At 65.9% G+C, this 115,343-nt stretch carries 102 protein-coding genes, 2 tRNA genes and 2 pseudogenes (2 of these 106 running past the window's edge); 71 read left to right on the forward strand and 35 right to left on the reverse strand.

All coding sequences use genetic code 11. The annotated features are described in order from the left end of the window. From nadD to AL3_RS04320, 6 genes are all read left to right on the forward strand, one after another. Window positions 1–587, forward strand: partial view of a nicotinate-nucleotide adenylyltransferase gene (nadD, locus tag AL3_RS04295; protein ID WP_066298358.1) — the 3' portion only. 13 nt of this gene lie to the left of the window's left edge; the window shows 587 of its 600 coding nt (coding positions 14–600); its start codon lies off the left edge, out of view; the stop codon is at window positions 585–587. A gap of 25 nt (window positions 588–612) precedes the next feature. Next, window positions 613–2,163: a hypothetical protein gene (locus AL3_RS04300; protein ID WP_066297254.1), complete on the forward strand. Its 1,551-nt coding sequence runs from the start codon at window positions 613–615 to the stop codon at window positions 2,161–2,163. 19 nt (window positions 2,164–2,182) lie between these two features. Beyond that, window positions 2,183–2,566: a ribosome silencing factor gene (gene rsfS, locus AL3_RS04305; protein ID WP_066297255.1), complete on the forward strand. Its 384-nt coding sequence runs from the start codon at window positions 2,183–2,185 to the stop codon at window positions 2,564–2,566. Window positions 2,567–2,766: 200 nt separating this feature from the next. Further along, window positions 2,767–2,839 (forward strand) — tRNA-Ala (locus AL3_RS04310). Window positions 2,840–2,908: 69 nt separating this feature from the next. Further along, window positions 2,909–2,984 (forward strand) — tRNA-Ala (locus AL3_RS04315). A gap of 146 nt (window positions 2,985–3,130) precedes the next feature. Continuing rightward, window positions 3,131–4,051: an NUDIX hydrolase gene (locus tag AL3_RS04320; RefSeq protein ID WP_066297265.1), complete on the forward strand. Its 921-nt coding sequence runs from the start codon at window positions 3,131–3,133 to the stop codon at window positions 4,049–4,051. Here AL3_RS04320 and AL3_RS04325 read toward each other — a convergent pair. The 5 genes from AL3_RS04325 to AL3_RS04345 all read right to left on the reverse strand — a co-directional run bounded on the left by AL3_RS04325 (window position 4,011) and on the right by AL3_RS04345 (window position 9,393). After that, the gene (locus tag AL3_RS04325) at window positions 4,011–4,718 is read right to left on the reverse strand and encodes a lysoplasmalogenase family protein (protein ID WP_246168596.1); all 708 of its coding nucleotides are present in this window, start codon (window positions 4,716–4,718) and stop codon (window positions 4,011–4,013) included. The two genes, AL3_RS04320 and AL3_RS04325, sit on opposite strands and share 41 nt — an antisense overlap. A gap of 139 nt (window positions 4,719–4,857) precedes the next feature. Beyond that, window positions 4,858–6,192 (reverse strand): D-arabinono-1,4-lactone oxidase, encoded by a 1,335-nt coding sequence (locus AL3_RS04330; RefSeq protein WP_246168594.1) that lies wholly within the window; start codon window positions 6,190–6,192, stop codon window positions 4,858–4,860. Continuing rightward, entirely contained in the window at window positions 6,189–7,496 is a 1,308-nt protein-coding gene (locus tag AL3_RS04335; RefSeq protein WP_083521436.1) for a type III PLP-dependent enzyme domain-containing protein, read from the reverse strand. Before AL3_RS04335 ends, AL3_RS04330 begins: the two co-directional genes overlap by 4 nt. A 53-nt stretch (window positions 7,497–7,549) precedes the next feature. Next, window positions 7,550–8,326, reverse strand: a complete 777-nt coding sequence (locus tag AL3_RS04340; RefSeq protein WP_066297268.1) for a MerR family transcriptional regulator — start codon at window positions 8,324–8,326, stop codon at window positions 7,550–7,552. Window positions 8,327–8,400: 74 nt separating this feature from the next. Beyond that, window positions 8,401–9,393, reverse strand: coding sequence for a patatin-like phospholipase family protein (locus AL3_RS04345; protein ID WP_066297270.1), 993 nt, complete (start codon window positions 9,391–9,393; stop codon window positions 8,401–8,403). A gap of 310 nt (window positions 9,394–9,703) precedes the next feature. Between AL3_RS04345 and AL3_RS04350 the strand changes: the two genes are divergently transcribed. The 3 genes from AL3_RS04350 to AL3_RS04360 all read left to right on the forward strand — a co-directional run bounded on the left by AL3_RS04350 (window position 9,704) and on the right by AL3_RS04360 (window position 12,525). Then, the gene (locus tag AL3_RS04350; protein ID WP_066297277.1) at window positions 9,704–10,795 is read left to right on the forward strand and encodes a fatty acid desaturase family protein; all 1,092 of its coding nucleotides are present in this window, start codon (window positions 9,704–9,706) and stop codon (window positions 10,793–10,795) included. Between the two features lie 31 nt (window positions 10,796–10,826). Next, entirely contained in the window at window positions 10,827–11,921 is a 1,095-nt protein-coding gene (locus AL3_RS04355; protein WP_066297281.1) for an App1 family protein phosphatidate phosphatase, read from the forward strand. 109 nt (window positions 11,922–12,030) lie between these two features. Then, window positions 12,031–12,525: a hypothetical protein gene (locus tag AL3_RS04360; RefSeq protein WP_066297283.1), complete on the forward strand. Its 495-nt coding sequence runs from the start codon at window positions 12,031–12,033 to the stop codon at window positions 12,523–12,525. Between the two features lie 5 nt (window positions 12,526–12,530). Here AL3_RS04360 and AL3_RS04365 read toward each other — a convergent pair whose 3' ends face one another. Continuing rightward, window positions 12,531–13,625 (reverse strand): FUSC family protein, encoded by a 1,095-nt coding sequence (locus AL3_RS04365; protein ID WP_246168593.1) that lies wholly within the window; start codon window positions 13,623–13,625, stop codon window positions 12,531–12,533. 106 nt (window positions 13,626–13,731) lie between these two features. After that, on the reverse strand, window positions 13,732–14,670 hold the full coding sequence (locus tag AL3_RS04370) for a LysR family transcriptional regulator (RefSeq protein ID WP_066297284.1): 939 nt from the start codon (window positions 14,668–14,670) through the stop codon (window positions 13,732–13,734). A gap of 359 nt (window positions 14,671–15,029) precedes the next feature. Between AL3_RS04370 and nrdH the strand changes: the two genes are divergently transcribed. The 5 genes from nrdH to AL3_RS04395 all read left to right on the forward strand — a co-directional run bounded on the left by nrdH (window position 15,030) and on the right by AL3_RS04395 (window position 20,570). Further along, on the forward strand, window positions 15,030–15,275 hold the full coding sequence (gene nrdH, locus AL3_RS04375) for a glutaredoxin-like protein NrdH (RefSeq protein ID WP_066297287.1): 246 nt from the start codon (window positions 15,030–15,032) through the stop codon (window positions 15,273–15,275). 140 nt (window positions 15,276–15,415) lie between these two features. After that, a complete protein-coding gene (gene nrdI, locus AL3_RS04380; RefSeq protein ID WP_066298369.1) occupies window positions 15,416–15,919 on the forward strand; it encodes a class Ib ribonucleoside-diphosphate reductase assembly flavoprotein NrdI in 504 nt (167 codons plus the stop codon). Continuing rightward, a complete protein-coding gene (gene nrdE, locus AL3_RS04385; RefSeq protein ID WP_174522113.1) occupies window positions 15,916–18,054 on the forward strand; it encodes a class 1b ribonucleoside-diphosphate reductase subunit alpha in 2,139 nt (712 codons plus the stop codon). Before nrdI ends, nrdE begins: the two co-directional genes overlap by 4 nt. A gap of 45 nt (window positions 18,055–18,099) precedes the next feature. Further along, window positions 18,100–19,074: a class 1b ribonucleoside-diphosphate reductase subunit beta gene (gene nrdF, locus AL3_RS04390; RefSeq protein WP_066297289.1), complete on the forward strand. Its 975-nt coding sequence runs from the start codon at window positions 18,100–18,102 to the stop codon at window positions 19,072–19,074. Between the two features lie 137 nt (window positions 19,075–19,211). Next, the gene (locus tag AL3_RS04395; RefSeq protein WP_246168590.1) at window positions 19,212–20,570 is read left to right on the forward strand and encodes a flavin monoamine oxidase family protein; all 1,359 of its coding nucleotides are present in this window, start codon (window positions 19,212–19,214) and stop codon (window positions 20,568–20,570) included. A gap of 20 nt (window positions 20,571–20,590) precedes the next feature. Here AL3_RS04395 and AL3_RS04400 read toward each other — a convergent pair. The 5 genes and pseudogenes from AL3_RS04400 to AL3_RS04420 all read right to left on the reverse strand — a co-directional run bounded on the left by AL3_RS04400 (window position 20,591) and on the right by AL3_RS04420 (window position 24,889). Further along, window positions 20,591–22,222: pseudogene (locus AL3_RS04400) on the reverse strand (DHA2 family efflux MFS transporter permease subunit). A 206-nt stretch (window positions 22,223–22,428) separates the two neighbouring features. After that, complete coding sequence (locus tag AL3_RS04405; RefSeq protein WP_066297290.1) at window positions 22,429–22,881, reverse strand: DUF2871 domain-containing protein; 453 nt, start codon at window positions 22,879–22,881, stop codon at window positions 22,429–22,431. Between the two features lie 148 nt (window positions 22,882–23,029). Next, entirely contained in the window at window positions 23,030–23,452 is a 423-nt protein-coding gene (gene arfB, locus AL3_RS04410; protein ID WP_066297295.1) for an alternative ribosome rescue aminoacyl-tRNA hydrolase ArfB, read from the reverse strand. A gap of 72 nt (window positions 23,453–23,524) precedes the next feature. Continuing rightward, window positions 23,525–23,902, reverse strand: a complete 378-nt coding sequence (locus AL3_RS04415; protein WP_066297297.1) for a serine/threonine protein phosphatase — start codon at window positions 23,900–23,902, stop codon at window positions 23,525–23,527. A 9-nt stretch (window positions 23,903–23,911) separates the two neighbouring features. After that, a complete protein-coding gene (locus tag AL3_RS04420; RefSeq protein WP_066297299.1) occupies window positions 23,912–24,889 on the reverse strand; it encodes a helix-turn-helix transcriptional regulator in 978 nt (325 codons plus the stop codon). Window positions 24,890–25,009: 120 nt separating this feature from the next. Between AL3_RS04420 and AL3_RS04425 the strand changes: the two genes are divergently transcribed. Continuing rightward, a complete protein-coding gene (locus AL3_RS04425) occupies window positions 25,010–25,432 on the forward strand; it encodes a VOC family protein (protein ID WP_066297303.1) in 423 nt (140 codons plus the stop codon). A gap of 23 nt (window positions 25,433–25,455) precedes the next feature. On the opposite strand, the pseudogene AL3_RS19090 reads toward AL3_RS04425, so the two are convergent. Continuing rightward, window positions 25,456–26,142 (reverse strand): annotated as a pseudogene (locus AL3_RS19090) (aspartate racemase/maleate isomerase family protein); the annotation flags it as partial. Continuing rightward, window positions 26,132–26,866 carry an IclR family transcriptional regulator gene (locus tag AL3_RS04435; protein WP_066297309.1) on the reverse strand — a complete coding sequence of 245 codons (735 nt, stop codon included), beginning with the start codon at window positions 26,864–26,866 and terminating at the stop codon, window positions 26,132–26,134. The gene AL3_RS04435 and the pseudogene AL3_RS19090, both read right to left, overlap by 11 nt. A 127-nt stretch (window positions 26,867–26,993) precedes the next feature. Here AL3_RS04435 and AL3_RS04440 point away from each other — a divergent pair, with 127 nt between their 5' ends. The 6 genes from AL3_RS04440 to AL3_RS04465 all read left to right on the forward strand — a co-directional run bounded on the left by AL3_RS04440 (window position 26,994) and on the right by AL3_RS04465 (window position 33,946). Then, on the forward strand, window positions 26,994–28,133 hold the full coding sequence (locus tag AL3_RS04440; RefSeq protein WP_083521439.1) for an ABC transporter ATP-binding protein: 1,140 nt from the start codon (window positions 26,994–26,996) through the stop codon (window positions 28,131–28,133). Between the two features lie 25 nt (window positions 28,134–28,158). Continuing rightward, the gene (locus AL3_RS04445) at window positions 28,159–29,217 is read left to right on the forward strand and encodes an ABC transporter substrate-binding protein (RefSeq protein WP_066297312.1); all 1,059 of its coding nucleotides are present in this window, start codon (window positions 28,159–28,161) and stop codon (window positions 29,215–29,217) included. Further along, complete coding sequence (locus AL3_RS04450; protein ID WP_066297313.1) at window positions 29,214–30,932, forward strand: ABC transporter permease; 1,719 nt, start codon at window positions 29,214–29,216, stop codon at window positions 30,930–30,932. Before AL3_RS04445 ends, AL3_RS04450 begins: the two co-directional genes overlap by 4 nt. A 24-nt stretch (window positions 30,933–30,956) precedes the next feature. Next, window positions 30,957–32,030, forward strand: coding sequence for a mandelate racemase/muconate lactonizing enzyme family protein (locus tag AL3_RS04455; RefSeq protein WP_066297314.1), 1,074 nt, complete (start codon window positions 30,957–30,959; stop codon window positions 32,028–32,030). Window positions 32,031–32,102: 72 nt separating this feature from the next. Further along, a complete protein-coding gene (locus AL3_RS04460; RefSeq protein ID WP_066297317.1) occupies window positions 32,103–33,104 on the forward strand; it encodes a malate dehydrogenase in 1,002 nt (333 codons plus the stop codon). An 86-nt stretch (window positions 33,105–33,190) separates the two neighbouring features. Further along, window positions 33,191–33,946, forward strand: coding sequence for a M15 family metallopeptidase (locus AL3_RS04465; protein WP_066297319.1), 756 nt, complete (start codon window positions 33,191–33,193; stop codon window positions 33,944–33,946). A 36-nt stretch (window positions 33,947–33,982) separates the two neighbouring features. Here AL3_RS04465 and AL3_RS04470 read toward each other — a convergent pair whose 3' ends face one another. Continuing rightward, window positions 33,983–34,816: an SDR family oxidoreductase gene (locus tag AL3_RS04470; RefSeq protein WP_066297321.1), complete on the reverse strand. Its 834-nt coding sequence runs from the start codon at window positions 34,814–34,816 to the stop codon at window positions 33,983–33,985. Between the two features lie 459 nt (window positions 34,817–35,275). Between AL3_RS04470 and AL3_RS04475 the strand changes: the two genes are divergently transcribed. The 8 genes from AL3_RS04475 to AL3_RS04510 all read left to right on the forward strand — a co-directional run bounded on the left by AL3_RS04475 (window position 35,276) and on the right by AL3_RS04510 (window position 44,416). Beyond that, entirely contained in the window at window positions 35,276–35,809 is a 534-nt protein-coding gene (locus AL3_RS04475; protein WP_066297323.1) for a CGNR zinc finger domain-containing protein, read from the forward strand. A gap of 108 nt (window positions 35,810–35,917) precedes the next feature. Further along, window positions 35,918–36,787, forward strand: a complete 870-nt coding sequence (locus AL3_RS04480) for an aldo/keto reductase (protein WP_066297326.1) — start codon at window positions 35,918–35,920, stop codon at window positions 36,785–36,787. 98 nt (window positions 36,788–36,885) lie between these two features. Further along, window positions 36,886–37,365, forward strand: coding sequence for a YbaK/EbsC family protein (locus AL3_RS04485; RefSeq protein ID WP_066297334.1), 480 nt, complete (start codon window positions 36,886–36,888; stop codon window positions 37,363–37,365). Between the two features lie 251 nt (window positions 37,366–37,616). Continuing rightward, entirely contained in the window at window positions 37,617–38,606 is a 990-nt protein-coding gene (locus AL3_RS04490; protein WP_066297336.1) for an aldo/keto reductase, read from the forward strand. A 170-nt stretch (window positions 38,607–38,776) separates the two neighbouring features. After that, complete coding sequence (locus tag AL3_RS04495; protein ID WP_066297339.1) at window positions 38,777–39,373, forward strand: DnaJ family domain-containing protein; 597 nt, start codon at window positions 38,777–38,779, stop codon at window positions 39,371–39,373. Between the two features lie 386 nt (window positions 39,374–39,759). Beyond that, window positions 39,760–41,880: an HNH endonuclease signature motif containing protein gene (locus AL3_RS04500; protein WP_066297341.1), complete on the forward strand. Its 2,121-nt coding sequence runs from the start codon at window positions 39,760–39,762 to the stop codon at window positions 41,878–41,880. Window positions 41,881–42,067: 187 nt separating this feature from the next. Beyond that, window positions 42,068–42,652 (forward strand): GNAT family N-acetyltransferase, encoded by a 585-nt coding sequence (locus AL3_RS04505; RefSeq protein ID WP_066297343.1) that lies wholly within the window; start codon window positions 42,068–42,070, stop codon window positions 42,650–42,652. A gap of 168 nt (window positions 42,653–42,820) precedes the next feature. Further along, window positions 42,821–44,416, forward strand: a complete 1,596-nt coding sequence (locus AL3_RS04510) for a Na+/H+ antiporter (RefSeq protein ID WP_066297345.1) — start codon at window positions 42,821–42,823, stop codon at window positions 44,414–44,416. 146 nt (window positions 44,417–44,562) lie between these two features. Here the strand turns inward: AL3_RS04510 and AL3_RS04515 are convergent, their stop codons facing one another. The 3 genes from AL3_RS04515 to AL3_RS04525 all read right to left on the reverse strand — a co-directional run bounded on the left by AL3_RS04515 (window position 44,563) and on the right by AL3_RS04525 (window position 47,030). Then, window positions 44,563–44,985: a (R)-mandelonitrile lyase gene (locus AL3_RS04515; protein ID WP_066297348.1), complete on the reverse strand. Its 423-nt coding sequence runs from the start codon at window positions 44,983–44,985 to the stop codon at window positions 44,563–44,565. 196 nt (window positions 44,986–45,181) lie between these two features. Beyond that, a complete protein-coding gene (locus tag AL3_RS19040) occupies window positions 45,182–46,441 on the reverse strand; it encodes a Y-family DNA polymerase (RefSeq protein WP_306303022.1) in 1,260 nt (419 codons plus the stop codon). A gap of 166 nt (window positions 46,442–46,607) precedes the next feature. Next, window positions 46,608–47,030 carry a LexA family protein gene (locus AL3_RS04525; RefSeq protein ID WP_066297353.1) on the reverse strand — a complete coding sequence of 141 codons (423 nt, stop codon included), beginning with the start codon at window positions 47,028–47,030 and terminating at the stop codon, window positions 46,608–46,610. A 172-nt stretch (window positions 47,031–47,202) separates the two neighbouring features. On the opposite strand from AL3_RS04525, the gene AL3_RS18315 reads away from it, so the two are divergent. The 4 genes from AL3_RS18315 (at window position 47,203) to AL3_RS04545 (ending at window position 49,969) form a co-directional block, all read left to right on the forward strand. After that, a complete protein-coding gene (locus AL3_RS18315) occupies window positions 47,203–47,352 on the forward strand; it encodes a hypothetical protein (RefSeq protein WP_157075240.1) in 150 nt (49 codons plus the stop codon). A 63-nt stretch (window positions 47,353–47,415) separates the two neighbouring features. Next, window positions 47,416–47,805 (forward strand): VOC family protein, encoded by a 390-nt coding sequence (locus AL3_RS04530; RefSeq protein ID WP_066297355.1) that lies wholly within the window; start codon window positions 47,416–47,418, stop codon window positions 47,803–47,805. A gap of 241 nt (window positions 47,806–48,046) precedes the next feature. Next, window positions 48,047–48,610 (forward strand): TIGR00645 family protein, encoded by a 564-nt coding sequence (locus AL3_RS04535; protein WP_066297358.1) that lies wholly within the window; start codon window positions 48,047–48,049, stop codon window positions 48,608–48,610. A gap of 648 nt (window positions 48,611–49,258) precedes the next feature. Continuing rightward, window positions 49,259–49,969: an SOS response-associated peptidase gene (locus tag AL3_RS04545; RefSeq protein ID WP_066297364.1), complete on the forward strand. Its 711-nt coding sequence runs from the start codon at window positions 49,259–49,261 to the stop codon at window positions 49,967–49,969. Between the two features lie 62 nt (window positions 49,970–50,031). Here AL3_RS04545 and AL3_RS04550 read toward each other — a convergent pair whose 3' ends face one another. Continuing rightward, window positions 50,032–51,000: an aldo/keto reductase gene (locus AL3_RS04550; protein ID WP_066297369.1), complete on the reverse strand. Its 969-nt coding sequence runs from the start codon at window positions 50,998–51,000 to the stop codon at window positions 50,032–50,034. 285 nt (window positions 51,001–51,285) lie between these two features. On the opposite strand from AL3_RS04550, the gene AL3_RS04555 reads away from it, so the two are divergent. The 3 genes from AL3_RS04555 (at window position 51,286) to AL3_RS04565 (ending at window position 53,712) form a co-directional block, all read left to right on the forward strand. Next, the gene (locus tag AL3_RS04555; RefSeq protein ID WP_083521441.1) at window positions 51,286–52,071 is read left to right on the forward strand and encodes a thioesterase family protein; all 786 of its coding nucleotides are present in this window, start codon (window positions 51,286–51,288) and stop codon (window positions 52,069–52,071) included. Between the two features lie 3 nt (window positions 52,072–52,074). After that, the gene (locus AL3_RS04560; RefSeq protein WP_246168582.1) at window positions 52,075–52,854 is read left to right on the forward strand and encodes a lipoate--protein ligase family protein; all 780 of its coding nucleotides are present in this window, start codon (window positions 52,075–52,077) and stop codon (window positions 52,852–52,854) included. Window positions 52,855–52,923: 69 nt separating this feature from the next. Then, window positions 52,924–53,712 carry a pullulanase X25 domain-containing protein gene (locus AL3_RS04565; RefSeq protein WP_066297374.1) on the forward strand — a complete coding sequence of 263 codons (789 nt, stop codon included), beginning with the start codon at window positions 52,924–52,926 and terminating at the stop codon, window positions 53,710–53,712. Window positions 53,713–53,842: 130 nt separating this feature from the next. On the opposite strand, the gene AL3_RS04570 is transcribed toward AL3_RS04565, so the two are convergent. Beyond that, complete coding sequence (locus AL3_RS04570; protein WP_066297377.1) at window positions 53,843–55,279, reverse strand: lipase maturation factor family protein; 1,437 nt, start codon at window positions 55,277–55,279, stop codon at window positions 53,843–53,845. Between the two features lie 77 nt (window positions 55,280–55,356). On the opposite strand from AL3_RS04570, the gene AL3_RS04575 reads away from it, so the two are divergent. The 3 genes from AL3_RS04575 to AL3_RS04585 all read left to right on the forward strand — a co-directional run bounded on the left by AL3_RS04575 (window position 55,357) and on the right by AL3_RS04585 (window position 58,526). Further along, the gene (locus AL3_RS04575; RefSeq protein WP_066297380.1) at window positions 55,357–56,172 is read left to right on the forward strand and encodes a PIG-L deacetylase family protein; all 816 of its coding nucleotides are present in this window, start codon (window positions 55,357–55,359) and stop codon (window positions 56,170–56,172) included. A gap of 343 nt (window positions 56,173–56,515) precedes the next feature. Continuing rightward, window positions 56,516–57,250, forward strand: coding sequence for a hypothetical protein (locus AL3_RS04580; RefSeq protein WP_151723948.1), 735 nt, complete (start codon window positions 56,516–56,518; stop codon window positions 57,248–57,250). 181 nt (window positions 57,251–57,431) lie between these two features. Beyond that, window positions 57,432–58,526: a serine/threonine-protein kinase gene (locus AL3_RS04585; protein WP_066297384.1), complete on the forward strand. Its 1,095-nt coding sequence runs from the start codon at window positions 57,432–57,434 to the stop codon at window positions 58,524–58,526. A gap of 86 nt (window positions 58,527–58,612) precedes the next feature. On the opposite strand, the gene AL3_RS04590 is transcribed toward AL3_RS04585, so the two are convergent. The 3 genes from AL3_RS04590 to AL3_RS04600 all read right to left on the reverse strand — a co-directional run bounded on the left by AL3_RS04590 (window position 58,613) and on the right by AL3_RS04600 (window position 60,789). Then, entirely contained in the window at window positions 58,613–59,260 is a 648-nt protein-coding gene (locus AL3_RS04590; protein ID WP_066297386.1) for an MBL fold metallo-hydrolase, read from the reverse strand. Beyond that, a complete protein-coding gene (locus AL3_RS04595) occupies window positions 59,260–60,345 on the reverse strand; it encodes an S-(hydroxymethyl)mycothiol dehydrogenase (protein ID WP_066297392.1) in 1,086 nt (361 codons plus the stop codon). Before AL3_RS04595 ends, AL3_RS04590 begins: the two co-directional genes overlap by 1 nt. A 171-nt stretch (window positions 60,346–60,516) precedes the next feature. After that, window positions 60,517–60,789, reverse strand: a complete 273-nt coding sequence (locus AL3_RS04600) for a mycoredoxin (RefSeq protein ID WP_066297394.1) — start codon at window positions 60,787–60,789, stop codon at window positions 60,517–60,519. A gap of 286 nt (window positions 60,790–61,075) precedes the next feature. On the opposite strand from AL3_RS04600, the gene AL3_RS04605 reads away from it, so the two are divergent. Further along, window positions 61,076–63,220, forward strand: coding sequence for a PhoX family protein (locus tag AL3_RS04605; RefSeq protein ID WP_066298378.1), 2,145 nt, complete (start codon window positions 61,076–61,078; stop codon window positions 63,218–63,220). Window positions 63,221–63,419: 199 nt separating this feature from the next. Continuing rightward, complete coding sequence (locus tag AL3_RS04610; RefSeq protein WP_083521442.1) at window positions 63,420–64,364, forward strand: SOS response-associated peptidase; 945 nt, start codon at window positions 63,420–63,422, stop codon at window positions 64,362–64,364. A gap of 133 nt (window positions 64,365–64,497) precedes the next feature. Here the strand turns inward: AL3_RS04610 and AL3_RS04615 are convergent, their stop codons facing one another. Beyond that, window positions 64,498–65,019 carry a VOC family protein gene (locus tag AL3_RS04615; protein ID WP_083521512.1) on the reverse strand — a complete coding sequence of 174 codons (522 nt, stop codon included), beginning with the start codon at window positions 65,017–65,019 and terminating at the stop codon, window positions 64,498–64,500. Between the two features lie 203 nt (window positions 65,020–65,222). Here AL3_RS04615 and AL3_RS04620 point away from each other — a divergent pair, with 203 nt between their 5' ends. Then, window positions 65,223–67,535, forward strand: coding sequence for an MMPL family transporter (locus tag AL3_RS04620; protein ID WP_083521443.1), 2,313 nt, complete (start codon window positions 65,223–65,225; stop codon window positions 67,533–67,535). A gap of 10 nt (window positions 67,536–67,545) precedes the next feature. After that, window positions 67,546–67,887, forward strand: a complete 342-nt coding sequence (locus AL3_RS04625) for a chorismate mutase (protein ID WP_083521444.1) — start codon at window positions 67,546–67,548, stop codon at window positions 67,885–67,887. Between the two features lie 55 nt (window positions 67,888–67,942). On the opposite strand, the gene AL3_RS04630 is transcribed toward AL3_RS04625, so the two are convergent. After that, complete coding sequence (locus AL3_RS04630; protein WP_066297396.1) at window positions 67,943–69,268, reverse strand: CoA transferase; 1,326 nt, start codon at window positions 69,266–69,268, stop codon at window positions 67,943–67,945. 292 nt (window positions 69,269–69,560) lie between these two features. Here AL3_RS04630 and AL3_RS18885 point away from each other — a divergent pair, with 292 nt between their 5' ends. From AL3_RS18885 to pdxS, 9 genes are all read left to right on the forward strand, one after another. Next, window positions 69,561–70,199, forward strand: a complete 639-nt coding sequence (locus tag AL3_RS18885) for a DUF2087 domain-containing protein (protein WP_066297398.1) — start codon at window positions 69,561–69,563, stop codon at window positions 70,197–70,199. A 122-nt stretch (window positions 70,200–70,321) separates the two neighbouring features. Continuing rightward, on the forward strand, window positions 70,322–72,148 hold the full coding sequence (locus AL3_RS04640; protein ID WP_083521445.1) for an MDR family MFS transporter: 1,827 nt from the start codon (window positions 70,322–70,324) through the stop codon (window positions 72,146–72,148). Window positions 72,149–72,465: 317 nt separating this feature from the next. After that, complete coding sequence (locus AL3_RS04645; RefSeq protein WP_246168580.1) at window positions 72,466–74,130, forward strand: MDR family MFS transporter; 1,665 nt, start codon at window positions 72,466–72,468, stop codon at window positions 74,128–74,130. A gap of 328 nt (window positions 74,131–74,458) precedes the next feature. Continuing rightward, the gene (locus AL3_RS04650) at window positions 74,459–74,770 is read left to right on the forward strand and encodes a DUF6504 family protein (protein WP_066297404.1); all 312 of its coding nucleotides are present in this window, start codon (window positions 74,459–74,461) and stop codon (window positions 74,768–74,770) included. Window positions 74,771–74,782: 12 nt separating this feature from the next. Next, window positions 74,783–78,283: a DNA polymerase III subunit alpha gene (locus AL3_RS04655; RefSeq protein ID WP_066297406.1), complete on the forward strand. Its 3,501-nt coding sequence runs from the start codon at window positions 74,783–74,785 to the stop codon at window positions 78,281–78,283. Window positions 78,284–78,344: 61 nt separating this feature from the next. Then, complete coding sequence (thrS, locus tag AL3_RS04660; protein ID WP_066297408.1) at window positions 78,345–80,357, forward strand: threonine--tRNA ligase; 2,013 nt, start codon at window positions 78,345–78,347, stop codon at window positions 80,355–80,357. A gap of 19 nt (window positions 80,358–80,376) precedes the next feature. Continuing rightward, window positions 80,377–80,985: an HIT family protein gene (locus tag AL3_RS04665; RefSeq protein WP_066297410.1), complete on the forward strand. Its 609-nt coding sequence runs from the start codon at window positions 80,377–80,379 to the stop codon at window positions 80,983–80,985. Window position 80,986: 1 nt separating this feature from the next. Then, complete coding sequence (gene pgsA / locus AL3_RS04670; RefSeq protein WP_066297412.1) at window positions 80,987–81,613, forward strand: phosphatidylinositol phosphate synthase; 627 nt, start codon at window positions 80,987–80,989, stop codon at window positions 81,611–81,613. Window positions 81,614–81,683: 70 nt separating this feature from the next. Beyond that, window positions 81,684–82,601, forward strand: coding sequence for a pyridoxal 5'-phosphate synthase lyase subunit PdxS (gene pdxS / locus AL3_RS04675; RefSeq protein ID WP_066297414.1), 918 nt, complete (start codon window positions 81,684–81,686; stop codon window positions 82,599–82,601). Window positions 82,602–82,704: 103 nt separating this feature from the next. On the opposite strand, the gene AL3_RS04680 is transcribed toward pdxS, so the two are convergent. Both AL3_RS04680 and AL3_RS04685 read right to left on the reverse strand, forming a co-directional pair. Then, window positions 82,705–83,418, reverse strand: a complete 714-nt coding sequence (locus AL3_RS04680; protein ID WP_066297420.1) for a GNAT family N-acetyltransferase — start codon at window positions 83,416–83,418, stop codon at window positions 82,705–82,707. 5 nt (window positions 83,419–83,423) lie between these two features. Beyond that, complete coding sequence (locus tag AL3_RS04685) at window positions 83,424–85,445, reverse strand: M3 family metallopeptidase (RefSeq protein WP_083521515.1); 2,022 nt, start codon at window positions 85,443–85,445, stop codon at window positions 83,424–83,426. Window positions 85,446–85,593: 148 nt separating this feature from the next. Between AL3_RS04685 and AL3_RS04690 the strand changes: the two genes are divergently transcribed. After that, window positions 85,594–86,847 (forward strand): CapA family protein, encoded by a 1,254-nt coding sequence (locus AL3_RS04690; RefSeq protein ID WP_066297423.1) that lies wholly within the window; start codon window positions 85,594–85,596, stop codon window positions 86,845–86,847. Between the two features lie 142 nt (window positions 86,848–86,989). Here AL3_RS04690 and AL3_RS04695 read toward each other — a convergent pair whose 3' ends face one another. After that, complete coding sequence (locus tag AL3_RS04695; protein ID WP_066297429.1) at window positions 86,990–87,730, reverse strand: type 1 glutamine amidotransferase; 741 nt, start codon at window positions 87,728–87,730, stop codon at window positions 86,990–86,992. Next, window positions 87,727–88,995 (reverse strand): Mur ligase family protein, encoded by a 1,269-nt coding sequence (locus AL3_RS04700; RefSeq protein ID WP_066297432.1) that lies wholly within the window; start codon window positions 88,993–88,995, stop codon window positions 87,727–87,729. The genes AL3_RS04695 and AL3_RS04700 overlap by 4 nt, the downstream gene beginning before the upstream one ends. A gap of 75 nt (window positions 88,996–89,070) precedes the next feature. Between AL3_RS04700 and pdxT the strand changes: the two genes are divergently transcribed. The 9 genes from pdxT (at window position 89,071) to AL3_RS04745 (ending at window position 99,240) form a co-directional block, all read left to right on the forward strand. Next, on the forward strand, window positions 89,071–89,793 hold the full coding sequence (pdxT, locus tag AL3_RS04705) for a pyridoxal 5'-phosphate synthase glutaminase subunit PdxT (protein WP_370665090.1): 723 nt from the start codon (window positions 89,071–89,073) through the stop codon (window positions 89,791–89,793). A 3-nt stretch (window positions 89,794–89,796) separates the two neighbouring features. Continuing rightward, a complete protein-coding gene (locus AL3_RS04710; protein WP_066297434.1) occupies window positions 89,797–90,552 on the forward strand; it encodes a YebC/PmpR family DNA-binding transcriptional regulator in 756 nt (251 codons plus the stop codon). Between the two features lie 10 nt (window positions 90,553–90,562). Beyond that, window positions 90,563–91,171, forward strand: coding sequence for a crossover junction endodeoxyribonuclease RuvC (gene ruvC / locus AL3_RS04715; protein ID WP_066297436.1), 609 nt, complete (start codon window positions 90,563–90,565; stop codon window positions 91,169–91,171). A gap of 102 nt (window positions 91,172–91,273) precedes the next feature. Then, window positions 91,274–91,906 carry a Holliday junction branch migration protein RuvA gene (gene ruvA / locus AL3_RS04720; protein ID WP_066297439.1) on the forward strand — a complete coding sequence of 211 codons (633 nt, stop codon included), beginning with the start codon at window positions 91,274–91,276 and terminating at the stop codon, window positions 91,904–91,906. A 1-nt stretch (window position 91,907) separates the two neighbouring features. Then, window positions 91,908–92,987 carry a Holliday junction branch migration DNA helicase RuvB gene (ruvB, locus tag AL3_RS04725; protein ID WP_066297441.1) on the forward strand — a complete coding sequence of 360 codons (1,080 nt, stop codon included), beginning with the start codon at window positions 91,908–91,910 and terminating at the stop codon, window positions 92,985–92,987. A gap of 242 nt (window positions 92,988–93,229) precedes the next feature. After that, on the forward strand, window positions 93,230–93,712 hold the full coding sequence (gene yajC / locus AL3_RS04730) for a preprotein translocase subunit YajC (protein ID WP_083521447.1): 483 nt from the start codon (window positions 93,230–93,232) through the stop codon (window positions 93,710–93,712). A gap of 88 nt (window positions 93,713–93,800) precedes the next feature. After that, complete coding sequence (gene secD / locus AL3_RS04735) at window positions 93,801–95,654, forward strand: protein translocase subunit SecD (RefSeq protein WP_083521448.1); 1,854 nt, start codon at window positions 93,801–93,803, stop codon at window positions 95,652–95,654. Next, window positions 95,654–96,685 (forward strand): protein translocase subunit SecF, encoded by a 1,032-nt coding sequence (gene secF / locus AL3_RS04740; RefSeq protein WP_066297444.1) that lies wholly within the window; start codon window positions 95,654–95,656, stop codon window positions 96,683–96,685. The genes secD and secF overlap by 1 nt, the downstream gene beginning before the upstream one ends. Window positions 96,686–96,879: 194 nt before the next feature. Continuing rightward, window positions 96,880–99,240, forward strand: a complete 2,361-nt coding sequence (locus AL3_RS04745; RefSeq protein WP_083521449.1) for a RelA/SpoT family protein — start codon at window positions 96,880–96,882, stop codon at window positions 99,238–99,240. On the opposite strand, the gene AL3_RS04750 is transcribed toward AL3_RS04745, so the two are convergent. The 3 genes from AL3_RS04750 to AL3_RS04760 all read right to left on the reverse strand — a co-directional run bounded on the left by AL3_RS04750 (window position 99,237) and on the right by AL3_RS04760 (window position 102,369). Next, window positions 99,237–99,962 carry a type IV toxin-antitoxin system AbiEi family antitoxin gene (locus tag AL3_RS04750; RefSeq protein ID WP_083521450.1) on the reverse strand — a complete coding sequence of 242 codons (726 nt, stop codon included), beginning with the start codon at window positions 99,960–99,962 and terminating at the stop codon, window positions 99,237–99,239. The two genes, AL3_RS04745 and AL3_RS04750, sit on opposite strands and share 4 nt — an antisense overlap. 128 nt (window positions 99,963–100,090) lie before the next feature. Continuing rightward, window positions 100,091–101,524, reverse strand: coding sequence for a DUF349 domain-containing protein (locus AL3_RS04755; protein ID WP_066297448.1), 1,434 nt, complete (start codon window positions 101,522–101,524; stop codon window positions 100,091–100,093). A 68-nt stretch (window positions 101,525–101,592) separates the two neighbouring features. Continuing rightward, a complete protein-coding gene (locus AL3_RS04760) occupies window positions 101,593–102,369 on the reverse strand; it encodes a peptidylprolyl isomerase (RefSeq protein WP_151723945.1) in 777 nt (258 codons plus the stop codon). A gap of 201 nt (window positions 102,370–102,570) precedes the next feature. Between AL3_RS04760 and hisS the strand changes: the two genes are divergently transcribed. The 3 genes from hisS (at window position 102,571) to AL3_RS04775 (ending at window position 106,028) form a co-directional block, all read left to right on the forward strand. Further along, window positions 102,571–103,914, forward strand: coding sequence for a histidine--tRNA ligase (gene hisS / locus AL3_RS04765; RefSeq protein WP_066297450.1), 1,344 nt, complete (start codon window positions 102,571–102,573; stop codon window positions 103,912–103,914). A gap of 96 nt (window positions 103,915–104,010) precedes the next feature. Next, entirely contained in the window at window positions 104,011–105,015 is a 1,005-nt protein-coding gene (locus tag AL3_RS04770; RefSeq protein ID WP_066297453.1) for a TIGR03557 family F420-dependent LLM class oxidoreductase, read from the forward strand. After that, window positions 105,012–106,028 carry a coenzyme F420-0:L-glutamate ligase gene (locus AL3_RS04775; RefSeq protein WP_083521451.1) on the forward strand — a complete coding sequence of 339 codons (1,017 nt, stop codon included), beginning with the start codon at window positions 105,012–105,014 and terminating at the stop codon, window positions 106,026–106,028. Before AL3_RS04770 ends, AL3_RS04775 begins: the two co-directional genes overlap by 4 nt. Window positions 106,029–106,100: 72 nt before the next feature. Here the strand turns inward: AL3_RS04775 and AL3_RS04780 are convergent, their stop codons facing one another. From AL3_RS04780 to AL3_RS04790, 3 genes are read right to left on the reverse strand one after another with little or no spacing between them, the layout of a single operon-like run. After that, window positions 106,101–106,925, reverse strand: a complete 825-nt coding sequence (locus AL3_RS04780; protein ID WP_083521452.1) for an ABC transporter ATP-binding protein — start codon at window positions 106,923–106,925, stop codon at window positions 106,101–106,103. Then, a complete protein-coding gene (locus tag AL3_RS04785; protein WP_370665020.1) occupies window positions 106,922–107,995 on the reverse strand; it encodes a putative F420-0 ABC transporter permease subunit in 1,074 nt (357 codons plus the stop codon). Before AL3_RS04785 ends, AL3_RS04780 begins: the two co-directional genes overlap by 4 nt. Then, window positions 107,988–109,127: a putative F420-0 ABC transporter substrate-binding protein gene (locus tag AL3_RS04790; protein ID WP_246168578.1), complete on the reverse strand. Its 1,140-nt coding sequence runs from the start codon at window positions 109,125–109,127 to the stop codon at window positions 107,988–107,990. The genes AL3_RS04785 and AL3_RS04790 overlap by 8 nt, the downstream gene beginning before the upstream one ends. Before the next feature lie 353 nt (window positions 109,128–109,480). Between AL3_RS04790 and AL3_RS04795 the strand changes: the two genes are divergently transcribed. The 6 genes from AL3_RS04795 to AL3_RS04820 form a co-directional block, all read left to right on the forward strand. Further along, complete coding sequence (locus tag AL3_RS04795) at window positions 109,481–110,329, forward strand: nitrilase-related carbon-nitrogen hydrolase (protein WP_066297457.1); 849 nt, start codon at window positions 109,481–109,483, stop codon at window positions 110,327–110,329. A 68-nt stretch (window positions 110,330–110,397) separates the two neighbouring features. Further along, on the forward strand, window positions 110,398–111,819 hold the full coding sequence (hydA, locus tag AL3_RS04800) for a dihydropyrimidinase (protein ID WP_066297460.1): 1,422 nt from the start codon (window positions 110,398–110,400) through the stop codon (window positions 111,817–111,819). 8 nt (window positions 111,820–111,827) lie between these two features. Beyond that, on the forward strand, window positions 111,828–112,844 hold the full coding sequence (locus tag AL3_RS04805; protein WP_066297463.1) for a TIGR03842 family LLM class F420-dependent oxidoreductase: 1,017 nt from the start codon (window positions 111,828–111,830) through the stop codon (window positions 112,842–112,844). Next, window positions 112,841–113,734, forward strand: a complete 894-nt coding sequence (locus AL3_RS04810) for an ABC transporter permease (RefSeq protein WP_083521454.1) — start codon at window positions 112,841–112,843, stop codon at window positions 113,732–113,734. Before AL3_RS04805 ends, AL3_RS04810 begins: the two co-directional genes overlap by 4 nt. Next, window positions 113,731–114,561 carry an ABC transporter ATP-binding protein gene (locus tag AL3_RS04815; RefSeq protein ID WP_066297467.1) on the forward strand — a complete coding sequence of 277 codons (831 nt, stop codon included), beginning with the start codon at window positions 113,731–113,733 and terminating at the stop codon, window positions 114,559–114,561. The genes AL3_RS04810 and AL3_RS04815 overlap by 4 nt, the downstream gene beginning before the upstream one ends. Then, window positions 114,558–115,343, forward strand: the 5' portion of a protein-coding gene (locus AL3_RS04820; RefSeq protein WP_083521455.1) for an ABC transporter permease. It continues 84 nt past the right edge of the window; the window shows 786 of its 870 coding nt (coding positions 1–786); its start codon is at window positions 114,558–114,560; its stop codon lies off the right edge, out of view. Before AL3_RS04815 ends, AL3_RS04820 begins: the two co-directional genes overlap by 4 nt.

Consider the following 115,343-nt stretch of genomic DNA (forward strand, 5'->3'; position numbering starts at 1 on the left):
TTGACCCCATCCACCACGGTCACCTGGTGGCTGCGAGTGAAGTGGCGTCGGTATTCGACCTTGACGAAGTGGTCTTCGTGCCCACCGGCGAACCGTGGCATAAGTCCGCCCAAACGGTCACACCGGCGGAGCACCGCTATCTGATGACTGTCATCGCGACTGCTTCGAACCCGCGCTTCAAGGTCAGCCGGGTGGATATCGACCGCCCGGGCCCCACCTACACAATTGATACGCTTAGGGATCTGCGCCGCGCGCGTCCGGACGCCGAACTGTTCTTCATCACCGGAGCGGACGCACTGGCGCAGATCCTTTCGTGGAAGGACGTGCAGGAACTGTGGACGCTGGCCCACTTTGTGGGCGTGACCCGGCCGGGGCATGAACTGCAGAACATGGGCCGGGATGACATCAAGCTCCTGGAGGTCCCGGCGATGGCGATCTCCTCGACCGACTGCCGCCAGCGGGTCGCGGCATCCGAGCCGGTCTGGTACCTGGTACCGGACGGAGTGGTGCAGTACATCGCCAAGCACAACCTGTACACACCTTCACAGCAGCAGGTTCCGGCTGCCACGACTGAACCAGTAGCCTGAGCGATCAACACCGGATGGGTAGGAAATGACTAACGGTCCAGAGTCCGCAGACGCACCTCGACGCAGCCGCCGCGCGGCCGGCTCGACGGCGGATGCGGGGCACCAGGAACGGGAGTCCCAGCAGCGGGCACGGGACCGGGAAGCCCTTCGTGCCTACAAGGCGCTCACCGACAGCCCGAAACGTCCTGAAGAGTCAAGCGCCAACCCGCCCACCCGCCGCCAGCTGCGGATAGCCCAGCAGCAGGCCCAGCAGGCTGCCCGGGAAAAAGCCGGCAGCGGACAGCAGGAGAAGGAACCGGAACAGGACGCATCCGCTCCGGTCCGGGCCGAGTCCTCCGGGCCGGCTGCTGCGGCAGAAGCGCCCGCAAAGACTCCGCAGGCGCAGGCCCCCGCGCCCGGTTCCGGCCGCCGGTCCGGCCCGGCCGCAGCGCCCAGCCGGACCACCGAACCCGCACCCCAGGGAGCGAGCCGCAGGGAACGCCGGCGCCGGGCAGCGGAGGAACAGCCTGCCCCCGTCATCCAGCCGGTAACTCCGGCGCCGAACCGCGCGCCCTCAGTTCAGGCGTCGCCGTCTGTTCAAGCTTCCCAACCAGGTCAGGCTTCCTCTTCGCTCCCGGGCCAGGCGCCAGCACAGGCACCCGCCGGTTCCGATGGCCGGGCGGATGCGCGCAGAACGCCGGGCGGCAAGCCGTCGCCTGAAGTGCAGTCATCCCCTGGAGTTCAGCCGTCCTCTGGAGTCCAGCCTTCATCTGAGTCCGAGCCGTCTCCGGACGTCCAGCGCTCCGCTGGTCCTGAAAAGCGCCCGGTTTCCACCCCGGAACCCAACGCCGACATCGCGGACATGTCCGTGGAACAGGCCCTGGCGGCACGGGAAGCGCTGAAGCACCAGGCCCGCAACCAGGTGGCAGCCATGGAAGCCCTGCAGCGGGCCGATCCGCACGCTGTTGACCTGGAGCTGCTGGCACAGCAGCGGGCACTGGCCGAACGGGCCGCCGTCCTCAACCGCAGGACCCAGAACATCCAGCGCCTGGCCCAGGAAAACGAGCAGCGCCGCTCGCCCCAGTCGGACCCAACCACCGCCCACAACCTGGCTATGGTTACCCCGCTCGAGTTCGTAGAGGTCCCCGGCCTGGAACGGCCGGTCATGAAACGGCCGGCCACGTCCCACGTGCCGGTTGTCACGTCGTCGAACCCCGCTGCACCCATGAATTCTGCTGTACCGTCGAATCCTGCTGCACCGCAGGCGACGGGTGCCGGCAGGAAGGCCTCCGGCCGGCAGCAGGCGAAGGAGCACCGCCCGGGCGGCGCGCCGGCACGGGGCCAGGAGCCGTCGGATGTCCGGCATTCCAGGATCCTGGCGCGCGCCGACGCACTGGTGAACGCCCCGCTGGAGGCCGACCAAGGTGCCAAGCCGATCGGTGCGCGAAGCGCGTTCGGACTGGACCCCCTGGATGTTATGACTGCGGGCCTCGGCCGCAGCCGGAGGATACGAGCCGTATCCCTGGGAATTGTGGGTGTGGGCCTATCGGCCCTCATCCTCGGAATAATACTGATCGTCGGCGGCCTTGGCAGCTGATACCACACAAGGAGACACGTTGAGCGCCACCGAATCATCCATAGATATCGCCCGTACTGCGGCCAGGGCCGCATCGGCCAAGCTGGCGGATGACATCGTCGCGATCGACGTGAGCGAACGGCTGGCCATCACCGACGTTTTCCTCATCGCGTCCGCGTCGAATGAACGCCAGGTCAACGCCATTGTTGACGGCGTGGAAGAAGAACTCGCTAAGTCGGGCCTGAAGCCGGTGCGCCGTGAAGGCCGCAGCGAGGGCCGCTGGGTCCTGCTGGACTACGCCACGGTTGTGGTGCACGTCCAGCATGAGGAGGACCGGGTGTTCTACGCCCTGGAGCGCCTGTGGAAGGACTGCCCCGCGGTTGACCTGCAGCTTCCCGAAGAGCCTGCTACCGACGCCGGATAACGTTGTTCTGTGGGGGGCGGGGGCGTCCTGGCCCCGCCCCTCCCACAGCGCGAATACCAACGGTGTAGTTTGATTTTGCACTGCCGCGCTTCTGTACTAAAGTAGAGGAGTTGCTTCGGCCCGGGCGCAGGAAACCGGAACCGAAACAACAGGAAAAACCAGAGAAATACACTGAATTATGCTGTCATTGACAGTAGTTCGGGGCTGTGGCGCAGCTGGTAGCGCACCTGCATGGCATGCAGGGGGTCAGGGGTTCGAGTCCCCTCAGCTCCACCGATAAACCTACGGGCAGCCGTGGTTTAGGGTTGGATCGAAGGGTCCAGTGGAATCAACAACTGAATTGGGGCTGTGGCGCAGCTGGTAGCGCACCTGCATGGCATGCAGGGGGTCAGGGGTTCGAGTCCCCTCAGCTCCACCAATTCAAAGTCAGTATCACCAACGTAAAACCTGTTCCGCATCTGCGGGGCAGGTTTTTTGTTGTCGTGGTGCCGGGTTTTTTATCCTCCTGACGCTGGGCCGTGTGCCTCACGGCCACCAGGCGCCGGGATATGAAAAGGTGGGCGCGTGAGGATTGAACAACCTGCCGAAGGAGAACCCCGCCGTCCGCATGGTCCGCGGGACCCCGGCGATGCCTGGGTGGTCGCGGAATCCGGCGAGCGGTACTGGGGGCGCTTCGGTGCTGCCGGCCTGCTCGCGTTCGACCCGGCGCGGGGGATCCTGCTGCAGCACCGGGTCTCCTGGAGCCACCACGGCGACACCTGGGCGCTCCCGGGCGGTGCGCGGCATGAGCATGAGCCGGCGCTGGCTGCGGCCCTCCGGGAGTCTGCCGAGGAAGCCGGTGTTCCGGAATCAGCCATCCGGCCCCGGCTGATGAGCGTGCTGGACCTCGGTGTCTGGTCCTACGCCACGATCGTCGGAGACGTCACCGAGCCGTTTGAAGCCGTCATCAGTGATCCCGAAAGCCATGAGCTCGCCTGGGTGAGGCCCGACGACGTTGCCGGGCTGCCCCTGCACCCCGGGTTCGCGGAATCCTGGCTCCGGCTGCAGCCGCTGCTCCAGGTCCGCCCCGCCGTCGTCATTGACGCGGCGAACGTCATCGGCTCGGTGCCGGACGGCTGGTGGAAGGACCGGGCGGGAGCTGCGGCCCGGCTGCTGGACGCCGTTGCCGCTGCCTCGGTCCGCGGGCTGCCGGCGCCGCTGCTCGGCCTGCCGGAAGATACCTGGTATCCCGAACTGGTGGTTGTGCTGGAGGGCCAGGCCCGCTCCGTTCCGGACCCCGCTGCTCCGAACCCTGCCGGCCGCGTCAGGGTTATCCGGGCCGGCAGCTCCGGGGATGACGCTGTGGCAGCAGCTGCCGAGCAGCTGGCTGCCGGGGGATACCGGGTCACGGTGGCCACGAGCGACCGGGAGCTCGCGGACCGCAGCCGCAGCGCCGGTGCAGCGGTTATTGGTTCCGGTAGGCTCCGGGACGAGCTCGGCTACTGAGCAGACCGGCAACGATCAGGCCCTGGCCGGCGCAGTAGGTGAGCATTACCAGTGCGCTGGTCCAGGCGGGCATCGCCTCCGGGAGGAAGATTCGCAGGGCCAGCACGGTGTCCGAGGCCAGGAAGAGGATACCGCCCGCGGCGATGACGGGGTTGCAGCGGGCAGCCGTTGCCGCCGTCCCGCCCAGCACGAGTCCGTACACCACCACCGCGGGAGCGAGGGTCCCCAGCGCTGGCCAGAGAACCAGGAGCATCAGCACCCACCACAGCGGAAAAACCAGCGCCCAGCGCGGGAATGGCCGTACGGCGGCGTACCTCCACAGCAGCCGGATGTAGCAGAGATGGGCGATGCCGAAGGAAGCGAGCATCACCGGAAGCTCAGGGGCCTGCGGGAAGAAAGCCCCGGCGCCGTCGCCGATCCAGGAGAAGAAGAGCGCGGCCAGCAGCAGGATGGCTGGTGCCTGCCGCCAGCCCTGTCCGCGCAGTGCCCAAACGGCCGCTGCGGCCAGCAGCGGCATCAGCACGAGTTTTGTTGGTCCGGCAACGGCGTCAGCCTCGGCCAGGCGCGCACCCACATGGACGGCGGAGAGCGCAGCGAACGGAATGAACCCCCACCACCAGCTGCGGGGCAGGGCTGCTGTCCGGGCAGCAAGTGATTCAGTGGTCACGGACTCTCCTTCGGGCCGGGCCGGGCCGGGCTGGGCCGGGCATCGGCTCATCGTACGGCGTGCAGGGCAGGTCAGGGTGCAACGCCACGGCGGTCCTACGGCCGGAGGGCCCACAGCAGCGGCGGGAACGGGCGGGCGCTTAGGTCCCCAGCACCCGGTCCAGGTAGGGATTGGCAAACACCCGGTCCGGATCGAGCCGGTCCCGCAGGGCCAGGAAATCCCCAAAGCGGGGATAACGCGGCTCCAGCATCGCTGCACCGAGGCTGTGCAGCTTGCCCCAGTGCGGCCGGCCCTCATGCGCGAGCATCACTTCCTCCACCGCATCGAAGTATTCGGCCGGATCCTCACGGTGGTACCGGTGTACGGCGATGTAAGCGGTGTCCCGGCCGTAAGCAGTGGAGAGCCAGCGGTCGTCAGCGGCGGCCCAGCGCACCTCCACCGGAAAGGAAATCCGCCAGCGGTGTGCCTGGATCAGTCCCTGCAGCGCCTCGAACGCGGAAGGCAGCAGATCTGCCGGCACGGCGTACTCCATTTCCCGGAAGCGCACCGTGCGCCGCTGCGTGAAGACCTCCGGTGACAGGTCGGCATAGCTCCTGCCGCCAAGCAGCCGGGCCGCTGCCCGGTTGACCGGGGGAACCAGCGCGGGAGCGGCGGTGCCGGCGGCGCAGGTCAGCCGGTACAGCGTGTTGGAGAGCAGGGATTCATCGATCCAGCGGCCAAATGCCGGGAGCGGATTCCGCTCCGCAGTGCCTGGCAGCCGGGTATTGGATTTGGTGGCTGCCCGGTCGGTGTGCGGAAACCAGTAGAACTCAAAGTGGTCGGTTCCCTTGACCCGGCCGGTCAGGTTTTCGAAGACCCCGGCAAGGGCTTCGGAGCGTTCTTCCGCGCGCAGCACGAAGGCAGGAACGCACTGCAGGGTCACCTCGGTGATGATGCCGAGCGCGCCGAGGCTCAGGGCAGCTGCCGGCAGCAGCGGGTCCCCGGCTTCCAGGGTGAGCAGACCGCCGTCGGGCTGCACCAGGGTCAGGCCCGCCACCTGCGTGGCCAGGCCGCCGAACGCGGCACCGGTGCCGTGGGTCCCGGTGGAGATCGCCCCGGCAATGGACTGGCGGTCAATGTCACCGAGGTTTGGCATCGCCAGGCCGTACGGTGCCAGGAGTCCCGGAATCCGATGCAGGCGGGTTCCTGCCAGCAGCCGGACCTGGCCGCGGGCCGTGTCCACACCGAGCAGGCCCTGCAGCCGGGCCAGGTCCAGCAGGAGACCGGGAGCTTCGGCAATGCCGGTGAAACTGTGCCCGGCGCCGACGGCCTTGACCCGCTGTCCGGCAGCCGCTGCAGCTGCCACTGCCCGCTGCAGGTCCGGGACGGTGGCAGGGGCCTCGATCCGTTCCGGACGGACGCTGACGGTCCGGCCCCAGTTCCGCCACTGCTGCCGCTGGTGGGGTTGGTGCGGGATTTTGACCTGCCGGTTCACAGAAATGCCTTTCCCTCGCCGCGGTAGGTGGGCAGCGCGGCAACCACAGCGCCGTCCTGGACCACCTGGAAGTGGTTGACCCGCTCGGACAGCTCGCCGCTCTTGGCGTGCCGGAGCCAGACCCGGTCTCCGACGGCGAGGTCTCCTGCTGCGCGGCCGGTGAGCGGTGTCTGTACTTCACCGGCGCCCTCCCGCGGCAGCAGCTTCAGGCCCGGCGGCCAGGCCACCTGGGGAACGCGGCTGGTGCCGGGCGGGCCGGAGGCGATCCAGCCGCCGCCCAGGATGGTGGCAGTGTTCCGGTTGGGGCGGCGCACCACATCGAGTGCGACGGCGGCAGCGGGGGCGGGGGAGAAGGCCCGGTAGGCGTCAAAAAGGTGCCCGGCGAACAGCCCTGAGCCAACCGTAATCTCAGTGACCGAAGGATCCCGGCCCGTTGCCTCGATGGATCCGGTGCCGCCGCCGTTGACAAACTCCAGGTCCGCCAGCTGCCTCAGCCCGTGGACGATCGATCCGCGGCGCTCCGTCAGTTCAGCCATGGACCGGCCCTGGATCCAGCGCATCAGCTGGTTGGCCGGCAGGGCACCGGGAACCGCATCCCCTACGCCGGCGACCTGTCCCTCGTACATCATCAGGCCCACCAGGGTGAATCCCGGGCGGTCGAGGACACGGCGGGCCAGCCCAAGTGCCTGGTCCGGGGTGTGCAGGGGGGAGCGGCGGGTGCCGATGAAACCGAGCACCGGTGCCTGCCAGGAGGCATCCGCGTCCAGGCAGACGCGCACCGGAGGCCGCCGCCCCGGGGATGCCAGGGAATCAATCAGGTCCAGCTGCGCTTCGTCGTCGACCATCAGCGTGACCCGGGCGGCCAGCCGCTCATCGGAGAGCAGCTGTGCCAGTGCCTTCCGGTCGGCGGTGGGATACCCGACGACGACGTCGCTGCAGCGCTCCGCCAGCCACAGGGCTTCGGGCAGGGTGAAGGCAAAAATACCCTGGAATCCCGGCAGCTCGAGCAGCGCATCCAGCACGGCCCGGACCCGGATGGACTTGCTGGCCACGCGGAGCGGGATACCGCCGGCGCGCCGGAGCAGGTCGTGGGCATTAAACCGCAGGGCCTCCAGGCCCAGTACCGCGGCCGGCGCAGCCAGATGCGCCACGGCACTGCTCAATGAGGGCCAGTAGGCAGCCGGGTTGCGCCAGGGTTCCGCGCTGGGCGGTATGCCGAGATTAAGGGCAGAGCGCCGGGCGCCGGTTCCGCGTTCCGGGGTGCAGGCCGCGCCCGGTTCGGGCACCGGGTCAGTGAGTCTCATGCATGGATACTAGCCATGCACAGGCCGCTGCGCCCGGAACCGGACCGGAGAGGCTAGCTCTTCAAGCCACCTTCCAGATAGGCCAGCAGCGCCGCGCGGACGAAGGCCGCTCCGTCGGCTCCGCCGTAGTTAGCAGCAAACCGGGGATCGGCCACGTACATGTCCGCCAGCCCACGCACATACCCGGACAGGTTTGCCGGATCTGTCGGAGCGCCGGGAACGCTCTTCAACCAGTCGATGTGGCGGGCCGCCAGCCCCTTGGCAGCAGGCCCGGTGGGGTCCGTGCCCTGAGCTGCCGCTTCGGTCCAGGCCTTTCCCAGCGCTTCCGTCCCCGCCCGCCAGCCGGTGCGCTCGCCGTCGCTCATGTTCCGCCACCACTCGTCCGAGCGGGCATACGCCTCCCTGCCCCATTTCTGTTCAACTTCGTCCTTGTACTCCGTATGGTCAAAGCCATCGAACGCTTTGTCCGCCATGATGTCCTGCCCTTCTTCCAATGCTGTGATGGTCCGCTGCACAGCGGCAATCTGCCGCCCCAGCCGTTCCCTGTCATTCCTGAGCCACGCCAGGTGGGTGCGCAGCGCGGCGGCCGCGTCCCCTTCCCGTTCCAGGACACCGGCAATGCCGTCCAGGCCCAGCCCCATCCAGCGCAGAAGCAGAATCCGCTGCAGCCGGACAAGGGCGTCCTGGTCGTAGTACCGGTAGCCGTTGGAGCCAAGGCGCGACGGCGGCAGGAGGCCAACGGCGTCGTAATGGCGCAGGGTCCGGCTGGTTGTACCGGCCAGCCGGGCAACCTCCTGCACGGACCATTCACGGGGTTCCTGTGGGTTCACGCTTCCACGCTAGAGGTTGACGCTGCGTCAATGTCAATCAATCACGGTCCGCCCACGGTCCGCCCGGACACGTCTTAGCCCACTGTCAGCTTCGCGGCGAGTTCCTGGAGCCGCGGCCCGTCTGCCGCCAGCAGGGCATCAGCGGTTTCCAGCAGCCCGCGGATGTTGTCCGGACCGGCATTGTCCAGGGCGTGGTCCACGCCGGGGAGCAGCCGGGTTTGTATCCGGACATATCCGGCACCGAGGGCGGCGGCGAGCAGGTGGCGGGTGAGCAGTCCGGGTGCGCCGTACAGCGATTCGACCACAGGTTCCAGGGCCGCCAGCTGTTCGGGATGGGCCAGCTGTGCCAGCGAGCCCGCTTCCAGCGAACCACCGCCCGCCTGGAGGCCGGTGCCCAGGGAGACCAGAAGGATCTCCTCATTTCCGCCGGCGCGCCGCTGCTGCACCAGGGCCAGTGCCAGTGCCACGAACGCCGGATCGTTGGCCGCCAACCCTCCGTCCACCAGGAGGCGGTCGACGCCGTCCGGTCCGGCATGGTGCACCGGTTCGAAATACGTGGGCGCTGACGACGTCGCCAGGGCCGCCAGCGACATCCGCGCGTCGCCGAGGGGATGCTGGCCCAGCCCTCCGCCGCTGAACAGCAGGCCGGCAAAGTGGGCCAGGTCCACCGTCACCACCGCAACCGGCTTCAGGGCCTGGGAGAGCCGCCGGTCACTGAAATACTGGTCCAGGTACCGGCGCAGCGGCTCAGAGGAATAGCGCGCCGCCCGCTGCGTGTCAGTGGATGCCTGTCCCGCGGCACATGTGTCCAGGCGGCGTCCATGGCCGGAGAATATTTCCGCACCGTGGTCAACATAGAGCCTGCGCACCGCCGCCGCGCTGTGCGGGGTCTTTCCCTGGGCAGGGCAGGCGAGCCCCAGAGCCAGGATGCCCCCGGTGGAGGTGCCCACCATGATGTCAAAGAGATCGGCAGTATGCCGGCCCGTCAGTTCTTCGATCTTCATCAGCCAGGTTGCAGGAATGATGCCGCGGATTCCTCCGCCGTCAATGGACAGGACTCGGATCACGGCTGCTCCTGGGCGCTGGCGTTGCGGACCGGTTCTGCCAGCAATGCTCCGCCCGGATGCCGGACCGGTCAACCCGGGCGGAGCAGCAGCGGACGGAAACCTGACCTAAACCTGACTTATCAGGAGTTGCCAGGAGCTATTAGGTTCATCCGGAACCCCCGGGGCCCGCCCGGCGGCGTCACATAGCAGCACCGGCCGCGCCCCGGAGGCCCCGCTCAGGCTTTTGCCAGCAAGTCGGGTTAGGCTGGTCACATCTGCAGAGCACATGCTCTATTTCGCGGCTGGGAAGTCGAAGACCTCCAGAGGCACTATGAGCATTGCTGCACAGTCCCGTTCGGCCGGTAACACGGGCCGTACCCCCAGAAACCGGGACAATCCGGTCACCAGCAGCTACTCGGCGCTGCTGAAAATTATCCGGGATGAGGGACTGCTGAAGCGGCGCCGGGCCTTCTACATCACCACCTTCGCCTTCCTCTGCGCCGGCCTCATCGCCGCAGGCACCGGCTTCTTCCTGATCGGGGAAAGCTGGTTCCAGCTGCTGATCGCTGCCGCGCTGGGCATCCTGTTTACCCAGATTGCGTTCATCACCCACGAAGCCTCACACCGCCAGGTGTTCGAGTCCGGTCCCGCTAACGACCGTGCCGGCCGGTTCCTGGCCAACGCCGTCGTCGGTATCAGCTACCAGTGGTGGATGAACAAGCACAACCGGCACCACGCCAACCCCAATACGGTTGGCAAGGATCCGGACATCGAGATGGACACCATTTCCTTCCAGGTCGAGCAGGCAGAGACGCGGACCGGCCTGATGGCCTGGCTGACCCGCCGGCAGGGCTGGCTGTTTTTCCCGCTGCTGCTCCTTGAAGGCGTGAACCTGCACGCGACGTCGATCCGGCACCTGTTCTCCAAGAACAAGGTCAAGGGCCGCTACACGGAGATCACCATGGTGTTCCTGCGCCTGGGCCTCTATGTCGGCGCCGTGTTCTTCTTCCTCCCCGTCGGAATGGCATTCGCCTTCCTCGGCGTCCAGCTGGGCGTTTTTGGTGTGTACATGGGCGCGTCCTTCGCACCCAACCACAAGGGCATGCCGCTGATTCCGCGGGATTCAAAGGTGGACTTCCTGAGCCGGCAGGTCCTGACCTCCCGCAACGTCACCGGCCGCGGCATGAACACCTTCATGGGCGGGCTGAACTACCAGGTGGAACACCACCTTTTCCCGAGCATGCCCCGCCCGCATCTGGCGCGGGCCAGCGAGATCGTCAAAGAACACTGCGCCAAGCACAAGATTCCTTACACGGAAGCCACCCTCACCGAGTCCTACGGCATTGTGGTGCGCTACCTGAACCGGGTTGGGCTGGCCGCAAGGGACCCGTTCGACTGCCCTGTCCGGTCCCAGTACCGGTAGCCCCGGCTTGAGCATCTGACAGACTGGAATTATGTCTTCGACTCCCCTCCCAGGCCTCCCCGCAGTCAAGCGGACCAAGGACCAGGCGATCCATATCGGTGCCCGGCTTGAGGACAAGCTGCATGCCTACCGGATGGAAGCGGCCCGCAAACGCGGGGGAGTCCAGACGGTGCTTTCCTTTACCGGTTACGGATCCACCACCTGGGTGCGGGTCCTGGGCCGGGTCGTCCTCGCCAAGCCGGGAAAACTCGCAGCCCGCAGCGGTGAATCCGCCAAGGCGCTGCGCGACGGCGTGCGCGGCTGGCGCAACTTCACCAGCCCTCCGGTCAATGACGCCGTCGTATGCATCGAAGTCGGCACCGAGAAGCACCTGGTGACGGCAGACCGCGGCGGCGTGATCGATGTTGTGCTGCCCGCGTCCCTGGCTCCGGGCTGGACCACCGTAACGCTGCGTCCCGAGGCTGAACCGGAGGCCGCCGCGGCGGTCTCACCGGTTTTCATCGTGGACCCCGGAGCCCGCACCGGAGTCATCTCGGATATTGATGACACCATCATGGTGACAGCGCTGCCGCGGCCGCTGCTCGCAGCCTGGAACACCTTTGTGCTGGATGAGCATGCACGCACCCCCACGCCCGGGATGGCCGTGATGATGGACCGGCTGGCGCGGGAAAACGAAGGCAACCCGGTGTTCTACCTTTCCACCGGGGCCTGGAACGTCGCCCCGGCCCTCACCCGCTTTATCACCCGCAACCTGTATCCGGCGGGCCCGCTCCTGCTCACCGACTGGGGGCCGACACGGGACCGCTGGTTCCGCAGCGGCCCGGAGCACAAACGGACCCAGCTCGAACGGCTGGCCGTTGAGTTTCCCGAGATCAGCTGGCTCTTGATTGGGGACAACGGGCAGCACGACGAGCAGATCTATGCAGCCTTCAGCCGGAGCCACCCGGAGAACGTGCGGGCCGTTGCTATCCGGGAACTGTCACCGGGTGAGGCTGTACTGGCCGGCGGGCGTTCGGCTGGCCGGGCCGGCGAACAGCCCCGGGACATTCCGTGGATCTACGCACCGGACGGCGCCGGGATGTCCCGGCAGCTTTCGGAGCTTGGTCTGCTGCCGGACGCGGTCTAGCCTTAGCATTCTCCTCGATGAAGCTATTGAAAAACGATAGCTAAGCGCCGATACTCGATCCATGGATCAATCGGGTTCCCGAAATCAAACGGCACGTCCGAATCGAACGGTGTCCCTGACGCGAACGGTGCGGGTGCAGCTCCGGGTCCTGCTGATCCTGGCCTTCGTGCTGATTCTCGTGGCCCAGACCGTCCTCGTGCCGGCGGTGGGCGGGGACCTGGCTGTGTCGTTCCCGGAGTATGCGTACCTGCTGCGGCCGTACGCTGCGGTGGTGATCAGCGGGTTCGCCTGTGTTCAGATCGCTGCGGGCGCCGCCTGGCTCCTGGCCGGGCTGACTGCCCCGGGCAATACCCGCCGGGCGGGAGCCTGCGCCACCGTGCTGGCCGCCGCCTGCGGAGCGGCAACCCTCCTGGCCGTCCTGCTGGCCTGGCATCTGTTCTTTGTGGTGCAGCAAGGGAATCCTGCCACCCTGTTTGCCCTGGGGGCCGCCGTCGTCACCGGCGCCGTGCTGACGGTGCTGGCAGTCAACCTCCGCAGGCGGCTGCGCCCGTCAGAGGGGACCGCACTGCGGAGCGCGGGCAGGGCCGGCGGCGTCCGGCCCTGAGCGTTCTAGGGCTGATCTTCCTCGGTGCGGATGGTGCGCATGATCCGGCGGAGACTCATGGCGAGGGACGCCGTGGCATCAATGGGTGAGTCCGGTGAAGCGGAACTGTTCATCTGCCGCACCAGCTCCTGGACAGCGTCCACCGCTTCCTGGTATTCCTCGGTATCAGCGTCCCAGGTCTCCACCGCTTCCGCGCTGGCGAGCATGGCACGCTCCAGTGCTCTCGCGACGTCATCCTGGACAGGAGTGTCCTCCGGCGTATGCCAGATGGCGGTCGCCAGGACCTCCGTCATGTCCTCGACATAGAGGGTGACGCGTTCCATGGCGCGCAGGGCACGGAAGTCGGCGCTCAGGTCCCGTTGGTGGCGCCGTCTGCGCAGATTGCCATGCCGGCTGGAATCGGCCAGCTGAACGGCTTCGCGCACTTCGCGGCTAAAGGCCACCAGTTCGGTGCGGCGATTGGACCAGTCCTCGTGCTCCGGCGGCCAGCTTTCGCCGACGGCCATGCCCATTTCCCGCAGCTGCTTCGCCAGGTTCAGGCGCAGTGCCGCCAGGCCGTCCACGGCGCCGTTCAGGTGCAGCGGCGGGAAAACCACGGCGTTCACTGTCAGTCCCACGAGCACGCCCACCAGCATCTGCACTCCGTAGCCGAATGAGTAGCCATCGGCGTCGTCTCCGCCCAGGACGAGTACGAACAGGGCCGCCATGGGGAGATAATCCCGGCCGGCCCCCAGGCGGGGGATCCCGGCCAGCAGGACGCCCAGTCCCACGATCAGGGCGATCGTCCAGACAGTTGGCCCGCCGAACAACAGGGCGAGCAGGGCGAGGCCCATTCCCGTAGCCAGGCCGATCAGCGTTTGGATCCCCGCCCGTGCCGAACCGGAAACCGTTGGGTACATACTCACCAATGCGCCCAGGGGTGCATAGTACGGGTACTGCGCCGCCACCCCGGGAACCAGCGGGGCGATCGTCCAGGCGATTCCCACGGCCACCGCTGCCTTGATGGCGAGCTGGAGCCGGGTGTAGCGCAGCATGCCGGTGAGTCGGTTGGAGACAGCTGCAACGGACGGTTTGGGCAGGGGCTTACCTCGCAGTTGCATGTCGTTAGTATCCCCCGTGGCCCACGGGGCGTCGATTTATGCGAGATGGCCCACAAGGGTCCGCTGCATCGACTGCACCGGCTGCACCGGCCGGGGCAGCGGGGGCTCAGCGGCGGAGCTGGCCTTCCTGGCCGGGGGAGATGCTGATTTCCTGCAGGACCTCCGCGAGCCGGTCGAGAAAGACCCGGGTGCGCGGCAGCTGCCTGTCATTGATGAGCAGGGCAAAAATGCTCCGCGCCAGCCGGATTTCGGGAACATCCAGGACAACGATGCCGTCCTGCCGGCCCAGCATCGCGAGTTCCGGTACCAGCGCCGCCCCGATTCCGGCGGCGGCCATCTCCAGGCTGGCGTTGAAGTCGTCGCAGTAGGCGGAGACCCGCGGGTGCAGGCTGCAGCTGGCGAACAGCCGTTCAATGACCATTGCGTCCGGGGTGCCGGGATGGTGCATGATCCACGGCATGTCGGAGAGCTGTTCAGCGGTGACCTTGGCGCCGGGCCGGATGCCCCATTGGGCGGGCAGGACAACACGGAAGTTATCGTCGCCGAGCCACTGGCGGGTCACTGTGGCCGGCCAGGCCAGGCCGCCCTGCCCCACCTGGAAGACCAGTGCCACGTCGAGTTCCCCGCCTGAGCGCAGGCCCTGGATGGTTTGCCCCGGCTCCGCCACGAAGATTTTGAGATTGATGCCGAGATCCGGCCAGTCGGGGGAACCCACCAGACGGGGGAGGGCGAAGGTGGCGAGGCTGGGGAAGATCCCCAGGCGCAGTTCGTGCTCCGTGCCGGCTTCGGCCCGCGCCGCGGCGGCGAGGAGGGCATCCAGGTCGGTCAGCACCTTCGCCGCATGGCGGGACATCACCACGGCGGCTTCGGTGGGTACGGCGGCCCGGGCTGAGCGCGCAAAGAGCGTGGTGCCGGTTTCGCGTTCCAAAGCGGACATTTGCTGGGACACGGCTGAGGGTGTGTAGCCCAGGTGCACCGCTGCGGACGCAAAGGATCCGGAACGGATGACTTCCAGGAGCGTTTTGAGATGGATCGGATTGACCACGATGCCTTACACCCTCTCCTTGGTACCCTGGGCCGCCGTCGACCACCATATCTAGTGGTAGCAGCTACTACGGGCGACACGCCCACGGCAGGCGACACGCAATCTTTAAGCCGGCCCCACAGCCTGTGCATCCACTCTCCACAGGCTGTGGAGAAACCCCGTCCGCGGAGCGGAAAACCACGTAAATCAAGGGGCCGCCCCTGTGCAGAAACTGTGGACGAACAGCGTGTGGAATGACATACTTGTAATACATCATCTAGGGGTGGGACCCATGGCAGCGCACTAGATGTAGTGGCCGGATGTAGTATCAAGGAACAGACTTCAAAGGCATCATCATGCATCATCAAGGGGAGACCACCATGACCGTCACGGTTTACACCAAGCCTTCGTGCGTTCAGTGCAACGCAACATACCGCGCCTTGGACAAGAAGGGCATCGCCTACCAGAGCGTGGACATGTCCCAGGATCCTGAAGCTCTTGAGCGCGTCCGGGCCCTCGGCTTTATGCAGGCCCCCGTGGTCATCACCGAGCAGGACTCCTGGTCCGGCTTCCGCCCGGACAAGATCGAGGAACTGGCCCAGGCCAGCGTTACTTCAGTCGCTTAATCAGGACTGACCGCCGCGGCGGGGAAGCCGCAGCAGGGACGTACACCAGCACAGCAGGACAAGAGTTGCAGCAGTACAGATAAATCAGCAGTACAGAAACCGCAGCAGAGAAGCAGGACGCAATGACTTTGGGAATCGCGATGCTGACAGCCGGGGCCGCTAACGGCACCCGGCAGCGGCATCCGGCTGCCGAATCCAACCCGGTGACGCACGCGGATCTCGTGTTCTTCACCTCGGCCTCGGGCTACACCGGACGTTTCGTGGAGAAGCTCGGGCGGGAGGCTGGCCGGATTCCGCTGCACACCGGCGAACCCACCCTCCTGGCACGCCGGCCGTTCGTCCTGGTGCTGCCAACGTACGGCGGTACGGCGGCCCAGCCCGGAGCCGCCGCCAAGGGTGCGGTGCCCAAGCAGGTCATCAAGTTTCTGAACGTCGAGGGCAACAGGGCCCTCATCCGCGGCGTCATCGGCGCGGGCAACACGAATTTCGGGGAAAACTACTGCCTGGCGGCGGACATCATCTCGGTCAAATGCCAGGTCCCCGTGCTTTATCGATTTGAACTCATGGGCACGTCCGAGGACGTCGCCACTGTAAACCAAGGATTGGAAGAGTTTTGGACACATCAGTCGCAGAAGCCGGCATGACGGACTCCAAGGAGCTGCCGGAAGCCTATAAGGGCCTGGGCTATCACGAGCTCAACGCCATGCTGAACCTCTACGGCAAGAACGGTGAAATCCAGTTCGACGCCGACCGTGCGGCTGCACGCCAGTACTTCCTCCAGCACGTGAATAACAACACCGTGTTCTTCCATGACCTGGAAGAGAAGCTGGATTACCTGGTCAAGAACGAGTACTACGAGCGCGAGACGCTGGACCAGTACACGATGAACTTCATCCGCGAGCTCTACCAGCGCGCCTACAAGAAGAAGTTCCGCTTCGAGACCTTCCTCGGTGCGTTCAAGTTCTACACCTCGTACACACTGAAGACCTTCGACGGCAAGCGGTACCTGGAGCGCTACGAAGACCGCGTCTGCATGGTCGCCCTGCACCTGGCCCGCGGCAACGAGCAGCTGGCCGAGCAGATCGTGGATGAAATCATCGAGGGCCGCTTCCAGCCGGCCACTCCCACCTTCCTGAACGCAGGCAAGAAGCAGCGCGGCGAGCTGGTCTCCTGCTTCCTGCTTCGCATCGAAGACAACATGGAGTCGATCGGCCGGTCCATCAACTCCGCCCTGCAGCTCTCCAAGCGCGGCGGCGGCGTCGCCTTCGCTCTGACGAACATCCGCGAGGTCGGCGCGCCGATCAAGCAGATCGAGAACCAGTCCTCCGGCGTTATCCCCGTGATGAAGCTCCTCGAGGATTCCTTCTCCTACGCCAACCAGCTCGGTGCCCGCCAGGGTGCCGGTGCCGTGTACCTGCACGCCCACCACCCGGACATCAACCGGTTCCTGGACACCAAGCGGGAAAACGCTGACGAGAAGATCCGCATCAAGACCCTCTCCCTCGGCGTCGTTATTCCGGACATCACCTTCGAGCTGGCCAAGCGGGACGAGGACATGTACCTGTTCTCCCCGTACGACGTCGAGAAGGTCTACGGCATGCCGTTCTCCGATGTCTCGGTCACCGAGAAGTACTACGAGATGGTTGACGATTCCCGGATCAAGAAGACCAAGATCAAGGCCCGCGAGTTCTTCCAGACCCTCGCCGAGATCCAGTTCGAATCCGGTTACCCGTACATCATGTTCGAGGACACCGTGAACCGGGAAAACCCGATTGACGGCAAGATCATCATGTCCAACCTGTGCTCGGAGATCCTCCAGGTTTCCCAGCCCACCACGTACCACGACGATCTCTCCTACGACGAGACCGGCAAGGACATCTCCTGCAACTTGGGTTCGCTGAACATCGCGAAGACCATGGACTCGCCGGACTTCGGCCGGACCATTGAGACAGCCATCCGGACCCTGACCGCGGTCTCGGACATGAGCCACATCGGCTCGGTTCCGTCCATCGCCCGGGGCAACGACCAGTCCCACGCCATTGGCCTGGGCCAGATGAACCTGCACGGCTACCTGGCCCGTGAGCGGGTGCATTACGGTTCAGAAGAGGGCATCGACTTCACGAACATCTACTTCTACACGGTGGTGTACCACGCCGTGCGGGCCTCGAACCTGCTGGCCATCGAAACCGGCCGTACCTTTGCCGGCTTCGAGAAGTCAAAGTACGCAACAGGTGAGTTCTTCGACAAGTACGTGAACCAGGAATGGGTTCCGCAGACCGGCCGTGTCCGCGAGCTGTTCGAGAACGTCACCATCCCCACCCAGGAGGACTGGGCCGCCCTGCGTGAATCGGTCATGGCACACGGTATCTACAACCAGAACCTGCAGGCTGTGCCGCCGACCGGTTCGATCTCCTACATCAACAACTCCACCTCCTCCATCCACCCGGTGGCGTCGAAGATCGAGATCCGCAAGGAAGGCAAGCTGGGCCGCGTGTACTACCCGGCTCCGTACCTGACGAACGACAACCTGGAGTACTACCAGGATGCGTACGAAATCGGTTACGAGAAGATCATCGACACCTATGCCGCTGCCACGCAGCACGTGGACCAGGGCCTGTCCCTGACGCTGTTCTTCAAGGACACTGCCACCACGCGTGACATCAACAAGGCGCAGATCTACGCCTGGCGCAAGGGCATCAAGACCATCTACTACATCCGCCTGCGCCAGCTGGCCCTGGAAGGCACCGAAGTTGAGGGCTGCGTCTCCTGCATGCTGTAGGCGCTTCCCCCTCAATTACTTCAAGAGTTCAAGACAAGGATTTCAATGACCGAGAAGCTTAAGCTGATCGACCAAGTGCAGGCGATCAACTGGAACCGCATCCAGGACGATAAGGACGTAGAAGTCTGGAACCGCCTGGTCAACAACTTCTGGCTGCCGGAGAAGGTGCCGCTGTCCAACGACGTCCAGTCCTGGAACACGCTGACGCCGGAAGAGCAGCAGCTCACCATGCGTGTGTTCACCGGCCTGACGCTGCTGGACACCGTGCAGGCCACCGTTGGTGCCGTCTCGCTGATTCCGGATGCCCTCACCCCGCATGAGGAAGCCGTCTACACCAACATCGCGTTTATGGAGTCGGTGCACGCCAAGAGCTACTCATCGATCTTCTCCACGCTGGCCTCCACCAAGGAGATCGACGAGGCGTTCCGCTGGTCCACCGAGAACGAGAACCTGCAGAAGAAGGCGCAGATCATCACCAAGTACTACCGCGGTGACGATCCCCAGAAGCGCAAGGTGGCTTCCACCCTGCTGGAATCCTTCCTGTTCTACTCCGGCTTCTACCTGCCGATGTACTGGTCTTCCCGGGCCAAGCTCACAAACACGGCTGACCTGATCCGCCTGATCATCCGTGACGAGGCTGTGCACGGCTACTACATCGGTTACAAGTTCCAGCGCAACCTGGATGGTGCCTCCGAGGAGCGCCGTGCGGAGCTGAAGGACTACACGTACGAGCTGCTCTACGAGCTGTACGAGAACGAAGTCCAGTACACGCACGACCTGTACGACGGCGTCGGGCTGGCTGAGGACGTCAAGAAGTTCCTGCACTACAACGCCAACAAGGCACTGATGAACCTGGGCTACGAAGCCATGTTCCCCTCCACCCTGACGGACGTGAACCCGGCGATCCTGTCGGCTCTGTCGCCGAACGCTGACGAGAACCACGACTTCTTCTCCGGGTCGGGCTCGTCCTACGTGATCGGCAAGGCCGTGAACACGGAAGACGACGACTGGGACTTCTAAACGTCTCTTTCCGAAGAGCCAGCTAAGAAACCTGGACAAAGGCCCGGACCCGCGGAATCTCGCGGGTCCGGGCCTTTCGCGTGCGTCCACTAGTGTGAGCATCGAGGGTTTCCCATCATCTGAAAAGCGGGTTGAACGTGGATTTACGCAGGGGGCAATTCGACACCATCGTTGTGGGGGCAGGTGTGTCGGGGCTCAGCGCTGCCCGGGTGCTCGCCGGTGCGGGGCAGAGCGTCGTGGTGCTGGAGGCACGCGGCCGGACCGGAGGCCGCCTGCACACCGAGCGCGTCGATGGCCGGGTCACTGACCTCGGTGCCTCCTGGATTCACGGGATCGACGGGGGACCGCTGCACCAGTTGACCCGCTCCTTCGGTATGCCCGATGTTGAGTTCACCGTCGGAAGCTACCAGGCCGGCGGGCGGCCCATTGCCTATTACGGTCCGGAGGGAACACGCCTGGTCGACGCCGCTGCGGAGCGGTTCATCGCCGACGCCGAACGCGTGGAAGTGCGGCTGGCCAAGGTGATCGAGGCCCTGGATCCGGGTGCCAGCTATGCTGATGCGGCGCGCACCGCCGTCGGGGAAGTGGCGGCAGCAGAGGGCTGGGACGCGGAACGCGCGGAGCGGATCGTGGAGTACCTGGACCACCGCAGCGAGGAGCAGTACGGTGCCGACTCCCGCCTGCTCGATGCGCACGGCCTGGAGGACGAAGTCATCATCGGCGACGAGGTGGTTTTCCCGGAGGGCTACGATTCGCTGGCGTCGAACCTTGCAGCGGGGATCGATGTGCGGCTTGAACACGTGGTGACCCGGGTCGCCCGGGCGGGAGCCGCGGGGGTGGAGTCCGGCGTCGTTGTGAAGACGAACCAGGGCGTCTTCACCGCCGCCCAGGCAGTGGTCACCGTCCCGATCGGTCTCCTCCAGTCGGAGCGCATCACCTTCGACCCGCCGCTGCCTGAGCTGGTCGCCGGCGCGGTCTCCCGTTTTCGGATGAACGCCTTCGAGAAGATCTTCCTGCGCTTTCCCGAGCGCTTCTGGGACGAGGGTGTGTATGCCATCCGCCGCCAGGGCGACGCCGCGAAGTGGTGGCACTCCTGGTACGACCTCACAGATCTTCACAGCGAGCCCACACTGCTCACATTCGCGGCAGGGGAATGCGCCCAGGAGATCCGGGGGTGGTCCGATAAATGGGTGGTGGACTCGGTCATGGCTTCCCTGCGGGACATTTACGGATCCCGGACGCAGAATCCGGTACACGCCACGATCACCGACTGGCAGGGTGATGCGTGGGCCGGCGGGGCCTACGCGTACATGATGCGGGGGTGCACCGGTGAGGACCACAGCCGCATCGCAACGCCCATCGACGGGGTGCTGCATCTGGCCGGCGAAGCTACCTGGGAGCCGGACCCCGCCACGGTTAACGCGGCCTTCTGCTCAGGGCACCGTGCCGCTGAGCGCATCCTGGGAAAGACGATGCCCTACCAGCCCAAGACATAGGACGAAGAGCCGCGGGTGGGCTAGTCCCTCGCAGGCTCCTGCGCCGCCTTTCGGAGCCGGACGGCGCCGATAAACCCGAGGACGAGGAACACCGTCGCGATCAGGAGCGCCCAGCGTGTCGCGTCGGTGAAGCCGCCCGTCAAGGCGTCGACGGCCTTAGTGGTCTCATCCCCGAGAGGGCTCTGGCTTCCCTGGGCCCGCAGTTGGGTGATCGTGGTCCCGGCGGACTGCCGCGTGGCATCCGCGAGCCTGTCCGCGGCCGTGCCGGTGAGGCCTGCGTCGCCGAGAGCTGCCGGAAGGGTGAGCGCGAGTGAGATCGAGAGCGCGGTTCCGGCGAACGCCGTGCCGAGCGCGGAACCGATCTGCCGGACGGTGCTCTGGGTGGCCGACCCCTGACCCGAGACTCCCACCGGAATGTCCCGCAGTACGGTGCCGGTAAGCTGCGCGGATGCGAGGCCGAGACCGAGGCCGTATACCGTCAGTGGGATCGCGATGAGCCAGCCGGATGTAGCAGGTCCAAGGAGCAACGCCAGGGCGAGGACGCCTGCGACCTCAAGGCCCAGCCCAATGAGCACCGTGCCCGGAGAGCCGAACTTCGCCGCGAGGTGCCGCGCAGCGGCACCGGACAGGAACGCGCCGACGGCCATCGCCGCCAGCACGAGGCCCGCGCCCATCACATCGAGGCCGAGGGCGTTAATGAGATAGAGCGGGAGGACGAAGATGATCGAGAACTCTCCGACGGCGACCATCGCGGCGGTGAGGTTCCCCCAGGAGAAGGTCACGAAGGAGAAGAGGCTGAGGTCGAGGAGGGCAGCGCGCTGCACCTTTTCGCGGTGGCGTTCCCAGATCACGAACAGGACGAGCGCGATCGCAGCGATCAGGAAAGCGACGGGCACAACCGAGATCGTGGCGTCCTTAGGCCATACCCAGCCAAACACCGTCAGATCGTTCTTCGGGGTCCACCAGCCGAGGTCGGGGCCTTCGATGACCGCGAAAACGAGCGCCCCGAACCCGATGGCGCTGAGCAGTGCTCCGTCGACGTCGACGCCGGGTCGTTTTTTCTCGCCGCGGGTCTCGGGGACTGTGAAGATGGCGGCGATGAAGACGAGCGCGCCGAGCGGGAGGTTCACAAGGAAGATCCAGTGCCACGACGTCCATTGGGTGAGTGCACCTCCGGCGAGCGGGCCGACGGCCGCCGCGCCGGAGATCACGGCACCCCACACGCCAAACGCTGCGGCCCGATACTTCCCGCGGAACACGGCGTTGACGGTGGAGAGCGTGGACGGCATGATGAACGCCGCCCCGACCGCCTGCACCGCACGCGCTCCGATCAGTACAGCCGCCGTGGAGGCGGCAGCGGCGAGGAGACTACCGCCGGCGAACACGATCAGGCCGACGAGGAAAAGCCGTTTGCGTCCCTACCGGTCCGCGAGGTTCCCGGTGGAGAGGAGCAGTGCAGCGAGCAGGACGGCGTAGAGGCTGTTCACCCATTGGGCGTCGGTGAGATCAAGATGCAGGTCTTCTATGATGGCGGGCAGTGCGACGCCGACAATGGTGCCGTCGAGCACAATCAGGCCGAGACCGAGGGACAGGACGGCGAGGCCGAGCCAGTCCCTCCTGCTTGGTGCGGAGGGTTCGGTGCCGGTTCTCATCGGGGTCCTTTCATTGTGATCGGGTCGGGTCTGCGGCGCAGCACATCGAAGGGCGCAGCACATCGAAGAGGGTGCGCAGGGTGAGGATTCCGGCAACCTCCCGGCGAAGCCCGGTCTCTTCCACGACACCGCTCAGATCGACGAATTAGAACAGGGCATCGGTGAATGCGCTGGCGTCACGCTGTGATTTCCCGGAGCGGGCAGGACTATGCATCCGCTGTCGTCGTCGCAGGCGCCGGCATGGATCCGCGCTCTGCGACCGCACGGCGGAGCGCTGCGAAGAACACGATCATGCCCGCGGTCACGAGGATATGGCCCAGGCCTGCGATGCCCGCGATCATGTTGTTGGATTCCTGTCCGAGAACCGTGAGGGAGCCGTGCCAGATCATCATCCCTGAGGTGAGAGCGACGCCGACGTTATAGAGCCAGAAGAACCAGGCGAACAGCTTAGGGGTACGGGAGATCGTGAAGACCTTCTCGATGACGAGCACGATGAGCAGCACGATGAACCCAAGGGTCAGCAGGTGGGTGTGTGCGAGACCGAGCTGAGTGAACTCTCCCTCGGGGAAGTCGTTGAGCTTCGTGAACTCGCGGTAGAACAGACCGGATGCCACGCCAACGAGCATGTAGATAAACGCAGCGTTGAGCAGTTTCTTCACAGCGGAGGGTTCCTTTCGAACGGTGAGGAGTCGGATGATGCCCGTTCATCAAGTCCACCACTGATCACCCCGCGGAACATCGCGAACAGTATTGACCTCAGCGTCAACCTTTTGGATGACGCCGAAGGACGCACACATCGCCGGCTTACTAGTCCCGCGAGGGCTTCTGCCGTTGCTGCTTTGTTGCTGACCTCTGCTTCTTTGCATCGAGGCGCCTGAAGTTGGAACCCCGCGTAGGTTTGGTCCGGCGGCGCGCTGCCGGTGCAGGCGCGAGCCCGTCAGCCACCAGTTCGGCGAGCCTGGCCAGGGCGGTCTCCCGGTTGCGCAGCTGGGAGCGCTGTTCGGACGCGGTCACAACCAGTGCTCCGGCAATCATGCGGCGTTTGAGGCGCTGGAACAGTTTGGCGCGCTGCTCTTCCGACAGCGCCGCTGAGTCCGCCACGTTCCAGGACAGGGCAACACGGCTGTCCGTGGTGTTGACGTGCTGGCCCCCTGGACCGGAGGAACGGGAGAACCGCCACTCAAGTTCCTTGGCGGGAATCGTCAGCTCCGGCGATACCAATAGATCCATGGTTCCAGCGTCGCATGAAAGTGCTGGGCCGGTGGCCGCTACGACGGGCTCAGCGACGCCGGCTGAGCCGGGTCAGCAGGGTCCCTCCTCCTGATGCAGCCGGTCCGTCGGCAGCAGAAGCTCCACTGTGGCCCGCATGTCCGCCGACTTGGCGATGGCTCCGGCCAGCGACGGCGCGACGTGCACCCGGTCCCGCCGCACCTCCTGAATGAGGACCTGCAAGCGTTCGCCGTCGACGTCGAGCCACCAGTTCCCGGTGAACATCCGCAGTCCGAGCTCATCCAGCAGAGCCTCGGCGTCCTCCAGTTCCATGGGCTCGGCCCGCTGCCGGTGCAGCAGGTCGTAGGGGATAAAGCCGCCCGCCGGTGTCATGTGGATGTATCCAACGTGCTCGCCGTCGAGCGGCCGCAGATGGTCGAAGGTGTTCTCTTCCGGCAGGGGTTTGGACATAGCAGGACCCTAGCCTGTTGGGGCCGCTGCCGCAGCGGCGAACCGCGCCGCAAGCGTTTCAAACGCCGCCGTGAGCTGCGGCGGGCTGACCGCCTCGATGGCGGCGTCGAACCGTCCGAACGATGCTGCCAGCGACACCCAGGACCAGGACCCCGCGGTCAGCCGGCATCGGCCGGAGCCGAGATCTTCAACCACGCCGCCGGCGGCGAAGGGCAGCACCTCCACGGCAGGCAGATTCAGCAGCACGCTGCCGCTGCAGGGCCACGCATTTGCCTGATCGGAGCCCTTGAACCGTGCGGACACGAACTGCTGGACATCCCCGCCCGGAGGTTCCCGCGGGGTGAAGCGCGGTCCGGAGGGTGTGCGGGGGAGCATCCGGTCGGCCCGGAAGATCCGCCAGTCTTCGCGTTCCAAATCCCATGCCACCAGATACCAGCGCCCCCGTACGGTGACCAGATGATGCGGTTCAACCCGGCGGACAGGCGCGGGGGTGTCCGCGGCCTCCGCCGGTGCTGTCGTGTAGTCGAAGCGCAGGACGTCCCGCGCGCGGACAGCGCCGGACAGGGTTAGGAGCACCTCCGGTACCACCGGCGCTGTGCGTCCTGCGGGAATCGCCGTGAACTCAAGGGCATCAAGCCGGTGGCGCAGCCGCGAAGGAAGAACCTGCCGCACAGTGGTCAGGGCACGCAGCGCTGCCTCCTCGATCCCCGCCCCGCTGACGGCTGCGGTCTGCAGTGCGACGGCGAGGGCCACCGCCTGGTCGTCGTCGAACAGCAGGGGCGGCAGCTCAGAGCCTGCCTCCAGGCGGTAGCCGCCGTCCGGTCCTTTGACCGCGCTGATGCGGTAGCCCATGTCCCGCAGCCGGTCGACGTCGCGGCGAACGGTCCGGTGACTGACCTCCAGCCGGCCTGCAAGAACCTCGCCCGGCCAGTCCCGCCGGGTCTGGAGCAGGGACAGCAGATGAAGGAGCCGGGCGGTTGTGGTCATGTTTCTGATCGTAGGAGCAGTAGAGGACAAAAACTGACCTCTACTGCTGTGAGAGTGGTGCATATCCGGAAAACCCGGGCACTCCGCACCTCAGAGGTGCACCTCAGCCAAGGAGCAGTCATGTCTGTATCAACCACCCCGCATCTCAACTTCCGCGGCAGCGCCGGCAAGGCGCTGGAGTTTTACCACTCCGTATTTGGCGGCCAGCTGGTCCTCATCACCAACCAGGACGCACACTCCGTGGAGACGCCCGAGGAGGCGAAGCAGATCAAGTTCGGCCAGGTCATCGGCGCCAACGGCTTCCAGATCATGGCCTACGACGTGCCGTCGGGCACCCCCTATGACCAGGGAGAGAAATCCGTCTACGTATCCGTGCGTGGAGATTCAGCCGACGAAATCACCGAACTGTGGAACAAACTTTCCGCAGGATCGGCCATCGTCGAAGACCTCGGCCCCTCCGGCTTTGCCCCGCTGTACGGCATGCTCAAGGATCCCTTCGGAGTGGTCTGGGTGCTCGACGTCGCGGTGGAATGGGCCGCATGAGCTGACGGTATGCGGGGCAGCAGGGCCACTGCATGGTGGCATCCCTCCACTGCACTGGAGACGACAGGCTTGTGGAACAGCCTCTCCAGTGTGTAGGTGGCAGCTTCCGTCCGCAGTCCACCGCAGGAAATCAGCATTCCGTCGCAGCCGGGCTGGGAGCGGAAGAGTTCTTCTCCCAGTACCTGCAGTGCCTTGGTATCCACAGACCTGAGGTCTGCAATCTCACTGATCTCCAGGTGGTTTTCAGCCAGAACCCGGAAGCCCGCGCCTCGCAGATACTCCACCAGGGCCGTTGACACCGGAGGAGTGTAGGCGCTGGCGACCACGATGTTTTGCACGTTCCGTTTCCTGAGTCCATGGATGACGGCGTCGGTCATGGTCGAAACCGGAACGTCACCGGCGAGGGAACGCATCTGTGCCAGCAGCTCCGCATGCTTCTGCGGGCCCAGATAGAAACTGATGGAAGTTCCCATCAGGCAGATTGCTTCAGCGCCCTGCGAGATCAAGGAATCGATTGCGTCTGGAAGCCGTTCCAAGGCTGCCGCAAAGGCGCCCGGTGCCATGACTTCCAGTCCCAGTCCGGCGGCCACAAAATCAATTCCTTCCGGATAAAGATCATATGCTTCGGGTGGTACCGCATCTTTCCTTGGAGGCACAATGAGGCCTACGGTCCGTCGTAATCCTTCTGGAAACTGTTTATCAGAGCGCATGAGCTATGTTCCTTGCAGCTTCCGTGACCAGCGCGGCCAGTTCCGGAACCTTGGTTTCCGGCAGGCGGTGATCAGGTATGGACAGACTGACAGCAAACCGTGGGGTTCCGTGCTTTTCATGGATGGGAGCAGCGATTCCCTTGATTTCTGAGCGCCATTCACCACGGTTGTAGGAGTAACCGCTCTCCCGGATGTGCTGAAGTTCGGTCCGTAGTGAATCAGGATCGGTAATCGTATCCGCCGTAAAATGAGTTGCTAGGCAATGATTTAGGTAATCTTCGATTGAGTCGTCTCCCGACCAGGCAAGAATGGCTTTGCCTGATGCGCTGGCATGGAGCGGAATTGTGGTTCCCAGGGGATCGAATACGCGTACAGGATGAGATGAATCGACCTTATCGAGGACGACCACGTCATCATTCTGTCGCACCGTCAAGTGCACATTTTCATTGACTGCTTCCAGCAGTTTTTTCATGACTGGCATGGCAATGTCACGTATTCCAGCACCGCGCCCCCTGCTTGCTAAAGCGAGTATTTTTGGTGTTTGAATCCAGGTTTTGGATCCTTCTGGATCCGGCTGGATCCACCCCTCGTCGGCCAGTGTCAGCAGGGCGCGCTGCACAGTACTTTTCGGCATCCGGGTCCGCCGGGCAAGTTCACTGACACCCAACGGCTGCCCCGTGATCACTTCTTCCAGTACGCGCAGTGCCGTGGCAACTACCTGCATTGGTTGTTCCTTTCCACGTGAAAACTGATGGTTGACAGGGCTTTGTGTTGTGAGTCACTCTTCATTCATACCGTAACGTAGCACACCGTGCCGTCAGATGGCACACGGTGGCACAAGGAGGACTTGAATGTCGCAGCTTGTACTTGAAGGCCTAACCAAATCATTTGGCGTCTCGAATGCAGTGGAGGATTTGTCTCTCACGGTGGAAAGTGGGGAATCAGTCGTTTTACTGGGCCCCAGCGGCTGCGGGAAGACCACCACCCTGCGGATGATCGCAGGGTTTGAGACCCCGACCTCGGGCAGCATCCGCATTGGCGACCGGCTGGTGGCCGGGCCTGGTGTCTCCGTCCCACCGGAGAGCCGGGAAGTGGGAGTGGTTTTCCAGAGCTACGCCCTCTGGCCTCACATGACGGTTGCTGAGAATGTCTGCTTTGGGCTCACGACCAGAGGTGCCCGGAAAACGAGGAAATACGGCAAGGCAGAACTGGCTGAGTCTGCTGCCAATGCTCTGGCCCAGGTCCAGCTCGATGGCCTCGGCCTGCGGTATCCGCACGAGCTCTCGGGTGGGCAGCAGCAGCGGGTGGCGCTGGCCCGTGCGCTTGTTATCAATCCAGATGTTCTTCTGATGGACGAGCCGTTGTCCAACCTGGACACCCGGCTGCGGGAGGATATGCGCCTTGAGATCCGCAGGCTGCAGCAGGAATCAGGCATCACCATGGTCTACATCACGCATGACCGGACTGAAGCCCTGGGCCTCGCCGATCGAATCGTGGCGCTTCGTGCCGGCCGGTCACAGCAGATTGGTCCGCCTGAGGAGCTGTACCAGCGGCCCCTTTCGAAGTTTGTGGCACAGTCCCTGGGTCCGGCGAATGTACTGCCGGCGACCGTGCTGGGAAGTGATTTCACCGAAGCGGAGCTCGAACTCATTACCGGCCAGCGCGTCACGGTAGGGCATCCGGTCGGCGCCGCCGTGCCGACCGCCGGCGAGCAGGTCCAGGTGTGTATCCGGCCCCACGATCTCTCCATTTGCGCGGACGGCGGAGAGACTAACGGCGTCGTTACCAATCGTTCCTTTTTGGGGGATGAGAACCACTATCTTGTCGCCGTGGACGGGGTGGAGGAAGTATGCAGGATTTTCGACCGCGAATTGACGAATCATGAACCAGGCACCCGGGTCCGGGTGGAGGCACTCGAATACAAGCTAAGCATCCTGGCACACGAACCGGCCGGCGGCACTACCGGCATCCCAGCACGAGCAGTCGCTTAAGAACTCAACGAAGAGGATTTAGGACATGTCGCACAACAAACTCACCACCCGCATCCTGCTGGGAACCGCCATCCTCAGCATGGGACTGCTAACCGCCTGTAATCCCCCTTCGAGCGAAGCAAGCGGCAGCGCCGATTTGCCGTCCAGCCAGGAAGAGTTGATTCAACTCGCACAGGAAGAGGGGAAAGTCCGCCTGGGCGCCGGGGGACACACCCAGGCGCAGGCTCAGCTGCTGGCCAAGGAATTTGAGGCCGCATACGGAATTGAAGTGGAGTTCATTCGGGAGAACTCCGGCCAAATCGCGCAAAAGCTGGAGGCGCAGCTCTCAGGCGGCAACGTGTCGTTCGACGTCGTCAGCCTCAACGATTCCTCGACGCTGTCTGCGTGGGCGGAGGAAGGCACAGTGGCCGATGCAGCTGTGCCCAATGCCGCTGACATCATTGGTCCGCTGTCCACGGAAGGGGAGAGTTACTATCCGTTCACCTGGGCAGCACTTGGGTATTCGTACAACTCCGCCAAGCTGGATCCGGCCAAGGCGCCCGGCACGTGGGCGGATCTGGCCGCTGCCGAGGGCACCAAGGCCGTGGCAGACCCCGGCTCCTCCGGCGCTGCGCTGACTTTCGCCGCGATCATGGCTGAGGTCGACAAGGACTTCTTTGAGGCACTGGGGCAGAGCAATGTGCTGACATCCGACTCGGCCCTCGCCTTGGGGCAAATGGTGGCCACCGGTGAAGCGTCCTTCGGCATTCCAGGCATTGAACATGACATTGCTTCCGCGCAGCTGGCCGGTGAACCCCTGACAATGGGATACCCCAGCGGCAGAATCGGTGCGATGGCCTCCTACATGGCCAGCCTGGAGTCCGCATCCAGCCCTGCGGCTGCCCGCTTGCTGGTGCAGTTCGCGATGAGTCCGGAATTCCAGGCGGCGCAGCTTGAAATCGGCTCCCGCTCGAGCTTGGCGGGGATTCCGGCGCCGAAGACTGCGGAGGAAATCTCCGAAGACCGGATCAGCGTCGTGGACCAGCAGGACCTGGCCGAAAACCGTGAAGCCGTTATCGAGAGCTTCAAACAGGCGATTCGATGAATGGCTCTGACACGCTTACCGAGGGGAAGCCGCTGCCGGTTCAGCAAGGCGTATCCCCGCGTACTGTCCAAACAGAGAAAATCGCCCCCTGGGTATGGGTCGCAATCGTCGTTTTCCTGGTGGTTATCCCGGTAACAGCGCTTTTCTGGCAAAGCCTGGCACTTCCTGACGGGGGGCGGGGAGTCCAGAACTATGTTGAGGTCCTCTCCCGCGGTGATATCTGGGAAGCCATCCGCAACTCTTTTGTGATTGCCTTTGGATCAACGGCGGCTGCACTGCTCATCGCGGTGCCCTTCGCATACCTTGTCAGCCGCACGGACCTTCCGGGCAGAGGGTTTTTCCGCTCCGTAGCAGTCCTCACCTTCGCCGCCCCCGGATTCATCGCAGCCATGGGGTGGATCCTCCTCCTCGGACCTCAGAGCGGTTTGATCAACCAGTACCTCTTCGCGCCACTGGGCCTGCCGGCATTCAACATCTTCAGTCCCCAGGGAATCGTGTTTGTCCTGGCGTTCTTTCTCTATCCATTGATCTTCCTCCCCGTCGCAGACGCGCTGGACAATATGGACACCCGGTTGGAGGAGGCGGCGGAGTCTCTCGGAGCCTCGCGGCTCCAGACCCTGAGGCGCATTACGCTGCCGCTTATCCTGCCACCGATTTTCTCCGGCAGTCTGCTGGTGTTCATCAGCGCCTTCACCATATTTGGACCGGTTGCCCTGCTGGGCGGCCCGGTCGGATTCCAGACGATTCCAACCGCGATGTTCCAGCTCATGAGCTTCCCGCCACGGATCGAATATGCGGCTGTCCTCGGGCTGCCCGTCATAGTCGTCCTGGCCCTGCTGGTCTATCTGCAAAAGAAACTCTACGGACGGCGGCGTTACACCACCGTGGGCGGTAAACCCGGACTGCGGCGGCAGATCACCCTGGGGAATGCCCGCTGGGCGTATTTTGCCGGCGGTCTCGCGGTCTTCACAATCTCAGTGATCCTTCCCTTTGGTGTTCTGGTCCTCACTTCGTTCCGAAAAGCCATCGGGCTGCCGCTGACGTGGGAGAACTTTGTTCTTTGGGACAACTATGCCGCCCTGTTGGAGCAGGACAGCATTGCCCGCTCCTTCTTCAACAGCATGTGGATCGCCGTAGGCGCAACAGTCTTGAGCCTGTTCATTGCCTTCCTGGCCGGTTGGCTCCTGGAACGTACACGCTGGGCAGGGCGGTTCGGGGTTCAACCGATGATGCTGGCGCCACTGGCTTTCCCCGGAGCGATTTTGGGCATCGCGATGATCATCGCGTTCTCCGGAGGACCGTGGTGGCTGGGCGGGACGTTGACGATCATGTTCCTGGCCTACCTGATCCGGGTTGTTCCGCAGTCCTTCACGTACGTGCAGGCCGGATTCAAACAAATCAATGTTGAAACGGAGGAAGCAGCGCGCAGCCTGGGAGCGTCCTGGGGCGAAACCATCACAAGGGTGACAGTCCCTCTTCTGCGGGGACCGCTCCTGTCAGTCGGAGTCCTCAATTTCGTCATCCTCTTCCGGGAACTCGATGTTTCCATCTTCCTGTACACCGGGGCCAATGAGGTTGCTCCCGTCATCCTCTACAACCTCGCCTCGCAGTCCCAGTTCCAGGTAATGGGAGCGCTCGCTGTTGTCATGCTGCTGGTCAATCTGGGAGTGGTCCTCCTTGCGCGCAGGCTCTTCGGCGTCAAGATTTCCGGCTAATTTCCGCAATCAAAGGTAGTCAAAATGAAGATCATTAGTGCCGATTCCTGGATTCTCCGGGTTCCATTTATTCGCACAAGCGCAGATTTCGAAGGCGCTCACCATGAACTGATCGGTGTCACACTGCGAACCGAGTCCCACTCCGGCATGGGCTACAGCTTCATCACGGACACGGCTGGGGGCGTGGCGGTCAAGGCGCTGCTGGACAGCTTGCTGCTGCCCCGGGTTATTGGACGTGATGCCAGGGAAGTTGAGAAAATCTGGCACGAGTTCTTCCTGCTGACCCACCGGATGGGCAACGGGATCAACCGCTTCGCGATGGCTGCCATCGACATTGCGATGTGGGATGTGAAGTCAAAATCGCACGGGAATTCCCTGGCGGTGGAGCTGGGGCAGCTCAGCGACTCCGTTCCCGTCTACGGGTCCGGCAAAGCCGGGACACGGCTCTCCACCGATGAGCTGGTCGAGCTATCCGTCGGATATGTCGAAGACGGATTCGATGCGGTCAAGATCCGTGTGGGACTGGACGTCGGAGCGGACCCCAGCCGGCTGAAGCAGGTAAGAGACGCCGTGGGGCCGGACATCCGTATCATGTGCGATGCCAATGAACGCCTGGACCTGCCCACTGCCCTGTATCTGGGGGAGCAGCTCGCCGATCAGAACATCTTCTGGTTCGAGGAACCAGTTCTCAGCACCGACATCCAGGCCCACGAGATCTTGTCGCAGAAGCTCCCCATGCCCATCGTCGGCGGTGAGCATCATTGCAGCGCAGCGGAATTCGTACCGTATGTCCGGTCCCAGGCATTCCGGATCCTGCAACCGAACGTGTGCATGGTTGGAGGCATCACGGAAATTATGCGGATTGCCCGGCTCGCCGAACTTCACGGGCTCGGTTTCGCTCCCCACCTGATGAGTGACCTGAACGTCCACATCTCCGCCGCGACCACCAGCACAACCTATGTTGAGTACTTTCCCTTCCTGGAGCCATACACAACGAACCGGCTGAATGTGACCAAGGGCCGGGCCGAGGTACCGACGGCGCCGGGCCACGGTATTGAGTTCACTGCGGAAACCTTTGAGCGGTACCAAATTGCCTAGCCGGGCCCCTGCAATGCAAGGCCAGGCCGCAGTGCCAGTGCCCATGGGCACACGAATCAAGAGGATGGACATATGAAGAGCAGCAGTGTTCTGACGGATGAAGCGGGGCACGCGGAGGCAAGCGTGCGATGGCCGGACTCCATAGCGGTCATCGGTGCGGCGGGGCTGGTCGGATCCAGTGTTGTGTACCAGCTTGGCCTCGAGGGGATTGGCCGCATCGTGCACATGGTTGATGTAAAGGAAAATCTCTCGCGGGCCCATGCCCTCGACATTGCTGAGGCTCAGGCGCTCGCCGGCGTCAGCGGTCCGGAGCTGCACGTTGTTCCGGCGGCCGAAGTATCCGAGGTCGGCTCCGTTGACCTGGTTATCCTCGCGGCCTCAGCTCCCGAGATCCCAGGCGGTGACCGCAGGGAGTTCCTGGCGGCCAACCTGCAGCTACTCGGTGTGCTTGCACCTGCGGTGCAAGCACTGGCGGGGTCTGCAGGCGTGGTCTTGGTTCTTTCCAACCCTGTTGATGTGATGGCTGACTGCCTGCATCGGATGACGGACATCGAACCCCAACGAATCCTGGGCTACAGCCTCAACGATTCCGTCCGATTTCAGCTCGCGGTTGCGAGAGAGCTTCAGGTGATGCCTGAACAGGTCGAAGCCCTGGTGCTGGGTGAACACGGGGGCGGTCAGGTATTGATGTTCAGCCGGCTGAGGGTCGACGGGCAGCCGGTGGAACTCTCCGAACTCCAGCAGACGCGGATTCGTTCGGATGTCGACGGGTGGTTTGCCCGCTGGTCAGGCCTGGAACCGGGCCGAAGCACAGGATGGACGACGTCGTTCGGCACGATGAGTACCATTCGGTCCATGGGCAGTGGCGGCCTCTTCCCTGCTGCGGCCTGGACCGGCGGTCTGTCAGGGATGCCTGAGACTTTTGTGGCACTGCCCGTTCGCTGCCTGAACGGCACGGTTGCGGTTCAGCCGTGGGAAGGCAGCGCCGAAGAGCGAAAAGAAATCCTCGATGCTGCCGTTTCCGTGCGGTCCGCGGCGGATACGGGCTTGCGGGGCCACCGGACCGTGAGCTGAGCAGACGCTCCGTCCGCCTTTCCCACCTCCGCGTCGGTACTGACGCGCACGGCGCGGTTGTGGGAAAGTTGCGGTGGAGGAAAAGCATGCCGCGCCAGCACGTCAACACACACATCGCCATTATCGCGTGTGTATGCCTGTGCCTGCTGGCGTACCTGTCCTGGTCTGCTCCGGACCCTGATATCAATGCCAGCGCGCCTGCCTCGGATGCTGACGCGACGTCCAGTGCGGCTGCACCGGACCCGGGAACCGGGGCCACGACCAGTGCAGCCCCGGACTACGACTCACCGCACAGCATCACCGTGGTGGTGAACAAACACCGCCCGCTGGCGGACCGCGCCTACGTCCCCGCCGACCTGGCGGACACCGCAGGGGTGCCGCTGCGCGCCGAAGCAGCCTCCGCGTACCTGCAGATGAGCGCAGACGCCGCAGCGGCAGGCATCGGCCTGGCTGCAGTCAGCGGCTTCCGGGCCGCAGATGCCCAGGGACTGCTCCACGATTCCTACACCGAGAGTTACGGGGTGAGCGCTGCCGAAGCCATCTCCGCACGCGCTGGATTCAGCGAACACCAGACCGGGCTGGCAGTGGACATTGGCAACAACGACGGCGCCTGCTCGCTCAAGTCCTGCTTCGCCACCACCCCGGCCGGTGCCTGGGCCGCGGCCAATGCCCACCGGTTCGGGTTCATCATCCGCTATCCGGAGGGAGCGGAACACATCACAGGATTTACCTACGAACCGTGGCACCTGCGCTATGTGGGTACGGGCCTGGCACAGAAACTGTTCGACGCCGGCATCACCCTGGAAGAGCACGCCGGCCTTCCGCCCGCGCCCGGCTACTGAGCAGGCAAGCCTGCCAGCCCTCCCCGGGGCCGGCAGCTACCCAGCCTCCCGCCCCCACCGGCCGGCGTCGAGCGCAGCTACAACACCGCCGTCGACCAGCAGGTCAATACCGGTGATGAAGCTGGCATCGCTGCTGAGCAGGAAGGCCGCGGCGTTGGCGATGTCACCCGGTGTGCCGAGGCGTCCCGTTCCGGAGCCTTCGATCATGGCCCGCATCTGCGCGCCCGACCCTCCGGCGAGCTCCTGCTGGCCCATCGGCGTGGAAATCACTCCGGGACTGATGCTGTTCAGCCGCGCACCGCGCCCGCCCCACCGCACGCTCTCCGCCTGGACCCGGGCCTGATTGGCGCGTTTGGCCACACTGTAGGCGTACCCCGGATCGTCGATGCCCGTGACGAACGGCAGCCCGAGCAGGTCATCAGCCGGTTTCGCGGCGAGGTCCGCGAGCGCGTCCGGGGGAATCCGGCCACCCGCCATGTACGCGGACATGCTGGAGATGACGACGCCGGCACCGCCGCGGGCGATCACCTTCTCGAATTCGTCCAGCACCAGGGCGACGCCGTAGAGGTCGACCCGCCAGATGGCATCCACCGGTGCCTGCACGGGGGAAAGCCCGGCAGTATGAACGACGCCGGTGACCGTACCCAGTTCCCGGGCCGTGGCTGCCAGGGCCGCTGTGGAGTCCCGCGAGGAAACGTCCACCACCTGGGAGGCGACGTCGTACCCCTCAGCAAGGGCCTTATCCACGGCATCCTCGAGGAGCGCTTCGTTGAAGTCCGCGAGGAGCACCTTCCTGCCCGCACCGGACCGGCGCACCACGGCCAGCCCCATACCGCCCACTCCGATTACTGCCAATACGTCCGCTGTCATGTCCGCTCCAGTCCTCTGCACGGTTGGGGTGCGCTGTGCCTCCGCCGCGAAGCTCACGGGGTGCCGGCCGGAGCACCAGGTCCCGGCCACCTGCCCAGTCTGGCGCGGGCAGCGGCGCTTCACAACAGTCGACGCCGGGTGCCTTGGCCCGCTGATCGGCGGGCGGGCTATCCGCAGGCGGGCGCATCCGCCAGGTCATCCATGTCCGCCGCGGGGCTGCCGGCCAACCCTCCCGCCCCGCCGGCGGGCCGGCTGAGCGGGGATGCAGGCAGCCAGGAACCGGGGTCGCTGAGTTCTACGCGGTAAGCCCCGCAGCGGACGCATTTTCGGTAGGAGATTGTCCCCATGGATGAGCGATGCCGGGAGGCCGTAACCCATCCGTGTTCGCACTCCTGGCTGATTCCGTGGCTGGCCGGCTGTTTCTGCGTTTCCATGTTCTGAGCATGATGTAATGGCGTTATGCATCTCAACCCTTACGGGGAGTACGCCGTCCTGCTGGCGGCGTCGCTGGCCAATGACTGGCCCCTGACCCGCGGCGGCATTGTGGCCAGGACACGCAGCTTCGGTATGACAATGGCCTTCTCGGAGTCGCCGGCTGACCACCAGGAGGTCAGGGCGGTCGTGGACCGGTGGCTTGCGATCGTGGATGCGTCAGCCGCGGACCAGCGTGCCGGCCTGCTGAACGGGTTGATGAAGGACGCCGCAGCGTACCCCCGGCTCACTGATCACGACGGCGAAGGCTGGCATCTGCATTACCGGGACGATGGGCAGTCGCTGGCCGAGGTGCTGCTGGCCGTCATCAGTGTGGGCACCGCCCTGCACCTGACCACCCGTGGAATGACCCGCCTGCGCCGGTGCGAAGCCGGGCTCACACCGGGAGACTCCTGCCGGAACGTGGTGGTTGATGTCACCCGCAACGGCCGGCAGCGGTACTGCTCAGTGCGGTGCGGCAACCGGGCGGCCGTGCGCCGGCACCGGGCCCTGCACCCGTAGGCCCCGCGGTTGCGTTCCCTGCAGCGGAAGTCGGAGCCGGACCCTGTGCAGCCGGGCGGCCAGTGCGGGACACTGGGGGACTAGCTCTGGCCGAATCGGAGACCTGCCATGACCGGAATCATGCCGATGCTGACCCTGAACAACGACGCCGAGGTCCCCGCCTTGGGATTTGGGGTGTACCGCAACCCGCCCGCCCGGACCACCGTGTCCGTGGAGACCGCTCTGGCCAACGGATACCGGCTGATCGATACTGCGGCCGCTTACCAGAATGAGGCGGAGGTTGGTTCGGCCCTGAGCCAGACCGGCGTCGACCGGGCCGGGCTGTTCATCACCACCAAACTGTGGGTGGATGACTACGGCTATGATTCGGCGCTGCGGGCCTTCGACGACAGCCTGGCGAGACTGGGCCTCGACTATTTGGACCTGTACCTGCTGCACCAGCCGCTGCCCTCAGATTTCGATGCCACGGTGGCCGCGTACCAGGCGCTCCAGACCCTTTACGAACAGGGCAGGGTCCGGGCGATCGGGGTCTGCAATTTTGACACCGGGGAGCTGGCCGAACTGCTGGCCCGCACCGACGTCGTACCTGCGGTAAACCAGATCCAGGTGCATCCCTACTTCAGCCAGCCCGAAGTCAGGGCCTTCAACCTGGAACACGGGATCCTCACGGAAGCATGGTCACCGATCGGGGGCGTCAACCGGTACTGGTCCGATGCCGGGCAGATGAAGGACCCGCTGCAGGATCCGGTGATCACGGCCCTGGCCGCCAAATATCATAAGACCCCGGCGCAGGTGATTCTGCGCTGGCATGTCCAGCTGGGGATCTGCGCTATCCCGAAATCGGTCACCCCAAAGCGGATCGCGGAGAACATTAACATTTTCGATTTCTCCCTCACCCTGCCGGAACTTTCCGACATCACCTCGCTGGACACCGGAATCCGTGGAGGCCCCAATCCGCAGGAGATCACCCGGTCCTGAAGCGTCTTGTGCGGCCCCGCTGGGCGGCCGGCGGCCGCTGGAGCTTCAGGGAGTGGCGCTTCCCGAACCGCGGTGTTCCGCTTTGCTAGGGTCACTGCATGCTCTCTTCCCATCTGCCCCCAACTGCTGCCCGGGTGCAGCAGGCCCTCGCGGACAAAGGCTCCGCCGCCCGCGTCATTGAACTCGATGCCTCGGCGCGGACCGCCGCGGAAGCCGCCCATGCGCTGGGATGCGAGGTGGGCGCCATCGGCAACAGCCTCGTGTTTATGGCCGACGGCGCGCCCCTCCTGGTGATCACCAGCGGCGCCCACCGGGTGGACACAGCAGCGCTCGCGGACCGGTTAGGCAGGGCGAAGATCAAACGGGCCGCACCCGAGCAGGTTCGGTCTGCCACGGGCCAGGCCATTGGCGGGGTGGCTCCGCTGGGGCACCCGGAGCCAGTCCGCACAGTGATCGACCGCGACCTGGCGCAATATGCGGACGTCTGGGTCTCCGCCGGGACGCCGTACACGGTATTCCGGACGGACTTTGCCGAGCTGGTCCTGCTCACGGGCGGCCAGACGCTGCAGGTGGACTGACTACGGGTGGACTGGGTGAACTGGACGGGCCGGGGAACCGGGTGGGCCGGGGTACCGGAGCGTGGGTGGTCCGGGCGAACCGGCGGACGGGCTGGGCGGGCCGGGCGAACCGGCGTGCGGCGGCAACGGTTGACGGTCCCGCTCCCTGCGCGCAGGGTGGAGGAAACCACCGGGTGCGGTGAACCACGGCCAGCCAGCCGCCGTCGTTCCCGGCCCTGCCACAGCCGGAACCCAACGAACGGGAGAAACGGATGAAAGCGCGTGAACTAGGGATGGCCGGGCTGCGGGTATCGGAGCTGGGACTGGGGTGCATGGGCTTCAGCCAGGGCTACGGTCCGTCAGCCAGCCGTGAAGCTGCCATTACCCTCATCCGCACTGCCGTGGACCGGGGTGTGACCTTCTTCGACACGGCGGAAGTCTACGGCCCGTACAGCAACGAGGAGCTGGTGGGCGAGGCGCTGGCACCCTATCGGGGGCGGGTCACCATTGCCACCAAGTTCGGGTTCAAGATCAACGCCGACGGGCGCCAGGTCGGACTGGACAGCCGCCCCAAGCACATTCGTGAGGCCGTCGACGGTTCACTCCGGCGGCTCGGGATGGAGTCCATTGACCTGCTGTATCAGCACCGGGTGGATCCCGGAGTTCCGATTGAGGATGTCGCCGGAACCGTCAAAGACCTGATCACCGAGGGGAAGGTCAAGCACTTCGGGCTGTCCGAGGCTTCAGAGGCAACCATCCGGGCAGCGAATGCCGTGCAGCCGGTGACGGCCGTGCAGAGCGAATACTCGCTGTGGTGGCGGGAACCAGAGCGCCGTGTGTTGCCGGCCTGCCAGGAACTGGGAATCGGCTTTGTTCCGTTCAGCCCGCTCGGACGCGGATTCCTCACCGGCAAGATCACGCCGTCCACAGAGTTCGCTGCCGGAGACATGCGCGGCCGTCTCCCGCGGTTCGCGGCCGACGCCCGGGAAGCGAACCAGGCGGTGGTTGAGCAGCTGGAAAGGATCGCGGGGGCCAAGGATGCGACTCCGGCGCAGATCGCACTGGCCTGGCTGCTGGCGCAGAAACCATGGATTGTGCCGATTCCGGGGACACGGAAACTGGAGCGGCTGGAAGAGAACCTGGAGACAACGGCGGTGGAGCTCTCCGACCACGACCTTCGGGAAATCGAGAACGCCGTCCTGCGGATCCCGGTCCAGGGTGCGCGCTATCCCGAGGAACTGGAAAAGACGATCGACAAATAAGGCCGGGGGCACGGGTCCCGGCGGTTGCCGGGGCTGGTGAGGTGGCGTCTGGGGCGGGCGGAGCGGTTCGTGAGGTGGCGCCGTCGTACTTTGAATGCCGCCGCCGGTGGGTTGGTCGCACACCGGGTTCAGGTGCGTAGCCCGGCGGTAGGAATGGAGGAACGGGCAGGATGGGCAACCGGGGAGCTGACGCGTACCGCCGCCGGATGGAGCAGGCCGCAAGGTTGCGTGCGTCCGGGGTTCCGGAGCAGCAGGAGGCTGCGGAGACCCCGGAAGAGGCGGAGCTGCGGCGCAGGAAGGCCATGATCGACCCGGGGGACAGGGCGGATTACCTGATCCGGGACGCCATGCAGCGAGGCGAGTTCGACAACCTCAAATATGCGGGCAAACCGCTGCCCGGAACGGGTGAGGGGCACGATCCGGACTGGTGGATCAAGGGACTCATCCAGCGCGAAAACCTTAGCGGCCTGGGTCCTCCTGCGCTGTTGCTGCGGGTCGAGGACGCCGAACTGGACAGCCGTCTCGATGCGAAACCGTCCGCAGCCCTGGTCCGGGCGGCTGTGGAGGACTTCAACGCCCGCATCGTCGAGGCCCGACGGCAGCTGCTCGGTGGTCCTCCGGTTATCACGAAATTGCGCGACGTCGACACGGAGGTCCGGCGCTGGCGGGAACGCAGGGCTGCGGCAGGACCTCCGGAAGCGGCGCCGGAACCGCCGAGGCCTTGGTGGCGGCGGGTGGGGCGGAGAAGCGGAAGGAACCGCAGCTGACTGGCAGCCCGGAAGCCGGGCGGCTGGCTGGTTGGGTGGTTGGGTGGAGGCGGGCTGGTTGGGTGGGCCGTGAGGCCGTGAGGCCGTGAGGCCGTGGGGCCGTGGGGCGTGGCTGCCGTGGCTGCCGGGGACGGAACCCGAGCATGCGCGTGGGCGGCGCCCCCGAAGGCGACGTGACGCCGTCGGACGCTCCTGGGTGCATGCGCCGATTGGCTGGACAGCAGGGGTGGGTTCTCGCCTCAATCCCGCCCGAAGACACTACTCGATTCCGGTCCTTCCGACACCAAAAAGAACGAGTATTTGATCGCAAATGTCCCGTATCCGGCCGCGCCAAAATCGCCCATTTTAGGGCTCGAAATGTCGGTGGCGGGTGAAAGCCTTGAGCTATGAACAGCTTTCCGGAGACCAGGCCATCGAGCGCCGGTGCCCCGGCTAAGCCGGCTACTCCGGCTACTCCGGATGCCGGGGACGCCCGGGACGACTCTGATGCCCCGGGGTCTTCGGGTTCGCATTCGGATGTCAGCAGTGGGCTCTCGGTCTTCTGCGCGGACGGTGAAGCCCCGGCCCCAGCCGGTGACGCGTTGCCAGACGGTTTCGACGGCAGGTTGTCCCTCAAAGACCCCGGTTTCCTGACGGATGCGGAGGCCGGGAGAACCCTGGCCAGGCTGGGTGCCCTGGTTTCCTGGGCTCAGGCTCAGCAGGCACTTGTTGTGGCCCGGATCGAGGAGCTGTTCGCCCGCGACATCTCCCAAGCCGCTGGCCGGGAGGATCCGGCGTGGGCACAGAGCCTGGCGGCGGCTGAGGTTGGTGCCATCCTGAACCTGCCACATATGAGCGCGATGCGCCTGGTCAACGAATCCAACAGCCTCTGCACCGAGCACATTGGGACCCTGCAGAGGCTTTCGGACGGCAGAATTAGTTACCAGCATGCCAGGGTGGTCCTGGACGAGGTGCAGTGCATACCCGACGGGATTGCCGATGAACCTGCGCCTCCTCCCGCTGGTGCGGAGCCACTCGACCTACACGATGCCGGCTCGGCCCGCAGCACGCGTGCCCGGTTTGAACGGGATCTGCTCACGCACGCGGAAGGGATCACGGCCGCACGGTTCACAGCGAAAGCCCGCAGGCTCAGGGAATCTCTGTTCCCGGAAACAATCCCCGTGCGCCACAAGGACGCCTTCGCGAAGCGGCGAGTCTGTTTTGAGGCCCTGCCAGATGGAATGTCCTGTATTTCCGCTTTTCTCGCCGCAGAAAAAGGCCTGGCGATCCACTCGGCCCTCTCTGCTGCGGCCCGCGGCGAGAAGTCAGCCGGAGACAAGCGTTCCATGGACCAGCTCCGGGCTGACATCCTTCAGTCCCTGCTGCTTGATGGGGGTATTCCTATCAGCTGGCTGGTTGAAGAACGGGTATCGGCCGGGGGAGTGACAGACCTGGACGGAGCGGCGACGGCAGGGCCTGGTGCGATGACGACCGAGCCTGGTGCTCCGGGAGGTGATGCTGCATTTGGGAATGACCCGGTTCGGGGTGCAGCCGCTCCTGCGGCACCCGATGATCAGGGATGTGGAGTCAGCCCTCGGCCCGCTGCTGTCCCTGGGAATGACCCGGTTCGGGGTGCAGCCGCTCCTGCGGCACCCGAAGATCAGGGTATTGCCGGGATGCCGGCGGCGGCTGACCAGCGGTCCGATGATGCGGGGAGGCCCCGAAAAGACCGCACTCCCCGGAAGTCAAAGGCACGACGGGCACGCAGAAACGGTTTGAGGACGGAGGTGATGGTCCTGATCAACGCCGATACGCTCGCAGGACTGGACGAGTCACCGGCGGAGCTCAACGGCTACGGCCCGCTGAGCCCGGAAGCCGGCCGGCAAATGATCGCTCAGGCGCTGAGCTGGACTCCGTTGGTACAGGACCCGGCGACCGGTGAGGTTCTCGGAGTCGGCCGCCGCCGGCGAATCCCCGCTGGGCTGAAGCGCTGGCTCCAGGCCAGGGACGGCACCTGCAGGTTTCCTGGCTGCGGCGTCAATGTGCAGAGTTCGCAGATCGACCACACCCGGCCGTGGGCTCACGGCGGCAACACCGAGCACTCAAACCTGGAACATCTGTGCCCAAAGCACCACCGGTTCAAGACACTCGGACATTGGAAGGCCCGGCAGCCGGAGGCAGGCACCATCGAATGGACTTCGCCTTTGGGCCGCAGCTACCGCACCACACCCATGCTTGCCTATGGGACCCGGGAAACTCCGGGTGAGCATTGGACCTTACCGGATTCTGGTGCCCGGCTGAGGAACGGGGAGGGGGTAAACGGTACGGATCAGGCCCAGGGCGCGGCCAGCTCGCACGGGATGGGCGGCGTCAGGGATATGGGCAGAACGAAGGGTGTGGACGGCCTTAACGGTATGGGCGGCGTCAGGGATATGGGCAGAACGAAGGGTGTGGGCGGCCTTAACGGTAGGGGCGTCGTACACGCCATGAATGAGAAACTTTACGATCTGGACCCGCCGCCATTCTGAGCATGCTCCGCGTGGTCCATGCAGTCCATGCAGTCCATGCAGTCCGCGTGGTCCGCGTGGTCCGCAAAATAGTCCGTTGAAAAAGTCCGTAAAGAGTCCGTCAGAACCTCAGCAGTCTTCCCCGATCCGGGCAGACCCTTTCCGAACCCCGCAAACAAACGCAAACAAACGCATACAAAGGAGCAGCATGGCAATCCGCCGGCTGGCGCAAGCATCTCCGGCCGAGATTACCGCCCTCGCCGCAACCCTGGCCGAGGCCTTCGGCAACTACCCCTGGACCCGCTGGACCGTGGACAGCGAGCGCCACGAGGCCCGTCTGGCAGCCATCCAGCGCCTCTATCTGGAACATGTGGGGCTCCCGCAAGGAGAGGTGTGGACCGATGACCTCTTTGACTGCGCCGCCGTTCTGGTTCAGCCCGGACCCGTCGAGCTGGATTCGGGCCTCCAACGCAAGTTGTCCGAACTGCACGGAGAAGCAGGGCATCGCCTGCAAGTCCGTCTGCCGCAGCCGCCCCCGGATGCCTGGACGCTGGCGACCATCGGCGTCGCCCCCGACATCCAGGGCAGCGGGCTCGGCTCCATACTCTTGGAAACCGTGCTGCAGCACGCGGACGCGCACGGGCGCTCCATCGCCCTTGAAACTTCCTCCGACCGGAACCTCGCCTTTTACAGCCGGCACGGATTCGTGGTCTGGGCGGTGACGGAGATGCCCGACGGCGGCCCAATGGTCTGGTCCATGCTCCGGCAACCTGTTCCCGTCGCCGTTTCGTAAGTCATCGTCATAGGTCAGCTGGAGGAGTCAGTTGTACCGGCCCGGTAAACCGGGAACAGCACCTCAGTAGGCCGGAGACCTCGACGCACCCGGCCCCGGTTGCCAGACTGAAAAAGCGCCGGAAGACACAATCCGTTCCGGCCGGATGAAATAACCCGGAGGTCGCCCGTGCTCGGTCTGGAACTCCTCGTCGGCCTGGGAATAGCAATCCTCGTATGTTCCCTTGCCGCTCCGCACCTTCGGATAGGTGCCCCGCTGCTGCTGCTGGGCTGGGGCGTCCTGCTGGGGTTCGTTCCGGCCTTCCGGAACGTCGAGCTGCCTTCCGAGGTTGTGCTGCTGCTCTTCCTGCCGGCCCTCCTGTACTGGGAAAGCCTGACGACGTCGCTCCGGGAAATCCGGACCCACCAGCGGCGGATCATCCTGTTGAGCACAGTCCTGGTAGTCCTCACCGCAGCAGGGGTGGCCGCCGCCGCCCACGCATTGGGAATGCCGTGGGGGCCCGCCTGGGTCCTGGGCGCCGCCGTCGCACCCACCGACGCCACCGCCGTCGCAGCCCTGGCGAGAATGCTGCCCCACCGCAGCGTTACCCTGCTGCGCGCAGAGAGCCTGATTAACGATGGAACCGCGCTTGTTGTGTATGCCGTAGCGGTGGGAATAGTCGCCGGAGACCGGGACTATACGCCCCTGGTTGTGTCGGGGCTGCTGGTCCTGTCCTACGCCGGGGGTATAGCCGCCGGAGTCCTGGTGGCCTGGGCGGGAATCTGGCTGCGCCGCCGGGTCGACGACGCCCTGCTGAGTACCGTCATCAGCTTCCTGACGCCGTTCACCGCTTTCCTGCTCGCCGAAGAGTTCGGCGGATCGGGTGTGCTGGCGGTGGTGGTCTGCGGCCTGATGATGAGCCAGGCTGGACCCCGGATTAACTCTGCGCTGGCCCGGAGGCAGGCCCGGACGTTCTGGTCATTCTCTACTTTCCTGCTCAACGGGGCGCTGTTCGCCCTCATCGGAATTGAACTGCACGCTGTTGTGCGGATCCTCAGCGGAGGAGAGATCGCGCTGGGACTCCTCGGCGTCGCCGTCGTCTCCGCAGCGATCCTCGCGATTCGTTTCGCCTTTCTGTTCCTCACCAGCTTCCGCATCCCTCTGCGGAACAGGGCCACCACCCAGAAGCTGCGGCAGGTCAGCAACCGTTCCTGGGTAGTCAGCGGTGTCGCCGGATTCCGGGGTGCTGTCTCCCTCGCTGCTGCCCTGGGCGTTCCGGTCCTCACCGCGGCAGGGACCCCTTTTCCAAACCGCGGGATGATTATCTTTGTGACCGCGGGTGTGATTGTTGTGACCCTGACGGTCCAGGGCCCGCTGCTGCCCCTCGTGGCCCGCTGGGCCCGGCTGCCGCAGGACACCGCGATGGAGAAGGAACGCCAGCTCGCCGAAGTCCGGGCCACCGAGGACGGGCTCCTGGCCATTCCTCGGCTGGCGGCGCAGCTGGGCACGGAGCGGGACGTCGTGGACCGGATCACCCGGGAACACCGGCACCACCTCGACGTCCTGCGTGCCACCGGGGCCGGGGCCGGACCGCAGGAGGATCTTCCTGCGGTCCGGAGATATCAGCAGGACTCGGAGCTGCGGCTGGCGCTGCTCGGACGCAAACGTACCGTGCTTCTGCAGCTGCGGGACGACAAGGTCATCGACGACAGAGTGCTGCGACTCCTGGAGGTACGGCTCGACGTCGAGGAGCTGCGCCTGACCAGGCCCGACGTCGAGGAGTAGGCGCCAAGGAGTGCGCACGGACGCGGGTGGGGAAGCGCAAGCGGCTGGGCGGGGAGGGGGGTGCAATCGGCGGAGGGGCGGCCAAGCAGAATGCGCCTGCGAAGGCGGTGCTCAGAAAAGGAAACGCAGAACCCGGCCGGGGAGTATCAGTTCGGAATATCTGCCTGCGGGGTGGTCCGGTAGTCCGTGTCAGTGACATGGCCGCCCCACTCAGCCTCCGGGCCGTCGTCCGGGCCGGCAGCATCCCACATGGCCAGATGCGTCATGAAGCTGTCCGGCGCGGCACCATGCCAATGCCACTCCCCGGGAGGGGTGTAGATGGTGTCCCCGGCGCGCACATGAGTAATATCGCCGCTTCGGGACTGGACCAGACCTCGACCCTCCGTAATATGCAGTGTCTGGCCGTAAAGGTGGCTGTGCCAGGCAGTTCGTGCACCCGGGGCGAAACGCACCACGTTTACGCGCAGCCGCGACGGTTCGATTCCCTCGGCTAAGACATCGAACCAGACATCTCCGGTGAACATGGTGTCTGGGCCCTTGACGCTCGGTGTTGCTGGTCGGATTTCCACGACTGTCCTCCTGCACGGCAGATTCCGCGCCTGCTGCGCGGCCGGCTGCCGGGTGATGGGATTTCCTCCAGACGCTACGCCGCCGGATCCGGGCTGCACAACACCGCTGGGTAGGTCAGTGGAAAAAAGGCTGATTCCATCACCGGGTTCTAAGGCAAGTCCCCGGCAGGGTTCCACCGCCGGGTGCAAAAACTGCTCAGCAGGCCTTCACGACCGGCAGTTCATCCCACTCGGTGGTGTACCGGGGGGAGGAAAACTTCCGGGACATGGTCCAGTCCGGTTTCGCGCTGGAGAGACCGGCCAGGCCCAAACCGATGCTGGCAGCACCGTATTTGTCCGCAACCTTCCCCAGGAGTTCGCCGATATGCCGGTGTTCATGGGCGGAGACGAATTCGTCGAACACCGGCTGCGCACCGGCGTCGGACAGGCCGCTGAGCATTACTCCGGCCTTGGTGTAGGGGACGCCCTCAACGATGGAGTCCTCCAGTGCACCGACAGCGGCGCGGGTAAGCACCACGGGATCCGACGTGGGGCTTTGCAGCCGCACCGTGACGGAGGGGAATGATGCCGCCTTCTGGCTGAAATGCGAGGTGCCGGCATAAGCGGTGAGCACCCGGGCATGCTGCCCCTCGCGTTCCAGCCGGGCTGCAGCCTGCTGGGCGTAGATGCTCATCACCTGCCGCATTTCCGCCGCCGTCGTCACGGGCACCGAAAAGCTGCGGGAGAAGATCAGCTGCTGCCGGTCTGCGCGCTCTTCCTCCAGCGGCAGGCAGGAGGTCCCGTTCAGTTCCAGGACGGTGCGCTGCAAGGTGACGGAAAAGCGGCTGCGGATCAGTGCCGGATCGGCCGCCTTCAGGTCCGCGACGCTGCGGATGCCCAGCGCGTGGAGGCGCTTGCCCAGCTTGGCTCCCACGCCCCAGAGGCCGGTCACCGGGACGCGCGACATGATGGTTTCCACCACGTCCGGATCCATGGTGTCCAGGTTACAGACTCCGCCCAGATGCTTGTTCTGCTTGGCGATCCGGTTGGCGAACTTCGCCAAGGTCTTTGTGGTGCCGATGCCTACGCAGACCGGCAGACCGGTGTGGCGGGCGACGGCGGCACGGATGTCCGCGCCCTGGGTATCCAGTTCTTCTGCCGTCCCGGCCAGGCCCAGGAACGATTCGTCGATGGAGTAGACCTCCTGCCAGAGCGCGTACCGGCCGAGCAGCTCCATGACCCGGGAGCTGAGATCGCCGTAGAGCTCGTAGTTGCTTGAACGCTGGACCAGTCCAAGCCGCGGTGCGGCGTCGGCCAGCTTGAACCACGGTTCTCCAGTCTTGATGCCCAGGGCCTTGGCTTCGTCCGACCGGGCCACCACACAGCCGTCATTGTTGGAGAGCACCACCACCGGAATGCCTGCGAGCGCCGGATCGAACGCGCGCTCGCAGGAGACGTAGAAACTGTTGACGTCCACCAGGGCGATCCGGTGCAGCCGCGGTGCCACTGGAGTGGGCGCTGGACCCGGCGCTGGCGCTGGCACGCGAGCTGGGCCGGGCAGGTTGGCGCTGATAACAGCGTCAGCACGGAGCCCGGGCCGTGACACCACCGCCTCGGAGCTGCCCGCGTCCGAGAGGTCAGCCTCAGACATGGTGCAGGCACCGGGTCACAACGCCCCAGATGGAAAGCTCCGCCGGGTCCGGCACCGGAATGTCCTCATAGTGGGGATTCTCCGCGGCCAGCACGATGCCACGGCCGGTCAGCCGGAGCCGGCGGACCGCCAGCTCGCCATTGAGGACGGCGACGACGACGGTGCCGTCCCGCGGCGTGAGGGAACGGTCAACGATCAGTTCGTCGCCGTCGCTGATTCCAGTGCCGGTCATGGAGTCCCCGGATACCCGCACGATGTATGTGGAGGTGATGTCGCGGATCAGGTGCCGGTTCAGGTCGATCCGGCCATCGAAGTAATCGCGGGACGGGCTGGGAAAGCCCGAGGCGGCATCGGCGTCGGACAGCGCCTGGCTGCGCGGCGAGGAGCCGGGAACATTCCCCGAAAACACTGGCATCCGCAGCCTTTCTTAGAACATACTTTCGAGTCCTCCCAGATTAGCACTGCGGAGCCCCAAAGCCGGGCCTCATTGGCAGGATGTGCGGGGCGCCCAACCGAAGACGCCCGGCCTGCGGTGCCCGCTGCGGTGTGGTCACCGGAGGGCCTCCGTCAGGGATACCGTTTAACCCATGAATGTCGAGGTGCACATTCCGCCGAAACTTGGGCGGGAGCTGGAAGAACTGGCCGCGGAACAGGATGTTCCCGTGGAAACGCTGATTCTCAACGGGGCCAGGCTGCTTCTGGAGCACCGTCACCGGCGCAACCACGTGCAGTCCTGATGGCCGTCCCGGGATAGTATCCGGCCATCCGCACAGGCGCGGTGGTGCAGAAAGGCAACAGCCATGAAAATCACCCTGGCAAGCATCTTTGTGAACGACCAGGCCAAGGCGCTGGACTTCTATACCCGGGTCCTCGGCTTCGAGAAGCGGGCCGATGAGCCCGCCGGCGGCGCCCGTTGGCTCACCGTCGGGAACCCCGGAGAGGAAGGCGGCGTCGAACTGCTGCTGGAACCGAGCGGACACCCGGCGGTGCCGCAGTTCAAGGAAGCGCTGGTCCGAGACGGAATTCCGTTCAACTCCTTCACTGTTGAGGACGTCCAGGCGGAGTATGAACGACTCCTGGGCCTCGGGGTGGAATTCACCCAGCCGCCGGCCCAAATGGGCCCGGTGACCACGGCGGTCTTCTCCGACACCTGCGGCAACCTCCTGCAGATCGCGGCAATGGAGTCCTGACCGGACAGCGCTGAATCCTGCCGTCACTCTCACCGGGGATCGCTGAATCCTCCACTCGCTGAATCATGTCCTGCCCTGGCCGTCCGGCTGATGTGACTCAGCCCACGGCGCCAGCTGGTGACGACGCACCGGCTTTCGCCGACAGTCCTGCGGGGGAGAAAAGCGAGAACAGTGAGGGTATTAGTTGACAGTCCTGCATGAGACGATCCGGCACGAGGCAGCGCATGGAATGCCCGGCCGCATGAGCCCCGGCAACCGTGCCCGCGGCTATCTGGGTGCCGTGATGTTCGCCAGCCGCTGGCTCCAGGCCCCCCTCTATCTCGGCCTGATCGTCGCCCAGCTGCTCTACGTTGTGACCTTCATGCGGGAGCTGTGGCACCTGGCCACGCACATCACCACCCTGAACGAGGCGGAGATGATGCTGATGGTCCTGGGTTTGGTGGACGTGGTGATGGTGGCCAACCTCATCATCATGGTCACCATCGGCGGCTACGAGACCTTTGTCTCACGCTTGTCCGTGGATGGACACCCCGACCAGCCCGAGTGGCTCTCCCAAGTCAACGCCAACATCCTCAAGGTGAAACTGGCCATGGCGATCATTGGGATCTCCTCGGTGCACCTGCTGAAGTCCTTCGTTGAGGCGCGCACCTACTTTGAGGATCCGGAGCTCGGCGCTCACGCCGGGGACGTCCTGCTGTGGCAGACCGTGATCCACATTGCCTTCATCCTCTCGGCCATGGCCCTGGCCTGGATCGATAAGCTCAGTATCGCCTCCCACGCCGCAGCAGCAGCACGTCACGCCTGAGTCCGGGGACCGCCAGGGAGTGTTTCACCGGGCGTTAGCGCCGGGCGTCGTAACTGCTCTCACAAAGAGTGGAGCCGCTGATGCGGTGTATGCGCTGGAGGCAGAAGGGATCGTAGACGGTGATGCCGATCCGGCCGGACAGGGGATCGGCAGACCGGATGCAGGTGCACGGTGCGAACACGGGCGCTGTGCCTTTCTGGGCCGGAAATACCTATCCCTTTAATTTTTACTCTTCCGTGCCGGGGTCCGGTCGCCAAGGGTGCTCCGCCGGCCGTCCGCAGGACGCCGGGATACCGCAGATGCCCACACCCAGGTTGAACGCCGGATACCGGCGTCCTCCCACAGCACCTGCACCGCTTTTGCAGACCAGGTGCAGGTTTCGCCTTCCACCAGCTCTGCGCAGCCCGGGAATCTGATCCACGCCCGGACGGGAATTGCGGGCAGAGAGGTGGTGACCGGGTTGTGGTCAAAATCAAGTTCTTCGGGCGTCAGTCCGATGGGTTCGGCCCGCCTGGCGTAGCGGGCCGCCAACCGTCCGGCAGCCTCCTGATCCATCCTTCCAGTAGAACATATGTTCGAATAAAGTTCGACGGCGGCGCCAGGTTCTGCTGCTGTGTTCCGGCAGGGTTTTGGGGCACAATGTTGGCCATGTGCGGACGATACGTGATGGCCAGGGCGACGTCGGATCTGGTGTCGGCCTTCGCGGCGGACCAGGTGGTGGGGGAAGACGTCAATCCCTCATGGAACGTGGCGCCCACCGACGACGTGCGGATTATCACCGAACGCCGCGGACCGGACGGAACCGTGCGGCGCCTGGCGACTGCAAAGTGGGGACTGGTGCCGGTCTGGGCGAAGGACCCGAAAATTGGGGCGCGGCTGATTAATGCCCGGCGGGAGACCATCCTGGAAAAACCCGCGTTCCGCAAGGCAGCGGTTAAACGCAGGGCGCTGGTGCCCGCCGACGGCTACTACGAATGGGAGAAGACGGAAGAGGGCAAGGTTCCGACCTATCTGCATCCCCCTGTTCCGGACCCGCTGGCGTTCGCCGGACTGTACGAATTCTGGCCCGATCCGAACCTGCCCGAAGACCACGAACATAAGTGGCTGCTCAGCGTCACGATCATCACCACGAAAGCGGCGGACGAGCTCGGCCACATCCACGACCGGACCCCGCTGGTGGTGCCGCCGGACATGTACGCCGAATGGCTGGACCCGGCGTTGACGGACGCGGAAGCCATCGCCCGCGTGCTGGAGGCGATTCCCGACCCGGTGCTCAGTCCGAGGGTGGTTTCCACCGAGGTGAACTCCGTCCGCAACAACGGCCCGCAGCTGATCGAGCCGGCCGGACTGGAGTCTTAGATAACCAAGTGCCAGCCAACCAGATCCTGAGCGCGAACTAACCAGCCGAGTTCCGCCCCGGCTCACCAGGCATAGTCCTCCGGCGCCGGACTGTGGCCCGGAAAGATGGTGTCCAGGGCCGCCAGCGTGTCCTCGTCAAGCTCGAGGTCCAGGGCGGCGAGCGCGTCGTCCAGCTGGCCGGAGGTCCGGGGCCCAATAATCGGAGCACTCACCGCGGGCTGGTGCAGCAGCCAGGCCAGAGCCAGGATTCCCGGTTCGATCTGCAGTTCCGCAGCCAGGTCCTCATATGCCTGGATCTGGTCCCGGTGCTTGGCGAGCAGATCCTGGACCCGCTTCTCGGCCCGCCGGCCGCCGTCGTCCTGGGCTTTCAGCACACCGCCGAGCAGCCCGCCCTGCAAAGGGGACCAGGGAATCAGCCCCAGGCCGTACTTCTGCGCGGCAGGAATCACTTCCAGTTCCACGGTGCGTCTGAGCAGGTTGTAGATGGACTGCTCGCTGATCAGCCCGTTGAACCGGCGCCGGCGGGCGCTCTCCTGAGCCTGGGCGAGATGCCAGCCGGCGAAGTTGCTGCTCCCGTTGTAGATGATCTTCCCCTGCGCGACGGCGGTTTCCATGGCCTGCCAGATCTCGTCCCAGGGAGTGTTCCGGTCCACGTGATGGAACTGATAGAGGTCGATGTGGTCGGTTTGGAGGCGTTTCAGGCTGGCATCGAGGGCCTGGCGGATATTCAGAGCCGAGAGGAATGTGTCATTCGGGCCCGGGCCCATCGAGCCGTAGAGTTTCGTGGCGATCACGGTGCTCCCGCGACGGCCGCCGCCCTTGGCGAACCAGCGGCCCACGATCTCCTCCGTCAGTCCCTTGTTCTCCCAGCCGTAGACGTTGGCGGTGTCGAAGAAATTGATTCCGGCTTCCCGGGCAGCATCCATGACCGTGTGGGCGTCCGGCTCGGAGGTTTTCGGCCCGAAGTTCATGGTGCCCAGGCACAGCCGGGAAACCTGCAGTCCGGACCGGCCCAAATGTGTGTACTTCATGCTGCCTCGGTTTCGTCCGGGATCCAGTGAAATCCGGGATCCGATGAATACGCTCCACTGAACACCCTCCGGGGAACGCGGACCCCCTCCGGGACCATGATCCAGCGCGCGTGAAGGAAGGCAGCGGAGTGTCCCGGGGGGCTGCGCCGCCACCCATTCTGCCGCCGGCACGGATGGCTAGGAAGGGGCAGCCGCAAAGCCTGCTGCTGCGGCCCCGAAGCCGCCGCTGTGCAGCGGCTCCTGTAGCCTGAGAGCGCATCTTTGGAGGACCTGCCAGGAGGATTTGTGCCGGAATCGTATTACCGCCCGCTGGGTGAGGGAACGTTTGAGTCGACACCCCACACGCAGGGGGCCTGGAACGAGCACGAACAGCACATGGCTCCGGCCGCCGGCCTGTTGATCCACTGCCTGGAACAGGAGAGTCCCCGCCCGGACATGCGGCTGGCCCGGGTCAGCTTCGAAATCCTGGGCATCATTGCGCAGGGCACCTTCGATGTGCGGACCAAGGTCATCCGGGCCGGCCGCACCATCGAACTGCTTGAAGCCGAGCTTGTAGCCGGCGGGCGCACCGCCATCCGGGCAACGGCCTGGCGGCTGGCGATGGGTGATTCCACCGAAGTGGCCGCCGTCGAAGATGAGCAGATGCCCGGCCCCCTGGATGTGCCCGGTTTTACCGGGATGACTGCCTGGCCGGGGAACTTCATCAACTCCCTGGAATTCCGGGCGGTGCCCGGCCTGCGTCCCGGCCGCGGGCAGGTCTGGATGCGCTCGCCGTTTGGGATGGTCGACGGCGAGGACACCCCCGATCTGGTCAGCCTGCTCGGCCTCGTGGATGCAGCCAACGGAATAGCCGCCCGGGTCCCGCCGGGCGGAGACAGCTGGATGTTCCCCAACGTGGACCTGCAGATGCACCTGTACCGCCAGCCGGAAGGCCGCTGGCTCGGCCTCGACACGCGCGTCTCCTTCGGTACGGACGGAATCGGCCTGACCTCCTCGGTCCTGCACGACCAGACCGGTCCCTTCGGGCGCAGCGAACAAATCCTCACCGTCCGCCCGCTGGGCAGGGGATAGCCGGTGGAGGCACCCGCCAGGGTCCTGGACGTTTACCGCCAGCAGCAGTCGTCCGGGGCCGCTGCGGACCTTGAAGGTGCGCTGGCGATGCTGGCCTCCGCCCGGGACGGGAGGCTTGGTCCGGCGCTGCGGATCTACCGGCCGCAGCCGACGGTCGCTTTTGGCCAGCGGGACGCACGGCTGCCGGGGTTCGCGGCGGCCGCCGCCGCGTGCCGCGAGCAGGGCTTCGAACCCCTGGTCCGCAAGGCCGGCGGACGGGCGGCTGCCTACCACGGGGGCTGCCTGATCCTGGACCACATCGAACCCGAGCCCAACGCCGTCGCCCGTTCCCTGGCCCGCTTTGCCGGTTTTGCCGAACTCCTGGCCGCAGCCCTGCAGGACGCCGGAGTACCGGCCGCAGTGGGGGAAATTCCCGGAGAGTACTGTCCCGGGGAGTACACCGTGCACGGCGGAACCGGAGACGCGCGCATCAAACTGGTGGGAACAGCACAGCGCGTGGTGTCCGGAGCCTGGCTCTTTTCCTCGGTGGTAGTGGTCCGGAACGCTGATCCGCTGCGCCGCGTGCTGACGTCCGTGTACGCTGCTCTGGGCCTTGACTGGGACCCCAAGACGGCAGGAGCTGCCGAGGACCTGGTGCCTGGACTCACCATGGACGATGCCGAAACAGCACTGCTGGGCGGCTATCGCAGGTACGCGGGCCTGCGTCAAGGGGATGTCTCGCTCTTGGAGGAAATCACCGGCGGACCGGTTCCTGTCCTTCCAACCACCGCCCGCTGCCCATAGCATCGGGCGCGAAAACCCGTGCAGCCGTCCGGTCTGCGCCCCCCCCCCCCCGATCAGAAGGATTCCGCCTTGCCTAAGAAGAGTGTTGAGAACACCGCCATCCGGCTGAAAGCCATCCTGGAGATCCTGGCCACCCAGGACCCGTCCAATCCGGGCAGGGCAGGCCGTGCCGACGTGCTGCGCCGAGCCCTGGAACAGGTGCCGCTGGAAGGACCTGAAGCCGATTTCCTGGCCAGCGGAGTGGCCCGCGGCGAGCGCTCCCTGGTGACGGCCACCACCAAGCTGGTCAAAGCGGGCTGGATCCTCAAGGAGGGCCGCGCCGGGTGGAGCATCACCGCTGCGGGCCGTGCCGCCCTGGCCGATTTCCCCGATGTGGAGCAGATGCAGGCTGCACTGGCCGGAACCGGGACGTCCCGCGGTGCCACGACCCCGGCGGAAACCCGCAGCGAGGCAGTGCTGGAGGACGCGCTGCGCGAACCCGCGTCCGGCGGGCCGGGCGGGCAGCCCCACGGGTCGCATCCGGAAGACCGCTACGAAGGCCCCTCGTTTCCGCAGCCCCAGGCAGTGGCGGTGGCCGGAGACTTCGGTGCCCCGCTCGGCGGAGAGAACTGGGAGCCGGCGGACCCAGCCGTCCAGCTGGGCTTTGACCGCAGCGACGAACTCTGGAAACTCAGCGTGGACCTCCCGGCCGGTGACTACGAATTCAAGGCCGCGCTGAACGGTTCCTGGGCGGAGAACTACGGCCGCGGCGCCCATTTCGACGGCGTGAACTACAGCTTCCACCACGCCGGAGGGCCGGTGACGTTCCTGTACGACCACGCCACACATACGGTGGTGACCAAACCGGACGGGACCTGAACCCAGGGGAAGGCTTGAACCTGACGGATCAGCCCTCGCCGCGGTGCCGCTGCGCGCCGCGCTGGTCAGTGCAGGTTAGTGCAGTGCAGTGCAGTGCAGTGCAGAGCCGGTCAGTTCTGGTCAGTTCCGGTCAGGCACCCCGGTCCCGGCGCTGGACCGGATCCACCAGCACACCGGCCGGTTCCCGGACCCACCAGATACCTTCGGTGCGCAGTTCCTTCGAAGTGGAGAACCGGTACCGGAAGACCCTTGCACGGATCCAGCGCGGCGGGGCCCCGTCAAACGGATCGGTCCGCAGGAGCCTGAGGGTCTGCGGATCGGCCGCCAACAGCCGCTGCAGCAGCACCGGAAACCAGTTCCCGCCCGAGGCACCCAGACCCAGAAACCACATCAGCCAGTCCAGCCGCAGGTGGTAGGGAGCGAACTGGCGCGGCATCCGGCCGGGGTCTCCGGGCTTGCCATGGAAGCCGTACTCCTGCCAGTGGGCCTCCGGCCCCGGCTCGTCCATGGTTCCCTCGATAACTACTTCGTTCCGCCGCCGGGTGATGCTGCCGAACGCGCCGTAGGCGTTGGAAAGATGCCAGCGGTTGAAGGACGCGTTCATCAGCTGGTCGCGGCTGAAGAGGTTCCGCAGCGGCTCCCAGGCCCAGTAGAGCATGGCCGCCGTCAGCATCAGCACCACCACCACGAACCACAGCGGAGTGCCGGCCGGGTCCGGTGAACCGAAGGACGCCCACGGCAGAACGGTCCGTACGGCTGCATCGTCCACGGCGCTGAAAGCCACCAAAATCGTCAGGACGTTGAGCCAGGCAAAGTTTCCGGAAAGCACCAGCCACAGCTGTGTCAGAATCACCAGGGCAGCCGCGATGGAGGCCACCGGCTGCGGAAAGAAGAGGAAAACCGGAACCACCAGCTGGGCGAAATGGTTACCCAGCACCTCGGCCTTATGCAGTGGTTTAGGCAGGTGGTGGAAGAACCAGCTGGCAGGATTCGGCATCGGCTGGGTCTCATGGTGGTAGTACAGGGCTGTCAGGTCCCGCCATACCCGGTCTCCGCGCATCTTGATCAGCCCGGCGCCGAACTCCAGCCGGAACACCAGCCAGCGGAACAGGAAGAGCACCGTGACCGGAGGTGCAACCTCGTTGGAGCCCAGGAAGGCCGCCAGGAAGCCGGCCTCCAGCAGCAGTGACTCCCAGCCAAAGGCGTAAAACACCTGACCGGCGTTCACTATCGAGAGGTAGAGGAACCAGACCAGGCCGAACACCAGCAGGGGTACCCACGGCGGTCCCTGCTGCGGCAGCCCTGCCACCAGAAGGGGGGAGGCCACGGCCCCGGTCCAGGCCACCACCCGCAGGAGCCGGTCCGAATAGTGCAGCCGGAAGAGGGTGGGAATCCTCCGGCCGGCGGATCGTTCCAGGTACCGCGGAGCCGGCAGCAGGCCATGCTCGCCCAGCAGGGCCGGGAACTGAGCGGCGGCGTTGAGGAACGCGATCAGGAACACGGCCGCAATACCGCGCTGCAGCACCTGCCGCGCCAGCTCATATCCCTCTGCGCTGAAATATTCCATGGCGCCACCACCCTAGCCCCGAAGCTCCTAAGCTGGGACTGGCCGCAAAAACTCTCCAGCATTGCGGAGGTGCCCAAATGACCGCCCCGCGCGTCCTGGCCCTGGTGGTCGCGCACCCTGATGACGACGCCTACGGGCTGGCCGGAACAGTGGCGCTCCATGAACATGATCCCGGGTTCCGGTTTATCCTGGTCCACGCCACGGACGGCGGTGCCGGACAGGTTGATCCCGCCTACCCGCCACTGCAGGAGCCGCTCGGCACGGTTCGTCGGCGGGAACTGGACGCCGCCTGGACGGCGCACGGCCGCCCTCCCGACCGGCACGAGTGGCTGGAATACGACGACGGCGGGCTCGCCGGGGTGCCCCAGATGGAACTCACGGACCGGATCGGCGGGATCCTCGCGGAGGAGCGGCCCGACGTCGTCGCCACCTTTGGTCCAGACGGGGTGACCGGGCACCCGGACCATATTGCCGTGGGTGCCGCAACCGACGCTGCCTTCGCGGAGCTGCAGGCCGACGGCGGCCCAGGCCTGCTGCGGCTGGTGCACGGCGCAATGCGCCGGTCCACCTGGGAGCGCTGGAACCGGAGCCGGATCCTGCACGGCCTGGATCCCTGGGACGCCGGCCGGATGTATGACCTGCATCCGGTGCCGGATGAGCAGATAGGGATTGAAGTAGACGTCAGCACCGTGGCCCACCGGGTGGTTGCCGGCCTTATGGAGCACCGGACCCAGCGCCACGTTGTTTCCCCCGGTGTTCCGCCCGGTGCAGAGGACGATGCCCGGTGGACACGCGCCGTCGGCACCGAAGCGCTGGTTATTGCCTGGCCGCCCCGGCCGGCAGGAGCAGCAGTGCTTGGCGATGTTTTTGAAGGCCTGTCCGGCCGTCCGTGAACCCGGCGCCCGGTGCCCGGGACGGAGCCCCGGGTTTATTATCGAGGGGCACGGCAAGGCAAAGGAGTGCCACCATGTTCGATGACGGCAGGGTCTTCACCAGAGCCGCAGCGGAGGGCCGGAAGCCCGCCGGTGACTCCGTCCGGCCGGCCCGGCCCCCGGCGCCTCCGAGCCATTTCCTGACAGCGCCGGAACAGGGCTAGAACTCTTCGTGGCTGGGTGGCGGGATGCCTTCGGGCACGCAGGCAGGCCGTACCGGCGGGCACTGGGCGCAGCGGCCGCGGCCGGGTCCGCCGCGGGGATTACCCTCCGGGTTCTTCAGCACCGCAGGATGCATCGGGCCATGCCTCCGCCTGGACTGAGAATGCCCGGTGACGCGGTGCTTTCCGGCCGCGTGCGCCAGCACACGCGAAGCATCCTGATTTCCGCGTCCACACCGGATGTGTGGACCTTTCTGAACCTGGTGGGTCACGGCCGCGCCGGCTGGTATCTCCTGGACCGGCTCAATATTGGTGATTCCAGTTCCGGGGATTCCAGCGGGCGTGGCCCAGCTGCCCCGGACGGCCGGTTCCCGGGTTCCACTATTCCGGACGGCCGGTTCCCGGACGGCAGCTTCCCGGACCTCAACGCTCCGGACACCAGCTTCCCGGACCCCAGCGCCATCGGACGCCGCCTGCCGGGCCGGGCGGAAATGCCGCTGCCGGATGTTGACATCGGGGAAGGGATAGCAGCTGACATCGGGGACGACATTGCGGACCTGCTGGGCTCTGGCTCTGGCCCTGGCCCTGGCACCGGCACCGGCGCCGGCCGCCGGCTGCGGATCAAGGAGGTCCAGCCCAACGAATGGATGCTGTGGGCCGACGGGAACGGGCGGTCCACCTGGCTGTGGCTGCTGCAGCCGGTCCGCGCCGGCCAGACGAGGCTCCTGGTGCGCGGCCGGTTCCGGTATGGGCTGCGCCGGGCAGGGGTGGCCGCCCTGCCGCTCGATGCGGTGGACTGGGCTACTATGCGCCGCTGCCTTCTCGGGATCAGGGACCGCGCGGTGCTGCGGTCCGCGACCCGGCCCGATGCAGGCTGACTGAAGGGTGAACCCCGAATGGTGAACCCTGAATGGTAAACGTCCCCCGGCCCGGTGCACACACGAGGCGGCCGGCCCGGGCGGACAGTGAGCGCTGAGGGGAATGAGGACACTGGCCGGAATTATTGGTCCGGGGTCATTATTGGCCGGGGGCCACCGGACCGGCTGGTACGTTTGATCGATGGATTTCACATCCACCACGGCCCTGCTCGCTGCTCCCCGGGGGCGGGAGCTCTGCCTTGAACTGGCACGGCTCACAGCGCCCCGGCGCCCCGGCGAGTCCTACGGGAGCGGAGTGCTGCCGGCTCCGGGCCTGTCCCGGGCCAGTGAGCAGGTGCTGCGTATCCTGGCCGGTCTCCCGGAGCGGCCTGTGTTCAGCGGCGCGGACCTGCACCGCAGCCTGGCACGGGTGGTCCGGCAGGCAAACTACTGGCAGCCCCCGGACGAAACGGCGCAGCTGCTGGCTGAGCCCGAACCCTGCCGGATGCTGCTTCCCGTGGCCGCCGCCGTCGTCCGCTCACCGGCCGCAGCCTGGTGGAGCGGGCCAGCCGCACCGGTGACCCACTGCGTTCAGTGGATCCAGACCAGCACCATTCCCGGGACGCAGCCTCCCGCACTGCACGACGCCGGACCGGCCCTCGACCGGTGGCGGTCCAGCATCACCGCACAGGAGGCCAACACACCGTTCTCCGCGGGGTGGACCGCGCGCTGGTGGTCGTCTCCGTCCCTGTCCGGCCTGGTCAGCAGCACTCCTGCGGTGCCAGGCAACGGTCCGGCCGGGCTGGAGCTGGTGGAGGACGCATTGGAGTGGACCCATGCCCGGTCCTATCCGGTGCGGCCGGCTTCCGGTGCCCGTATCTGGGAGATCCATGGTCCCGCAGACTGGCAGGACCTGGCGGTGCGCTACCCGCTGGAGGTCACCCGGTCGCGGGGCAGCAGCTGGAACCTGGCAGTTCCGCAGTCCGGAGAGTGGACCTGGGTCATACCGGACTTCCGCGCCGTGGCCGGCGAGTATGACGCCGTCCACCTGACCGTCTCGGGCTATCTCAGCACCGCAGGGACAGTGCTGGCAGCCGGCGATGCGAAAACCATGCTGGCAGGCTGGGCACCCGGCGAAACCTGGTGGCTGAACGACGTGCTGGAACCCGCCGGTGAACCGGCGCAGTGGCAGAAAGTCCCCCGGCACGGGACTGGTACCGGGGCAGGCACTGGTACCAGTGCAGGTGCCGAGGCCGGGCAGGATGGTGTGGGCTGGCAGGTGCAGGCCGGGAAATGAAAACCGGGCAGCGAAAGTGAAAGGCGCTGCTTCCGAAGCCGGAAGCAGCGCCTTTCACTCATATCAGCGCGGGGTATCAGGGGAGCTTAGTGCCCCCGGGCGATCCATTCGTCCAGATGCGGTGCCTCGGCGCCGATCGTCGTCGAATCCCCGTGTCCGGTGTTCACGATGGTTTCCGCAGGCAGAGGCAGCAGCCGTTCGCGGATCGACTCGATGATGGTGCCGAAGTCGCTGAAGGAGCGGCCGGTGGCACCGGGACCGCCGTTGAACAGCGTGTCGCCGCTGAACAGCACCGGAGCTTCACCGCCGCCGTCCTCGCCCTCCAGCAGGAAGCAGACCGAGCCGGGGGAGTGGCCCGGAGTGTGCAGCGCCTGCAGCGTCTGGCCGGCGATCTCGAAGCTGTCTTCGTCCTCAATCACGTCATCCGGCGCCTCATCCGGGAACACAGCGTCCCAGAGCATCCGGTCCGCCTCGTGCAGGAGCACCGGAGCGCTGAACCGGTCCCGTGCCTCGACGACGGCACGGATGTGGTCGTCATGGCCGTGCGTGAGCAGGATGCCCATCACCTCCCGGTCACCGACGGCGGCCGCAATGGCGTCGACGTCGTGGGCCGGGTCGATGATGATCACTTCCAGGTCATCGCCGACGATCCAGACGTTGTTGTCCACGTCCCAGGTGCCGCCGTCGAGGCTGAAGGTGCCGGAGGTGACGACCTTGTCGATGCGCGCCGCCATTAGAGCTCCACCACGGAACGCAGGACCTTGCCGTCGTGCATCTTCGTGAACGCTTCCTCAATGTCGCCGAGGCCGATCCGCTCGGAAACGAAGGCATCCAGGTCCAGCCGGCCCAGCTTGTACTGTTCCACGAGCATCGGGAAATCGCGGGAGGGCAGGCAGTCGCCATACCAGGAGGACTTCAGCGATCCGCCGCGGCCGAAGACATCGGCCAGCGGCAGGTCGATCTGCATGTCCGGAGTGGGCACACCCACCAGGACAACGCGGCCGGCGAGGTCGCGGGCGTAGAAGGCCTGCTTGTAGGTTTCCGGACGGCCTACGGCTTCGATAACGACGTCGGCGCCGTTGCCGCCGGTGAGCGCGCGGATGGCCTCGACCGGATCCTCCTCACGGGAGTTGATGCCGTGCGTCGCGCCCAGGGACAGTGCCAGGTCCACCTTCGCCTGATCAATGTCCACGGCGATGATGGTGGTGGCGCCCGCGAGCTTGGCCCCGGCAATGGCAGCGATGCCAACGCCGCCGCAGCCGATCACGGCTACGGATTCGCCGCGCTGGACCTCACCGGTGTTGATGGCGGCGCCAATGCCGGCCATCACGCCGCAGCCGAGCAGGCCCACAGCGGCGGGATCGACGTCGTCGTCCACCTTGGTGCACTGGCCGGCTGCCACGAGGGTCTTCTCGGCGAACGCTCCGATGCCCAGGGCGGGGGAGAGCTCCGTACCGTCTTCCAGCGTCATCTTCTGGGTGGCGTTATGGGTGTTGAAGCAGTACTGCGGCTGGCCCTTGCGGCACGCACGGCACTCGCCGCACACAGCGCGCCAGTTCAGGATGACGCGGTCGCCGGGAGCGACTTCGGTGACGCCGGGGCCAACGGCGGAGACGACGCCGGTGGCTTCGTGTCCGAGGAGGAAGGGGTAGTCGTCGCTGATGCCGCCCTGCTTGTAATGCAGGTCAGTGTGACAGACGCCGCAGGTGAGGATGTCCACCAGGGCCTCGCCGGGACCGGGATCCGGAACGAGGATCGTCTCCAGCGTGACGGGGGCGTTCTTTTCCTTGACTACTACCGCTTGGACCTTGTGAACCATGGGGAAGGACTGCCTCTCGGGAGATTGCTCAGGGCACCCCGCAGCAATGGGGGCATCTCCATCCTAGGGAGGCCGCTGCCGGGAGTCACTTTTAGGTCTTCTGTCTGCGGCCTGCGTCAGCGCAGGCCGCAGGCAGATTACCCTGGTGCCTGCAGGCCCCGGCCGGTTCAGTCAGAGACCCAGACGGGACTTAACCTCGGCTGCGGAAGGGTTCGTTGCCGAAGAGCCGTCCGGGAAGATCACGGTGGGAACGGTCTGGTTACCGCCGTTCAGGGATTCCACCAGGTCCGCGGTACCCTCAACATCCTCGATGTTGACCTCCGTGTAGCCGATGCCCTGGGAATCGAGCTGCGACTTCAGCCGCCGGCAGTAACCGCACCAGGTGGTCGAGAACATGGTGATGGTTCCGGCCTCGGGGGTGAAGGCTTCGGCGGTTGCTGGCATTGGGTACTCCTTGCTGGTTCGTTTGTGCGCTCATCTACTGCTGCTGCCATAGGAACACCGGGCCCGGGCTTTCCATTCCCGGAAGGTTTTATTCCAGGCAATGAAAAGCACCGGTATCGGCGGGATGGGCTTTGGTGCAGTGGGTTTGGCGCGGCGGGGACATCGCCGCGATCCCGTCCGGTAATTCACCCCGCGTTAAACCGGTGTCCCCCTGCGGGCCGTCCGGGGCTGCCAGCGTGGGCGGGGTCAGCACCCCACGGGAGGAAGACCAGATATGACTGAGCCGATGAATGAACTCCGTCCAGCCGAGGCAAGCCCGGCAGTTCAACGGAAGCGGCTGCTGCCCATGCTTGGGCATACCCGCGGAAAGCGGAGCGCGGTGACCTGCTCTCTGAAATGTGACAACGCCTGCAGCAAGGCGGTGTGCAACACCTCCTCCAACAGCTATTTCCGGGACATTGTTTCGGCTGAACTTTCCCGGCGTTCGGCACTGGGTGCCGGTGCGGCCGGAGTCCTGGGCGCGGCGGTGCTGACGCTGGGCGGCCGGCCGCCCGCAGCGGCAGCTGATTCCGGACGCCGCGGGCCTAAGCCGGGACGGCTGGCGTTCGCCCCGATATCCCCCGTGGACGCCTCAGTTGACCGGCTGGATGTCCCCGAAGGCTACGATTGGCAGCCCCTGCTGCGGTGGGGCGACCCGCTGTTTGCCGACTCACCGGAGTTCGACTTTTCTGCGCAGAGTGCCGCTGCCCAGGCCCGCCAATTCGGATACAACAACGACTACCTGGAGATCCTCCGCCAGCCCAACGGCAAGAAAGGGCTGCTGGTCTGCAACCACGAATACGTCAACCCGCAGATCATGTTCCCGGAGCCGCCGGCAACGTCGGCCGAAGAAGCGCAGCGGCGCGGGATCTTCCGCAACGCCGTCGGCCTCTCCGTGGTGGAACTGGAACGCAGTTCACGCGGCACGCCCTGGTCCTCTGTCCGCGGCGCCCGGCTGAACCGGCGTATCACCCTGGACACCGTCTTTGAGCTCACCGGGCCTGCCGCCGGTTCCGAACTGCTGAAGACCGCTGCGGATCCGCAGGGCCGGTATGTGCTGGGAACGCTGGGCAACTGCGCCGGCGGGAGCACGCCCTGGGGGACGGTGCTCTCCGGCGAGGAGAACTTTAATGGCTTCTTCCGGACCGGCGGGACCAGTGCCGAGGACCGCCGCTACGGACTCGGCAGCGATCCCACGGCCATGGGATGGGAGCAGGAAGACCCGCGGTTTGACGCCCGCTCAGCGCAGACCCGGAACGAGCCAAACCGGTTCGGCTACGTCGTCGAACTGGATCCCGAGGACCCGGAATCGACGCCGCGCAAGCACACCAGCCTGGGCCGGTTCAAACATGAGGGCGCCAACGTCATCATTGCCCGGAACGGCAAAGCGGTGGCGTATTCCGGCGACGACGAGCGGTTCGACTACCTGTACAAGTTTGTCTCGAAGCACAAGTACCGGAAGAACGATAAGCGGCACAACATGACCCTGCTGACCGAGGGAGACCTATACGCCGCCCGCTTTACCGGTAACTCGCCGGCTGGTGAAATCGACGGCTCCGGGAGCGTTCCGGCCGACGGCGGTTTTGACGGACGAGGCACCTGGCTTCCCCTGGTGGTGCGTGGGAAGTCGGCTGTTGCCGGCATGAGTGTGGAAGAGGTGCTGGTCTATACGCGGCTCGCAGCCGACAAGGCCGGTGCCACCAAGATGGACCGCTGCGAGGACGTGGAGCCGAGCCCATCCAGCGGACGCGTCTACGTTGCCTGCACCAACAACTCCAACCGCGGAAAAGGCAGCAGCGCGCCGGTCGATGAGGCCAACCCGCGGCGGGAAAACCGCGACGGCCACATCGTGGAAATCACGGAGGACCGCTCCGATGCCACGGCTGTGGATTTCAGCTGGAACCTGCTGATGCTGTGCGGTGATCCCGCGCAGGGAGACGCGACCTACTTCAGCGGCTACCCGCGGGAGTTGGTGAGTCCTATTTCCTGCCCCGACAACCTCGCCTTCGACTCGGCCGGCAACCTCTGGATCTCCACAGACGGCGCGCCGTCGGGCATCGGCTACAACGACGGACTGTTCAAGGTCGCCCTGGACGGGCGGGACCGCGGCAAGGTGGAGCAGTTCCTCTCCGTTCCCCGAGACGGTGAAACGTGCGGACCGGTGATCCACGACGAGGAATCCATGGTGTTCGTCGCTGTCCAGCACCCGGGCGAGGACGGCAGCTACGGTGCGCACACCTCCTACTTTCCCGACTACGTGCCAGACGGCGGCCAGCCGGCTCCCGGCGAGGTCCGGGCGCCCCGCCCCTCCGTGGTTCAGGTATTCCGCCGGGAGACCAAGCCCGGGACCGGGAACGGCGGGACCGGGAACGGGAACTCTGGAAACTCCTGAAATCCAGGAAGCCAGGAAGCCAGGAAGCCAGGAAGCCAGGAAGCCAGGACAGCTAAACGCTAAACACCAGGACAGTCAGACAGCCTGATAGCCAGACATCCAGCACAGCCAGACAGCAGGACAGACCGGACCCGGGGGAAGCCAGGCAGCGGCGCACCCCGGATTCCGTCCTCCCCTCCGCAGCAGGCAGACTGGGGGCATGTGCGGACGATACGTCATGGCTAAGGCCATCGGAGACCTGGTGGCGGAGGCCGAGGCCGAAGCGGATGCGAACCTGGAGCTTCGCCAGTCCTGGAACGTGGCGCCGACATCTGACGTTCCGGTGGTCCTGGAACGGCTGATCGGTGCCGGGCATCAGGGGAGTGCGCGGGCAGAGACTGCACCGAAGAACGGTGCAGGGCCGGTTCAGGCAGAGCAGATCCAGGCTGGGCGGATCGGGGCGGCGCAGGCTCAGGAAACGCAGGCCCTGGCCGTCCGGCAGGTCCACGTTGCCAGGTGGGGCCTGGTGCCAGGCTGGGCGAAGGACATTTCCGTGGGCGTGCGGGCGTTCAACGCGCGCAGCGAAACCCTGCTGGAAAAGCCGACCTTCCGGGACGCTGCCCTCTCACGCCGGTGCGCGGTTCCGATGGAAGGGTACTACGAGTGGAAAACCGGCCCGGGGAACAGTAAACAGCCGTATTTTGTGCATCGGCCGGACGGAAAGCTGAGCTGGTTCGCGGGACTGTACGAATGGTGGGCGGACCCTGCGGTGCCGGCATCAGACCCCGGCCGGTGGCTGCTCTCCACCACCGTCATCACCCTGGCTTCCCCCGATCCGCAGGATCCCGACCCGGTGCTGGCCAGCCTCGGCTCCCTGCATAACCGGCTTCCGCTGCCGCTGTCTCCCGCAGCGCTCGCGGCCTGGACCGCGCCGGGAACCCTCAGCAACACGGCAGCTCTGGAGTTACTGGCGCGGATCCTGGACCAGGCTTACTCCACGGCATCGAACTGGCAGATCAATGCGGCGGACCCTGCGGTGGGCAGCGTCCGCAATGACGGTCCCTGGTTGCTTCAGTCCCCGGGGCTGGACGTCACGCCCGGCGGCACACCGGGCGGTGGGTCAGGCGGGGACCCGGAACCTGTGCCCGGGAACGTCCTGTTCTAGCTCATTACAGGTCCAGCCCAGTACAGATCCAGCACCGGTCCAGCTCAGTTCAGTACAGATTCGGTCCAGTTCAGTACAGGTCCAGCTCAGTTCAGTACAGGTCCAACCCGGATCAGGTACTGCCCGGTTCCGGTTACAGTCCGTTCGACGAGAGCCTGATCTGCGCCTCGGCGGATTCCGGGACGGTGAGCGCAGCCTCCATCCCAGTACCCTCCCCGCCCATCGGTTCCAGGACGGTGAGAGTGACCTTCCCATCCGCGCCCACTGACAGACCGGGGTTGTGGCATACCTCCCAGCGGAAGCCATCCGGATCGGTGAAATACCCCGAATACCCTCCCCAGCTCATCTGCGTTCCGGGGGCGGCAATGGATCCGCCCGCCGCGGCAGCTTCATGCAGGATGAGGTCGACGTCGTTCGGCGAGTCCACGTTGTGGGCCAGAGTGACAGGGGCCAGGCTGGCAGCGCCGGTGGCTCCGGACTCCGCGGCGAGATGGTCGCTGCGGAAAAATGACAGCAGCACCCCATGTCCCACCTGGAAGAACACCACTTCTCCGGCCACGTACTGCAGCGGGTCCCAACCCAGCCGGCCATAGAACGCATAGGTAACTTCGACATCACGCACACCAAGGGTGACGACGCTCAACTGGGGCAACATGCTCCGATCCTGCCACTGAACCGCCACCATTCCCAGAACCTTCCAGGCATGGGTTTCGTGCCGCACATCCTCCCATACGCCTGGAGTGTTGACGCGAGGGGCCGGAAGAGGCTGTCATGGGAAGTCCAGCAGTGCATGTCCACCGGCGGGGAACTGGCCCGGTTGCGGGCCGCCACGCCTCTCGCCAGAATGCGACGAGACCCATGAGCACAGCGATCCCCCCAGCCTCCGACCCGCAGGACGGTCAGCCTTCCGGCAGCGGCGGTGACGGCCGCAGCGACGGCAGCAACAGCAGCAGCAACAACAATGGCGGCAGCGGCACGGGCACAGACAGCACGGGCAGGAACGGGCCGCCGGTCTGGCTGCGGATCCTCATTCCGGTGGTGCTGATCATCGTCTGGTTTGTGGTCGGTGGGATCGGCGGTCCGTACTTCGGAAAGATCAGCGAAGTCACCGAGAATGACCAGGCCTCCTATCTGCCGGCCAGTTCTGCCTCCACACAGGTTGCTGACCTGCAGGAACAGTTCAGCGACAGCAACGCCGTTCCCGCCGTCGTGGTGTTCGTCAACGACGGCGGGCTGACCGATGCGGACCGCACCTTCATCGAGGGCCGGGCACAGGCCCTGGAGGGAGCCAGCGGGGTGGACGGTGAGATCTCTCCCGTCCAGTATTCGGAGGACGGCAAGGCTGCCGAGTTCTTTGTGCCCGTGGCGGATGATTCCGAGTCCACGGCCACTGTGGAGAACCTTCGCAATGTCATCGCGGACGGCCAGCCCCAGGACCTCTCCGGATACGTCACCGGTCCCGCCGGGCAGCTGGCCGACATCTCCGAGGCATTCAGCGGAATCGACGGAACGCTGCTCTTTGTGGCCGTGGGAGCGGTCCTGATCATCCTGATCATCGTCTACCGCTCCCCGCTGCTGCCCATCCTGGTGCTGCTGACCTCAATTTTTGCCCTGTCCGCCGCCATCCTGGTGGTGTACTGGCTGGCCAAGGCAGATCTGGTGAGCATCAACGGACAGGTCCAGGGCATCCTCTTTATCCTCGGCATCGGAGCCGCCACCGACTATTCGCTGCTCTACGTTGCGCGCTACCGGGAAAGCCTGCGCGACCACCGGGACCGCTGGGCAGCAACCTGGGCTGCGCTGAGGGGAACTTTCGAGCCCGTCCTGGCGTCCGCGGCCACGGTTATCGCCGGCCTGCTGTGCCTGCTCCTGAGCGACCTCAACTCCAACAAGGCACTCGCCCCGGTGGCGGCAATCGGCATCGGCTTTTCCTTCCTCGCCGCCATGACGCTGCTGCCTGCACTGCTGTTCGCCGTCGGCCGGGCCGCTTTCTGGCCGCGCCGGCCAATGTTCGGCTCAGCCCATGCGGAGCTGGACCACGAGTCCAACGGCCTCTGGGCGCGGACTGCCCGGACCATCAGGTCCCACCCGCGCCGCACCTGGCTGATCTGCGCCGCGGTCCTGGCGGCAGCCGCCGTCGGCATCCTGCAGTTCCGGGCCAGCGGGATTCCGCAAAGTGACTTTGTGCTGGGGGAGACGCAGTCGGCCGAGGGACAGGAAGTCCTCGGCGAACACTTCCCCTCCGGTTCCGGTGCGCCGGTGCTGATCATCGCGCCGCAGGATGAACTGCAGGCGGTGGCCAACACCGTCCTGGCGAACGAACACATCGCCTCGGTAGCCGTGGCGGCCACGGGAACTCCGGCCGGCCAGCTCCCGGTGACAGCCGACGGCGTGCAGGTACCGCCGATTCCCGGTTCCGGGGCACCGGCCCCCAAGACCGTGGACGGCCAGGTGCTGCTTGAAGCGACCCTGACCCAGGACCCGGATTCCGATGCGGCGCAGGACACCGTCCGTGATCTGCGCTCGGACCTGGCCGGTTACGACGGCGTCCTGGTGGGCGGCACCACGGCCACCAGCGTCGATACCAACGTGGCCGCCACCCACGACCGGAACCTGATCATTCCAGTGGTGCTGGTGGTCATCCTGTTCCTGCTGATGTTGCTGCTGCGTTCGATCCTGGCCCCGGTGCTGCTGATCCTGACGGTGATGCTCTCCTTCGGGGCAACACTGGGAATCTCGGCCCTGGTCTTCAACTACGTACTGGATTTCCCGGGCGCGGATCCGGCCGTGCCGCTCTACGGGTTCATCTTCCTGGTGGCCCTGGGCGTGGACTACAACATCTTCCTGATGACCCGCGTCCGCGAGGAAAGCCTGATTCACGGCACCCGCAACGGAGTGATCCGAGGCCTGATGATCACCGGCGGCGTGATTACCTCGGCCGGCATCGTGCTGGCAGCGACTTTCGCGGCCCTGGGCGTGATCCCAGTGCTGTTCCTGGCACAGATCGCGTTCATCGTTTCCTTCGGGGTGCTGCTGGACACGCTGGTGGTGCGCTCGCTGCTGGTTCCCGCACTGTCCTACGACATCGGCCAGCGGATCTGGTGGCCTTCCAAACTGGCTAGACTCTCCACACCCGATACGCCGGACAAGACCACCGCCGACTCCCGATAAGCTGGAACACATGGCCGAAACAGCAGAAACAGACCCCATGACCGAACAGCTCGACGCCGTGCGCACTGCGATAGACGAGATTGACGAAGAGATTGTGGCGCTGATCTGGCGCCGGGAAAGGCTGGTCCGGCTCGCCGGAGGACTCAAGGACGACGACGCCCAGGTCCTGGCCAGGGACCGGGTCGACGAAGTTATCACCCACGTCCGCCAGGCCGCCGAAGCGCAGGACCAGGACTCCACAGTGGTGGAGCGGACCTACCGGGCGATGATCGATGCCTTCATCGAATACGAGCTGCGGACCCGCCGCGAAGACGAGGCCCAGGCGCGTCTGGACGCGTTCAGCCGCAGCTAGCGGGAAAGCCCTTCTGGGGAGGCTGGGGGAGCACCCTGCCTCCCCAGCGGCTTGTCTACTGCCATTCCGGAAGTGCTGAACCCAGCGGCGCGGCCGGAACATCCCAGCCCATTTGCGGGCTGCCGCCCTTCGGTTCGAACACCAGCGGCGGGTAGAGCCGCTGACCGGGACCCCAATGGGTCTGTTCGGCAGCCAGAGGCAGATTCATCGCCGGGGATGAATCTGCTGCGCCGTACGCAGTCCGGCGGGTCTTCCAGGGTGGAGGAACGGGCGGACGCCCGTCGGCTGCCCGCTGCAGCTCCACAGCCGTCCGGGCCAGGGAAAGCCGAGCCGCGTGCACCTCACCGTTCAGCCGCCTCGTCCAGGACCGCACAGCGGCGGCTGCGGCGAGGTATCCGGTGGCGTGATCCAGTGCCTGGACCGGAAGCGGCCGGGGCGCATCCGCCGCAGCCCAGGCCATCCCGGCGTCGGCAATTCCGGAACTCATCTGCACCAGCGAATCGAACCCCCGCCGGCTCCGCCACGGTCCCGTCCAGCCATAAGCATTAACCGCTACGGTGACAATCCCGGGATGCAGCTGCTGGATCCGGTGCTCGTCCAGGCCGAGTCCGGCGAGCGCACCGGGGCGGTAACCGTGCACCACGATGTCTGCCCCGGCAAGCAGTTCACGGATCTTCGCGGCTCCCTGGGGGCTGCGGAGGTCCAGCCGGGCACAGTGTTTACCCACGGTCATTTCAGGTTCCAGGGCCGGTTCATTCCAGCCCGGCGGGTCGATCCGCAGCACGTCGGCACCGAAACCGGCCAGGAACCGGGTGGCGACCGGCCCGGCAATCACCCGCGTCAGGTCCAGGACCCGGACGCCCCGCAGCGGCCGCTCTACGGTACCCGCGGAGCTCACCGGTGCCGCCGGCCGCCGCCGCGACCAGCCGACCAGGGGCTCACCCGCCACCGCCTGGCCCTGCGGATGGCCCAGCCACTGCTCTGCGGTGAGCATCCTGGCGGCACAGCCTCCGGCCTCCACAACGGCGTCTTCCAGTTCTTCGCCCTTCCAAGGCCGGACCGCGAGTTCGGCGGCACCGGCGTCGGCCCCGTCCGGCAGACCCAGCACTGCGAGCGCCGCCGCCCGGTGATGCGGGGCGTTCGTATGCAGCCGGATCCAGCCGTCGGCGCAGGGATAGTCGCGGGACAGGGCATCCCAGGGTGAGGGGAGGTCCCAGCCGGCCGGCTGGAACGAGCCAGCGAACCACGCCCGGGACAGAGCTGGATCAGCTGAGACGGATACCGGAGCGCCGGTCATCGATTCCGCCAGTTCAGCTACCGCACTTCCGGCCGCAGCCACAGCGGCCGCGGCGAAGGAACGCACCGGATAGCACGATTCCATAAGCCCGCTCCGCTCGGTTTTTGAGGTGGTGCCAGGGTTTTGAGCCAGTGCCAGTAGGCTACGTCACGGGTCCGACGACGGACAGCCGTAAGCGGCGGGTGATACCGGCCCGCAAACCGCGGCGGGCACCAACCCGCGGCCACGCTGAGCGTGGCCGGACGGGTGAAGACTGGAGGGGGCAACGGTGGCGGCAGGGAAGGTCCCGGGTACGGGACAGGGAACGGATACAGGTACGGGTACGGGTACAGGTACGGGAACGGGCGACGGCGGTGCCTCCAACCGGTGGAAGGCCGTGGCAGCGGCGCTCGCCGATGACCGGAGGCTGGGGCTGTACGCTCGGATCATCACCGCGGCGAACACCGGTGTTCCCCTGCAGGGTGCCGGTCTGGACCGTGCGGAGGCCAAATCCCTGGCCGCGCTGGAAAAGGCCGGACTGGTATCCACCGCTGAAGACGGATCCCTCCGGGCGGATTCCGTCATTTACCGGAATCTTTTGGCCACGGGCCGGCAACCTGCGGTTTCCTCGCCGCTGCGCCTGCTCACTCCCGGCCGTGCGGGCAGTCTTCCGGCCCGGCGGACGGACCGGCTGGAGCTGCTGCATCATCTGGCCGGGGAAGTATTCTCGCGCCACGGCTCACTGGGGGCGGGGGCTGACGAACCTGCCCCGTCCGAGGACGCTCCGGCCACATCTTCCGGAGCTGGCCCTGCTGAGGCTGGCCCTGCTGGCGCTGATCTGCCCCGGGCTGATCCTGCCGGTTCACCCGCACGGCTGACCGAGGCGGAAGTTACCTCCCGCCTGGCCGAATACTCAGAGGACCCGGCGATGGTGCGCCGGGCGATGGTGGATGAGGGAATCGTCCGCCGCAGCCCCGACGGTTCGCGGTATTGGCTGGCACGCCCCCGCCCGGCGGACGGAATGGAATTCGCTTAATCTGACCGGCACGGCGCATCCCTCAGGCTTGATTGGGTGCGCCGTTGACTCTGGCGGGCTGCGGGCTTCTGATGGAAGGTGCGTCCTGTTCCAGATAGCGGCTCGGCTCCCAGGAGGCGTCCATGACACGGTTTTTCGCCCACAACACGGACCCGGCCCATCCAGCGACCAAAACTGCCACGGATCTAGGCTCTCCCGCGCCCTGCGACCGCGACCCACACGCTCCCTACGCCCAGGCAGGCACCGCAACCGCAACCGAAGTGCGGCCGGAAGCCAAGGGGCCGCCCGCTGCGCCCGAACAGGCTGCGCCCGAACAGGCTGCCCCCGATCAGGCTGCCCCCGATCAGGCTGCCCCCGATCAGGTGGCGCCCGAACATGCGGCTCCACCAGAGCCCCCCGCCTCCACAGCGCCGTCCGGAAGCGCCCAGGCTCCGCATTCGCGGCGGCAGCTGGCCCTGATCTTCAGCGGACTGATCATGGCAGTGCTGATTTCCTCCCTGGACCAGACGATCGTTTCCACGGCACTGCCAACGATCGTCGGGGACCTGCACGGGCTGGACCACCTGTCCTGGGTGATCACCGCCTACCTGCTGACCTCCACCATCGGGTTACCGATCTACGGGAAGCTCGGAGACCTGCTGGGACGCAAGAGTATTTTCGTGTTCGCGATCATTGTTTTCCTGCTGGGGTCCGCGTTGTCCGGGCAGGCGAACAGCATGGCGGAACTTATTACCTACCGGGCCCTGCAGGGTGTCGGCGGCGGCGGCCTGATGATCGGAGCGCAGGCCATCATCGGTGACATCGTTCCGGCCCGCCAGCGCGGTCGGTACATGGGTTTGATCGGCGCAGCGTTCGGCGTCGCTTCCGTCAGCGGACCGTTGCTGGGCGGCTACCTGACCGAATACTGGTCCTGGCGCTGGGTCTTCTACATCAACCTGCCGCTTGGCGCCATCGCCCTGGCCCTGATCATCACCTCGCTGCACCTGCCCAAGCGCAGCGTTTCGGAGGTCAAGCTGGATTATGCGGGAGCTGCGCTGCTGGCAGTCGCCAGTGCCGCGCTGGTGGCTATTACCAGCTGGGGCGGCACCACCTACGCCTGGACCTCACCGACCATCCTGGGCCTAGGCGCCGCTGCCGCTGCCGCCATTGCCGCGTTCATCCCGGTGGAGCTCCGGGCCGCGGAACCGATCCTGCCGCTGCGGCTGTTCAGGATCCGTAACTTTGTGATCTGCACACTCGTGGGCCTGGCAGTGGGCCTGGCGATGTTCGGCAGCATTTCCTATTTGCCAACCTTCCTGCAGATGGTCAACGGAGCCAGCGCCACGATGTCCGGCCTGATGATGCTGCCTATGACGGCGGGCCTTTTGGCCACTTCGATCGGCACCGGGCAGCTGATTTCCCGGACCGGGCGGTACAAGATCTATCCGATCCTGGGAGCGGCCGTGATGATCATTGGCCTGCTGCTGCTCTCCCGCATTTCCGCCACCAGCCCGTACTGGTTCACTGCCGTCGGAATGTTCGTGCTGGGCCTGGGGATTGGAGCCCTGATGCAGAACGTGGTGCTGATCGTGCAGAACAGCGTGCCGGCCCGGGACATGGGCACCGGAGTCTCTTCGGCCAACTATTTCCGGCAGATCGGCGGGACCCTCGGCATCGCGGTATACGGGTCGGTGTTTATTTCCCGGCTCAACAGCCATCTGGCGGATGCTCCGGAGTCCGCCCGGAGCGTGACCAGCCAGGGGCTGAACTCAATCAGTCCCGAGCAGCTGAAGGCGCTGCCGGTCCCGGTGCGGGAGTTTATTGCCGGCGCGTTTGGGAGCGCACTGCCCCCGGTCTTCCTGCTGGGCATCCCCGCGCTGGGCGCCGCGTTTGTGCTGGCGCTGTTTATCCGGGCGATTCCGCTTTCAACCGAGGCGCACGTACAGCTGGACAAGGAGGCAGGAAACTGATGGCCAAACGGGTATCCGGGGTACATCGGGCAGCGCCCGTCCCCAAGAGCAGTGTCAGGTTTCCCGGCCAGCGGACCACGCGGCGGTCGGCTCCGGCTCATGCCGCGCCCGCTCCCCGCGGGTCCGCCGACCGCCTGCCCCCGCCGTATCCGCATCCGGAGCCAGCGGCCGCGGCCGGACAGCTGCGTTCCGGAGCCGCCGCTGTTTCCTGGCGGACTGCACCGGCCAAAACGCCCCGGCACCGCAAAACACCGGAGGAGCTGCAGGTTGAGGCCAGCGGGTCCGTGGTCCAGGCCGGTATGTCCCCGGGGAGCGGCGTGTCTTCAGGCAGCGCACTGGCTTCAAGGAATGCAGCGGCTTCAGGCAGCGCACTGGCTTCCGGCAGTACAGCCACAGCCCGGACAGCCCGTACTGCCCGCACCGCCGGCACTCCCAAAGGGCCGCAGGGGCCGGGAGATCCGGCAGGGGACACCGGGGCAAACCGCGGCCGGACCCTTGCCTTTACCGGACTGCTGCTCTCGGTTCTGCTCGCTGCCCTGGACCAGACGATCGTCGCAACCGCCCTTCCGACCATCGTGGGCGACCTCAACGGGCTGGAGCACCTGTCCTGGGTGGTGACGGCCTACATCCTCGCCGCCACCATCGGGCTGCCGATCTACGGCAAGCTCGGTGACCTCTACGGGCGCAAGAACATCTTCATCTTTGCGATCGCGGTGTTCCTGCTTGGCTCCGTGCTGTCCGGGCTGGCGCAGAACATGGGCCAGCTGATCGCCTTCCGGGCACTGCAGGGCATCGGCGGCGGCGGGCTGATGATCGGAGCGCAGGCGATCATCGGTGACCTGGTCTCCCCGCGGGAACGCGGCCGCTACATGGGGCTGATCGGCGCGGCGTTCGGCATCGCTTCGGTCGGCGGACCGCTGCTGGGCGGGTGGATCACCGATTCCTGGTCCTGGCGCTGGGTCTTCTACATCAACGTGCCGATCGGCGCAGTGGCGCTCGCCGTCGTCATCTCCTCCCTGCACCTGCCCAAACAGCAGGGACGGCGGCCGCGGCTGGACTACCCGGGCGCCGTGCTGCTGGCGGCGGCATCGGCGGCGCTGGTGCTGGTCACCAGCTGGGGAGGAACCACCTACGAGTGGTCCAGTCCGCAGATCCTCGGGCTTTCCGCGCTCGCCGTCATCGCCGCAGGCCTGTTCGTCTGGCAGGAAACCCGCGCTGCCGAACCGATCCTGCCGCTGCGGCTATTCCGGCTGCGGAACTTCCTGGTTCCCGTGCTGGCGGGCATCGGCGTCGGAATCGCCATGTTCTCCACGATTTCCTACCTGCCCACCTTCCTGCAGATGGTCAACGGGGCCAGCGCCACGCAGTCGGGGCTGATGATGCTGCCGATGATGGGCGGGCTGCTGCTGACCTCGATCGGCACCGGGCAGCTGATTTCCCGCACGGGCCGGTACAAGGCCTATCCCGTGGCGGGGTTCGCGGTGGTGGTGGCCGGGCTGCTGCTGCTGTCCCGGATTTCGGATACGACGCCGTACTGGTTCACCGCAGTGGGTATGGCGGTGCTGGGCATGGGCATCGGAGCCCTGCTGCAGAACCTGGTGCTGATTGTGCAGAACAGTGTTCCCGGGCAGGACATGGGGACGGCGATCTCCGCGGCGAACTACTTCCGGCAGATTGCGGCGTCCTTTGGAATCGCCGCATTTGGCTCGATCTTCATCAACCGGCTGACTGACCAGCTGGCCGCAGTGCCGGGCGGGGCAGCTGCGGTAGTTCCAGGCGGGAGCATCAACTCCCTGAGCCCGGACCTGCTCCGCAGCCTGCCGCCGCCGGTCCAGGAGGCCATCGCAGCGGCATTCGGTCAGGCAATGCCCCCGATTTTCCTGCTGAGCGTACCGATTGCGGCAGCAGGCGCTGTGCTGTGCCTGTTTGTCCGGGAGATCCCGCTCTCCTCCCAGTCACGTGTGGAAGCGGCTGCGGAGTAGCGGGGCCGGGCAGTTTCCCCTGATCAGCCCGGAAGGCATCCTCAGGCATCGGGCAGGTTCCCACCAGGTTCCTAGGGGGCGCCGTGCCGATTGTCAGACTGCAGTCGTACACTGGAGATTCGAATATATGTTCGAATACATCATGTTCCCGTTTATGCTCCTGGCCTCCGGCAGATCCGGCCGATCCGGCCGATCCGGCCGATCAGGCTGTCGGGGCGGGCATGGACAGGACGGGCAAAGTGACGGGCAAAGTGACTGGCATATTGACGGACATAGTGGCCGGCAATGCGACGGGCACAGTAATTGACAGGCACAGTGAGGGGCAGCCGTGGGACTTTTCAGTGAATCGATAGAGGTGGTGTGCTCGCCTGCGGGTATTCCGCTGCGGCTTTCCTGGCAGGGAAGGACCTACAAGGTAGCCGCCCATCCGGTGCGCTGGTACGAACGGCGCAGCTGGTGGGAGGAGGAACCCCGGGCAGAGCGCGGACACGGGCCCGGCCTGGTGGACTCGGAGATCTGGCGGGTCCAGGCACGGCTGAACCACCGCTCAGCCCTGCGCACCCTGGATATCTCCCGGCAGGTTGCCTCGGATACCTGGCGGCTGATCCGCGTCCACGACGCCCTGCGGGAAAGCGCCTAGCGTCCCCGTGCCATGAGCTTTACCCACCTGCACGTGGCGACGGCGTTCAGCGCACACTACGGCACGTCCTGGCCGGAGGAACTGGCCCGGGCTGCCGCAGCGGACGGCGCGGACGCACTGGCCTGCACCGACCGTGACGGACTGTACGGCACGGTCAAACACCTGCGCGCCTGCATGGACGCCGGAATCGATCCCATTGTCGGAGTGGACCTGGCCGTTCTCGATGGTGACGGCAAAGACGCCGCAGGTAAGGATGCCACTGTCACCGGACGGGTGGTCATCCTGGCCCATGGCCACAACGGGGGAGCCGGGTACCACGCCCTGTGCCGGCTGATCTCCGATGCGCACACCGGTACCTCTCCGTCCCGCGGCAGGGCCGGCCGGCCGGCAGGCATCACCCTGGAACAGCTTGCCGCCCGGATACCGGGAGCGGACGGGGAACCGGTCCTCACCGTGCTGGTGGGCCCGTACTCCGACGTCGGCCGTTCCATGCGCAGCCGCAGCTACGCCGTCGCCCGCACCCTCTTCCGCCGCTGGCAGGCCGTTATTCCCCGTGCGGCGCTCGCCGTCGAGGTGGTCACCCACCTGAGTGCGCCCGGCGCGAACCTCAGCCTGGCCCACGCGGTGCGTATGTACCGGCTCGCGGATGAGATGAGCCTCCCGGCGGTCCTCACCAACGCGGTCCGCTACGTGGACGACGACGGCGCCGCGACCGCAGACGTGCTCGACGCCGCGCGGGCGCTGACCTCCATGGCCCAGCTGCCGGACCTGCAGCCCAACGGGCAGGGCTGGCTCAAGAGCGGAACCCGGATGGCTGCGCTCGCCGCGGAGATCAGCAGCGAAGCCGGATACGGCCGCTCCGGTGCGGCGAAACTGCTGGCCAACACCCAGGCGCTCGCGGACACCTGCCGGATCGACCCGGCCGCGGACATGGGCTGGAAGCAGCCGGTGGTCCCGGAAGCCTCGGTCATCGGAATCGCCGGTGAACCCGCGGCGGAACTGCGCCTGCGCTGCGAAGCCGGAATCGGCCGGCGCTTCGGCCAGCTCCGCGGATCCGAAGAGGCAGCCATGCGCAACCGGCTTGAGCATGAGCTGGGCATTATTGAACGGCTGGGGTTCGCGTCCTACTTCCTGACGGTCGCCGAAGTCTCCGCCATGATCAAGGAGATGGGGGTGCGCGCCGCAGCCCGCGGATCGGGCGCGTCCTCCCTGGTCAACTATCTGCTCGGCATCAGCCACGTAAACCCGCTGGCGCACGAGCTGATCTTTGAGCGCTTCCTCTCCCAGGACCGTTCCACCCTGCCGGACATCGACATCGACGTCGAAAGCGCCGAGCGGCACAACGTATACCGGCGGATCTTCGACCGCTTCGGTTCCCGCCGGGTCACGCTGATGAGTATGCAGAACGGTTACCGGGCCCGCGGAGCGGTGCGCGACGCCGGGATGGCCCTGGGCTTGCCCGAAGAGGAGGTCGGCGCCGTGGCCAAGGCCCTGTGGCGCTTCTCCGCCAGCCACTTCCGTGAGGCGCTCGCAGAGAAACCCGAACTTCGGAATGTCGCCGAAGCCGTGCAGCAGAACCGGCAGCTGGATCTGCTGGTGGACCTGACCGAGCGGCTGGACCGGCTGCCCCGGCACATTTCCATGCACCCCTGCGGAGTGATCCTGGGGGACACCTCCCTACTGGACCGCACCCCGGTGCAGCCCAGCGGCCTGGGCCTGCCTATGTCCCAGTTCGACAAGCACGACATGGATCCGATGGGCATGCTCAAACTGGATGTCCTGGGGGTACGCATGCAGTCGGCCATGGCCTTTGCCCTGAACGAAGTCATCCGGATCCACCCGTCCAAGGAAGACGTTGCCCGGGCAGGAAACCACCCTTTGGACACCGCCGGAAATCCGCCGGCCTGGATCGGTGAAGACGGGCGGATCGAACTGGACGCCGTGCCGCTGGATGACGAACCCACGTACGAACTGATCCGCAGCACCCACACCCTCGGCTGCTTCCAGATCGAATCCCCGGGCCAGCGGGAGCTGGTCGGCAAAATGGCACCGCGGGATTTCAACGACCTGATTATCGACATTTCCCTCTTCCGTCCCGGGCCGATGAAGTCGGACATGGTGCGCCCGTTCCTGGAACACCGGCATGGCTGGTCCCCGGAGGTGTATCCGCACGAATCGCTGCGCCCGGTGCTGGCCGAAACCCACGGAGTCACCGTTTTTCACGAACAGGTGCTGCGGACTTTCCATGTGTTCACCGGCTGCGGACTGGCGAAGGCCGATGAACTCCGCCGGCTGCTCGGCAACCCGGACGCCGAAGCCGGAGTGGAGGACTTCTTCCGCCGGGCAGCCGGGCAGCGCGGCTACGACGCACAGACGATCGACAAGGTCTGGGAGACGCTGAAGGCCTTCGGCAGCTTCGGATTCTGCAAGGCCCACGGAGCGGCGTTCGCCGTGCCGACCTATCAGTCCGCCTGGCTGAAGACCCACCACCCCGAAGCGTTCCTGGCCGGCATCTTCGAACACGATCCGGGAATGTACCCGCGGCGGCTGCTGGTGGCCGAAGCCCGCAGGATGGGCATCCCGATCCTGCCATTGGACATCAACCGCAGCGGCGCACAGTACCGGGTGGAACGGGTGCCTGCGGTTCCGGCCGGGCCAGGGCAGAAGGCCCTCCCGGAACGTCTGGGCATCCGGCTCAGCTTCGCCGGGATCTACGGGCTCTCCGCCGCCGAGGTCCGCCGGATCGCCGCCGGGCAGCCCTACGATTCGCTGGCGGATCTGCGCGCCCGGGCCCGGCTGTCGCGGCCCTCGCTGCAGCGGCTGGCGCAGCTGGGTGCCTTTGACACCCTGGCCCGGGAAACAGGTTCCCGGGGCAGCCGGGCCGATCTGCTGCAGCACCTGGCTGCGGTCCCGGGGAAAGCAGGATCACGGAAATATGATCCCATTCCGGGCCAGCTGGCCCTGCCGCTGGGGGACACCGAACTGGAAAACCTCGTCCCCACCCTGCCGGAGCCCACCCTGCCGGAAAAGGTCCGCACCGAACTGGACCTGCTCGCCGTCGACGTCAGCGCCCACCTCATCGAGAGCTACGGACCGCTGCTCGCCAGCCTGGGCGTCACCAAGGCCGAAGCCCTGATGGACCTGCGGGGCGGCACCGAGGTGCTGGTTGCCGGGATCCGCGTAGCCACCCAGACTCCGCCCATGCGCGGCGGACGGCGGGTGGTGTTCATCAGCCTGGACGACGGCACCGGATGCGTAGACTGCACGTTCTTCCACGAGGCGCAGGAAAAGTCCGGGCCGCTGCTGTTCGGCACGGAACTGCTGCTGGTCCGCGGCGTAACGCGCCGCACCGGCCCGCGCGGAATCAGCATGCAGGCACTGGAAGCCTGGGACCTGACCGATACCGCCTCGCTGCCGCTGGCGGGCCGCGGGCATGGGGCGCAGCCGGGCCAGGGTGCAGGCGAACCAGCGCGGCAGGTTGGTAGGGCTCCGGCACAGCGGATAACATCGTAAAGGCGCGGTGCACGGGCAAACCCGTGCGGAGGCGCCAGTACAAACGAATCTAGGAGACAACGTGTCAGTGCCGGAACAGTTCACCCTCATCGTCAACGGCGAAGAGACCACGGTGGATACTGGCACCACCGGTGCGCAGCTCTTCTTCGAGCGGCGCGAAGTAGTCGTAATGCGGGTCGACGGCGTCCTGAAGGACCTTGACACCCCGCTGGCCCCGGGCCAGAGCATCGAAGCCGTGACCATCGATTCCGAAGACGGCCTGAACGTGCTGCGCCACTCCACCGCCCACGTGATGGCCCAGGCCGTGCAGCAGCTGCGTCCCGACGCCAAGCTCGGCATCGGCCCGTACATCAAGGACGGCTTCTACTTCGACTTCGACGTCGCGGAGCCCTTCACCCCTGAAGACCTCAAGACGCTCGAGAAGATGATGCAGAAGATCGTCAACTCGAACCAAAAGTTCGTCCGCCGCGTGGTGTCCGAAGAAGAAGCCCGCGAAGCCATGGCCAACGAGCCGTACAAGCTGGAGCTGCTCGGCAAAAAGGATGGCGCGGAGGAAGCCGGCGAAGGCGCGAACATTGAGGTTGGCGCCGGCGAAATCACCATTTACGACAACGTGGACCGCAAGTCCGGCGAAACCGTGTGGTGCGACCTCTGCCGCGGCCCGCACCTGCCGAACACCAAGCTCATCTCCAACGCCTTCGCGCTGACCCGTTCCGCAGCGGCCTACTGGCTGGGCAACCAGAACAACCAGCAGCTGCAGCGCATCTACGGCACTGCCTGGCCCACCAAGGATGACCTCAAGGCCTACCAGGAGCGCCTGGCCGAAGCCGAGCGCCGCGACCACCGCAAGCTCGGCACCGAGCTGGACCTGTTCTCCTTCCCGGATGAGCTGGGCTCCGGCCTGCCGGTGTTCCACCCCAAGGGCGGCATCATCCGCAAGGCCATGGAGGACTACTCCCGCCAGCGCCACACCGAAGCCGGCTACGAGTTTGTCTACACCCCGCACATCACCAAGGGCCACCTGTACGAGGTTTCCGGCCACCTGGACTGGTACCGCGACGGGATGTTCCCTCCCATGCACGTGGATGAGGTCACGGATCCGGAAACCGGCGAGGTCACCAAGCCGGGCCAGGACTACTACCTGAAGCCGATGAACTGCCCCATGCACAACCTGATCTTCCGCTCCCGCGGACGGTCCTACCGCGAACTGCCGCTGCGGCTGTTCGAATTCGGCTCGGTCTACCGCTACGAGAAGTCCGGCGTGATCCACGGCCTGACCCGCGTGCGCGGCATGACCCAGGACGACGCCCACATCTACTGCACCCGCGAGCAGATGAAGGACGAGCTGACCACCACGCTGAACTTCGTGCTGGACCTGCTCAAGGACTACGGTCTGGACGACTTCTACCTTGAACTCTCCACCAAGGACCCGGAGAAGTACGTCGGCTCCGACGACGCCTGGGAAGAAGCCACCCGCACGCTGGCCGAGGTTGCCGAGGCCTCCGGCCTGGACCTGGTCCCGGACCCCGGGGGAGCGGCGTTCTACGGCCCGAAGATCTCCGTGCAGGCCCGCGATGCAATCGGCCGCACCTGGCAGATGTCCACCATCCAGCTGGACTTCAACCTGCCCGAGCGCTTCGAACTCGAGTACCAGGCCGCCGACGGCACCCGCCAGCGTCCCGTCATGATCCACCGTGCCCTGTTCGGGTCCGTTGAGCGCTTTATGGCGGTGCTCACCGAGCACTACGCCGGCGCGTTCCCCGCCTGGCTGGCACCCGTCCAGGTCGTCGGCATCCCCGTCGCCGAAGCGTTCAACGACTACATGTACGACGTGATCGGCAAGCTCAAGGAAGCCGGTATCCGCGCCGAGGTTGACGCCGGCACCGACCGCTTCCCGAAGAAGATCCGCACCGCGTCCAAGGAGAAGGTGCCGTTCGTCCTGATCGCCGGCGGCGAGGACGCAGAAGCCGGGGCGGTTTCCTTCCGCTTCCGCGACGGCAGCCAGGACAACGGCGTGCCGGTCGAGGAAGCCGTCAAGCGGATTGTCGAAGCTGTCCGGAACCGGGACAAGTAAGGCACGGGGGACAGGCCGCATGGAAAGCCAGGAGCAGTACCCGCACGACGGCGAAGTCACCGACAACTTCGAACTTGCGGGGGTGCCGGATGCCTTCCAGCGGCTCTGGACCCCGCACCGGCTGGCGTACATCAAGGGCGGGCAGGAACAGGTCTCCTCGGAGGGCAACTGCCCGTTCTGCGCGGCTCCGTCCCACTCGGACGAGGAAGCGCTGATCGTGCACCGCGGTAAGCATGCGTTCGTGATCCTGAACCTGTTTCCGTACAACGCCGGCCATCTGCTGGTCTGCCCCTACCGGCATGTTCCGGACTACACGGACATCGATGTGGAGGAGACCGCTGAGATCGCGGCCCTGACCCAGACAGCGATGCGGGTGCTGCGCAAGGTTTCGGCACCGGCCGGGTTCAACCTCGGCATGAACCAGGGCGCGGCCGGGGGCGCCGGAATCGCCGCGCACCTCCACCAGCACATCGTTCCGCGGTGGAGCGGGGACGGAAACTTCCTGCCGATCATTGCCCAGACCAAGGCCATTACGCAGACGCTGGGCGAGGTCCGCCGGCAGGTTGCCGAGGCCTGGCCAGCGGAGGCCGCTGACTCCGCGTCCGCTTCCGGAACCGGCGAGGCATAGGGTGCTCAACAAATATGCCCGCGGCTTTTTCACCGCGCTGTTCACTCCGCTGGCCTCCTGGCTGATCCGCCGCCGGGTAAGCCCGGACGCAGTCACCATCATCGGAACGCTCGGCGTGATGATCGGCGGCCTGGTTTTCTACCCGCTGGGCCAGCTGTTCTGGGGCACGATCTTCGTGGTCCTCTTCGTATTCTCCGATGTGGTCGACGGAATCATGGCCCGGCAGCAGGAACGCAAGGGCAAATGGGGTGCCTTCCTGGACTCCACCCTTGACCGCTTCGCAGACGGAGCCCTGTTCGCGGGGGTCAGCATCTGGTTCTTCACCGGCGGGGATAACGACGCCATCGGTATTACCGCGCTGATCTGCCTGGTTCTGGGCATGCTGGTTTCCTACATCCGGGCCAAGGCCGAGTCCCTTGGCTTCGATGCCAATGTGGGCCTTGCCGAACGTGCTGAACGTCTGGTCTTCCTGCTGACTGCCACCGGCCTGGTGGGCCTGGGCGTACCGGAAATGGTGCTCCTGGTGGTGCTGGTGCTGCTGAGCCTGGCCAGCTGCGTGACGATTGTGCAGCGGATGGCCACCGTGCGCCGGCAGGCGACAACCGAAGTTCTGGGTAAAGATACGTAGCAGATCGCTTGGGCCGCGGGCCGCGGGCATACCATAGCCTTTACAGCCCGTTCTACGAGAGAGCCTTGTCATGCCTACAGAATTCCCGTCCGCCTCCGGAAACACCGCTTCGACCGGCAGCAGCCGCGTAAAGCGCGGAATGGCGGAGATGCTCAAGGGCGGCGTCATCATGGACGTCGTGACGGCTGAGCAGGCCCGCATCGCCGAGGACGCCGGCGCGGTTGCAGTCATGGCCCTTGAGCGGGTTCCTGCCGACATCCGTGCCCAGGGTGGTGTCTCGCGGATGAGCGACCCGGACATGATCGACAGCATCATCGACGCGGTCTCCATCCCCGTGATGGCCAAGGCCCGGATCGGGCACTTCGTTGAAGCGCAGATCCTCCAGTCCCTCGGCGTTGACTACATCGACGAGTCCGAGGTGCTGACGCCCGCGGACTATGCCAACCACATCGACAAGTGGAAGTTCACGGTTCCCTTCGTCTGCGGTGCCACCAACCTGGGTGAGGCACTGCGCCGGATCAACGAAGGCGCTGCCATGATCCGCTCCAAGGGCGAAGCCGGCACCGGCGATGTTTCCAACGCCACCATGCACATGCGCCAGATCCGCACCGAAATCGCCCGCCTGTCCTCGCTGCCCGAAGACGAGCTCTACGTCGCGGCCAAGGAACTGCAGGCTCCGTACGAACTGGTCAAGGAAGTCGCCGCCTCCGGCAAGCTCCCCGTGGTGCTGTTCACCGCCGGCGGCATCGCCACACCGGCCGACGCAGCCATGATGATGCAGCTCGGTGCTGACGGCGTGTTCGTCGGCTCCGGTATCTTCAAGTCCGGCAACCCTGCCGAGCGGGCCGCCGCGATCGTCAAGGCCACCACCTTCCACGACGATCCCGACGAAATCGCCAAGGCCTCACGCGGCCTCGGCGAAGCCATGGTCGGCATCAACGTCGACGAGATCCCGCAGCCGCACCGTCTTGCCGAGCGCGGCTGGTAGCAGCAAGGCATACCCGAGGGAAAAGTTCCCAAAAGACAACGGCCGGACCAGGGAGAGTATCCCGGTCCGGCCGTTGTGTTTGAACCGGAGAACCGGCCCGGATCTAACCGATCGCCATGGAGTAGGTCTGCCCCCGGCCGACCAGGGAGAAGCCCCGCGCAGCGCACAGGTCCTGGCCCGGAGCGGTCGCGTTGACGATCAGGTGCTCGGCACCCGCAGCCTCAGCAGCCGCAGCGGCCGAGCTCAGCAGGGCAGTGCCGAAGCCGCGCCGCCGGCTGGAGGCTCCGACGGCAAGATGGAAGATGCCGCCCACCTTGGACAGCCCGGCGGTTCCGTTCGGATAAAACGCGTAGGCCCGCCCGGTGAGCCGGGCCGCGTCCCGCGAGGCGATATGCCAGGCCTGCCGGGGCATCGAGTGCCCGATCCGCAGTTCCTCGGCGTCGGCTCCGGAAATTTCCGGAGGCTGGACCTCCACCGAAGCTGCCGTCCCGGGCCAGGCCTGCGGTGCGTGGACCGGTGCGGTCATCCAGCAGGTCTGCGGACCGCGGCGGAAGCCGAATGATTCCAACGGGGTGGGATCCACGGATCCGCCCAGCCAGACCCCCACGGTCGAGGCACCAAGCCGTGACCCCTCGGCCAGGCCGGGGCGGATACCCGCCGGTGAAATGACATCCGGGAACATCAGCATGAGCTGCCGCCGGGCCGGAAGCCAGACCCAGCGGGACTCATGGGTGCCGAAGGACCGCCCTCCCGTTGCTGCTGCGAGGGCGGTGAACCAGGCGTGCTGCATGCGCTGGCAGGAGGCGATGGTGGCCATGGCGGTTAGGCGAGCCCGCGGCGTGCCAGCAGGGGAGCGATTTCCGCGGTCCGGCCGCGCAGGTTCCGGAACGATTCCAGGGGATCGGCAGCGTAACCGCGGGAGAGCAGTTTGGTCCGGAAGGCCTCGCCATTGGCCCGGGTCAGCCCGCCGTTTTCCGTGAACCACTGAACCGTATCGGCGTCGAGCACTTCACTCCAGATGTAGGAGTAGTAGGCGGCGGAGTACCCGCCGGCGAAAATGTGCTTGAAATACCCGGTGCGGTAGCGCGGGGGAACCAGGGCCGGGTCGATTCCGGCCCGGGTCAGCGCCTCCTTCTCGAAGGCGGCTGGATCCGTCACCGTTTCTCCGGGCGGAAGTTCATGCCAGGCCAGGTCCAGCAGCGTGGCGCCCAGGTACTCCGCAGTCCGGAAACCTTCGCCCCACACCGACGCAGCCCGGATCCGGTCCAGGGTTTCCTGCGGCAGCGGCTCGCCGGTCTGGTAGTGCCGGGCGAAGTTGTCTGCCACCTCCGGCCAAAGCATCCACATTTCATTGACCTGGGAGGGGTACTCGACGAAGTCACGCGGAACGGCCGTCCCGGAAAACAGCGGGAATTCGACGTCGGAAAACAGTCCGTGCAGTGCGTGGCCGAACTCGTGGAACGCAGTCACCACTTCATCGAAGGTCAGCAGGGCCGGTTCGCCGTCGGCCGGCTTGGAGATGTTCAGGTTGTTCACCACCACCGGCAGCCTGCCCAGGAGCCGGGACTGGGACACCAGTTCGTTCATCCAGGCGCCGCCGCTCTTGGTGTCCCGGGAAAAATAGTCGCCCAGGAACAGGCCCAGCGCGGATCCGTCTTCATTCCGGACTTCCCAGACCCGGACGTCGGGGTGGTAGCCGGCCAGGTCGGGGCGTTCCGTGAAGGTAATCCCGTAGAGGCGGCTGGCAGCGTGGAAAACGCCGTCGTTCAGCACCCGTTCCAGCTCGAACCAGGGACGCAGGGCCTCCAGATCCACGGCGTACTCCTCACGGCGGACCTGCTCGGAGTAGAACGCCCAGTCCCAGGGCTGCAGGTCCTTGATCCCGTCGCGGGCCGCCGCGGCACGCAGTTTCAGCGCCTCAGCTTCGGCGTTGAGGACCGCCGGCGGAACCAGCCGGGCAAGCATCTGGCGCACCGCGCCGATGTCCGGGGCGGTCTGATCCTCGACGGCGTACTCGGCGTGGCTGCCGTAACCCAGAAGGGCGGCGCGTTCGGCGCGGAGCGCTGCCATCTCCGCGGCGATGGCCAGGGTGTTGTGTTCGTTGTTCCGGAATCCGCGGTTAGCCGATGCTTCGAACAGCCGCTGACGCGTCCCGCGGTTGGTCAGCCGGGACAGGGCCGGCTGCGGAGTCGGCAGGATCAGGGACAGCAGATATTCCGCATCGGACCCGGCGTCCCTGGCAGCGGCAGCAGCGGCCGCCAGGTCATCCGGGGAGAGGCCCTGCAACTCTGCGGCGCCGCCTACCTCCAGGGCCGAATCATTGGTGTCGGCCAGCAGCTTCTGCGAGAACGCCGTTCCCAGTTCGGAGAGCCGGGTGTTCAGCTCCCGCATCCGGGCCTTCCCGGCGTCGTCCAGCCCGGCACCGGCACGCAGGAACCGTCGGCGGTACTCAGCCAGGAGCCTGCGCTGTTCCTCCTCCAGACCGGTTTCCGGCACCCTGCTGACCCGCTCAAAGAGCGCCTGGTCCTGGAAGATGCCGTCCTGGTGGGCAGCGAGCCGCGGACCGATCTGCTGTTCGATGGCCTGGACGGCTTCGGTGGCGTGGGACATCACCAGGTTGAAAAAGACCGCAGAGACCCGGGCCAGGGCCTGGCCGGACAGCTCCAGTGCGGCGATGGTGTTCGTGAAGCCGGCTGGTTCGGGATTGGCGGTAATTCCGCGGATTTCTGCCAGGTGATCCTGCATCCCGGCTTCGAAGGCGGGAAGGTAACCATCGTCGGAAAAAGCGGCGAAATCAGGGAGATCGTACGGGAGGGTGCTCGCGGAAAGAAGGGCGTTGCTCATGGTCATCAACACTTTCACACGAGCCGCCGCCCAACCAGCCGACGGGCCGCGTATGCTCATCCCTGATCACCACATCACCGCCGCGCGGGCCGCCTGCTGCCGGGGCGTTCACAATAGGTTGCGTTCACAATACGTTCCGGGGGGAACCATGAAGATCAGGTCCGAAGCCACAGTCCGCAGCGGGGCGGCGGTGCTGCTGTCCGTGCTGACAGCGCTGCTGATAGTCACCGGCTGCACGGCGTCACCGGTTGCTCCGGACGCCTCCGGGCCCGCTTCAGCGGGTGCTGGCGAATCCGCCAGCCAGACTTCGGTTCCCACGCCGACGGCGACACCCGGCGTGGGCGTGGCGTGTCCGGGTCTGCGCTGCAGCACGGTGATGCTCGCCGGGGACCTGCTGGTGCATCCGCAGCTGTGGGATCAGGCCGCAGCAGACGCCGCCGCCGGCGGTAAACAGCCCCTGGACTTCGAACCGCTGCTGGAGGGAATGCGCACCTACATATCCGGCTCCGACCTGGCTGTCTGCCATATGGAAACCCCGGTCGCCGACGCCGGCGGCCCGTATGCCGGCTACCCCATGTTCAACGTGCCGCCGCAGATCCTCACCGCGGCCGCGGCAGTGGGATACCAGGCGTGCACAACGGCGAGCAACCACACCATAGACGCCGGAACGGAAGGGCTGAACCGGACCCTCGCGGTGCTGGACTCCCTGGGCCTGGAACACACCGGTTCCTACACCTCCGAAGCCGAGTCAGCAGTGCCGCTCATCATGGACACTTCCGGGGCCCGGATCGGGATCATCGAATCAACCTACGGACTCAACGGCCTGACCGCCGACTATCCCTGGCAGGTGGACCTGCTCGATTCCGAGGACATGATCCTGCGGGCGAAAGCCGCCCGGGCGCAGGGTGCGGACCTGGTCGTGGGCGGCGTGCACGCCGGAGACGAATACGCGTCGCTGCCCAACAGCCAGCAGATCGAAACCGCGCATGCCCTGGCGGACAGCGGCGAGTTCGACCTCATCTACGGCCACCACACGCACTCGGTACTGCCGATCGAGAACTACAACGGCACCTGGATCGTCTACGGTCTCGGCAACGCCGTCACCGAACTTTCGCCGTGGTATCCGGTCAACAACGAGGGGCTCATCGTCCGCGCCCAGTTTGTCCAGGACGGCGACGGCGGCGCCTGGCGGGTCAACGACCTCGCGTGGGCGCCCTCGGTGATCGTTCGGGATCCCTACCGCTGGTGCTCCGTGGCAGCGGACCTGCCCCAGGGGCAGTGTGCCTCCGGCGCCCAGCAGGCTGAGGTGCGGCAGCGGACCATTTCGGTCGTCGAGTCCATGGGCGCGGCCGGCGCCGGGGCACACGAGTGGCTGGTGACGCAGGACGTTTCCGCGCGGTAGCTGTGTCGGTTCAAGCCCGTCCGGACCCGTTTGCCACGGTGGGGATTGCTGCCAGTTTGGGACATCGCTCCGCCGCGGACCGGCCGGTTTTTCACAAAGCGGCAGCAGAATTGATGCCTGGCGGAGCGCCCAGCGGAAGAAGCTACCGCGGACGGTCGGAAGCGTGCTTTCGGGCCAGCTCGGAAAGCCGGGCGAGGCCGGCAAGGTCAGCGTCCGGAAGCGGAGCCGGATCGAAGCTGCCGTAGCGGCGGGTCACGGCCTTTTCGATGAGGAAGTCCGCGATCGCCGGGTTTTTCGGCAGCAGCGACCCGTGCAGGTAGCTGGCCACGACGTTCCGGTAACGCGCACCCTCGGTGTCGTCCTTGGAGTTGTTGCCCTCGCCCTTGCGCACATGCGCCAGCGGCTGGGCGTCCGTGCCCAGGAAGGTCTGGCCGCTGTGGTTCTCGTAGCCGTGGATCTCGCCGAACTCGTCGCTCACGGAGAGCACATTGCCGATCAGCCGCTCCGGACCGCCGTGGGTCTCAATGTCCAGCACACCGATGCCGGGGATGAGAACGCCGTCGTGCGTCTTGAAGAACCGGCCGAAGAGCTGGTACAGGCCGCAGATGGCCAGCATCGGCAGCTCGTCGTCGGCCAGGGCACGCAGGGTGGGCGCGAGCTGCTGCAGGTCCTGCTGGATGACCACCTGGCCGCTGTCCTGGCCACCGCCGCCAACAATCAGGTCTGTGTCGGCGGGGAACTCGTCGCCCGGGTTGTACTCAGTGACAACCGGGTTGTAGCCCTGCCACTTCAGGCGCTGCTTCAGGACCAGGACGTTGCCCCAGTCCCCGTAAATGTTCATGTCCCGCGGGTACAGCTGCAGGATGTGGATGTCGCGGCTCAAGAGACCACCTCCACCTTCGTGATTTTGGAGAGCTCCCGGCGGACGGAAAGCATGGCTGTGTAGGTGCAGAAAATGCGCATCGGCTGCGTGCCGGCCGCGGCAATGAACTTTGCCAGCGCGGCCGGAATGTCGGTCTCAACATCCCGGACCGGTACGTCGTCGTACTTGAGCCGGAGCGCCATGTCGTAGGCGCGGACGCCGCTGACCATGTCCACGCCGCCGGAAAGCGTCTCAAAGTCCACGTCCCAGAGCCAGGACATGTCCCGGCCGTCGGCGTAGTTGTCATTGATCGCGATCATGGTGGCGTAGCCGTGCGCCGCGAAGGACTTCAGGCCCAACCGGAAGCCGGACGGGTTCTTCACCAGGACCAGTTCCAGCGGTGCGCCGTTGACGGTCAGGGATTCGCCGCGGCCAAAAGCCGGCTGCACGTTGGCCAGGGACTCAAACAGCGCCGCCCGGTCAGCCCTGCCACCAAGGATCTGCCGCGCGAACGTCAGCGCCGCAGCGGCATTAAAGATGTTGTAGACGCCGCGGAGCTTGAGCGAGGTGGTGGTGACCTCATCGTCGACCCGGAAATCAGCCTCATCTTCGGCAACGCGCTCCAGCACGACGTCGGCGGGCTGGGCGGCGGCGATGGCTTCGGAGCGCGATCCGCGCATTTCATCGTCGTTGGGGAAGGTGCTGCGCAGTGAGGCATCCAGGCCGAAGTAGACGGCCTTCGGGCCGGAGAGCGAGCCGGCAATGGACGCGACCCGCGGATCCTCACGGTTCAGGACCACGGTGTCAGTGGTAGCCAGGGCGATCTGCTCCAGCAGCCGGGTGGTCTTGTCGATTTCACCGAAACGGTCCAGCTGGTCGCGCAGGACGTTCAGGAGCAGCGAATAGCGCGGCTGGATCAGCTTCACGAAGTGCACGGCATGGGCTTCATCCAGCTCCAGCACGGCAATATCGGCATCGAGCCGGCCGCGCAGGTTCACTTCCCCGATCAGGGCTGCGGCTACACCGCGGGTGAAGTTGCTGCCGGTGCGGTTCGTGAACACCTTCAGCCCCTGGCCTTCGAGGAGCTCCACCACCATCTTGGTGGTGGTGGTCTTGCCGTTCGTACCGGAGACGACGGCGACGCCGAGGGGGAGGGTGGAGAGGGTGCGGCGGATGAAATCGGGGTCGATCTTCTCCACCACCAGGCCGGGAAGGGCGGACCCGCCGCCGCGCAGCCGTGAGGCGGCGCGGACCAGCTTGCCTACCAGGATGGAGAAGGAACTCATGGATACCGAATATATCCCACCGCCCTGTCCGGCCCCGTGCACCGCCCGGCCACCTAGAATGGTCCAATGACGGAAATCACTGCCCGCCGCTCGTCCGGGCACAGCTCTTCTGGACCGGACCACCCGGCTGCTCCGCTGGTCGGGGTGCTCGCGCTGCAGGGCGGGGTGCGGGAACACATACGGGCACTGGAAGCTGCCGGAGCCCGCACGATGCTGGTCCGGCGGCCTGCCGAACTGGATGCCCTGGACGGGCTTGTCCTGCCCGGCGGCGAATCCACCACCATTGACAAGCTGATGCGGCTCTTTGGGATGGCGGAGCCGCTGAAAGCGAAAATCGCCACAGGCTTCCCGGTCTACGGATCCTGCGCCGGCCTGATTCTGCTGGCAGACCGGATCACCGACCCCGCAGTGGATGCCGCCGGTGAACCGCAGCAGACGCTCGGCGGCCTGGACATTGTGGTGCGGCGCAACGCCTTTGGCCGCCAGCGCGACTCTTTCGAAACCGAATTGGTTTTCGACGGACTCCAGGCGCTGCCGTCACAGGATCCCGGCCAGCCGGTGGCTGGTGTGCACGCCGTGTTTATCCGCGCACCCTGGGTGGAAAAGGTAGGCTCCACCGTGCAGGTGCTGGCGCAGGTTATCCCGGCGGAGTCCGCTTCGGAGGCGGAAAAGGATTCAGTCGCTAGAATTGTGGCAGTGCGTTCGGGAAAGCTGCTGGCTACCTCGTTCCATCCGGAGGTCACGGGGGAGAGCCGCATCCACGAACTATTTATTCAAATGATCAGAGGAGACGCGTAAAGCATGTCGGGCCACTCGAAATGGGCAACCACCAAGCACAAAAAGGCCGTCATTGATGCCAAGCGTGCCAAGTCCTTTGCCAAGCTGATCAAGAACATTGAAGTTGCGGCCCGCGCAGGCGGCGCCGACATGGCCGGCAACCCCGGCCTGGAACTGGCCGTCCAGAAGGCCAAAAAGACCTCTGTTCCCATTGACAACATCAACCGGGCAGTGAAGCGCGGCGCCGGCCTGCTCGGTGAAGCCGTCGACTACCAGACGATCATGTACGAGGGCTACGGACCGCAGGGCACCGCACTGCTGATCGAGTGCCTCACGGACAACAAGAACCGCGCCGCCTCCGAGGTCCGGCTCGCCGTGACCCGCAACGGCGGCAACATGGGCGACCCCGGTTCCGTGGCGTACATGTTCACCCGCAAGGGCGTTGTCACACTGCCGAAGAAGGACCTCACCGAGGATGACCTGCTGATGGCGGTGCTCGACGCCGGTGCTGACGAGGTCAAGGAGGCCGGGGACAACTTCGAGATCATCTCCGAAGCTGCGGACCTGCGGGCCGTCGTCGCCGCCCTTGAGGAAGCCGGAATCGAATACGACACCGATGAGGCAGAGTTCCTGCCCTCCATGCACGTGGAGCTCGACGCAGACAACGCGCGGAAGTTCATGAAGCTGGTCGACGCGGTGGAGGACCTGGACGACGTCCAGAACGTCTACTCCAACGCCGATATCTCCGCGGACGTCCTCGCGCAGCTCGAAGAAGACTGAGCACCCCGCCGTGCCGATCCGGGTCCTGGGGGTGGACCCGGGCCTCACCCGCTGCGGGCTGGGCGTGGTGGACGTGGAAGGTAACCGGCGGGCCACCCTCGTGGCCGTCGGGGTCGCCGGTACGGTAGCGGGCACCGCACTGGACGCCCGCCTGCTGGCGATTTCCGAGGCGATTGAACTGTGGCTGGACACCCATACTCCTGATGTTCTAGCGGTGGAACGGGTGTTCAGCCAGCTCAACGTCAGTACCGTGATGGGCACCGCCCAGGCCTCCGGCGTCGTGATAGCTGCCGCCGCGCGCCGCGGCATTCCGGTGGCCCTGCATACCCCCACCGAGGTGAAAGCCGCGGTGACAGGTTCCGGTTCGGCGAACAAGGAAGCCGTGGGACGCATGGTCACCAAGATCCTGCGTCTGGACGAGATGCCGCGGCCTGCCGACGCGGCAGATGCGCTGGCACTGGCCATCACCCATGCCTGGCGCCGTGGCGCGCTGGGGCCTGGCCAGGCTTCGACAGCCGGTTCAGCTTCCTCCGGAGGCGGCCCGGTGCAGGGCGGCCTGACCGGGGCGCAGCGGATGTGGGCCGAGGCTGAGGCCAAGGCAAAACGCGCCCGCCGCTGAAGTGCCGGGAAATCCGGAGCGGACCAGTAGGCTGTTCGTAGATATGTTCTATTCAGTTCACGGATTATTTTCAGTTCCCGGATTATTGCTCGGAGTTCCCACATGATCGCCTCCCTTCGCGGCGTTGTAGCGCACGTTGGCATCTCATCTGCCGTTATTGACGTCAACGGCATCGGCATGCTTATCCAGGCGACGCCGCAGACCCTCGCGTCGCTGCGGACCGGTACCGAAGCGCAGGTTCATACCGCGCTGATCGTGCGGGAGGACTCCATGACCCTGTTTGGCTTCGCGGACCCGGGGGAGCGGGAAGTATTCGAGATTCTGCTCAGCGTCAGCGGCGTCGGCCCGCGCCTGGCCCTCGCGGTCCTGGCTGTGCACAGCCCCGAGGCTGTGCGCGTCGCAGCGTCCAGCGGAGATGACAAGGCATTCAGCAAGGTTTCCGGCATCGGACCGAAGGGCGCGCGCCGCATCGTGCTGGAACTCGCCGACAAACTCGTGCCGCTGGGGACCGCTGAAGCACCGGCCGGAGCCCCGGCCTGGAATGACCAGGTGCTGGCAGCCATGACCGGTCTCGGGTGGTCCGAAAAGGACGCTGCCGCCGCCATCGAGGCCACCGCTGCCGAGCATCCGGACACGGCGAAGGGCGGCAACGTCGCCGAAATCCTGCGCCTGACGCTGCGCCGCCTCGGCCAGGACGGCGCCCGCTCCCGCGCACCGCAGAAGCAGGCCGGCTAGCGTGGCCGCCGCCGAACCGCTCACCACGGCCGCTCCGGATCCGGACGATAAGGCCATTGAAGCCGCCCTGCGCCCGAAGAACCTCGATGACTTCGTGGGTCAGAAGCGGGTCCGCGAACAGCTCTCCCTGGTCCTGGAAGCCTCGCGGCTCCGGGGCCGCAGTGCGGACCATGTGCTGCTCTCCGGTCCTCCCGGCCTCGGTAAAACCACTTTGTCCATGATCATCGCCGCGGAAATGAACGCTCCGCTGCGCATCAGTTCCGGCCCTGCCATCCAGCATGCCGGAGACCTGGCAGCCATTCTCTCCTCCCTCACGGAAGGCGAGGTGCTGTTCCTGGACGAAATCCACCGGATGTCCCGTCCGGCGGAGGAAATGCTGTACATGGCCATGGAGGATTTCCGGGTGGACATCGTCGTGGGCAAGGGTGCCGGGGCAACGGCCATTCCGCTGGACCTTCCACCCTTCACCCTGGTGGGCGCCACCACCCGCGCCGGGCTGCTGCCCGGACCCCTGCGTGACCGGTTCGGCTTCACCGGGCACCTGGAGTTCTACTCCACCGCGGAACTGGAGCTGGTCCTGCGGCGCTCGGCCATGCTGATGGACATGAAGGTCAACTCGGCCGGCTTTTCCGAAGTCGCCGGACGGTCCCGCGGAACACCGCGGATCGCCAACAGGCTCCTGCGCCGGGTCCGCGACTGGGCGCTGGTCCACGGAGTCGACCAGATTGACGCCCGGACGGCCGGAGCGGCACTTGATATGTATGAGGTGGACGAACGCGGGCTGGACCGGCTGGACCGGGCCGTGCTCCACGCCCTGGTGACCAAATTCAACGGCGGGCCGGTCGGGCTGTCGACGCTCGCGATCGCCGTCGGCGAGGAGCCGGAGACGGTGGAAACAGTCGCGGAACCGTACCTCGTCCGGGAAGGCCTGCTGGGCCGCACACCCCGCGGACGCATCGCGACCCGGGCCGCCTGGGAGCACCTCGGACTCGAGATGCCGGAGTCAGCCGCGCAGGCCGTCCCCGATGCCATGTTCTCCGGACCCGGAGCCCGGGCTGCGGACAGCGGCACCGGCGCCTGAGCCGGGAAGTCAGCCGGACCGGCTGCGCGGAGCACTGGCAGGGCGAGCAGCGAAGTGACGCCGGACACCGTGGGTGACTTACACTGCACAATGAAACTTAAAGGGATGCAGATCCGTTTTCCCCTTAGACTGATCTGACGCTTACGCATGCCGGCGCGTCAGACCCGGTGCCCTGAGTGAACTGATAACGCATCCCGATAAATTTCGCATCCCGATAAACAGCAACAGAAACGGAACCCTTCGTGTTCTTGAATGTCTTGGCCCAGACGACCACTGATACCGGCAACGGAGGTGGATTCGCTCTCTCGAACCTCCTCCTTCCGATCCTGCTGGCACTCTTCATCTTCATGATGTTCCGCAAGCAGAAGAAGACCCAGAAGACCGTCCAGGAGCAGCGCACCCAGATGGTCCCCGGAACCGAGGTCATGACCCAGTTCGGACTGTTCGGCACGATCGTGTCCGTTGACCAGGAAGAGAACAAGGCTGTCCTCGAACTCTCACCGGGCAACACCGCCACCATCCACCTGCAGGCGCTGACCAAGGTTGTCACCACCACGCCGGCCGAAGAAGAGACGCCGGATCCCGTGGTTCCGGACGACGCTTCCTCCCTCACCAGCGAGGCGCCGCGCACGGAAAACACCGATGCTGCCGATTCGGCGCTCCGGGACGAGACGCCCGAGGAAACACTCCGGCGCCTGGACCGTGAGAACAAGAAAGACAACTAGACTCTCCGAGGGCCTGCGGGGTGGACTGAGTCCGCAGGCCCGCCGGATCACTCTGTCTCCGGCGATTACGCCCTAAAGGAAAACCTCTATGCCTCGAACCGGCTCCGGCCCCGCCGCGAAAAAGACGCTCATTTGGCTGGGCGTTATGTTCGCTGCCCTGGCCCTCCTGCTTGGCGGCGGCTCCATGTTGAGCAACGCCAGCTGGGCCCCCAAACTGGCCCTCGACCTCGAGGGCGGCACCCAGATGATCCTGTCCCCGAAGGTACAGGGCGGCAACTCTGAAATCAGTCAGGAACAGCTCGACCAGGCGGTGGAGATCATCCGCCAGCGTGTTGACGGCAGCGGTGTTTCCGAAGCGGAGATCACCACGCAGTCCGGCCGCAATGTTGTGGTCTCCCTGCCGGGTACGCCGTCCGCCGAAACCCGTGCGCTGATCCAGGCCTCTGCTGCCATGGAGTTCCGGGCCGTCATCCTGGGCGGTGCAGGGCAGGCTCCGGCCGCCGAGACGCCGACGCCGGACGACCAGCTGCCGCAGCCGACAGCCGAGCCGGAGAACGGATCCGACTTCAATTGGGTCACCCCGGAGCTGTACAAGGAATTCGAAACCACCAACTGCCTGGACCCGGCGACGCTGGAAGCCTCGATTGAACCGGCTCCGGCGGATCAGCCGATGGTTGCCTGCGAACCGGAGACAGCCGGCAAGTACATCCTCGGCCCCGTCGAGGTGCCGGGCGCACTGCTTGAGGACGCCAGCTTCGGACTGTCCCAGACCGGTCAGGGCCAGTCCCTGAACCAGTGGGCCGTGAACCTTGACTTCAACGGTGAAGGCACCGAGAAGTTCCGCGAAGTTTCCGAACGCCTTGTCGGTTTCGGTGCGGGAACCCCGCAGAACCAGTTCGCCATCGTCCTGGACGGGCAGATTATCTCCGCGCCGTCCATGAACGTGCCGATCACCGACGGCAACGCCCAGATCACCGGCAGCTACACGCAGGAGAGCGCCAAGGCGCTTTCCGAACAGCTGAAGTACGGTGCCCTGCCGATCAGCTTCGATATCCAGAGCGAGCAGCAGGTCTCCGCCACCCTGGGTGCAGACCAGTTGCGCATGGGCCTGATCGCCGGCGTTATCGGCCTGATCCTGGTGGCTGTCTACTCCCTGTTCCAGTACCGCGCCCTCGGGTTCGTCACGATCGCCTCCCTGGTCGTCGCCGGTGTGCTGACCTACCTGGCCATCGCGATCCTCGGCTGGTCGCACAACTACCGGCTCTCCCTTGCCGGTGTGGCAGGCCTGATTGTCGCGATCGGCCTCACCGCAGATTCGTTCATCGTCTACTTCGAACGAATCCGTGATGAACTGCGCGACGGCAGGGGACTGGTCTCCGCCGTCGACACCGGCTGGAAGCGGGCCAAGCGCACCGTCCTGGCGTCCAAGGCAGTGAACCTGCTTGCCGCCGTCGTGCTGTATTTCGTTGCGGTCGGCAACGTCCGTGGTTTTGCCTTCACGCTCGGCCTCACGGCCATCGCCGACCTGATCGTGGTCTTTATGTTTACGCACCCCGTCATGGTGCTGCTGGCCAAGACCAAGTTCTTCGGCCAGGGCCACAAGTGGTCCGGCCTGGATGCGACCCGCCTTGGCGCTGTGCCGGTGTACCGCGGAGCTGGACGCCTGCGGGAACCTGCCATGGCAGGTGCCGCAGCCGCAGGGCAGGGCACGGACGCGCAGGACGCATCGGCGCCCGGGTCCTCGAAGCCCGTCTCCCCGAAGAACAAGGGAGCTGCCAAGGAAGCTGAGCGCCGTATGACGATCGCTGAGCGGCGGCAGGCTGAGGCCGAAGCGCTGAAAGAAAAGCAGGGCGGTAAGAAGCCCGGTTCCGTCGGGGAATCCGACGGGAAACAAGGTTCGATGGCAAGCACCGGCCGCGACGCGGAGAAGGAGGGCAACTGATGAGTAAGCTCCCCAGATTCGCCACATTCGGCAATGAGCTCTACACCGGGAAACGGTCCTACAACTTCGTTGGCCGGTACAGGCTGTGGTTCCTGATCGCAGCCGCCGCGATTCTCCTGTCCATCCTGATCCCCGTGGCCAAGGGTGGATTCAACCTCGGAATCGACTTCCGCGGAGGGTCCGAGTTCACCGTCTCCGGCGTGGAAAACACGCAGGTTTCAGTGGGTGAACAGGCCGTAGCTGAAGTTGTCTCCGGTTCCGATCCGCGGGTTACCAACATTTCCCCCGGCACCATGCGGATCCAGACTGAAGAGCTCAGCGACGACGAGACCCTTGAGGTTAAGGCCGCGCTGGCGCAGGACTACGGCGTCTCCGAGGAGCAGGTCACCTCGACGTTCATCGGCCCCACCTGGGGGAGCGATGTCAGCCGTCAGGCGCTGATCGGCCTGCTGGTCTTTGTTGGCCTGGCCGCCGTCCTGATGGCCCTGTACTTCCGGACCTGGAAAATGTCGGTCGCGGCTATCACCGGTCTGCTCGCCGTGATGGTGACAACCGCGGGACTGTACGCACTCAGCGGATTCGAAGTGACGCCGTCGGCGATCATCGGCTTCCTGACCGTGCTCAGCTACTCGCTGTATGACACGGTGGTGGTTTTTGACAAGATCCGTGAGAACACAGCCAACCTGGACAAACAGACCAAGCGCACGTTCGCCGAACAGGTGAACCTGGCCGTCAACCAGACTCTGGTGCGTTCCATCAACACCTCCGTGGTCGCCGTCCTGCCGGTCGCGTCCGTGCTTTTCATCGGCGCCTACCTGCTGGGAGCCGGCACGCTGAAGGACCTCTCCCTGGCGCTGTTCATCGGCATCATCCTGGGTACCCTCGGCACCTTGTTCGTGGCGGCACCGCTGTACGCCTGGCTGCGCCGGAAGGAACCGGACATCGTCAAGCAGGCCAAGCGCGTGCTTGACCGCCGCGAACAGCAGGCGCGTGCAGCCTCGGCACCTGAGGCCGCGTCCGCGGCCACGTAGTTCGCCAGAAGCACTAAACACCGCCGGTTCCGTTCCTTTCCCCCGGGGAAGAACGGAACCGGTGGTGTAAGTGCAGCAGCCGGGGGGCATAGACTGGGCAGATATCTGGAAAGAAAGGGCAGCAGTTGGCCGATAGCGCTACGCCTGCCGACAGCGCAGGGAAAGACCGGGGACCAGCAGCAGCCCCCGGTACCGTGAACTCCCAGGAAACAAGCCCCGGGAACAACGGGTCCGCCGGAGTCCAGGTCAAACGGGAACCGGAGGAACCGGCATCGAAGCCTGCCCCGAAGGCAGCCGCCAAGCCGGTGCCGGCACGCCGCCAGGGCACCCGGGCCCGATTGGCCCGCCTGGCCGGACGCGGAGGCACGGCGTACTCGCCGATGCTGGAACCGCTGCTGCGCACTGTCCGCGCCAACAACCCGCGCGAAGACCTCGACCTGATCCAGCGCGCCTATCTGGTAGCCGAACGCAGCCATGAAGGCCAGAAGCGCAAGAGCGGCGACCCTTACATCACGCATCCGGTCGCCGTGGCGACCATCCTCGCCGAACTGGGCATGACCGGAACCACCCTGGCTGCCGCGCTGCTCCACGACACGGTGGAGGACACCTCCTACACGCTGGACGAGCTCCGCAGCGAGTTCGGACCGGAAGTCGCCATGCTGGTGGACGGCGTGACCAAGCTGGACAAGGTGACCTTCGGGGACGCAGCCCAGTCAGAGACCGTCCGCAAAATGGTCGTGGCCATGGCCAAGGACATCCGCGTCCTCGTGATCAAACTTGCCGACCGGCTGCATAACGCGCGGACCTGGCGTTTCGTTTCCCCGGAGTCCTCCGCCCGCAAGGCGCGGGAAACGCTGGAAATCTTCGCCCCGCTGGCCCACCGGCTCGGCATGAACACGATCAAGTGGGAACTTGAGGACCTGTCCTTCGCCGCGCTGCACCCCAAGGTGTACGACGAAATTGTCCGGATGGTCGGCGACCGCACCCCGGAGCGGGAAAAGTACCTCACCACCGTCCGCAGCCAGATCGCTGAAGACCTGCACAACGTGAAGATCAAGGCCACGATCACCGGCCGCCCCAAGCACTATTACTCGATCTACCAGAAGATGATCGTGCGGGGTAAGGACTTCGACGACATCCATGACCTCATGGGCGTCCGCGTCCTGGTGGACTCCGTGCGCGACTGTTACGCCACCCTCGGCGCGCTGCATGCCCGCTGGAACCCCCTGCCCGGGCGGTTCAAGGACTACATCGCGATGCCGAAGTTCAATATGTACCAGTCGCTGCACACCACAGTGATCGGTCCCGGCGGCAAACCGGTGGAAATCCAGATCCGCACCCATGACATGCACCGCCGTGCCGAATACGGTGTGGCTGCGCACTGGAAGTACAAAGACGGCGCCAAGAACGGCGGAACGGTTCCGGACAACAGCGACATGGGCTGGCTCCGGTCCCTGGTCGACTGGCAGCAGGAAACCTCGGATCCGGATGAGTTCCTGGACTCGCTGCGCTTTGAAATCAACGCCCGCGAAGTCTTTGTTTTCACCCCCAAGGGTGAGGTCATGGCCCTGCCGGCCGGTTCAACTCCCGTTGACTTCGCCTACGCCGTGCACACGGAAGTGGGCCACCGGACCATTGGTGCCAGGGTCAACGGAAAGCTGGTCCCGCTCAACAGCGAGCTCCAGCACGGTGACTGGGTGGAAATCTTCACCTCCAAGGCCGAAGGCGCCGGCCCCAGCCAGGACTGGCAGGGCTTCGTCAAGAGCCCCCGGGCCCGGAACAAGATCCGCCAGTGGTTCACCAAGGAACGCCGCGAAGAGGCGATCGAAAAGGGCAAGGACCTGCTCACCCGCGGCATGCGGAAGCAGAACCTTCCGCTGCAGCGCCTGATGAGCCACGACGCCCTCGTGGCAGTGGCGCAGGAACTGCACCACCAGGACATCTCCGCCCTGTATGCGGCGGTGGGCGACGGCCACACCTCGGCGCAGAACGTCATTGAACACCTGGTCAACCTCATGGGCGGCCACCAAGGCGCCGAAGAGGATCTGGCCGAGACTCCGGTAACCACGGCAGCGCGGCGGCCCAAGTTCTCCGACTCCGGCGTCACCGTCCGCGGTGTCGGCGATGTCTGGGTCAAGCTGGCCCGCTGCTGCACTCCGGTTCCCCCGGATCCCATCATTGGCTTCGTGACGCGCGGTTCGGGCGTCTCGGTGCACCGCACCGACTGCCGGAACGTGCAGGAACTGCGCGACCAGCCGGACCGGATCGTACCGGTGGACTGGGCTCCCACACAGTCCTCGGTGTTCCTGGTGGAAATCCAGGTTGAGGCACTGGACCGCAAGAGCCTGCTGTCCGACGTCACGCGGGTCCTCTCGGAGAACCACGTCAATATCCTCTCGGCAAGCGTCAACACCTCCAGTGACCGGGTGGCCATGTCCAAGTTCGTCTTCGAGATGGGCGATCCGAAGTACCTCAGCCACATCCTGAGCGCGGTCCGCCGGATCGACGGCGTTTACGACGTCTACCGCACCACCGGCAACCAGCGCCGCATCTAAGCTGGCACGCCCTCGGATGGAGCCGTGACGGTGCCGGAACCGGAATGATCCGGTTCCGGCCCCGTTTCTTCCGTCCCGGAAACTTCTTCTGCCCCTGAAACCCCCGCCTCCCCGGCGGATGCCTCGGCCAGTTCCACCGCCTCCAGCGCCTGCCTGGTGCCCGGCACCCGGTGCCCGCTGCGCAGCAGCGTCCGAACATAGTGCAGCGGAGCGTTTAATCCGGGCTCGCGGGACATCTGCACCAGCACCTCCGCGGCTTCCGCCAGCGGGGTGTGGAGTGCGACGTCGAGGGCGGTCCGCAGCGGCTGCGTCACCGGCACCCCTCCCAGTTCCAGCCGGTCCGCGGGGCCCAGCGTCACTTCGTGCAGCACCGCTCCGCTGAACGGCGGCAGCGAGGTGCTGCGCCGCCGGGTATCGACCAGCAGTGTCAGGCGCCGTGGAGGGGGAGCGCAGCCGTAGATCCAGGCGGCGCTCAGCCGCCCGAAAACGTAGCGCCCCTGCAGGGATGCCGGAAGATGGTGATGGGCCGCCAGGGCGCGGGCCAGGGGTCCGGGGCGGACATCCCAGCGCAGATACGTGGAACCGTAAACCCGGGTCACCAGAAGGTCCCGGCACATCCCCTGCAGTTCTTCCTCAGTGAAGGGGCCGCCCGGATGGAAAATGGCGCCCCCGGTGGAGGTGACTGCCGGAATTGCACCCGGCATCGGGCTGGACAATGACATTCGCCAAGACTGACCTGCCGGCAGGAAATGCGAAAGGGCCCGGACGCCGCCTGTGGAAAAGCGGAATCCGGGCCCTCACGGGGTTCGCCCCTTCGCCGGCGGAATAGCCAGCTGGGCGGGCTGGTGGCTTAGGAGAAGTCCTGAGCCGAGCGGCGGAGAGTTTCCAGCCACTGCTGGCGGGCTTCCAGTGCCTCGCGGGCATCGGCGATCTTCTTCGCGTTGCCGTCCTTCTCGGCGGCAGCCAGTTCCTCCTCGAGGGAGGTAATGGCTGCTTCGAGCTGGCTGAGGGCGCTGTTGGTGCGGGCCTTGGTTTCCGGATTGCTCCGCTGCCAGTGCTCGTCCTCGGCAGCCTTGACGGCTTCCTCAACCTTCCGGATACCGGCTTCCATCCGGCCCATATCGGCGCGCGGAACCTTGCCGGCTTCCTCCCAGCGGTCGCGGATGGACTGCAGTGCCTTGCGGGCAGCATTCAGGTCCGTGACAGGGAGGATGGCCTGGGCTTCCTTCAGCAGCGCTTCCTTGACCACGAGGTTGGAGGCGAATTCCTCGTCAATAACTTCGTTGGCGGCCTGGCGGGCAGCGAAGAACTTGTCCTGGGCCGCACGGAAGCGGGCCCAGAGGGCGTCGTCATCCTTGCGGCTGGCCCGCTTGGAGGCCTTCCACTCGTCCATGAGGCTGCGGTACTCGGAGGCGGTGTTGCCCCAGTCGGTGGACGTGGACAGCGCCTCGGCCCGGGCAATGAGGTCTTCCTTGGCGCGTTTGGCCTCGGCGTTCTCATTGTCCAGCTGCGAGAAGTAGGCGCGGCGGTGCCGGTCGAAGACGGTCCGGGCGGAGCGGAAGCGCTTCCACAGGGCATCTTCGTTGCTGCGGCCCAGACGCGGCCCGTTCTTCTGCGCGGCCTTCCACGCTTCGAACAGTTCGTTCATCCGGTTGCTGCTGGTTTTCCACTGAATCGAGGCCGGGTCCTTGGCGGAAATTTCCTCCGCCTCGGCGACGATCGCTTCGCGTGCGGCGAGCTCGCGGGCACGGACGGCCTCGGCCTCGGCGCGCTCAGCTGCCTCGGCTTCCTTGATGCCTGCGCCCAGTGCCTCGATGCGGGCATCGAGAGCCAGCACATCGCCTACCATTTTGCGTTCGGCGACCTGCTCGGCCAGATGTTTGAGGGTCTTGTGCATGTCACCGGCCGGAGCCTTGGCAGCAAGGCGCGCCTCCAGCAGCATGACCTGGCTGACGGCGTCGTCGTACTTACGCACAAAGTAGGCCAGGGCTTCATCCCGCGTTGCATCCGGATACTGGCCCACGGGGAACTCTTCGCTGCCGACGAGCAGGAAGACGTGGCCGTCTTCCTCGACGCGGGCAAAGCGGGCGGCTTCTTCCAGCGGCGTGGTGTGGGCTGCCGGAGCGGCTACTGCCGGTGCTGGCGCAGCGGCTCCGGGACGGGGTGCCGCCGGGGCGGGAGCCGGACGCCGCGCCGCGAAGGCGGCTGGGCTGGGCGCGGGGGTGCGCTGATTGTCCGGAGCAGTCCCGGTGGCTGTTTCGTCGGATTTCTGACTGTCTGTCACCGCTAAAAGTCTTTCACTCGATGGATGGCCGCCTGCGAAGCCGCTGTGCCATGTAATTGCCGTGCCATTTACTTCAGGGTAAACGAATCTATCGTCACCGGTGCTAGGGGTTCTCCGTCCTGGACGCCGCCTGCCGTCCCGGCTGCAGCGATGGATTCCAGAACATCAAGCCCTGACGTTACCTTACCCATTATCGTGTACCCGCCGGTCTCCTGCGTTATGACTGAGTCCTTGTAGACGATGAAGAACTGCGTACCGTGCGAATCCGTGGTCCCGGCGCGGGCCACGGCAACAGAGCCGGCCGGATAGACCCCGTCAGCGGGCGTGTTTTCCACCGGGCCCCACTGGTAGCCGGGGTCCGAAGCTCCGGTGCCGTCCGCCGACCCGCACTGGAGCACTCCCATGGTCTCCGCAGTGGTCAGCCGGTGGCAGTTCTTACCGTCGAAGAAACCCGAGTCCGCCAGGGACTTAAAGACGGAAACGGCCTGCGGCGCGGCGCTGCCGTCCAGTTCAATTCCCAGTTCAGAGCCGTTGAGCGAGAGTGCGCCGCTGAGGACCTGCCCGCCGGCCAGCGACGGATCCGGGACGGTTAGATCGCTGCCGGTTTCTTCCGCTGGGGCCTTCGCCTGGCTTTCCAGCAGCGCCAGGTCCGCGGCGGTGGGATTGGAGGAGAACCAGAAAACCTGGAGCGCGACGGCTAAAACCAGGACCAGGACCCCGGCGATCCCGGCGTAGACATTGTCCTTCAGCCGCCGCCGGCTCTGCTCGCGTGCCAGGGCCTGCCGGGCTTCCATCCGGGCCACACGACGGCGGGTTTCACGCTCGGTACGGCTGGTGACCTTCACCGCTGCCTCCTTTGAGGGGAACTGGGTCCGGGCGCCGCGGCGGCGCCGGGGGTGCTCTGCGGCACCCATGGGAGCGGAAGAGGCTAAAATGAGTGCCGCACACAGTTTATGCATGCAGCAGCTGTGTTTTCCCAGTATCCGGACCCGGGCGCTCCCATTCGCCCACCGCCGGATCCGATCCACCCTAAGGAGTTCTCCCGCATGGCACGCAAGGCCTCACTGTCCGGTTTCCCCGAATGGCTACCGCAGGAGCGCCTGGTTGAACTCCATGTCCTGGACGTGCTGCGCCGGACCTTTGAACTCCACGGCTTCTCCAACATCGAGACCCGCGCGGTGGAAACCGTCGGGCAGCTGCTGCGCAAGGGCGAAATCGACAAGGAAGTCTACGCGCTCAGCCGGCTGCAGGCCGAGGAAGGCGAAAGCAGCGGCAAGCAGGACCCGAACCAGCTCGCACTGCACTTCGACCTGACCGTTCCGTTCGCCCGGTACGTGGTGGAGAACGCGGGCCACCTGGCCTTCCCGTTCCGCCGCTACCAGATCCAGAAGGTGTGGCGCGGAGAGCGCCCGCAGGAGGGCCGCGCCCGCGAGTTCACCCAGGCGGACATCGATGTGGTGGGCGACGGCGACCTGCCGTTCCGGTACGACGTCGAGCTGGCGCTGGTCATCGCCGAAGCGCTCGGTGCCCTGCCCATCCCGGATTTCCGCATCCGGGTCAACAACCGCAAACTGGCCGAGGGCTTTTACCGGGGCATCGGGCTGGAAGACACCGCAGGGGTGCTGCGCAGCATCGACAAGCTTGAGAAGGTTGGCCCGGCACGTGTTGCCGAGCTGCTGCAGGAAGAACTGGGCGCCACCGCGGAGCAGGCGGACCTCGCACTGAAGCTCGCCTCCATCCGCACCGACGACGTGAGCTTTGCTGCCCAGGTCCGGGCGCTGGGGGTCACGAACGAGCTGCTGGAAACCGGCCTCGATGAGCTGGAGCAGGTGATCGCAGAGGCAGCCAAGCGCGCTCCGGGCAAGGTCGTGGCGGACCTGTCCATCGCCCGCGGCCTGGACTACTACACCGGCACCGTCTACGAAACGGTCCTGGTGGGACACGAGCAGCTGGGTTCCATCTGCTCCGGCGGCCGCTACGACGCACTGGCTGCCAAGGGCAGCCGGACGTTCCCCGGCGTCGGGCTCTCCATCGGAGTGACCCGCCTGGTGATGCGCATCCTCAGTCAGGAATTCGCCCAGGCTTCCCGTGCGGTTCCCACCGCAGTGCTGGTCACCCTGGCCGACGACGATTCCTGGTCCGCGGCGCAGGACGTCGCCGCGGCCCTGCGCGGACGCGGTATCTCCGTGGAGGTGGCAGCGAAGGCAGATAAGTTCGGCAAGCAGATCAAGTACGCTGACCGGCGCGGCATTCCCTTTGTCTGGTTCACCGCCGAAGACGGCAGCCACGAGGTAAAGGACATCCGTTCCGGGGACCAGGTGTCCGCGGACCCGGCTGTCTGGACCCCGCCGGCCGAGGACCTCCTTCCGCAGGTCACCGCCCGCAGCTGATTCCTTCCCAGGCTGATTCCTTCTTTAACTGATTCGTTGCACGGCTGAAACACGCCGCTTCCGGGTTGTGCCTGGCCGCTGGCCTATAGTGGCTGCATGAAAACCCCACTCCGGATCGGTTACGCGGCCATGCTGGAACAATTCCATCCGACGGAGGCCGTGGCTCTTTCCGCTTATGCGGAAGAGCGCGGCTTCTCCGGTGTGATGGCTGCGGACCATTTCCAGCCCTGGGTGCCGGCGCAGGGGCAGTCCGCTTTCGTCTGGAACGTCCTTTCCGCTTTGGGGGAGCGGACCAAAGGCGATATTGGCCCAGGGGTCACCGCCCCCACTTTCCGCTGGCACCCGGCGATGGTGGCGCAGGCTTCGGCCACCCTGGCTGCCATGTACCCAGGGCGGCACTGGCTGGGACTGGGGTCCGGTGAGGCACTGAATGAGCACGTCACGGCTCAGTACTGGCCCGAGGCGCCGGAGCGGATCAACCGGATGTTCGAGGCCATCGAGATCATCTCCAAGCTCTTCGCCGCGTCCTTGGCCGGCAAGGACGTGCGGCACAGCGGGACCTTCTACAAGATGGAATCCACCCGCCTGTGGACCATGCCGGAGGTTGCCCCGGAAATCCTCGTCGCCACCGCCGGTCCCGTGACGGCCAAACGCGCCGGAAAGCACGCGGACGGCCTCATCACCGTGGGCGCACCGCTGGAGAAGATCGAGGGCCTGTTTGCACGTTTCGACGCCGGTGCCCGTGAGGCCGGCAAGGATCCGGACACCATGCCCAAGGTCCTGCAGCTGCACATGAGCTGGGCGCCCACGTACGAGGAAGCGCTGGCCAACGCCATGACCGAATGGCCCAACGGCGGAATGAAGTTCCCCAAGGCGGACATCCGCTCACCGTTTGAGCTGGAGCAGATGGCCCGCCTGGTCCGCCCGGAGGACTTTGAGGGCCGGCTGCTGATTTCCGAGGACCCCGACGTGCACCGCGCCTACATCCAGAAATTCCTGGACCTGGGCTTCGACCGCGTTTATCTGCACAATGTGGGGCGGAACCAGCGCGACTGGATCGACACGTTCTCCGCCAGCGTGCTGCCGGAGCTGCACCGATGAATCCTGCCTGGACCGGAACCGTCCCCGCTGACCCGGAAACGAAAACCCCCAACGAGGAGCTGCCGGAGGCCCCTGCCTCCGCCCTGGACCCCGCGCTGGACCCTGTCCCCGCACTGGACACAGAACCGCCGACGGCAGAGCGCCTGGTGATCACTCCGGTACACGGCATCGGAGAGGTCCAGGCCGGGGAGAACCTGGTGGAGCTGATCGGACAGGCCTGCGGCCGCGAGCTTCGCAGCGGGGACATCATCGTGGTGACCTCCAAGATCGTGTCCAAGGCCGAAGGCCGCACGCTGCCTGCAGACCGCCGGGATGACGCCGTCGAACAGGAAACGGTCAGGCTGGTCGCTAGCCGCGAGCACGCGGCCGGAACCACCCGGATCGTAGAAAACCGGCTTGGAATCGTTGCCGCCGCCGCCGGAGTGGACGCCAGCAACACTGCCGAGGGCACGGTGCTGCTGCTGCCGCTGGATCCGGACGCGTCTGCCCGCCGGCTCTGCCGGGGCCTGAAGCGGGATTGGGGTGTCGACGTCGGCGTAGTGATCACCGATACCCTGGGCCGGCCCTGGCGGCAGGGCCAGACTGATGCCGCGATCGGCACGGCGGGCCTAAGTGTGCTGCTGGATCTGCGGGGACTTCCGGACAGCTCCGGACGGCCGATGTCCGCGACAGTCACCGCGGTGGCCGACGAGATCGCTGCCGCTGCCGATCTGGTGAAGGGCAAGACTTTTGGGCTGCCCGTGGCCCTGGTCCGCGGACTGGACGCGCTGGTGACGGTGGGCGGAATGGACCGTGATCCCGGCGCCAAGGCCCTGCTCCGCCCGGCCGAAGAGGACATGTTCCGGCAGGGCACCGCCGAAGCGTTTGAAGACGGACGGCGCAGCGGCACCCGGTCCGGCTACAACGCCGGGTACGACGACGGCCACGCAGCCGGATATGAAGACGGCTACGCGGCAGGTTATGCCGCGGCGGCGGCCGAGGCCCGCCGCCGTGCCCGTTCCAGCGGCGGCTGAGCGCGGCTGGCTTGACCCGGCGGCGGCTAAGCGCGGCTGGCTTGACCCGGCGGCGGCTAAGCGCAGGTCGAGTTACCGGCGGCTGAGTGCAACCAGGGGTCGCCCTGTGGCCGGGTGGATCAGCATTGTGGCGCTGACGCCGTAAACCCGGCGGATGAGTTCCGGTGTGAGGATCTCTTCCACCGGTCCAGCCGCGGACATCCGTCCGCCGTGCAGCACCAGCAGGTGCGAGCAGGAGGCGGCCGCATGGTTGATGTCATGCAGCGCAGCCGCAACGGCCAGCCCTTCCGCGGCCAGCCCCTGCAGCAGATCCAGGGTTTCCAGCTGGGCGGCGGCGTCCAGGTGGTTGGTGGGTTCGTCCAGCAGCAGCACTGACGGTTCCTGCGCCAGCGCCCTGGCCAGCTGCACCCGCTGCCGTTCGCCGCCGGAGAGCGTCGGGTACAGGCGTTCCGCCAGGTGCCGCGCACCGGCTGCTGCCAGGGCCCGTTCCACGGCAGCATGATCGCCCGGCCTGTCCGCGGCAAACAGGCTGCGGTGCGGGGTGCGGCCCAGGGCCACCACGCCGCGGACCGGCTGCGCGACGTCGTCAGGCAGCGACTGCTCCACCAAGGCGATGCTGCGGGCACGCACCCTGGTGCCGATCCGGTCCAGGGACCGGCTCCCCAGACGCACCGTTCCGGAATCCGCCGGCAGGACGCCCGCGAGCAGGTGCAGCAAGGTGGACTTCCCGGCGCCGTTGGGACCCAGGATGCCCGTAACCGTCCCCGGGCGGAGAGTGCAGCTGACGCCGTCGAGCAGCAGCTTCCCGCCGCGGGCCACAGTGACGTACTCCGCGGCCAGCGCCTGCGGCTGCGGAACGCTGCTGCCGTCACGGGCCGGGAGCCGGACGGTGGTCATGAGCTGCTCCGCCGACGCAGCAGCAAGACAATAAAGACCGGCGCGCCGATCAGCGCGGTCACGATCCCAACCGGGATTTCCCGCGGCTCGAAGACCGTCCGTGCAGCAGTGTCGGCCAGGACCAGGAAGAGCGCCCCGGCCAGTGCGGAGAGCGGCAGAAGGGCACGGTGCCCGGAGCCGGCAACCAGCCGGACGGCATGGGGAAGCACCAGGCCGACGAATCCGATGGATCCGCTGACGGAGACCATGGCACCGGTGAGCAGCGCGGTGGCTCCCAGCAGGGTCCACCGCACGGCGGGCACCGGGACCCCCAGGGCTGCGGCAGCGGTGTCCCCGAAGGCGAACGCATCCAGGATCCGGCCGCAGAAGAGCAGGGGAATTCCCACCACGGCCAGGACCGGGAAGGTGATGCCGACACTGCTCCAGCCCGCTCCGGCAAGCGATCCCATCAGCCAGCCCAGCACCTCACGGTAGGAATCTCCCTGGGCTGTCCAGAACACGATGAAGGACGCGGCCGCGGCGGCCAGCGAGGAGACTGCCAGCCCCGCCAGGATCGTCCGGGTGGGAGTGATGGTGCCCAGCGCCCCCGCGAGGCTGAGCGTGAGCACCATGGCCAGCATGGCTCCGGCGAAGGCCGCGGCGGGAAGCACGACGGCGAAGCCCAGGAGCAGCACGGAAACCGCCCCCAGTGATGCCCCGGAGCTGAGGCCCAGGAGGTAGGGGTCGGCGAGCGGGTTGCGGGTCAGCGCCTGGATCACTGCTCCGCAGAGGGCCAGCCCGGCGCCGACAGCCGCTGCCGTCAGCAGCCGGGGGAGCCGCAGCTCGCGGATGATCGCCTCCTGGATGGGACTAAGCGCACTGTTGCCCGGTGACACCAGGGCCAGCCAGGCCTCACGGGGGCCCAGACCGGCCGGGCCAACGGTGAGCGCCCAGAGCATCGCCGCTGCCAAGGCGGCGGCCAGGACGACGGCGGTTGGCCAGGCACGGGACCGGGCCTGGCCAACCGCCCGTACGGACCGGCCGGCACTGCCGGCATGTGCCGGGGTTCGCGGGACCCGCACGTCAGTCAAAGGCGGCCACCTGCTCGGTGAGCGACCGGACGGTTTCGACATTGCGCACCCCGGCTTCGGAGGCGGCGAAGGGCACAACCAGGTACTGCTGGTTCCGCACTGCCTGGAGCTGGGAAATCACCGGGTGGGATTCGAGTACGGCCTTCTTCTTTTCGACGCTGCCCCACGCCGAATCCACAAGGACAATCACGTCAGGATCCGCGGCAGCGACCGCCTCCCAGGAGAAGGGACTCCAGCCCTGTTTGATGCCGGCGGCGATGTTCTCCAGGCCGGCGGCCTCCAGCATCAGCTGCGGAGCCCCGCTGCCCGCACCGACATAGGGCGTGTCGGAACCGGAGCTGTACCAGAGGGCAGTGAGCCCCGCCGTCGACGGCACAACCGCATCCAGGTCGGTGCGCTGCGCGTCCACGAGTTCCTGCGCGGCCTCCGGAACACCGAACAGGTCGCCGGCTTCGGTGATCGAGGCGAAAACGTCGTCGAAAGTCAGGGGATCGGGCCGGTAGCCGTCCTGCTGGCACGCGGCAGGAGAGACATAACTGGCGACGCCGAGGTCGGCCAGCTGGGTGCGTTCCCCGGCCCCGTCCGCGGAAAAGTTCGATTCCCATCCGGCGAACACCAGGTCCGGGGCCAGCGCCAGGACCGCCTCGCGGGAAGGAACCTTGTCTGCCAGGACCGGCGGGGCCGTGGCCGGTTCCCAGGCAACGGGCACCGGCCCGTCGGAGAACGCGGTACCCACGATCCGGTCCCCGAGTCCGAGGGCAAGGAGCATCTCCGTGGACGTGGACTTAATCGTGACCACCCGCTCGGGCGCGGCGTCGAGGAGCACCGGGGTTCCGCAGTTATCCAGCTCGAGCGGGTAGGCCGGGGACTCCGGCGCCGTTTCAATGTGGGTTGTTTCGGTGGCTGGTGCCGGCGCCTCTGCCTCGGACGCCAGGGTTGAACAGCCGGAAAGCAGAGCTGCTCCGCAGAACATGGCAGCCCACTGCAGGGAGGACTTCGGCCGAGGGGCTTTTGTCTGTGCGGCCGTTGCGCGTGGAGCGTTTGTGGGTCTGCGGGCGGCTGTGCTGGGGTGGGCGGCGGTGTTGAGCCGGACAGTGGTGCTGGGGCGGGAGGCGGTGCGGGAGCGTGACATGGGACCTCGCTGGTGGGATTTGGACGGGGACCTGCCGGGGCCTTGCGCTGAACCGGCGCGCAGAACCCGGGAATAACCATGGCCATGGCCCAAATCGAGGCCGGCGGATCCCGGCCAGACCGGCCGGAGAAACGATGCCTGCCGCCGGACTGAAAGCGCACCTGGCGGCAATTTCTACACTCTTGCAGAACAGGCGCGCATAGCCAAGGATGGCGGGCACGGAGAAAACAGCTGCCCCGCAGCTTTAATGCCTCCGAAACGCAGGGGAAATCTTTAGCCCAAAGGATGTGGAAAGGCCCGCAGCGGTCTTTCGGAACAGGCGGCAGCAGTGCCGCCGGAAGGTGGAGGCTGTTTTGACAATCGTCCGTACCGCACTGACCCAGACAACGTGGACCGGTGACGAGGAATCCATGGTTGCCAAACATGAGGACTTCGTCCGGAGAGCCGCTGCGGAAGGCGCGGAGGTTATTTGTTTCCAGGAGCTGTTCCACGGGCCCTATTTTGGAATCGTCCAGGACAGTAAGTACTACGAATATGCCCAGTCTGTTCCGGGGCCGCTGACCGAACGCTTCGCCGAGCTGGCTGCCGAACACCATATGGTGATCATTCTTCCGGTGTATGAGGAGGAACAGCCCGGTGTCTACTACAACACCGCCGCCGTGATTGATGCCGACGGAACCTATCTGGGCAAATACCGCAAGAACCATATTCCGCACGTGGAGAAATTCTGGGAGAAGTTCTATTTCCGGCCCGGAAACCTTGGCTGGCCCGTTTTCGACACCGCCGTCGGGAAAGTCGGCGTGACCATCTGCTATGACCGGCATTTCCCCGAGGGATGGCGGGTACTGGGACTGAACGGGGCGCAGCTGGTCTTTAACCCCAATGCTTCCAAGCCCGGACTTTCCAACCGGCTTTGGGACCTTGAGCAGCCCACTGCGGCGGCCGCCAACGGATATTACGTGGTGGTGCCGAACCGGGTGGGGGAAGAAACCAACGAGTTTGGCGAGGAAGCCGTCGACTTTTACGGCACTTCCTATATCGCGGACCCGCAGGGCAACTATGTGGGGGACCGCGGTGCACGGGACCGTGAGGAACTGATGATCCGGGACCTGGACATGGATCTGGTCCGTACTGCCCGCAACAACTGGCAGTTCTACCGGGACCGGCGGCCGGATGCCTACAACCCGATCACTGCCCCGTAGGCAGCAGGCGGATCACCGCAGGCAGCACCGCACCCGGTCCAGTTCAGAGGAAGGCAAGGAAACGTTCTATGGCAACAACACTTATCTCCGGTGGCACCGTCGTCACCGCCACCGGCCGCAGCGCTGCGGACGTCCTGGTGGATGGAGAGAAAATCGCCGCGGTCCTGGCACCAGGCTCCACTCTGCTCGGCCATGATCTCGCCGCGTCGGTGGACACGGTCCTGGATGCCACCGGGAAATACGTGATCCCCGGCGGGATCGATGCCCATACCCACATGCAGATGCCGTTCGGCGGCACCGAAGCCAGCGATACTTTCGAAACCGGCACCCGGGCGGCGGCCTGGGGCGGCACCACCACCATCGTTGACTTCGCGATCCAGCGTTACGGAGAAAGGGTGATGGACGGGCTCGCCGCCTGGCATGACAAAGCCGCCGGAGAATGCGCCATTGACTACGGGTTCCACCAGATCATCGGTGACGTCAACGACGACTCGCTGAAGGCCATGGAATCGCTGGTGGACGAGGGAGTTTCCAGCTACAAGCTCTTTATGGCCTACCCCGGAGTCTTCTACAGCGACGACGCGCAGATCTACAAGGCCATGCGGGTCGGCGCCGAGACCGGGCTGATGACCATGATGCATGCGGAGAACGGCCCGGCTATCGACGCCATGGTCGCCGAGCTGCTGGCACAGGGAAAAACCGACCCGTATTACCACGGTGTGGCCCGCGCCTGGCAGATGGAGGAGGAAGCCACCCACCGGGCGATCATGCTCGCCAACCTGACCGGTGCACCGCTGTACGTGGTGCACGTTTCGGCGAAACAGGCCGTCGAACAGCTGGCGGCCGCACGGGACAACGGGCAGAACGTTTTCGGTGAAACCTGTCCGCAGTACCTGTACCTCTCGCTCGAGGACCAGCTGGGCGCCGGGGGGTTCGAAGGTGCCAAGTGGGTCTGTTCCACTCCGCTGCGCTCCAAGCACGAACATCACCAGGACCACATGTGGCAGTCGCTGCGCACCAACGACATCCAGATGGTCGCCACGGACCACTGCCCGTTCTGCATGAAGGGGCAGAAGGACATGGGAGTGGGCGACTTCTCCAAGATCCCCAACGGCATCGGCTCCGTGGAACACCGGATGGACCTGATGTACCAGGGGGTCGTGGACGGAAAGATCAGCCTCGAACGCTGGGTGGAAATCACCAGCACGACGCCGGCGCGGATGTTCGGCATGTACGGCGCCAAGGGCGTGATCGCTCCCGGAGCCGATGCCGACGTCGTTATTTACGATCCGAACGGCCACACCTCGATCGGGCTGGACAAGACCCACCACATGAACATGGACTACTCGGCGTGGGAGGGCTTCGAGATCGAGGGCCACGTGGACACAGTGATGTCCCGCGGCAGGGTGGTCATTAACAACAACGAGTATCTGGGCAGCAAGGGCCACGGACAGTACGTCCGCCGCTCCACCAGCCAGTACCTGGTTTAGGGGAGAACATGGAATTTGGTGCGGTACTGCAGTGCAACCCTCCCGCCCAGCGGACCGTGGCACTGGCCAAAAAAGCCGAGGAACACGGGTTCGACTACGTGTGGACCTTCGATTCGCACCTGCTGTGGCAGGAGCCCTACGTGATCTACAGCCAGATCCTGGCTGAAACCCGGTCCATCAAGGTGGGGCCCATGGTCACCAACCCGGCCACCCGGGACTGGACGGTGACGGCATCGGTCTACGCAACGCTCAATCAGATGTACGGAAACCGGACCGTGTGCGGGATCGGACGCGGGGATTCCGCGGTGCGGGTGACCAACGGAGCTCCAACCACGCTGAAGACCCTGCGGCAGGCCATCCATGTGATCCGCGAACTCGCGAATTCGCGGCCGGTCGAGTACAACGGGGCCACTTTGCAGTTCCCCTGGAGCAAAGGGTCGGAGCTGGAAGTCTGGGTGGCGGCGTACGGTCCGCTGGCGCTGAAGCTGACCGGCGAAGTCGGTGACGGTTTCATCCTGCAGCTTGCCGACGTCGACATCGCCGAGTGGATGATCCGCACGGTCCGGCAAGCTGCCGCCGACGCCGGACGGGACCCGGACAGCATCTCCTTCTGCGTTGCTGCGCCCATGTACATCGGCACGGACCGGGAGCATATGCGCGACCAGTGCCGCTGGTTCGGGGGCATGGTGGGCAACCACGTGGCGGACATCGTCTCCAAATACGGCTCGGATTCCTCCGTGCCGCAGGCGCTCACCGATTACATTTCCGGACGCCAGGGCTACGACTACAACGAACATGGCCGGGCGGGGAACACCCACGCCGACTTTGTGCCGGATGAGATCGTGGACCGGTTCTGCATCCTCGGCACCGCCGAAGAGCACATGGAAAAACTGGAGAAGCTCAAGGCCCTGGGAGTCACCCAGTTCGCCGGGTACCTCCAGCATGACAATAAGGAAGAGACCCTGCGGGTCTACGGTGAGACCGTTATCCCGGCACTGCGCGAGAACGTGGCTGCGAAGGCATGAAAACGGGGGCGCAACCCGTGCGGATGCTGCCCGCCCGGCTCCTGTGGGGGCTGGGCGGGGTGCTGGTCCCTGTCCTGGCCTGGGAGCTCTACAAAGCGCTCGGGCCCGCGGAAGGCGTGAGCATCGGCGGTGTGCCGCTGCTCCCGCGCACCACGGATCTGGCCATGCCGCATACCTGGACCATGCTCGCCAGGCTGTTCGCCCCGGAATCCTCCGCAGCCGGTGCCGCGCCCATGTGGACAGCGGTGCTGCAGGCAGCGGGCTTCACGCTGGGGATTGCCGGTGCCGGATGGCTGATCGGTGCGGTGGTCGGCCTGGGACTGGCCATGCTGATGCAGCGTTTCCGCAGTGCCAACTCGGCGATGCTTCCCTGGATCATCCTGAGCCAGACGGTGCCCCTGATCGCCATCGCCCCGCTGGTGCGGCGCTGGGGTTCCCAGCTCGAATTCGGACCTTTCGTCTGGGAGAACTGGATGTCGGTGGCGGTGATCGCTGCCTATCTGGCGTTCTTCCCGGTAGCCGTCGGTGCGCTGCGCGGCTTCAGCGCACCGGAGAAGGCCCATGAGGACCTGATGCACACCTACGCGCTGGGCTGGTGGCAGACGTTCCTGCGGCTGAGGCTGCCGGCCAGCGTGCCGTATCTGCTGCCGGCGTTGCGGCTGGCTGCGGCCAGCGCGGTGGTGGGCACCGTGGTGGCTGAGGTGTCGATCGGACTTCGGGGCGGAATCGGCCGCATGATCGTCGAATTCGCAGCAGCTGCCGGAGGGGACCCGGGTAAACCCTGGGCACCCATTTTTGGTGCCGTGGTGCTCGGCCTGGCCGCGGTGGGATTCGTTGCTTTGATCGGCGTCTTGCTGCGCCGTTACCGCAGAGGGGAACAGGCAGTATGAATGAGGCAACTATCCACCCTCCGGCGGCTGCCGCCGTCGAGGTGGCGGGCGTGGACCGGGTTTTCCGGTCAGGCCGGGATGAGGTGCAGGCACTGAGCGGCGTCAGCGTTTCCGTCGCAGCGGGGGAGTTCGTGTCCCTCATCGGGCCCTCGGGCTGCGGCAAGAGCACGCTGATGCGCTTGATCGCGGACCTGGACGCACCCAGCTCCGGAACGATCAGTGTGTTTGGGAAAACCGCCCGGCAGGCCAGGCTGGACCAGGACTACGGCATCGCTTTCCAGCAGGCCGGGCTGCTGCCCTGGCGGAGCGTCCGGGGCAACATCGAATTGCCGCTGCAGACCCACGGCGCCGCGGCGGCTAAGCGCCGGGAGCGTGTTGATGAACTGCTCGCGATGGTGGGCCTCGCTGACTTCGGGGAGCACTATCCGGATCAGCTGTCCGGCGGTATGCAGCAGCGCGTAGCCATCGCCCGGTCACTGGCGGAAAGCCCGAAGCTGCTGCTGATGGATGAACCGTTTGGGGCGCTGGACGAGATGACCAGGGAGAGGATGCAGAACGAGCTGATCCGCATCTGTGCCGAAACCGGCTGCGCGGTCGTGTTTGTCACCCACTCCATCCCGGAAGCGGTGTTCCTATCCGACCGGGTGGTGGTGATGTCTCCGCGGCCCGGTCAAATCCGGGACGTCGTCGACATCACCCTGGGTGCCGCTGCCGGCCGCGGCGCCGGGCTGCGGGAGGAGGCCGGGTTCTATGACGCGATCCGGCTGGTACGCGAAGCCCTGCACGGTGCGGAGCCGGCCGCCGTCCGGGGAGCCGAAACCCGATGAGCGGGATCGTCCAGGATCCGCCGGCGGCACCGGGCACCCGGACACCGCAGCGCACCTCCGCAGCGGCTGGAACACGGGGAGTGGCAGGGATCGATCCCGGCCGGCTGTCCGGCCTGGGCCGGAACCTGGCAGCGCCGCTGCTGCTGGGGGTGGCCGTGCTCCTGCTGTGGCAGGGGGCTGTCTGGCTGCTGCAGATCGAGCCGTTTATTGTGCCGGGGCCGCTGGCGATCGCCGGGGCGTTCTCCGAAAACCTGGCGAATGTCCTGGGGGCCGCCTCCGTGACCGGGGCGAATGCCGGCGTCGGGCTGCTGGTTGGAGGTCTGCTGGGGGTGGGAGCCGCCGTGGCATCCGCTGCGGTGCCGGCGCTGGACCGTTTGGCGGTTCCGATGGTGGTGGCGCTTTCGGTCATCCCGATCGTGGCTCTGGCACCGGTTCTCTACACGATGTACGGAGCGGATCAGCAGGCCACCCGCCAGATCGTGGCAGGAATTGCGGTGTTCATCCCGGTCTACGTGAACTCGCTGCGCGGTTTCCGGCAGGTAGCTCCCGTGCACCGGGACCTGATGCGGTCCTATGCGGCGGGCAAATGGCAGATCACTCGGAGCGTCACGCTCCCCAGTGCTGTGCCGTACATGTTCACCGGCCTGCGCATCGCTTCCTCACTGGCCGTTGTGTCTGCTCTCATCGCGGAGTATTTCGGCGGGCCGGTGGGCGGGCTGGGCAAGTCCGTAACGTCCGCCGCATCCAGCAGCAACTACACCCTTGCCTGGGCCTATGTGGTG

It is taken from the genome of Arthrobacter luteolus NBRC 107841 (assembly GCF_001552075.1).
Classification (GTDB): Bacteria; Actinomycetota; Actinomycetes; order Actinomycetales; family Micrococcaceae; genus Arthrobacter_B; species Arthrobacter_B luteolus.

Excerpts from the sequence above, each read along its gene's own strand:
- AL3_RS04685 (WP_083521515.1), bottom strand. The coding sequence starts at position 85,445 with ATGAGCAACGCCCTTCTTTCCGCGAGCACCCTCCCGTACGATCTCCCT.
- AL3_RS04365 (WP_246168593.1), bottom strand. The coding sequence starts at position 13,625 with ATGCAACTGCGAGGTAAGCCCCTGCCCAAACCGTCCGTTGCAGCTGTC.
- AL3_RS04805 (WP_066297463.1), top strand. The coding sequence starts at position 111,828 with ATGGAATTTGGTGCGGTACTGCAGTGCAACCCTCCCGCCCAGCGGACC.
- AL3_RS04500 (WP_066297341.1), top strand. The coding sequence starts at position 39,760 with ATGAACAGCTTTCCGGAGACCAGGCCATCGAGCGCCGGTGCCCCGGCT.
- AL3_RS04465 (WP_066297319.1), top strand. The coding sequence starts at position 33,191 with ATGCCGCGCCAGCACGTCAACACACACATCGCCATTATCGCGTGTGTA.
- AL3_RS04790 (WP_246168578.1), bottom strand. The coding sequence starts at position 109,127 with ATGTCACGCTCCCGCACCGCCTCCCGCCCCAGCACCACTGTCCGGCTC.
- secF (WP_066297444.1), top strand. The coding sequence starts at position 95,654 with ATGAGTAAGCTCCCCAGATTCGCCACATTCGGCAATGAGCTCTACACC.
- AL3_RS04460 (WP_066297317.1), top strand. The coding sequence starts at position 32,103 with ATGAAGAGCAGCAGTGTTCTGACGGATGAAGCGGGGCACGCGGAGGCA.
- AL3_RS04630 (WP_066297396.1), bottom strand. The coding sequence starts at position 69,268 with ATGGAATCGTGCTATCCGGTGCGTTCCTTCGCCGCGGCCGCTGTGGCT.
- AL3_RS04475 (WP_066297323.1), top strand. The coding sequence starts at position 35,276 with ATGCATCTCAACCCTTACGGGGAGTACGCCGTCCTGCTGGCGGCGTCG.
- AL3_RS04620 (WP_083521443.1), top strand. The coding sequence starts at position 65,223 with ATGAGCACAGCGATCCCCCCAGCCTCCGACCCGCAGGACGGTCAGCCT.
- AL3_RS04810 (WP_083521454.1), top strand. The coding sequence starts at position 112,841 with ATGAAAACGGGGGCGCAACCCGTGCGGATGCTGCCCGCCCGGCTCCTG.
- AL3_RS04530 (WP_066297355.1), top strand. The coding sequence starts at position 47,416 with ATGAAAATCACCCTGGCAAGCATCTTTGTGAACGACCAGGCCAAGGCG.
- AL3_RS04480 (WP_066297326.1), top strand. The coding sequence starts at position 35,918 with ATGACCGGAATCATGCCGATGCTGACCCTGAACAACGACGCCGAGGTC.
- AL3_RS18315 (WP_157075240.1), top strand. The coding sequence starts at position 47,203 with ATGAATGTCGAGGTGCACATTCCGCCGAAACTTGGGCGGGAGCTGGAA.
- hisS (WP_066297450.1), top strand. The coding sequence starts at position 102,571 with ATGGCACGCAAGGCCTCACTGTCCGGTTTCCCCGAATGGCTACCGCAG.
- AL3_RS04815 (WP_066297467.1), top strand. The coding sequence starts at position 113,731 with ATGAATGAGGCAACTATCCACCCTCCGGCGGCTGCCGCCGTCGAGGTG.
- hydA (WP_066297460.1), top strand. The coding sequence starts at position 110,398 with ATGGCAACAACACTTATCTCCGGTGGCACCGTCGTCACCGCCACCGGC.
- AL3_RS04420 (WP_066297299.1), bottom strand. The coding sequence starts at position 24,889 with ATGACCACAACCGCCCGGCTCCTTCATCTGCTGTCCCTGCTCCAGACC.
- AL3_RS04710 (WP_066297434.1), top strand. The coding sequence starts at position 89,797 with ATGTCGGGCCACTCGAAATGGGCAACCACCAAGCACAAAAAGGCCGTC.
- AL3_RS04665 (WP_066297410.1), top strand. The coding sequence starts at position 80,377 with ATGGAAAGCCAGGAGCAGTACCCGCACGACGGCGAAGTCACCGACAAC.
- AL3_RS04525 (WP_066297353.1), bottom strand. The coding sequence starts at position 47,030 with ATGCCAGTGTTTTCGGGGAATGTTCCCGGCTCCTCGCCGCGCAGCCAG.
- arfB (WP_066297295.1), bottom strand. The coding sequence starts at position 23,452 with ATGGATCTATTGGTATCGCCGGAGCTGACGATTCCCGCCAAGGAACTT.
- AL3_RS04680 (WP_066297420.1), bottom strand. The coding sequence starts at position 83,418 with ATGGCCACCATCGCCTCCTGCCAGCGCATGCAGCACGCCTGGTTCACC.
- pdxS (WP_066297414.1), top strand. The coding sequence starts at position 81,684 with ATGCCTACAGAATTCCCGTCCGCCTCCGGAAACACCGCTTCGACCGGC.
- nrdI (WP_066298369.1), top strand. The coding sequence starts at position 15,416 with ATGCTGACAGCCGGGGCCGCTAACGGCACCCGGCAGCGGCATCCGGCT.
- AL3_RS04570 (WP_066297377.1), bottom strand. The coding sequence starts at position 55,279 with ATGGAATATTTCAGCGCAGAGGGATATGAGCTGGCGCGGCAGGTGCTG.
- AL3_RS04455 (WP_066297314.1), top strand. The coding sequence starts at position 30,957 with ATGAAGATCATTAGTGCCGATTCCTGGATTCTCCGGGTTCCATTTATT.
- nrdH (WP_066297287.1), top strand. The coding sequence starts at position 15,030 with ATGACCGTCACGGTTTACACCAAGCCTTCGTGCGTTCAGTGCAACGCA.
- nrdF (WP_066297289.1), top strand. The coding sequence starts at position 18,100 with ATGACCGAGAAGCTTAAGCTGATCGACCAAGTGCAGGCGATCAACTGG.
- AL3_RS04700 (WP_066297432.1), bottom strand. The coding sequence starts at position 88,995 with ATGAGTTCCTTCTCCATCCTGGTAGGCAAGCTGGTCCGCGCCGCCTCA.
- secD (WP_083521448.1), top strand. The coding sequence starts at position 93,801 with ATGCCTCGAACCGGCTCCGGCCCCGCCGCGAAAAAGACGCTCATTTGG.
- AL3_RS04415 (WP_066297297.1), bottom strand. The coding sequence starts at position 23,902 with ATGTCCAAACCCCTGCCGGAAGAGAACACCTTCGACCATCTGCGGCCG.
- AL3_RS04770 (WP_066297453.1), top strand. The coding sequence starts at position 104,011 with ATGAAAACCCCACTCCGGATCGGTTACGCGGCCATGCTGGAACAATTC.
- AL3_RS04445 (WP_066297312.1), top strand. The coding sequence starts at position 28,159 with ATGTCGCACAACAAACTCACCACCCGCATCCTGCTGGGAACCGCCATC.
- AL3_RS04350 (WP_066297277.1), top strand. The coding sequence starts at position 9,704 with ATGAGCATTGCTGCACAGTCCCGTTCGGCCGGTAACACGGGCCGTACC.
- AL3_RS04440 (WP_083521439.1), top strand. The coding sequence starts at position 26,994 with ATGTCGCAGCTTGTACTTGAAGGCCTAACCAAATCATTTGGCGTCTCG.
- nrdE (WP_174522113.1), top strand. The coding sequence starts at position 15,916 with ATGACGGACTCCAAGGAGCTGCCGGAAGCCTATAAGGGCCTGGGCTAT.
- AL3_RS04495 (WP_066297339.1), top strand. The coding sequence starts at position 38,777 with ATGGGCAACCGGGGAGCTGACGCGTACCGCCGCCGGATGGAGCAGGCC.
- AL3_RS04545 (WP_066297364.1), top strand. The coding sequence starts at position 49,259 with ATGTGCGGACGATACGTGATGGCCAGGGCGACGTCGGATCTGGTGTCG.
- AL3_RS04590 (WP_066297386.1), bottom strand. The coding sequence starts at position 59,260 with ATGGCGGCGCGCATCGACAAGGTCGTCACCTCCGGCACCTTCAGCCTC.
- AL3_RS04300 (WP_066297254.1), top strand. The coding sequence starts at position 613 with ATGACTAACGGTCCAGAGTCCGCAGACGCACCTCGACGCAGCCGCCGC.
- AL3_RS04615 (WP_083521512.1), bottom strand. The coding sequence starts at position 65,019 with ATGTTGCCCCAGTTGAGCGTCGTCACCCTTGGTGTGCGTGATGTCGAA.
- AL3_RS04335 (WP_083521436.1), bottom strand. The coding sequence starts at position 7,496 with ATGAGACTCACTGACCCGGTGCCCGAACCGGGCGCGGCCTGCACCCCG.
- AL3_RS04750 (WP_083521450.1), bottom strand. The coding sequence starts at position 99,962 with ATGTCATTGTCCAGCCCGATGCCGGGTGCAATTCCGGCAGTCACCTCC.
- AL3_RS04535 (WP_066297358.1), top strand. The coding sequence starts at position 48,047 with ATGAGCCCCGGCAACCGTGCCCGCGGCTATCTGGGTGCCGTGATGTTC.
- AL3_RS04485 (WP_066297334.1), top strand. The coding sequence starts at position 36,886 with ATGCTCTCTTCCCATCTGCCCCCAACTGCTGCCCGGGTGCAGCAGGCC.
- AL3_RS04780 (WP_083521452.1), bottom strand. The coding sequence starts at position 106,925 with ATGACCACCGTCCGGCTCCCGGCCCGTGACGGCAGCAGCGTTCCGCAG.
- AL3_RS04625 (WP_083521444.1), top strand. The coding sequence starts at position 67,546 with ATGGCCGAAACAGCAGAAACAGACCCCATGACCGAACAGCTCGACGCC.
- AL3_RS04355 (WP_066297281.1), top strand. The coding sequence starts at position 10,827 with ATGTCTTCGACTCCCCTCCCAGGCCTCCCCGCAGTCAAGCGGACCAAG.
- ruvA (WP_066297439.1), top strand. The coding sequence starts at position 91,274 with ATGATCGCCTCCCTTCGCGGCGTTGTAGCGCACGTTGGCATCTCATCT.
- AL3_RS04470 (WP_066297321.1), bottom strand. The coding sequence starts at position 34,816 with ATGACAGCGGACGTATTGGCAGTAATCGGAGTGGGCGGTATGGGGCTG.
- AL3_RS04595 (WP_066297392.1), bottom strand. The coding sequence starts at position 60,345 with ATGGTTCACAAGGTCCAAGCGGTAGTAGTCAAGGAAAAGAACGCCCCC.
- AL3_RS04575 (WP_066297380.1), top strand. The coding sequence starts at position 55,357 with ATGACCGCCCCGCGCGTCCTGGCCCTGGTGGTCGCGCACCCTGATGAC.
- AL3_RS04605 (WP_066298378.1), top strand. The coding sequence starts at position 61,076 with ATGAATGAACTCCGTCCAGCCGAGGCAAGCCCGGCAGTTCAACGGAAG.
- AL3_RS04505 (WP_066297343.1), top strand. The coding sequence starts at position 42,068 with ATGGCAATCCGCCGGCTGGCGCAAGCATCTCCGGCCGAGATTACCGCC.
- AL3_RS04690 (WP_066297423.1), top strand. The coding sequence starts at position 85,594 with ATGAAGATCAGGTCCGAAGCCACAGTCCGCAGCGGGGCGGCGGTGCTG.
- AL3_RS04490 (WP_066297336.1), top strand. The coding sequence starts at position 37,617 with ATGAAAGCGCGTGAACTAGGGATGGCCGGGCTGCGGGTATCGGAGCTG.
- AL3_RS04450 (WP_066297313.1), top strand. The coding sequence starts at position 29,214 with ATGAATGGCTCTGACACGCTTACCGAGGGGAAGCCGCTGCCGGTTCAG.
- AL3_RS04640 (WP_083521445.1), top strand. The coding sequence starts at position 70,322 with ATGACACGGTTTTTCGCCCACAACACGGACCCGGCCCATCCAGCGACC.
- AL3_RS04775 (WP_083521451.1), top strand. The coding sequence starts at position 105,012 with ATGAATCCTGCCTGGACCGGAACCGTCCCCGCTGACCCGGAAACGAAA.
- AL3_RS04655 (WP_066297406.1), top strand. The coding sequence starts at position 74,783 with ATGAGCTTTACCCACCTGCACGTGGCGACGGCGTTCAGCGCACACTAC.
- AL3_RS04435 (WP_066297309.1), bottom strand. The coding sequence starts at position 26,866 with ATGCAGGTAGTTGCCACGGCACTGCGCGTACTGGAAGAAGTGATCACG.
- AL3_RS04425 (WP_066297303.1), top strand. The coding sequence starts at position 25,010 with ATGTCTGTATCAACCACCCCGCATCTCAACTTCCGCGGCAGCGCCGGC.
- AL3_RS04580 (WP_151723948.1), top strand. The coding sequence starts at position 56,516 with ATGCCTCCGCCTGGACTGAGAATGCCCGGTGACGCGGTGCTTTCCGGC.
- AL3_RS04550 (WP_066297369.1), bottom strand. The coding sequence starts at position 51,000 with ATGAAGTACACACATTTGGGCCGGTCCGGACTGCAGGTTTCCCGGCTG.
- AL3_RS04585 (WP_066297384.1), top strand. The coding sequence starts at position 57,432 with ATGGATTTCACATCCACCACGGCCCTGCTCGCTGCTCCCCGGGGGCGG.
- AL3_RS04610 (WP_083521442.1), top strand. The coding sequence starts at position 63,420 with ATGTGCGGACGATACGTCATGGCTAAGGCCATCGGAGACCTGGTGGCG.
- AL3_RS04600 (WP_066297394.1), bottom strand. The coding sequence starts at position 60,789 with ATGCCAGCAACCGCCGAAGCCTTCACCCCCGAGGCCGGAACCATCACC.